Below are 115343 nucleotides of genomic sequence, written 5' to 3'. Positions count from 1 at the left end.
CTTCGGCTTTGCCGGAATATAGCAAATTTGGAATTGGAAGAGAAGAAAAAGGAGAAGGAGAAGCTTGTACGATTTATTATAAAAAAGATCGTTTTCAAGTACAAAATATAAATACATTTTGGTTATCGGAAAACCCAAATGTAGTTTCCAGGGGTTGGGATGCTGCTTGTAACAGAGTCTGTACGTCGGCTCTTTTTAAAGATTTAAAGACAAAGAAGTTTTTTTGGGTTTTTAACGTGCATCTCGACCATATTGGAAACGAGGCAAGAATAAAAGGAGTACAATTGGTTCTTTCGAAAATAAAAGAATTCAACACAAAAAATTATCCTGTTTTTTTGATGGGGGATTTCAATTCAGAACCTGATACGCCTCAAATTGCAGAGATAAAAAAGTAATGGATGATACAAAAGATGTTTCAATAGAAAAACTTTTCGGACCATCAGGAACTTTTAATGATTTTGAACACAACAAGCCTGTAAACTTGCTTATAGATTACATTTTTATTTCTAAAAACAGCGGGTTAAAAGTGCAAAAGCATGCCGTTTTAAGTGATTCGAAAGATTTAAAATATCCATCAGATCACTTGCCGGTTTATATTGAAATTAACTAAATTAAAATGAAAAAATTAACCACATTTACCTTGTTGATGGTGTCGTTTTTGCGGCCGCACAACAAGAAACAATCGATCAAAAAGTAAATGCTTTATTGAAAAAAATGACCATTGAAGAAAAAATAGGTCAGCTTAATCAATATACAGGCGATAATTCGGCAACAGGTCCAATTACCATAAATCCAAATAAACAAGCGGAGATAAAAGCTGGTTTAATAGGTTCGATGCTTAACGTCGTTGGAACAAAATATACCAGACAATATCAGGAATTAGCAATGCAGTCACGCCTTAAGATTCCGCTATTATTTGGTCAGGACGTAATTCACGGATATAAAACAACATTTCCAATTCCGTTAGCTGAAGCTGCAAGTTGGGATTTACAGGCAATTGAATTAGCTGCCAGAGTTGCTGCAACCGAGGCTTCTGCAAGCGGTATTCACTGGACATTTGCGCCGATGGTGGATATTGGCCGTGATCCGCGTTGGGGTCGTGTAATGGAAGGTGCGGGAGAAGACACTTATCTGGGTTCTAAAATTGCTTATGCAAGGGTAAAAGGTTTTCAGGGAAATAAATTGGGAGATTTAAACTCTGTTATGGCTTGCGTAAAACACTTTGCAGCTTATGGTGCTGCTGTTGGCGGTAGAGATTACAACTCAGTTGATATGAGTGAAAGGATGTTGTTTGAAACCTATTTACCTCCTTTTAAAGCAGCTTTAGATGCAGGTGCAGCCACTTTTATGAATTCATTTAATGACATTAACGGAATTCCGGCAACTGGAAATGTGCATTTACAGCGTGACATTTTAAAAGGAAAATGGAATTTTCAGGGATTTGTAGTTTCAGATTGGGGTTCTATTGGCGAAATGGTAGCCCACGGTTATTCTAAAGATCTTAAAGCGGCTGCACTTTCTGCTATTACAGCCGGAAGTGATATGGATATGGAAAGTAACGCATACCGTTATAATTTAGCCGAATTAGTAAAAGAAGGAAAAGTATCTATTGATCTTATTGACGATGCTGTAAAACGTATTCTTCGTAAAAAATACGAATTAGGGTTGTTTGAAAATCCATATAAATATTCAGATGATAAAAGAGCTGAAAAAGCTTTAAACAATCCTGAAAACAGAAAAGCAGCGCTTGAAGTTGCCGAGAAAAGTATTGTTTTATTAAAGAATGAAAATCAAACTTTGCCACTTTCTAAAAGCCTTAAAACAATTGCATTTATTGGTCCAATGGTAAAAGAATACAAAGCCAATATGGGATTTTGGTCTGTAGAATTGCCAGACGTTGATTATGATAAATGGGTTGTTTCGCAATGGGACGGACTTCAAAATAAAGTGGGTAAAACGACCAAATTGCTTTACGCAAAAGGATGTGAAGTTGATGGCGATAACAAAGATGGATTTGCAGAAGCTGTTGCAACTGCAAAACAAGCTGATGTTGTTATTTTGAGTATTGGTGAAAGACGCGATATGAGTGGTGAAGCAAAAAGCCGAAGTGATCTTCATTTACCAGGGGTTCAGGAAGATTTAGTGAAGGCAATTCAGGCAACAGGAAAGCCGGTTGTGGTTTTGATAAATGCAGGAAGACCGCTTATTTTTAACTGGACTGCAGATAATGTTCCAGCAATTGTGTATACTTGGTGGTTGGGAACTGAAGCAGGAAATGCGATCGCCAATGTTTTGTTTGGAGATTATAATCCGTCTGGGAAATTGCCAATGACTTTTCCGAGAGAAGTAGGGCAAGTGCCAATTTATTACAATCATTTTAGTACCGGAAGACCGGCTCCAAATGAAAATGCAACAGGTTATGTTTCTTCTTATATTGATTTGAAAAACTCACCAAAATTTCCTTTTGGATATGGTTTGAGCTATACAAAATTCAATTATTCTGATTTGAAATTATCTTCTGCTAAAATAAAAAGTAACGAAACCATTAAAGTTTCTTTCCAGTTGTCAAATGTTGGAAAAGTTGCCGGAGAAGAAGTTGTGCAGTTGTATTTGCAGGATAAATTTGGATCTGTAGTAAGACCGGTTTTAGAATTGAAAGATTTTCAAAAAGTAAAACTAAATGCAGGAGAATCTAAAACAATCGAATTTACAATCGACAAAGAAAAACTCTCTTTCTACAATGATAAGATAGAATGGGTTGCTGAACCTGGAGATTTTGAAGTAATGATAGGAGCTTCGTCAGCAGATATTAAATTAAAAGCAAATTTTGAATTAGTACAATAAATAGAATGTCAATTAATTGGCGTTATGGATTTTATAAACAGTTTTGAATTATTTCAAGACAGTATTTATAAAATCCATAGCGCCAATTCCTTTGTAAGAAGCATATAAAGCTTTATCAAACGCTTCGCGTTTTGCTTTTTTATCTTTGGTTCCTGTTTCAACAAGCATCTCGTTGAAAATTCTTTCCTGCTCTTCGCTGTATTTTATAGAAGCTTCTAAAAGATCGTTTTTTGAAACTAATCCAAAAGAAGAACAGACCTTTTTAATAAGCCCTTTGTTGAGTTTTGTAAAATTTGGAATGCTCATAATTAATCAATTTATATTTCTAAATCTAATAGACTATTTGTTTTTATGTTTGTTACAAAAAGTCGTAATATTAAACCTGTAAATAAAGATTTTATCTTTAACTATTACTTTTGTAAGTACTTACTGTAACTTAAAGCAAAAAAACTGTTTAATGTGTTATTATGACGCAATGTAATTATTTTTTTAATTCAATTTCTATTTTAAGTAAAAATTGTGAATTCTACACTTCTAAATTATGGGCATGAAATATTGCTTCTTTAAAAAAATTCTGTCAATTTATAAAAATCCTTAAATTGCATGTTTAATTGAAATCAAATTTTAAAAAGGGAGAATGTCAAACGGATTTATAGAAAATAGCGAAAATTATCAACCGGGACTTTCAATTGATTGCGTTATTTTCGGATTTCACGATAACCAGCTTAAAGTTTTACTGATTAAAACGCCGTATGAAGATAAATGGTCTTTGCCCGGCGGATTTATTCCTCTGGATCAGGATATTGATACTGCGGCCAGTACCGTTTTAAATGGCAGAACCGGAATAGAAGGTATTTTTTTAAGGCAATTTGCAACTTTCGGAAAAGTAAAACGAAACGATCAGCATTTTAACAATGCCGTTTTAGAACATTTTAAAATTCCTAAAGAAGCCGGAAAATGGTTTACACAGCGTTTTGTAACAATTGGATATTATGCTTTGATCGACTTTCTAAAAGCGATTCCGCAAAAAGATAATAGTCAGGAAATCATAGAATGGATTGACCATAAAGAAGTTCCTGAACTTATTTTGGATCACAAGGAAATTCTTGATAAAGCTTTGGATACGCTACGAATAGAATTGAATTTAATGCCAATTGGATATAATTTATTACCTGAAAAATTTACGATTCCGGAACTTCAGAAATTATACGAAACCATTTTGGACAAACAACTTGACAGAAGAAACTTCCTCCGAAAAATAACCAACATCGGAATCCTGAATAAACTTGACGAAAAGAAAAGTAACGTTGCTCACAAAGCGCCAAACCTTTATACTTTTGATAAAGATAAATACGAAGAAGTTTTAAAAAATGGCTTGAATCAAGGTTGGTAAAAATCAATTTAAGATAGTCATCAGAAAAATAAGCAGAACTTTTATTTTACCATTAAGAGATTAAGATTCATAAAGCTAAATCTTAATTTTTCTTAATCTCTTAATGGTAAAAATTTTATTTTATTGTCCTTCAACAATTGTTCTAAAAGTTAAATTCACTCTCGGTTTTGTAGTTGTTTTGGTTGGAGGTAAACGATGCAGCCAATGTGTTTGTGTTTCATCTTTCATTACCAATAAACTTCCTTGCTCCAGAATTAAAGAAACTGTTTCTTTGGTTTCTTTATGCTTAAAAGCAAACTTACGCTCAGCACCAAAACTTACCGAACCAATTGCGCCGTTCTTTTTTAAATCCTTTTCGGCATCGCTGTGCCAAGCCATTCCTTCATCTCCGGAATGATATAAATTAAGCAAACAAGAGTTAAATGTTTCGCCTGTTTTTTCTTCAATAACCTTTTTTAATTCTAATAATTCCTTCGTCCACGGCAATGCTTTTTTGGTTGTATTCGAATAAGTATATTCAAACTCCGAATCTCCATACCAGGCAACTTTTCGTTTGGTCAAAATTAATTTCCCGAAGATTACGGCTTCGTCATTTTTCCATTCAATCGTATTTAAAAGAACATCTAAATAATGATTTGAATTTTCTCTCGAAAACAATTTTCCGTAATAATTTACAGTTCCATTTTTTGGAAGCAAGTTGGTAGTTTCGTTTATTTCGGGATTAAATAAGTCCATTTTTCCAGTTTTGATATTCGGTTTTCATACAATGTCCGCAAGGTCTGAAACCATTTTGTTTTGCTTCATTTTCAGATAAAAAGAAAACCCGATTTTCACGTTTCATTCTTTTTCCTGACGAACATTTTAAGGTTCCGTAGATTTTTAGTTTTTGGTTTCCACCAAAGCAAATTTCTGCATTTTTAATTTTATTTCGAAGATCTGAATCCAGAATTTCATTATGATAGATCATTTGTTTTTAGGTTCAAAGGTTCAAAGAAGCAGAGGTTCAAAGGTAAGGAGGCATTCGTAAACAAGGCTGTAAAATCTTTGTAGCTTTGTCCCTCTGACACTTTGTCTCTCTTTTCTTAAGACAACGCATCATGAAAAATAATTCCCAACGTATGTCTTTCGCCAGAATGAATTTCACTAACGCCATGTTTCATATTCACGCGATAATATCCTTTTGTACCTTTTACAGGTCTGAAATTGGTTGTAAAAACCATAATATCACCTTTTTTGGGTTTCAAAACAATCGCTTTAGATTGCGCTCTGGGCGTTTGCTGTGTCAAAACAAATTCTCCACCAGTATAATCTTCATCTGGCTCGTTGAGAAAAAGCACTATTTGAATAGGAAAATAAATATCTCCGTATAAATCCTGATGCAAAGTATTAAAACCGCTTTTACCATATTTTAGAATTAAAACAGTTGCTTTTAATTGATTGTTGGCGTGACATTGTTCGAGTAATTTTTCGTGCGTTTCAGGAAAAATAGTATTGATATTTAATGCTTTCATCCAGCCATTTGCAATTGGGGCTAACTTCGGATAAATAGAAGATCGAATATTCTGAATCAAATTAGGTAAAGGATAATTAAAATATTTGTATTCGCCCAATCCAAAACGATAACGTTCCATTACAACCGTTTTTCGATATAAAGCCGGATTGTCATAATCGAATTTTAAATCTTCGCATTGTTCATTAGTAAGCACATTTGGAATAATGGCAAATCCATTTTCGTGCATAGATTCGGTGATGCTTTCCCAATTAAGAGAAGCAATTTTTGATTGTATATTTTGCATAAATAATTTTAGATTGAATTTTATATGACGAATTATTCACACAAGGCATATCTGTAGAGGCGCACAGCAGTGCGTCTACACAAAGATTGTCGTCATAAATTGTAAATAGAAATTTTAGATTATTGGATTTACCTGCGCACCTTCCCAGCCAATAATAGCTGTTTTTCGAGTATTGCCCCACATATAACCGCCAAAAATCCCAGACGATTGAATAACGCGATGACACGGAATAAGGAAAGCAACCGGATTGCTTCCAATGGCAGTTCCCACGGCTCGGGAGGCATTTGGTTTCTCAATTTTTTGTGCAATAGAACCGTAAGTAGAAAGTTGTCCCATCGGAATTTTAAGCAAGGTTTCCCAAACTTTCAATTGAAAATCAGTTCCTTTTAAATGCAGTTTGATTTCAGATAATTTACTCCAGTCATTTTGGAAAATGAAAAGGGCATTTTGTTGTGCTAAATCGAGTTTTCTTGAAAATGCTGCATTAGGAAATTTATGTTTTAAATCTTCAAATCCTCTTTTTTCATCTTCGGCGAAAGCCATAACACAAACTCCCTTTTGTGTAGAAGCGACAATAATATTCCCAAACGGACTTTCGGCAAAACTGAAATTAATTTGCAGGTTTTTACCGCCATTTTTATATTCAGCAGGCGTCATTCCTTCAATGTTTACAAACAAATCGTGAAGACGGCTTGTACCTGAAAGACCTGTTTCGTACGCTGTTTCAGAAATTGTAGCCTGATTTTCTTTAAGAAGTTTTTTAGCGTGTTCTAAACTTGTGTACTGCAAAAATTTCTTCGGACTTGTACCTGCCCATTCGCTAAAAAGCCTCTGAAAATGGAACGGACTCAAATGCACTTTTTCTGCAACTTCATCAAGATTAGGCTGATCCTTAAAATTTGCTTTGATATAATCGATAGCTTCGGCAATACGATTATAATTGATGTTTTCTTGTGTGTTCATTTCTTCAATTTTATAATACAAATATCAGGTGGATTTTGCGGTTATAAAATCCGAAACTTGCGGAGTTTTTTACTTTTTGTTTCATGTTTCAAGTACTTCAGAACGTGAAACATGAAACATGAAACAATTCAATTGTAATTTTATTTAAGATCCTCTTTTCTTGATGAAGCGCTTATTAGTTTATATCCATTTTCGGTTCTTAAAAACTCAAAATGATCTTGCCCTGATTCATTTTTATTCTGAGGAGAAATAACAATGTTTTTCACAGGATTAATCCAGTCTTTCGCCTGACGGCAATTATCAAAATATTGATCATATTCATCTGCTTCATAGATAAATTTATTTAAGCTTTCAGAAAATATTTGATAATCACAATTTGCCGATTTTAATTCTAATAGTTTCGCTTTTATGAGTTTGTAATTTAGTTTCATAAACGCTTCTTTTGGTTTAGTAATCCAGCCGTCATCGTCTTTCTTTTTCCAATACGTGATTTTATCGTAAGAGTGTTTTAATAAATTTTCTTTTGATAAATCAGTAAGTAAGATGTTTTTAAGCCATTCTTTAAATTCCTTATCAAAATTAATAAACGAATAATATTGTCCGTCAATGCCAAGGAAATTATCTCTGATAGGATCTGGATTTTTTTCTTTTGATTTTTCTAAAGAATAAAAATTGAACTCATCATTGTAGCCAAAATTTTCAATTAGAATTTTATTGTTAATGTCAATTAGAAATTCTTTTCCTCCAGTCCAAAAAAATGTTCTCCATCTTTTTCTTTAACGGCATCTTTTAGAGCTATAATCATTCCGTTTCTAACTCTTGTTAAATCACTGTATTCAGCCGGAATTACGATTTTTCCATCTCCATTAAACAAACCCATTTTGTCTGTTTTAGGGTCATTAAAGCGTATAAAGCCTTCATTTTCACAATCAGGTCCATTGTCAAAAACATATAAACTGTCGCGTCCGACTATTTTTCCGGTTTTAGTTAGATAGTAGCTTTTCCAGTTTTCATTTTCTTCTTCGCTAACAGCAATTATATTTTCAAATTTATGAGCAATTGTAAAGCCCATAAATCTCGGTTCTATTTTGATGTTGCCGCTTTTATCTTTAAATCCTAAATGGGTTGTGTCTTTATCCCAAAATGAAATCCAGGTATCTTTATTTTGTGCTGATAAAGTAAAATTCAAACAAAGAAATATATAAAGAATAATTTTTTTCATGGGATTTATTTATCGAATATGAATTTCTAATTCATTGTTTTTTGCTTCTTCAAAACAATCAGAACATAATGTTTTAAAATCGGCTATGGTTTCAAAGGTATCATTCCATTCTTCTCCATTTTCTAATAACCATTGTTCACATGCACCACACCAGGCAATTTGCGGAAGGTCTTCTTCAGCCTCTGAATAGAAAAAACCAACTTTTTCTTTTTTGTCTATAGCCATTGCAATATGAATACAGGAAAAAGACATTTCTTTTGATCCATGTTGCTCGCATAAAACTTTTTCAATCATATTTTTGTATTCAATGAGATTTAAACTCTGTTTTATAGCTAATATATAAATATAATCTGATTACTTCCTGAATAAAAAACAGAAACCCGACAAGTTTTTAAAACTTATCGGGTTTGAATATGTAATAAAGAAATCGAGAGATTTGGAATATAAAATCTAAACTCAGAAATCTAAAATTTACTAGTATCTGTAGTATTCTGGTTTGAATGGACCTTCAACAGGAACGCCAATATATGCAGCTTGGTCGTCACGTAAAGTTTCTAATTCAACTCCTAATTTAGCTAAGTGCAAAGCAGCAACTTTTTCATCTAAATGTTTTGGTAACATGTAAACGTCATTGTTGTAAGCAGCGCTGTTTTTCCATAATTCGATTTGTGCCAAAGTTTGGTTTGTAAATGAGTTACTCATTACAAAACTTGGGTGACCTGTAGCACAACCAAGGTTTACTAAACGACCTTCCGCAAGAATAATGATATCTTTTCCAGCGATAGTATATTTGTCAACTTGTGGTTTGATTTCGATTTTAGATGCACCGTGGTTTTTGTTCAACCAAGCCATATCAATTTCATTATCAAAGTGTCCGATGTTACAAACAACAGTTTTGTCTTTCATTTGTTCGAAATGAGATCCAAGAACGATATCTTTATTTCCTGTAGTTGTAATGATGATATCAGCATTAGCAATTACAGTGTTTAATTTTTTAACTTCATAACCGTCCATTGCAGCTTGTAAAGCACAAATTGGGTCAATTTCAGTAACAGTTACAATAGATCCTGCACCTCTGAAAGAAGCAGCAGTTCCTTTTCCAACATCACCGTATCCGCAAACGATAACTCTTTTTCCAGCTAACATTAAGTCAGTTGCACGACGTACAGCATCTACAGCAGATTCTTTACAACCGTATTTGTTATCAAATTTAGATTTGGTAACAGAGTCGTTAATGTTGATGGCAGGCATTGGTAAAGTTCCGGCTTTTACTCTTTCGTAAAGTCTGTGAACTCCAGTTGTAGTTTCTTCAGAAAGTCCTTTAATTCCAGGAACCAATTCCGGGAAACGATCAATAACCATGTTTGTTAAATCTCCACCGTCATCAAGAATCATGTTCAATGGTTTTCTGTCTTCACCAAAGAATAAAGTTTGCTCAATACACCAGTCAAATGATTGCTCATCAAGACCTTTCCAGGCATAAACCTGAATTCCTGCAGCAGCGATTGCAGCAGCAGCCTGATCCTGAGTAGAGAAAATGTTACAAGAAGACCAAGTAACTTCTGCACCAAGAGCGATTAAAGTTTCGATTAAAACTGCAGTTTGAATCGTCATGTGTAAACATCCAGCGATACGAGCACCTTTAAGAGGTTGTTCGTCTTTATATTCAGCACGAAGCGCCATTAAACCTGGCATTTCAGCTTCAGCTAGTTCAATTTCTTTTCTTCCCCAAGCCGCTAGAGAAATGTCTTTTACTTTGAAAGCCACAAAAGGCGTAGTTGTAGTACTCATTTATAGTGTATATTTGTATATTGTAAAATTTTTGCAAATTTACGGAATAGGTTTTTAATTTTGACTATTTCTGTAAGATTTGTGAAATGTTTAATTTCTTAATCTTTAGAACATTAGTTTCGAAATTATTTTTCACCATATAAGTGGTGTAAGTTCATTTAAAAAAGATTCTGTTAAATGTACTTTCTTTACTAATTGCATTTTTTAGATTCATAGACTGATAAGATTAGAAAATTCACAACTCATAATTCATAATTAAAAAGTAATGCCTTTATTTCAAACCATACAGTGTAACGAAACTACCAAACTTTTAATTTGGGAAATAACGGAATCTTTTGAGGAGTTATTGAGTAAAGTAGTTTTAAAAGAGAAAACACAGAAGCGATTAAACGGAATGAAATCTCAGTTGCATCAGCGTGCTTTTTTGAGTGTTCGTATGCTGATTCAGGAAATGGGTTTTACAGATCACGATTTGCATTATGACGAATTTGGAAAACCTTATTTTGATTGTCATAACTATATTTCGATTACACATTCGTATCATTTTGCAGCCATAATAATTAGTCATGAAACTGTTGGAATTGATATGGAATTGCAGCGCGAAAAAATCCTTCGAATTGCCGATAAATTTGTTGATACAGAATTTGATTATTTAAATCAAAATGGCATTTTAGAAGAATACATAAAAAAACTTACCGTAATTTGGGGAGCGAAAGAAGCGATTTTTAAAATCAGAAACGAAAAAGGAATCAGTTTTAAAGATCATATTCAGGTTGAAGATTTTTCGTTAAACGAAAGTCGAACAGATGCAAGCCTTCATTTTGATAACCTTGTAAAAGATTTTGATGTGCATTACAAAGAAATTAGATCTGATAATTTTGATGCTACTTTTACTTTGGTGTATGCCTTTGAGAAGTAGTTTTTTTTCAAATTCCAATAATAGAAATTTCAAATTCCAAAATTGACAACAGTCTTGTCATTTAGACCGAAGGGAGAAATCACACTCGAAACTCGACCTGGATTGGCGATTTTCATTGCGGAGTTTCTAGATTTCTCCTTTCTATTGAAATTGACAAAAAACTACACTTCACTTTCTTTTTTTCGATGTTCAAATATACTCATATATAAAAAAGTGCTCATTTTTCTGGCGCGACGTTTTAGTGTGTCTGCATTTTCGCCTTCAAAATGTTCATCGATAGTTTGAAACCAATGATTAAGCCAGATTCCGAATTCATTTGAAGTAATTTTTTCGCCAAAATGGGCATCAACTTCATTATGTACAGCATGCGGATTTCCTTTGTATTTTTTTACGGCAAACAAATTGGTTTCCCAAAAATCAGTCAGTTTTTCAAGATGTTTTTCCCAATCTTTTATCATCGTATTAAAATAAAAGCCGATTTCTTCGTCGGCTCTTATTTTAGCATAAAACTGATGTACCAGAAATTCGACATCGGCTCTATTTTCTATTTGTTTTTTCATAGTACAAAACTATTCAGAAATATAAAGAAAACACTTAATAGAGCACTTAAAATGATAAGGTTAAAAACTACTTTATGTTTCATTTGTGCTAAAATTGAAGTGTTGGCAAAAACAGAGGCTAAAACAATAATTGCCAATTGTATCATTTGTACAATAGAGGTTCCGTGTGAAAGAATGTACATTGCAGCTGCACCACCTAAACAGCTTTGACCAATTACAGCCATTGCAGCAGAACCCATATAGTTTTTGTTGAAATTTTCGAATGTTGTTTGATATAGTGTCATGATATTGAGATTTTTATACTACAAAGGTACATGCACTATACAACTCCATTTTATGACTTTAATCATAAAACAGAAACTTTTTTATCTGTATACTTTCCTGTTTATAATCTTCAAAACGCCTTTTTTTCCAATGCTTTAATAGTTCTGATAACGGTTTCAACCCGTAAACCGGTTAAATCGCCAATTTGCTGTCTGGTAAAATTGATGAGGTATCCATTTTCATCCTTTTGGAAATTGAAATAAGCAATTCCGTGATCCATTAATTTTAAAACCCGATGTTCTGGTTCCTGCGTTGACATTTCTGCCGCCATAACCGATTTATAATATAATCGCTGCGCCAGATTCTTAATTATTTTAATACTTACGAAAGGATTTTCTTCCAGCAATTTCATGAAATTATTTTTTGAAAGAAGAAGAATTTCCGAATCTTCAACAGCAATTGCGTTAGCCGGATAATTTTGATTTAAAAACAAAGGCGGTTCCCCAAAAGATTGTTCCTTGTAAAATATTCCCTGAATAAATTCCCTTCCATCATCATTATAATTGCTCATTTTTACTTCACCGGAAACGATTTGATAATAATAAGCGGGTAAATTTCCTTCTTCAAAAATAATAGCCATTTTATCAAAAACTTTCTTCAAAGCACCATATTTTTCTAATAATTCAGTAGCAATCATAATTTTGTTTTTTGGATTCTAAAAGCCTTCACACAAATATAATTCATTCAAAATTGTTCTTCTACATTAAAAAACTTTTACTTTTACGTCCATTATGCAACAAAAAATACCCAATATTTACGAGCAAATTATTCAGGCCAAAAACAATGGCCAAAAATTGCTTGCCATTCTTTTAGATCCGGATAAGATTGTATTAGAAAATATAGAAAATTTATTGCTGAAAATTAATCAATCTCCGGCTACGCATATTTTTGTGGGCGGTAGTATTGTTCAGACAACAATTTTAGAAGAGTTAATTGCTCAATTAAAACAAAAGACAAATTTACCGGTGGTTATCTTTCCTGGAGATCCTTCACAAATCTCACCTCAGGCAGATGCTATTTTGTTTTTGTCATTAATATCAGGTAGAAATCCGGATTATTTAATAGAATATCAGGTTCAGGCTGCGCCAATTCTTAAAAAAATGAATCTTGAAGTAATCTCAACAGGATACATTTTAATCGAAAGCGGTAATGAAACAGCAGTGGCAAGAGTAAGTAAAACAGAGCCATTAAATAGGGAGAATCTTGATTTGGTTTTGGCAACTTCGCAAGCTGGAGAAATGTTAGGAAATAAATTAATTTATCTTGAAGCCGGAAGTGGTGCCAAAAAAGCGGTTCCATTCAAAATGATACAGCTAATTTCTCAAAGCGTTAAAATTCCTGTAATTGTTGGAGGAGGAATTGTAGATTTGCAAGGAATTCAGAATGCGTACAATGCCGGTGCAGATTTAGTGGTTATAGGAACAGCTTTCGAAAATAACAGCCGTTTTTTTGAGTCATAGAAATTAAATAATAGCTAAATACAACAACCCAAATGATTGATTTTTTTTAGAAAGTTATAAAAATGCCCCTTTATGGCATATTACTTTAGAGTTTCTGGTTTTTGTGTTCGGAATTTTAAGTGTTTGGTTTGCTAAAAAAGAGAACATTTGGGTATATCCAACAGGTTTAATTGCGACTGTAATTTCTGTTTATCTTTTATATATTGCCGGTTATATTGGCGATATGATTATTAATGGTTACTTTTCTGTAATGAGCATTTATGGCTGGTACGTTTGGGCAAAAGGAGGAACAGTCGAAGATAATTTACCTATAACACGAACAAATCTTAATGAAAAAATAATTGGCGTTATATTGTTTTTTGTGACCATTTTTGTAGTTTTCGGCATTTATAAATATTTCGATTACGAGATTCATAATGACAATTATGTTGATATGATTTCGTCGGGAATATTTTTTGCAGGAATGTGGTACATGGCCAGAAAAAAATCGAAAACTGGACACTTTGGATTATTGGTGATATTATTGTTGTGCCTCTTTATGCTTATCGCGGCTTAGGAATGTTGTCACTTCAATATTTAATTTTTACAATTTTAGCTATTTCAGCTTATTTAGAATGGAGAAAAATCTTAGACAGCAAAAAACAGCTATAATAAAAATTGCTTTGTTTGGTCCTGAAAGTACAGGCAAAACAACTTTGGCAAAACAACTTGCCGCATATTACGAAACGGAATGGGTTCCTGAGTTTGCACGCGATTATTTGCAAAAAAGATGGGAAGAAAACCAACATATATGTGAGGCAGATGATATGCTTCCAATTGGATACGGACAAATGTCATTAGAAAATGAAAAACTTTCTTCGGCAAAGAAATACTTGTTTTGCGATACTAATTTAATGGTTACCAAAGTTTTTTCTGAAATATATTATGGTTTTTGCGATCCTCTTTTAAATGAAGAAGCATTAGAACATGAATACGATTTATTTTTCCTGACAGATATAGATGTTCCTTGGGAAAAAGATGATATTAGAGATAAACCTGAAGGAAGAGAAACTGTTTTTTCGGTTTTTAAACAAACTTTAATAGATAATAAAAAACCATTTATTACCCTTTCGGGGAATAAAGAAAGTCGCCTCGCAAAAGCTGCAATTATTATTGATAACCTGACAATTGCCAAAGAACACGGATTTTCATCTTCTGATTTTGTTGAAATTTACAATCACGGAGTTTCTATTGAAAGTGTTTCACAGCAACTGAAAATTTTTAAAAACGGAATTTTAAAGAGTAATTTAATAAGTCCTGCAACAATTGGTAATGGAATTTTAAATTTAGAAGAAAATGATTTTGAAGCAAAAGCCCGTTTTTTTGACCTTCAAAAATCAAAATTAAAACTAAAGAAATTTGTTCCGGCATCTGGTGCAGCAAGCCGAATGTTTAAGTTTTTAACAACCTTTTTGAATGATTTTCATCTTCAGAAAGAAACTATAAATGCTTACATCAACAGAAAAAAAGATAGTGATTTGTCTATTTTTATTGTAGCAATGGAAAAGTTTCCTTTTTTTGAAGCTGTAGATAAAAAGCTTAGAGAAATTTATCCTGATTTTGAAACTTTAGATAGAGATTACAAAAATTATTATTTCATAAAATTATTATTGTCTTCTGACTATTTTGATTTTGCAAATAAGCCCAAAGCAGTTTTACCGTTTCATCATTATCAAACCCATATTGCAACTCCAATAGAAGAACATTTGAATGAATGTGTGCATTATGCCACAGCCGATCAAATATCAAACTTGCACTTTACGGTTTCAGAAATTCATCAGTCTCAATTTGAAAAAGCGGTTGATTTGGTTCAGAATGACATAGAAAAACAGGCCGAAACTAAAATTAATATTGGATATTCTTATCAAAATAAAAGTACAGACTCTATTACAGTCGATGTTCATAATGAAGTAGTTAGAAACAAAAATGGAGAATTGGTTTTTAGACCTGGAGGACATGGAGCACTAATCGAAAATTTGAACAGACTTGACTCAGATATTATTTTTATTAAAAATATAGATAACGTAATTCAAAATCATATTCATGAAATCACGTTGTACAAAAAAGGCCTTGCGGGAATTTTAATTGAAATTCAGCAACAAGTTTTTAGTTATTTGAAAGCTATTGAAGACCAGCATATAAAAGAGAGCAACATTGTTGAAATTGTTCAGTTTTTAAAAGAACAGTTGAATATTAATTTGACAAATGATTTTAATAAATTTACGTTTGAAAATAAAATTATTAAAATTAAAGAGCTATTAGACAGACCAATAAGGGTTTGCGGAATGGTGAAAAATGAAGGAGAACCAGGAGGAGGCCCTTTTTGGGTTATGGACGAAAAAGGAACCGTTTCACTTCAGATTGTAGAAACATCTCAGGTAGATTTAAAAAATAAGAAACAGCGTCAAATTTTAGCGGAAGCGACCCATTTTAATCCCGTTGATTTAGTTTGCGGAATCAAAAACTATAAAAACGAAAAATTTGACCTCACTCAATTTGTAGATCATAAAACAGGATTTATTGTAGAAAAAAGTGTTGACGGAAAAATAGTTAAAAGTTATGAACTACCGGGCCTGTGGAACGGAACAATGGCAAATTGGATAACTATTTTTGTTGCTGTTCCATTAATTACTTTTAGTCCTGTAAAAACAGTAAATGACTTATTAAAACCTGCACATCAGCCACAATAAAAATGGACACAGATAAAATCATATCAGAGTTAAGTTTTAAAGCCGTTCGAAGCAGTGGTGCCGGCGGACAAAATGTAAATAAAGTTTCTTCAAAAGTCGTGTTGACTTTTGATTTAAACGCTTCGCAAGCTTTATCTGAAGAGGAAAAATTACTTTTGCAAACTAATATTGCTCCGCGTTTAACATCTGAAAATATTCTGATTATAAACTGTGACGAAGATCGAAGTCAGCTTAAAAATAAAGAGATTGTTATAAAACGTTTTTTAGAAATCATTAAAAAAGGATTGTTTGTTCCGAAAGTTCGTAAAGCAACCAAGATTCCAAAATCAGTAATTAAAAAACGAATCAAGGATAAAAAGAATATTTCTGAGATTAAACAATCGAGGAGAAAACCGAACTTAGATTAATATTTTTTTTAATTGCCAAATATTTTAGGTTTCAGATATAAACTAGCAAAATGGAAATATCTAAAAATATTCAATTTTTAATTTTAGCGCTTTGTACTATTTTTATTGGATGTACTGATAAAAAAACTGATGAAATTAATATTGATTATGTAGATCATGACATTTATGTTAAAATGAATCCTAATGCAGATGCTCAGTTTCCTCCTATTTATGAGCTTCATTTTAAAATAAAAAATGTCTCAAATGAGACTAAGGTTTTTATAGCGCGTAATACTTCTTTTGATAATAAATTATCTGAACTTTTTATAAGAGATACAATACAAAAGATAAAAATACCTTTATATACAGGAAGTGTTCATATAATGAAGCCTAATAAAGAATATGATATTTATGCTGATATTAATATAAAAGATTTTAAAAAATATTTTAAGTTACCCGACACTTTTTTTGATAAAAAACTTGATTTTTCAAATGATAAACTCTTATTGGAGAGGCTTTTGGTTAATATGATAAATTCATCAATCATTCAATATAAGCAAGATACATCAGATGTATTTCAATATAGACTATTTGATAAAGACGTACAGAAATTAAAAAATCAAAATTTGATATTGGTTAATAAATATCCATATATCAGAAATTAAATTCAAAAAAATCTACTTCAGTTTCTAATTGGAATTTGGAATTTAATTTTTGGAATTTGTTTTTTAACACTACATTTGCACTGTCTCAAAGGGGTGCTCTAAATAACGAGCTGAGATCATACCCAAAGAACCTGAGCGAGTAATGTTGCTAAGGGAAAAACGACAATTGTTAGTGTGCACACTATATTTTGTTGTAAGAAACACATTTATTAATTTAACAAAAAGAATAATTCCCCCTTTTATTCGTAATTTTTTTACGGATGAAAACATTTTTTGAAGGTACTGAGGTACTAAGTTACAAAGGTTCTAAGTCTCATCAATTGAGCAAAACTAAATCTATTTTCTTTCTTCTATTTTCTTTCTTCTGTACTCTAATTTCTTTCGCACAAACGCAGGACTCTACGAGGGTAAATTCTCTTGATGAGGTTTTGGTTTCCGCTGTTCGTGTTACTGCAAAAACGCCGGTTACGTTTAGTAATTTGGATAAAAAAGATATTAAATACAGAAATCTTGGTCAGGATATTCCAATTTTAATGAACTATTTACCATCTGTTGTTACGACTTCTGATGCAGGAAATGGTTTTGGATATACCGGAATCAGAGTCCGCGGAAGCGATGCCACAAGAGTAAATGTTACCATCAACGGAATTCCGTACAATGATGCTGAAAGTCAAGGAACATTCTGGGTAAATATGCCCGATTTTGCTTCTTCTGTAGAAAGTCTGCAATTGCAACGAGGCGTAGGAACATCTACAAACGGTTCTTCAGCTTTTGGTGCAAGTTTAAACATGCTTACTGATAATTATGCTTCTAAAGCAAATGGCGAAGTCTCCAGTTCTTACGGAAGTTTCAATTCTAGAAAAAATACTGTAAAATTTAGTACAGGTTTATTAAACGATCATTTTGAATTGGCAGGACGTTTGTCTACACTAAAATCTGATGGTTATATTGACCGCGCAAGTTCTGATTTGAAATCGTATTTTTTGCAGGGAACTTATGTTGGTAAAACTACTTTAATTAAAGCATTAGTTTTTGGCGGAACAGAAAAAACATACCAATCCTGGAATGGAATTGATACTGAAACTTTAAATACAAACCGTACTTTCAATTCTGCAGGAATGTACACTGATGAAGCAGGAAATGCTCGTTTTTATGACAATGAAACAGATAATTACCAACAAGATCATTATCAATTGCATTGGAACGAATCTTTTTCGGATAAATGGAGCACGAATTTAGCGGTTCATTATACAAAAGGAAAAGGCTATTATGAGAATTATAAAGAAGATGCCGATATGGGGGAGTATGGTTTACTGCCTGTTGGGGCAATAGCTACAACCGATTTGGTACGTCAAAAATGGTTAGATAATGATTTTTACGGAACTACATTTTCTGTAAAATATAAAGACGAAAAATTTGACGTGATCTTTGGCGGAGGCTGGAATAAATATGAAGGCGATCATTATGGCAAAGTAATCTGGGCAAGATATGCTTCTCAATCAGAGTTAGGGGATCATTATTATGATGATTTTTCTACAAAAACAGACGGAAATATTTTCGCGAAAGCAAATTATCAATTCACAGAAAAATTGAGTTTTTACGGAGATCTACAATATAGAAATGTACAGTATAAAGCCAATAGTATTGAAACAGGTTTGGTAGATGATAACTTTAATTTCTTCAATCCAAAAGCGGGATTGAATTACGAAATCAATCAAAAAAACACACTTTACTTTTCATACGCCAGAGCTAATCGCGAACCAAACAGAACCGATTATGAAGGTGGAAATGTAAAACCGGAAAAATTAAATGATTTTGAATTAGGCTGGAGATTTAATTCAGAGAAATTTCAACTGAATTCAAACTTCTATTATATGGCTTACAAAGATCAATTAATTTTAACAGGAACACTGGATGATGTTGGATCTCCAATTCGTTCAAATAGTGAAAAAAGTTACCGTTTAGGATTTGAAGTTGATGCAACAATCAAACTTTCAGAAAAATTTATGCTGCGTCCAAACTTTACTTTAAGCAGTAATAAAAACGTTGATTTGGCTGTAGAAGGACAAAATTACGGAACCACGTCTATTGCATATTCACCAGAAGTAATTGCAGGAAATATTATTGTTTACAGTCCGATTGAAAATTTACATATTTCATTATTACAAAAATATGTTGGCGAACAATACATGAATAATATAGAATTACCGGAAGCTAAGCTTGCTGATTATTTTGTAAATGATCTAAATGTATCTTTTGAAATCAAACCAAAATCTATTTTTAAATCAATAATGATTACAGGTTTGGTAAATAATGTTCTGGACAAAAAATATGTTTCAAACGGATATATGTATGACGTTTACCCATACTATTATCCTCAGGCGGGGATTAATTTCCTGGCAGGATTAACTTTAAAATTCTAAAAAAGTAGCAGAAACAAAAAAGCCTGAAAAATTTAACTTTCAGGCTTTTTTTGTTTAGTTATATACGTGAACAGAAGTTCCGGAGAGTTCCGCTCGATATTGTTTCATCGGGTATTCCTGTCCGCCAAGTCCTGTAAATAAATTGTAAGATGTTTTATCGCAAGAGCAAACGGCATAAATACCGTCAATTGTCATGGCAACACAAGAAGTTAAGGCCTGATTTGGGCATGCAGCATCAAAAGCGGTATAAGTTCCTTCGCCTGTTTTCATTACAATAATACCTTTTGCTCCATAATTTGGAACATAAACCGGGCTGCTCACATATAAAAGGTTATTGTACGATGGCAAACTTGTATTAAGATAAGCATTTACTGCATAATTAGGAATATTAGGATTGTTGTTGCTTTTATTACTATCACTACAAGAGAAAAAGACACAAGTTAATACGATAAAGAGCCAGAATTTTTTCATTATTTTAAAAAGTATTAGTGAAACAAAATTAAATTATTTAGTTTTGAATTCTATATGATTAACATATAATTATGTACTATTAAAAATAATAGTATATTTGTAATAAGAAATCCCGTCCCGATGGGATTTTTTGTATTTATATAAACGATGAAGTTATGAGTAAAGTATCTTATTATACAGCAGAAGGATTAAAAAAGCTAAAAGATGAGTTGGAGCATTTGAAAAGTGTAATGCGACCAAAGGCATCTCAAGACATAGCAGAGGCAAGAGACAAGGGTGATTTATCTGAAAATGCAGAATACGATGCCGCTAAAGAAGCACAAGGTTTATTAGAAATGAGAATTTCTAAATTAGAAGAAGTGTATTCAAATGCAAGATTAATAGACGAATCACAACTTGATGTTTCGAAAGCTTTGGTACTTTCTAACGTAAAAATTAAAAACCAAAGCAACGGGATGGAAATGAAATATACACTTGTTGCTGAAAGTGAAGCTGATTTGAAAACCGGAAAAATTTCGGTAACATCTCCTATTGGAAAAGGTTTACTAGGAAAATCAGTTGGAGAAGTGGCAGAAATCACCGTGCCAAATGGAGTTTTGAAATTCGAAATCCTTGAAATTTCAAGAGACTAAATTATAAATGTTTAATTGGTTAATCGTTTATTTGTTTAACCGATTTAACGATTCAACAAATAAACGAATAAACGAATAAACGATGTCGATATTTACCAAAATAGTTAACGGAGAAATTCCAGCTTATAAAATTGCCGAAGACGAAAATTATCTGGCTTTTTTAGATGTAAATCCAAATGCAAAAGGACACACACTTTGTATTCCAAAACAAGAAATCAATAAGATTTTTGATATGGAAGATGAATTGTATTTGGGATTAATGAAGTTTTCTAAAAAAATTGCAATTGCTTTAGAAAAAACGGTTCCTTGTAAAAGAGTTGGTATGGCAGTTGTTGGTTTAGAAGTTCCTCATGCACACGTTCATCTGATTCCTTTAAATGAAATGGATGAAATGCGTTTTCACAATAAAGTATCACTATCTAAAGAAGAATTTGAAGTTTTGGCTAAAAATATTCAGGCAAATTTGTAATAGATTTTCAGAGAATAGTTTTCGTATGTCAGGCTGAGCGGAGTCGAAGCCCAGTTCTGATTGGGCACAAAAGGCTTCGACTCCGCTCAGCCTGACAGATAAAATCGTTCAGTTTGATAAAAAGAATAAGAAAAGTGTAGTAGAATTATTTTACTACACTTTTTTATTTAACTGAATTTGAAATGTAGTCCCTTTTCCTATTTCAGAATGCAAAACTTTTATTTTGCCGCTATGATATTCTACAACAATTCTCTTTGTTAAAGAAAGCCCTAAACCCCAACCTCTTTTTTTGGTAGTAAAACCAGGCTCAAATATAGTTTTGAATTGTTTTTTAGAAATTCCGGTTCCGGAATCCTTTACATTTATTTTTACATGATGTGCATCCTGCTCAATTTGAAGGTCTAAGGTTCCTTTTCCTTTCATGGCATCAATGGCATTTTTTACCAAATTTTCTATTGTCCAGCTATGTAAAGTTGGATTTATCATAACCAAAATAGGCTCAGTTGGAGTATCATAAGAGAACTCAACTTGTTTTGAAAAACGGGATTGTAAATATTTGAATGAATTTAAAGTCTCTTCTACAATATCATGAACTTCTAAAACAGGAACAGAACCAATTTTTGAAAAACGATCTGTAATAGTTTGTAAACGTTCAATATCTTTTTGAATTTCAAAAGTTATGGACTGATCAATTTCTTCGGTCTTTAAAATCTCAACCCAGCCAATTAATGATGATAATGGTGTGCCAATTTGATGTGCTGTTTCTTTTGCCATTCCCGCCCAAAGTTTATTTTGAGTCGCCATTTTTGTGCTTTTATAAAAATTGTAGACCAAAGCACCACACAAAAAGATAATCAGCAATAATGCGATGGGATAATATTTGAGTTTATTAAGTAAAGCCGAATTTCCATAATATAATTTTTGATACTTTCCGGGAGAATATTCAAATACAATGGGCTCATTTTCGCTTTGTAGATTTTTTAAAAAGCGCATCGATTTTTTTTGGTCGTTTAATATTTCGTCTGGTACATTTCTGGTAGTCAGAATTTTGTCGTACATTGTTAATATTACAGGAATAGACGTATTGTTGCTGGAAATTTGAAGCGGAAGTTCGAGATCAGTATTTTCGTCTGCGTTGATTAATGCTATTTGCGCATTAGCCAGGAGTTTCATTTTGATTCTTTCCTCATTTTTGAATATTTGAAAAAAAGTATAAGTATTCCAAAGAATCAAAGTAATGATCGAAAAGGAAATAAAAATAATAATCCAACGAGTTGTATTTCTACTTTCAGAAAAACGCATAAAGTAATTTTTGAGGTATAAATATAACGAAATATACCCATTTAATATTTTGATTGCAGTAAAGATTTTTGTTTTTAAGGCTAAAACTATTTCTCTGACTTAAACCATTTCTATACTTTTGTAGTTGCCAAAACGAGATTTGGTTAAAAAGAAAAATTATGATTAGCATTGATCCAAAAGAGATTTCAACGGTAAAATTACAAGGTTATTTACAAAGTGCCATTGGCCCAAGACCTATTGCTTTTGCTAGTACAATAAGTGCAAAAGGAATCCCGAATTTGTCACCTTTTAGTTTCTTTAATGTATTTAGTGCCAATCCGCCAATTTTAGTTTTTTCACCGGCAAGACGAGTGCGTGACAACACTATTAAACATACTCTTATTAATGTAGAGGCAACTCGAGAGGTTGTGATTAATGTTGTAAATTATGATTTGGTACAGCAAACATCATTGGCCAGTACAGAATACGGCGATGGAGTAAACGAATTTATAAAGTCAGGATTAACACAAATTCCGTCAGATTTTGTAAAACCATATCGCGTAAAAGAATCTCCGGTTCAGTTTGAATGCAAAGTCACGCAGATAATTCCGCTGGGAACAGAAGGCGGTGCAGGAAATCTGATTCTTTGTGAAGTCGTAAAAATACATATTCATGAATCTGTTTTAGATGAAAACGGAGCAATTGATCAGTATAAAATTGATCTGGTTTCAAGATTAGGAAATAATTGGTATTCAAGGTCTAACCAGGGGCTTTTTGAAGTTCAAAAACCACTTACAACTTTAGGTGTTGGAGTAGATGTTATTCCTAATTTTATAAAAGAGAGCCCTGTTTTTAACGGAAACGATCTTGGTAAATTAGGAAACATAGAAGCCTTGCCTACAACAGAAGAAGTTAGTATATTTGTGAAAGAAAATTTTTCTGTAAAAGGAGTTTTAAGTTCCGATGATCAGGAAAAGATACATCTGGAGGCTAAAAAATACCTTGATAAAGAAGATGTTACATCTGCTTGGAAAGTGCTTTTAGCTAAAAAATAAGAAAAGAAACAATAATTAATATAGACGAAGATGGAAGTTACAGGAAAAGTAAAAGTGGTAAACCCAGAGCAACAAGTTAGTGCCTCATTCAAAAAAAGAGAATTAGTTGTTACTACTGATGAGCAATATCCACAACATATTTTAATCGAATTTACACAAGATAAATGCGATTTGTTAAGTAGCTATAAGCAAGGAGAGGCAGTAAAAGTTTCTATCAATTTAAGAGGAAGAGAATGGGTTAATCCACAAGGAGAAACCAGATATTTCAATAGTATTCAAGGTTGGAGAATCGAAAGAGTAGCGCCTGAAGGTCCTGGACAAACTCCACCAATGCCTGCTGCAGAAGCATTTGCTCCGGCTACTAATTTAAACGAAGACGAACCAGACGATTTGCCTTTCTAAAAGTTTAAATTCTAAAATATAAATTCCAAATTCCAATTCATAAATATGTAATTGGGGTTTGGTTTTTTGTTTTTATTTGTAATTTGACAAGATTGTGTCTATTTGAAGCTTAAGGCTTAGAATTTGGAATTTACTTATTTTGTAATTTTATTTAAAACATGTATTACGTATTCAAAGATTTATTTTTCCCTCCAGTTTCAGAGGCCGATGAAGAAGGAATTCTGGCAATAGGTGGCGATTTAAATCCCGAACGTTTAAAGCTGGCTTATACAAGTGGAGTTTTTCCCTGGTTTAATGAAGGAGAGCCTGTTCTCTGGTGGTCACCGGACCCCAGAATGGTTTTGTTTCTGGATGAATTGATTGTGTCAAAAAGTATGCGTAATGTTTTGAACAGGAATCAGTTTAAAGTAACTTTCAATCAAAATTTTTTGGAGGTTATTTCAAATTGTCAAAAAATAAAAAGAGAAGGTCAGGACGGAACCTGGATTTCAAATGAAATGATCGATGCTTATTGTCAATTACATAAAGAAGGCATGGCAAAATCAGTTGAGGTTTGGCAAGATGAGGTTTTGGTTGGTGGTTTATACGGAATAGATTTAGGCCATGTTTTTTGTGGCGAAAGTATGTTTTCAAAAGTATCAAATGCCTCTAAAGTAGCATTTATAGCATTGGTACAATCTTTAAAAGAAGAAAATTACAAGCTATTAGATTGTCAGGTTTATAATCCGCATTTAGAGAGTTTAGGTTGTCGTGAAATTGACCGTGAAGAATTTATGTCCATTTTAGAAAATAAGAAATTATGAGTGCAATTTACACTGTAAAAGAAATTTATATTTATCCGATAAAAAGTCTTGCAGGAATTAGCTGTAAACAAGCTTTTGCTGAAGAAATGGGATTTGAAAACGATCGTAGATGGATGTTGATTAATACTGAAAATCTACATTTAACGCAAAGAGAATACCCAATTTTGAGCCAGTTTTATCCTCAAATTTCAGATGGAAAAATCAGTATTACTTTTAAAGAGCTTAAACATGAATTTTCGGCTAATGAACATTTAGATCAGCCAATAGATACCAAAGTGTGGGAGGATAAAAGTGAAGTTGTCGAAGTAAATAAATCAACATCGAAATGGTTTAGCGAACAATTAGGTTTTGAGTGTAAATTGGTAAAAATCATCAAAAGCGGAGATCGAAAACATGAAAGCTCAAGATTAAAAGAAACCTTCAATGTAAGCCTTGCTGATGGTTATCCTTATTTATTAGTTGGGACAAAAAGTCTTGATTTTTTGAATGAAAAATTAGAAGATAAAATTACAATTTTACGATTTCGCCCAAATATTGTTATAAGCAGTGAAGTTTCTCATGAAGAAGACAACTTCGACACTTTTAAAATTGGAGAAGTTGATTTTAAAAACGTGAAACCTTGTGGAAGATGTATCATGGTAAATAATGATCCGCAAAAAGGCATCATCAAAAAAGAACCTTTAAAAACTTTAAGTAAGTACCGAAAAGTAGACAATTCAGTTTTTTTCGGAACTAATATAGTAAGTTTAAATAGCGGATTAATTAAAGTTGGAGACGAACTTGTTTTCTAAAAATTCAATTTTGTAAAACTCCAATTCAGCGTATTAAAAAGCACCAATTCGTTTTTTAAAGTTGGTAATTCTAAAATTAATTTAAGTGTTTCGTGCGCCATCATAGTACCAATAATTCCCGGTAAGGTTCCTAAAACACCATTTAAATTGCAATTTGGAACATCTTTTGGATCTGGCATTTCAGGAAATAAATCCCTTAGGTTTTTACTTCCATTGTGGTTAAAAACAGCAATCTGACCTTCAAATTTTAAAATACTTCCATAAACCAAAACTTTATTGAGTTCGACACAAGTATCGTTTACCAAATAACGAGTTGCAAAATTATCTGAACCATCAACCACAATATCATATTGTTGGATAATTAGTGCGGCATTTTCTAAAGTTAATTTTTCAGGAATTGCAACAACTTCAATCAATGGATTTAGTTCAGAAACCACTTTTTTTGCAACAAGAGATTTTAGTTGACCAACTTCGTTTTCAGTATATAAAATTTGGCGATGCAAATTGTGAATTTCAATAGTATCAAAATCCATTATTCCGATAAAACCAACTCCGGCAGTCGAAATATATTGTAAAATTGGACAGCCCAAACCGCCTGCTCCAATAACTAATACTTTTGCTTTTTTTAGTTTTTCCTGACCTTCATCGCCAATTTCCGGCAATATAGTTTGTCTGTTATAGCGTAGAAATTCTTGTATAATGCTCATTTTGGGAATTTTAAATTGCTGATTTTAGATTTTAGTCCCGAAGCTTCGGGATGGAATTTGGAATTTATTTTTTGGAATTTTTCCTAACTATAACTTTTATCCCAATCTTTCCAAACGGGTTCGTAGCCTGAATTGGTTATAATTTGGGCAATTTCACTAACTGGACGTTCATCACTAATTTCAAATTGTTCCAAAGATTGCGGGTCAACAACATAACCACCTGGATTTGTTTTAGAACCTGCACTCATACTCGTTACCCCAATTGGAATAATATTATTTCTGAATTTTTCGTTTTCACGAGTTGAAATTGAGATTTCAAGATCTTCATTCCATAAACGGTACGCACAAATTAGTTGCGTTAAATCTTTGTCGTCCATAATGAAATTGGGTTCAATAATCCCTTCTGCGGGACGCAATCTCGGAAAAGAAACTGAATATTTGGTTTGCCAGTATTTCCTTTGAAGATAATCTAAGTGCAGTGCATTAAAAAACTGTCTGTTCGCCAATCTTCCAAGCCTAATAAAACGCCCAAACCTATTTTATGAATTCCCGCGGTTCCAATTCGGTCAGGGGTTTCCAGACGATAATCAAAATTTGATTTTTTCCCTTTTGTATGGTATTTTTTGTAAACTTCCTGATGATATGTTTCCTGATAAACTAAAACCGAATAAACTCCGGCTCCGTGCAAACGTTCGTAATCTTCTGTAGAAAGAGGCTGAACTTCAACAGAAATAATGGAGAATTGTTTTCTTATCAAAGCAATCGCATTCAGGAAATAATTAATGTTTACACTATAATTTGCTTCACCGGTTACTAATAAAACATGATCAAAACCAAGATTTTTTAAGGCTTCAACTTCAATTTTAATCTCAGTATCAGAAAGTGTTTTTCGTTTGATTTTATTGTCTAAACTAAAACCACAATAAGTACAAATGTTTTGGCATTCGTTGCTTAAATATAGTGGTGCATACATTTGAATCGTTTTTCCGAAGCGTTTTTTGGTGATTTCATGGCATTCCTGCGCCATTCGTTCTAAATAATTTTGGGCAGCCGGAGAAATTAAAACTAAAAAATCATCAAGATTTCGTTTGGTTTTAGCCAAAGAACGTTCAACATCTTGGGAAGTTGTTTTATATATTTCAGACTGAACGTTATCCCAGTTATATTGATTAAAAACTGTTTTAAATGTATTCATTTTGGATTGTCGGGTTTTATTTCACGCAGATTTTTGCAGATCTAAGCAGATTAAAAATGATTTTAATTTTTTATAAATGCAGTATCTGTTTATTGAATTTTATTTGCAACTCTTTTTATATCATCTAGTATATTTAGAGTATTGAAATTTACAAGTAAACCTAATTTTTTATTTGTGAGCCTTAAATAAGTAGAAAGTTGTTTGTAATGTATTGGAGCTAAATCTTCAACAGATTTTAATTCAATTATCACTTTGTTTTCTACTAAAAGATCAATTCTGAAAGCAGGATCCAATATTATTTCTTCATAAGGAATTATAACTTCAACTTGTTTTTGAACTTGTAAATCAGTTTTTGTTAATTCATAGAACAAAGCACTTTCATAAACGGATTCAAACAACCCAGGCCCCAAATTATTATATACCTTAAAAATAGCTCCTCTTACTAGATATGATATTTCGTTTTCTGTCATTATTCTTTATTTTAGTTATCAATACAAAATTAAAGAATAATCTTACTTTATTTATTTTCATCTTTATTAAAATTAAAATCATTTTTAATCTGCTTAGATCTGCAAAAATCTGCGTGAAATAATCTAGTCATACAAAAATGAAGTCAAAGGACTAGAACCAACAGCAAAATTCTGTTGATTAGCGATTTTGGCTTCAAATGCTTTTCTTCCTGCAATTACAGCTTCTCTAAAAGCTTCAGCCATTAATTTTGGATTTCCGGCAACGGCAATGGCAGTATTGACCAAAACGGCATCGGCACCAATTTCCATTGCTTTTGCAGCATCAGACGGAGCGCCAATTCCAGCATCAACAATTACAGGAACATTGCTTTGTTCAATAATAATTTCAAGAAAATCAATTGTCTTTAAACCTTTATTGCTTCCAATAGGAGAACCTAACGGCATAACGGCTGTTGTTCCTGCATTTTCTAAATGTTTACACAAAACCGGATCAGCATGAATGTAGGGCAAAACAAAAAATCCAAGTTTAGCCAGTTCTTCTGTCGCTTTCAGTGTTTCAATCGGATCAGGCATTAAATATTTTGGATCAGGATGAATTTCGAGTTTTATCCAATTGGTTTCTAATGCTTCACGCGCCAATTGGGCTGCAAAAACAGCTTCTTTAGCATTTCTTGCACCCGACGTATTGGGTAATAAATTAATATTTGGACGTTTTAAATGCGATAAAATAGCATCTGTTTCTGTTTCAAGATCAATACGTTTTAAAGCAACAGTCACTAATTCGCTTTCTGAGGCTAAAATTGCTTCCTCCATTTCCAGATTCGAACCAAATTTTCCCGTTCCTAAAAACAAACGGGATTTGAAGGTTTTGTCACCAATATTAAACAATGACGTTTGCATATAATTTTTCGTTTAGTTGTTGAATTGTTTTTGTTTTTTCATCACTTTCTGTGATCATTCCCGAAACGGCAATTCCATGAATTCCAGTTGCTATTAACGGATCAATATCTTTTAAATTAATTCCCCCAATTGCATAAACCGGAATTTTTATTTGGTTGGTTTGGAGTTTTTGCATAATTTGTAAATAGCCCGATAAGCCTAAAACAGGACTTAATTTTTCTTTTGTTTTAGTAAACCGGAATGGTCCCAAACCAATATAATCACAACCGTTTTTTATATGATTTTGAATGTCTTCAAAAGTATTGGCTGTTCCGCCAATGATTTTAGTGTTTCCCAAAATCGCCCTTGCTTCGGCAATATTCATATCGGTTAAACCCAAATGCACACCATCGGCTGCAATTTGTTGTGCCAGATAAAGATTATCGTTTACTATAAAATTGGCGAGATATTCTTCGCATAAAAATTTTACAGCCTCTGCTAATGCAAAAGTGTCTTTGGCAGTTTGATTTTTGAAACGCATTTGTATCCAGTCGCAGCCACCATCTAAAGCCTGATGGATATTATACAATTGTTCTTCGATGGTATTTCCTTGTGAAATGTATTGCAGTTTATGGTACATAATGATATCCAATTAATGTTGATGTTGAACTAAGGTATTTCTCTATGTAGGTTTTTGCATTTGTGCAAGCTTCTTTTGGAGTTTGGTTGAATGCAAGATTTGAGGCAATTGCTGCTGATAAAACACAACCCGAGCCATGTTTTTCAAAGCACTTTTTTTCCGAGGGTAATAAATCAATTATTTCATCTTTTAGAAACAAACGATCTGTTCCAATAGCCAAAGGATTATGTCCGCCTTTTAGTAAAATAGCACTAGAGACTTCATTTTGCATTCTAAGTTGGTGTTGAGTAAAGCCCGGGAAAAGCAATTCTATTTCATTATAATTAGGCGTTATCAAATCAATTTTGGATACTATTTTATTCAGATCCAAACGATTTTCAATACTCATAAACTCAAATTTTGTTGTTGATTTTAAAACAGGATCCCAAACGATTTTTGTTGAAGGTGATAACAACTTAATGGTCGAAAGAATTCGATTTAAATAATGCAGATTGGGAACAATTCCGATTTTTACAGCATTGATTTTATACCTTTCAAATAAAGTTTCAACAGAACGAATGACGTAACTAAGATCTATCCATTGAATGTCAAAAAACTCATTTTCGGTTTGAATTGTATTTGCTGTTATAATTGCTAATCCAGTCAGGGAATGTTGTTCGAATGTTTTGATATCCGCCAAAACTCCTGCGCCACCAGAGGGATCGAAACCTGCTATACTAAGTACGAATGGACGATTTGCTGACATAATTTAAATTGTTTTACAGGGTTTTCATTGTTCCAGATAGTTCCTAAAAGTGCAACATCATCAAAGCCGTTTTTGAGTGTTTTTTTGATGTTTTCAGAATCAATTCCGCCTAAAGCGATACATTTTGTACTGTGATTTGTTCTTGATTTTAATGCTGCGAATAAATTCTCTTTTGGATAATAATCTTCTTTAGAAATACTTTTAAAAACCGGACTTAAAAATGCATAATCGAAATGATTTTCCAATGCATTGAAATCTTCAATTGAATGAGTTGAGGTTGTATACCTGCAAGGTTTTGAAAATCTTGCAGGATACTCACAACCGTTCTTTCTATCTTTTTCAGAGAAATGAATTCGGGTAATTCCAAAATATTCTGCTAATTCATGATGATTATGCAATACCAATTTAGATCGAAATTCGATTTTTATCTGATGAATAAATTGTGCCATTTCTATTTCAGAAAAATCAGGTTTGCGAATATGAAGCAAAGACAATCCTTCTTCAAATAAAGAATCAATAATGCTGATTTCGCCAGAAATTGCAGAAGGATTAGTAATCACAATCATATCTTTCTTCTTTACTCTATTTTCTTTTAAATGTAAATCTCTTTCCCCTGTTCAATAAACTCTTCCGATTTTTCCTGCATGCCTTTTTCGGCGGCAGCGACATCTCTAATTTCCTGAGATATTTTCATAGAGCAGAACTTCGGTCCACACATCGAACAAAAATGAGCAACTTTTGCACCGTCAGCAGGAAGTGTTTCATCATGAAATTCTCTAGCCGTATCAGGATCAAGAGACAGATTAAACTGATCTTCCCAACGGAATTCAAAACGAGCTTTGCTTAATGCATTATCACGATATTGGGCACCCGGATGACCTTTGGCCAAATCTGCAGCATGGGCTGATATTTTATAAGTTATAACACCATCTTTTACATCTTTTTTGTTGGGTAAACCAAGATGTTCTTTTGGTGTTACATAACATAACATCGCGCAGCCGTACCAGCCAATCATGGCAGCTCCAATTGCAGATGTAATATGATCGTAACCCGGAGCAATATCAGTCGTTAATGGTCCAAGAGTGTAAAATGGCGCTTCGTTACAATGTTCCAATTGTTTATCCATGTTTTCTTTAATCATATGCATTGGTACGTGACCAGGACCTTCTATAAAAACCTGAACATCGTGTTTCCAGGCAATTTTTGTGAGTTCACCCAAGGTTTCTAATTCTGCAAATTGTGCAGCATCATTAGCATCTGCAATAGAACCCGGACGCAAGCCGTCACCCAAAGAAAATGCCACGTCATACTGTTTCATAATTTCACAGATTTCTTCAAAATGTGTGTATAAGAAGTTCTCTTTATGATGAAATAAACACCATTTTGCCATGATGGATCCTCCTCTGGAAACAATTCCGGTAACGCGATCTGCAGTTAAATGAATGTAGCGCAACAAAACTCCTGCATGAATCGTGAAATACGAAACACCTTGTTCTGCCTGTTCAATTAAAGTGTCACGAAAAACTTCCCAAGTTAAATCTTCGGCGATTCCTTTTACTTTTTCTAAAGCCTGATAAATCGGAACTGTTCCAATTGGAACCGGCGAATTGCGAATAATCCATTCTCTGGTTTCATGAATGTTTTTTCCGGTAGACAAATCCATAATTGTATCTGCACCCCAGCGACAAGCCCAAACTGCTTTTTCGACTTCTTCTTCAATGCTCGAAGTCACAGCGCTGTTACCAATGTTGGCGTTTATTTTGACCAAAAAGTTACGACCAACAATCATGGGTTCGCTTTCAGGATGATTGATGTTGTTGGGAATAATTGCTCTTCCGCAAGCTACTTCACTACGAACAAATTCGGCTGTAATTTTGCTTTTTGGGGTGTTTGCTCCAAAACTGTGCCCGTCGTGTTGACATTGCATAGCTTTGGTTTGTTCATTTAAAAGTTCTATTCTTTGGTTTTCGCGAATCGCGATATATTCCATTTCAGGAGTGATAATTCCCTGTTTGGCGTAATATAACTGCGTGACGTTTGCGCCTTTTTTGGCTCGTTTTGGCTGATGCAAATATTCAAAACGAAGATGGTTTAAACTTTCATCTTTCAATCGGCTTTGACCGTAATTGGAAGAGATTTCTTCAAGAATTTCGACATCATTTCTTTCTAAAATCCAATTTTCGCGTAAGCGTGGCAATCCCTTTCGAATGTCAATTTCAATGTTTGGATCTGTATAAGCACCTGAAGTGTCGTAAACAGTTACAGGCGGATTTTTCTCAATTCCACCGTTTGAAAGCTTGGTATCGCTAAGAATAACTTCGCGCATAGCAACTTTTATAGGATGAATTTCGCCATTAACGTATACTTTTTTGGAATTAGGAAAGGGAGTTCTGGAGATTTGTTCTTCGGTTGTCATAGAGAGAAGTTTTATGGTTTGTTGTTTTTTGTTTCAGGTTTCAAGTTTCAGGTAGATCTTGATTGTGTTTTTTGTTTGCGCTCGTATAGGCGCACAGCAGTATGCTCCAATTGGAATTTGGAATTTAATTTTTGGAATTTAATCCTTAACCTCCCTGAGTAGCAGAAATAATCAAAATTTCGTCAGTTTCGGATACAAAATGTTGGTTCCAATTAATTTTTGGAACAATAGTATTGTTAATAGCAACGGCAATTCCGTTTTGTTTGTTTGGAATCTCGAGATCGAGCAATGATTGAACGCTTAGCGATTCAGCATTGAATTTTTTGATTTGTTGGTTGATTTTTAGTTCCATTCCTTTTGAATTTAGAGATTACTGAAACACACTATTGTGCGTTTCTACTCTAGGAATGGCTACAATTACGCATGAAAATGCGCGCAGAAGTCATCTTACTTTTCCCTACGCTAGTATGAACTAGATCAGGTTCAGAGGGTAAAATCTCAGCCTGCTTTTTTAGCAGACACCCCTAAAGTGTGAAGCAAATATATGTAATTTTTGTTTAAAAGTTTCAAGTTTCAGTTTTCAGGTTGTGAAAAATTAAAAACTGTGACTGAAAATCGAGACTGTTTACTGGTTTCTTTTCCAGCAATTTTCGGCGTGATCATTGACCATTCCGGTAGCTTGCATATGTGCATAAACAACAGTTGAGCCCACAAATTTAAAACCTCTTTTTTTTAAATCTTTACTAATTTCGTCCGAAAGTGGAGTAGTGGCTGGAACATCTTTTGAGGTTTTTGGATGATTTATAATCGGTTTTCCGTTAGTAAATTTCCAGATGTAGTTAGAGAAAGTGCCAAATTCTTCCTGTACTTTCATAAAGGCCTGTGCATTTGAAACTGCGGCCTTTATTTTAAGTTTATTTCTGATGATTCCGGTATTTTGTAGCAATTTTTCGATTTTGTCTTCAGAATAAATAGCTATTTTTTTGTAATCAAAATGATCAAAAGCATTTCTGAAATTTTCTCTTTTGTTTAAAATTGTAATCCAGCTTAATCCTGCCTGAAAAGTCTCCAAAATTAAAAATTCGAATAAAGTTGGATCGTCGTAAACCGGAACGCCCCATTCCTCGTCATGGTATTTTTTATATAAATCGCTGGCGTTACACCACCCACATCTTATCGGTTCCATTTTTTATTTCAAATGTATAAAAAAACCTCAAATCAATTAAGATTTGAGGTTTTTTTAAAGATTTTGTAATAGTATTATTTTCTTTCGTAAAGTGTGATAAGAACCATAGTATTATTATCGTCGATTTTTTCAGTAGTTTTTAACTTTAAAGAAGAGTTATTTATTTCTAAAACTTCTTCTGTGTATACATCAGTTTCTCCATCATAAGTTGTTGTTAAAACTTTGTCTTTTAATGTCCAAGTTCCTTTATCAGTTGAAGCATTACACTTGTCATTATAGAATTCATAAGAAGTATCAGAAAATTTTCCATCAGCTGTGTACTCAATAATATCGTTTTCACACTTACCGTCGTTTGGAATAGCAACTAATAATTCTTTACCATCTACAATAGATCCCATTTTTACAGGAGTCCATTTTCCTTCAATTGATGCGTTATTTTCATCATCATCACTGCTACAAGATGTTACTGCTAATCCTAATGTCAATACAGACAAAAATAAAATGCTTAATTTTTTCATTTTGGTGGGTTTTTAATTGTTAATTTTTTGGCAAAAATAGAATCTTTTTTAAAAAAATTAACATAATATAACAGGTTTTTTCTCGTTTATTTCACATTTTTATGTAATGTATTGATAAAGAGCTTACTTGTTAAAAATACCTTTTTTTATACTGTAAAAATGATCTTGTTAAAATCGAAAATATTTTGCTTTGTCTAATTCAGACCAAAAAGAAAAGCGAATAAGGAGAATGATATTTGAGCATAAATTTAGAATGATTTAAGGTTATTATTTTCCAATTTCCCAGTGATATCCTTTTACCTTTGGAATGTAAGCGGAATTACCAATAATCACCAAATCATTATAGATTTTTCTATTGTATTTTATGCCGATAGCTTTGCCGGAAGTGTACATTTTATTAGCAACAAACTTAATTTTCATACGACCGTCACTCAGCTTAGCATCTGAGATTTTTTCAATAAACCAGGTCGAATGCCATTTTAGTGCAATTTCATCTTCGGCAGTTTTGGTAACACTTTTCACCAGTTTTACTGCATCTTCTGGGATTTCAAAATTGTGAATTAAGTCTTTTTGTGTCAGGGTTTCACCAATTTCAGCCCCAGAAAGAATTTTACGAATATTAACAAAACTTATTAATTGATTATTTGATTCGTTGTTTATTGCGTCTGCAATGTTTTTCTTTTCAGTCGCTGAACTATCAATTAGTTTATTAGGAAATAATACTTTTTTGGTATTAGTAATATTATGTTTGTTTTTAATAGATGTGCTAATAGTTATGGTGTCTGAAGAAATAGTTTCAGAAATAGGTTTTAAAGAATTTACAGGATACAGCTTTTTTTCCGGCTGTTTTTTTTCGTCGTTACCACAGCTGGAAAAGCAATATACTATAGAGAAAAATATAATTATAATGTATTTTTTCATTGTGGTAATTCGTCTTATAGTTCTTGAGAATGATTTTCATCATCTTCACCTAAATATTTTTTAATTAAATGATGACCTGCATAAATTAACGGAGTAAGTAAAACGGCTACTGATAATTTGAAAATATATCCAGTTAGTCCTGATGAAATAAAAGTATCAAAATCAATTTTTCCAGGTAACCAGAAAGCAATTCCAAGAACAATAAATGAATCGAATAATTGAGAAATTACGGTTGATCCTGTTGTTCTAAGCCATATCTTTTTTTCTCCGGTTCGTCTTTTAAAAAACCAAAAAATCCAAACGTCAATTAATTGAGATGCAATAAATGCTACTAAACTACCTACGATAATCCACATACTTTGCCCAAAAACTGCCTGAAATTGTTCATCATTTACCGGACTTATTCCTTTTGCAGCCGGAATTACGATTGCCATAAACAATATCAAAAAGGCATATGCAATTAAACAGGCTGTTATAAAAGAAAGTTTTTTAACTCCTTTTTCTCCGAAATATTCATTAATTAAATCTGTAGTAAGAAAAACAATTGGCCAGGGTAAAATACCAATACTCATTACAAATGGTCCAATCTGAATTAATTTTCCTCCAATAAGCTCTGCAACAACGGCGTTGGTAATAAATATTCCGGCAAGAATTACAAATACAATTTCTTTTTTGGTTTTAAACATACTATTTCGGGTAAATTATTTTTCAAATTTAAGGTATTTCTATTTAAATTATTGTTTGAACTAATAAAATTAAAAGATCAAATTGAGCGTAATAAAATTGTAAATTTGGGTTAATAATTTATTATAAATGCATTTAAAATGGACAATATTGTGCTTTAATAGATTATTTTTTATGAATAAAAATCATGTTATTTCTTATGACTACAACAACTTTTAACGCTACAGAAGGATCTTTTCAGAATCCATTACTTCAAAAATGGTCAGGTCCTTATGGAGGAGTACCTTCTTTTGATAAATATAGAGTTTCAGATTTCCAACCGGCAATAGAGTTTGCTATTCAGGAAAATTTAAATGAATTAGATGCTATTGCGAATAATTTAGAAACACCAACTTTTAAGAACACAATAGCAGCACTTGAAAATTCAGGAAAAACCATTGCCAGAATCAATGCTGTGTATGGAATATATAGTTCTAATATTTTTACAAAAGAATTTGGAATTGTAGAAACAGAAATGTCACCGAAGTTATCAGCTTTGAGTGATAAAATGTACCAAAATAATAGACTTTTCTCTCGTATTGAAACTTTGTACAATGCAAAAGACAAAGAAAAACTAAATAGCGAGCAACAGCGCTTGGTTTGGCTGTATTATACAAATTTTGTTCGTGAAGGCGCAAAATTAAACCATGACGATAAAATAAAAGTGGCTGGGATCAATCAGGAATTGGCAACGCTTTTTACAAGATTCAGTCAAAATTTATTGGCAGAAGAAAATAGTCAATATGTAGTTTTAGAAACTCACGCTGATTTTGAAGGTTTGCCTGTCGAAATAAAAAATGCTGCTATTGCCGAAGCAAAAGAAAGAAATATTGATGCTTTAGGATGTGTTGCAAATACGCGTTCTTCAATCGAACCGTTTTTGACATTTTCAACCAGAAGAGATTTAAGAAAGAAAGCTTTTGATATTTTTGTTAAAAGAGGTGACAATGGAAATGAAAATGACAATAATGAAACGTTGATCTCCATTTTAAAATTACGTGCTCAAAAGGCGAAATTGTTAGGATTTAGTTCATTTGCAGAATGGAGTTTGTCTAATAAAATGGCAAAAGACCCTGCAAAAACACTTGACTTAATGAATTCAGTTTGGAAACCGGCAGTCGAAAAAGTACAGCAGGATGTTGCCGAAATGCAAAAAATGGTAAATGCAGAAGGTGGCGATTTTAAAATTCAGCCTTGGGATTATCGCTATTATGCCGAAAGAGTTAGAAAAGCAAAATATGATTTAGATCAGAATGAAGTTAAACAATATTTGCAACTTGAAAACTTGCGTGAAGCTATGTTTTGGGTTGCAGGTGAATTGTTTAATTTAAGTTTTAAACAAATTACCGATGTGTCTGTTTTTCATCCGGATGTGCGTGTTTGGGAAGTAAGAAATAAAGTCACAGATAAGGCAGTTGGTTTGTGGTATTTTGATCCTTACGCGCGAGTTGGAAAACGTTCTGGTGCCTGGATGGATTCTTGTCGCGATCAGGAGAAGTTGGATGCAGATGTTCTGCCAATCGTATCTAACAATTGTAATTTTATTAAAGGAAACGAAAATGAAGCTGTTTTAATTTCCTGGGATGATGCCACAACTTTATTTCATGAATTTGGTCATGCGCTACACGGATTATGTTCTAATGTAACTTATCCAAGTTTGGCAGGAACGGCAGTTGCAAGGGATTATGTTGAATTCCCTTCGCAGTTATTAGAACATTGGCTTGCGACACCAGAGGTGTTGAATAAGTTTGCTCTGCATTATAAAACCAATGAACCATTACCACAATCAATGGTTGACAGAATAGAACAAGTGGCAAATTTTAACGAAGGCTTTGCAACGGTTGAGACAATATCAAGCTCTTTTGTTGATATGGAACTGCATTTAACAACTGAGACTATTGATCCTGATAAATTTGAAAAAGAAACATTAGAAAAGCTCAATATGCCATCAGAAATTGTGATGCGTCACAGAATTCCACAATTTGCACATATTTTTTCCGGAGATGGATATGCGGCCGGTTATTATAGTTATTTATGGGCAGATGTGATAAATGCAGATGCTTATGAAGCTTTTATGGAAGGTAAAGGGCCTTATGATAAAGAAGTTGCAAAAAGACTTTATGATACAGTTTTTAGTGTTGGAAATACTCTGGACAATGAAACAGGATACGAGAATTTTAGAGGAAGAGCGCCAAAATCTGATGCGCTGATGCGAGCGAGAAATTTTCCAATTACAGAAAAAATTTAATAAACATTGCTAAATAAAAAAGCCCGAATAAATTAATATTCGGGCTTTTTATATTGAAATAATAATATATTAACCTAAAGTAACTCTTTTGAAACCTGTAATTTCAACATTGAATCCTTTAACATAATCACCAACTTTTTTACTATCATCTTTGATGAAGTTTTGATCTAGTAAAGCTTTTTCCTGATCTAAAGTAGTGTTGTCAGAGATGAAACGTTGAACTTTTCCTGGAATAATTTTATCCCAAATTTGCTCTGGTTTGCCTTCAGCTTTTAATTCAGCTTTAGCATCTTCTTCAGCTTGTTTTAAAACTTCTTCAGTCAATTGAGAGAAAGAAATATATTTAGGAACATTTTTTAAAGTTTTTCCTAAACGTTTTGCTTCTTCATTATCCTTTTCGATTACAGCAATACGAGCAGCAAGTTCAGATTCAACGAAAGCAGGATCAAAATCTTTGTAAGATAATGTATCAGCTCCCATAGAAGCAACTTGCATAGAAACATCTTTAGTTAAAACGTCAGCATTAGGAATTGCAGCAGAAATTGCAGTTAATGCAGCAATTTTGTTAACGTGAACATAAGATCCAACGAAAGCACCTTCTAAAATTTCAAAACCACCGATTTCGATTTTTTCACCGATAACACCAGTTTGCTCGATTAATTTTTCAGCAACAGTAATTCCGTTGAAATCTGAAGCTAAAAATTCTTCTTTAGAAGAAAAGTTAATAGCTCTTTCTACTAATTCTTTAGCCAAAGTTACGAAAGCCTCATTTTTACCTACGAAATCTGTTTCGCAGTTTAAAGTGATGATAGCTCCTTTAGTTTTGTCAGCATTGATAAAAGAAACAGCAGCTCCTTCAGAAGACTCACGGTCAGAACGGTTAGCAGCAACTTTTTGTCCTTTTTCTCTAAGGTTTTGTATAGCTTTATCGAAATCTCCATCAGCTTCAACTAAAGCTTTTTTACAGTCCATCATTCCGGCACCTGTAGTTTGTCTTAATTTATTTACGTCTGCAGCAGTAATTGTTGCCATAATATTTTGAATTTTAATGTTAAAAGTAAAAATTCCATCTTTTAAATTCTAAACTCCAATTTTATTAAATTATCAACATAACGTTTTTAATTTTGTATTTGGATTTTAGAATTTAAAATTTGGAATTTAAAATTTGATTTATTCTTCAGTTGCAGGAGCAGCAGCTTCAACAGCTGGTGCAGCCTCTGCAGCAGGAGCAGCTTCAGCAGCAGCTTCTTCTGTAAATACTTCAGTTTCTTTATCAGAACCTCTGTCAGAAAGACCATCGATTACAGCAGCAGTTACTAAAGATAAAATTTTGTCAATTGATTTAGAAGCATCATCATTTGCAGGAATAACGTAATCAACCTCTCTTGGGTCAGAATTCGTATCAACCATTGCGAAAACTGGAATGTTTAATTTTTGTGCTTCTTTTATTGCGATGTGTTCAGCTTTGATATCTACTACGAACAATGCTGCAGGTAGTCTAGACATATCAGCGATTGAACCTAAGTTTTTCTCTAATTTAGCACGTAGACGATCAACTTGCAAACGCTCTTTTTTAGATAACGTCATGAAAGTACCATCTTTCTTCATTTTATCAATAGAAGACATTTTTTTAACTGCCTTTCTGATAGTTACAAAGTTAGTTAGCATTCCACCAGGCCATCTTTCAGTGATGTAAGGCATGTTTGCAGCCTTTGCTTTTTCAGCAACGATGTCTTTAGCTTGTTTTTTGGTAGCTACGAATAAGATTTTTCTACCTGATGCAGCGATTTTTTTCAAAGCTTCGTTAGCTTCTTCAATTTTTGCTGCAGTTTTATATAGATTGATAATGTGAATACCATTACGCTCCATATAAATGTAAGGGGCCATGTTTGGATCCCATTTTCTAGTCATGTGTCCGAAGTGAACACCTGCTTCTAGTAAGTCTTTTACTTCTATTTTGTTTGCCATTTTTGTACTAGTTTACGTTCTGTTGATTAGCAATGTATAAATGGCGGTTTCCCAGGCTTTATACATTTAGATGCTAAACTATTTCCTACCTCGATAGGAGAGCAACAACAACTGTGTTTTTTAATTTCAATAAATTGATGATGTCTTGTACCATATGCACAAGACAGGTAATATTAACGTTTAGAGAATTGGAATCTCTTACGAGCTTTCTTCTGACCGAATTTCTTACGTTCAACCATTCTTGGATCTCTTGTTAATAAACCTTCTGGTTTAAGGATGGCTCTGTTTTCAGCATTTACTTCACACATAACGCGTGCCAATGCCATTCTTACAGCTTCTGCCTGACCAGTTGAACCACCTCCGTAAACGTTTACTTTTACGTCAAAGTTGTTTACATTTTCTGTCATAGACATTGGTTGTAAAACTTTGTATTGTAAAGTTGCAGTTGGAAAGTAAGTTGCGAATTCTTTTTTGTTTACAGTGATTTTTCCTGTTCCTTCAGAAACATATACACGTGCAACAGCGGTTTTTCTTCTACCGATTTTGTGAATAACTCCCATTACTTAAGATCGTTTAGGTTAACAGTTCTAGGTTTTTGAGCTCCGTGAGTATGCTCAGCACCTACAACAACATTTAGATTTCTAAAAAGTTCAGCTCCTAATTTGTTTTTAGGTAACATTCCTTTTACAGCTTTTTCTACTAATAATGCAGGATTTTTAGATTGCAATACTTTAGCAGTTAAAGTTCTTTGTCCTCCTGGGTAACCTGTATGACGCATGTAAATTTTGTCATTCATTTTTGTACCTGTAAGGTTAATTTTTTCTGAGTTGATAACAATTACGTTATCTCCACAGTCAACGTGTGGTGTGTAACTTGGCTTGTACTTACCTCTTAAGATCATCGCAACCTTTGAAGCAAGACGACCTAAGTTATGACCTTCAGCGTCAACAACAATCCACTCTTTTGTTACAGTGGCTTTGCTAGCTGAAATTGTCTTGTAGCTTAATGCGTCCATAATATTATTTTAATTAAACATTCCATCCCCAATAAAGGGGATGCAAAAGTACAATTAATTATTTTAAAACCAAATACCTGAAAAGATTATTTTATCTACTGAAAATCAGGGCATCAGTTTTTTATTTAAAACAATAAAAAAAACCACCTTCACAATAACGCGAAGGTGGTTCAATATTTAGAATTATTTTTCTTAAACAATAAATAAATTAGCAATATCAACTACTTGTTGTGTTGCAAGTGGTTCATCATAAGCTTCTGATCCGGCGGCAGCTCCAAATAACGTAGCGGTATTATAACCTGCCTGTACCGTAACGCCTTCGCCAGCGTAAACTGCCTGAGTTGCTTCTGGCATTCCTACACCTCTTTCATCATTAGAAATCCATCCTTTTAATCCGCGTAAGCGTCGTACTTCTGATGCGTGACGAGCTTCTACAGAGTGTATTTGTAATGCTGCAGTTAATAAGTCAGGTGTTGTAATTAAATTTCCGGCCTGACCTTTATAGGCTCTTACTCCGGTGTCTTCAAAGGCTTGTGCCAATGCTAAAAAGGTTGGATAATCACCAAATGGATCAAATGTTCCGCCAACAGTGAAATCAAAAGTAGGTTTCGGAACAAAATTAGCACTCATGGTACCGCCCAATCCTGCAATTAAAAAAGATACGTGATCTGCTTCGTGTGCTGCAATTTGCTGGAAAACTTTTAAATCGCGTCCGCCATTTTCTGATGCAGGAATTACTCCTAAATCTAAGGCCATTGCGTAAAATTCGTTTTCAAGATATTCTAAAGTCAGTGCAAATTGCAAAGCTCCAATAGGAGTTGCAGGAGTTGCAGTAATGTCTTTTGCTAATGCTTTATTTGCCATTGCAGATAATCCGAAAGGAATTGATGCATATGCCAATGTTTTTCCTATGTTTCCAAACTGCGAAAAACTGTCTCTGCGAGAACCAGTTCTTGTCATTAAACTATCGTCAGTGAAGGTTTCTATAAATTTTAAAATATTCATAATTTCTAAGTTTTAGCTAGTTAAGATTAAGGTAAATATTTGGCAGTAAATTTTGTAGTAATAAATCCTCCTGCGATAGGCAGAATTTTAGAAGGATCCTGAGCAACATCTAATCCTGTTGATGTGTTAATAATATCATCACCGGCAAAATCTTTAGAATTTGGATTAATCAAACTTCTGATCGCTGAAGCGTGTCTTGCTTCAACAGAAACAATTTTCCCAGCCAATACTAAATAGTCAGGGCTTTTAATTAATTTTCCCGCTCCGTTATAAGCAGCCACTCCGGTATCTTCTAGTGCTTTTGCAGTAGCAAGAACTTCGGTACGGCTGTTAAAATTTAGAGCGCCATAATTAAAAGCCAGAGAAGGAAGTAATTGTGAACTTGGATCAGGTAGCGCTCCGCTTAAAGCCGCTTTGAAAAAATCTCTGTGAATTACTTCATGATGATACAAGTCAGTCAAAACCTGACGCTCTGTATCATTAAAAGTTGCATTGAAACTTGTAGCATTTACAACTTTAGTATAAAAATCTGCTTCAAGCTGTTCTAAAGCATAAGCATAAGTTAGTACGCCAAAATCTCCCGATCCTAAATCGAAAACACCATTTCTAATTCCTGGCAATGAAGTGTCATCCATTTCTTCATCGTTATCATTATCGCTGCATCCAGCCAAAACCAAACCTGCGGTAACTAATGTTAAGCCACTGAGCTTAAGAAAGCTCCTTCTGTTATTCAATGAAGGATCTACTTCATGAATTTTAACTTCGTTTTTCATAATTAAAGGTTTTTTAATAAGTTAATAACATGTATTAAGTTATTAACGAAATTTTAGGAAGTGCGGTTTTATAAAATCAATCATTTTTAGTTTTATTTTGAAAAGGGCTTATAATTTGAAATAGTAATAGGTGTTTTTTGTTTTATTTTCGGTAATTCTACTATATTTGTATCAATTACATAAACATTTATTAGATGAAAGCTAAAGCAACTCTAAAACAAATTGCGAAAGAACTAGGTGTTTCTGTGTCGACTGTGTCTAAAGCATTGAATGACAGTCCGGAAATCAGTGAGCAAACGAAGGTGAAGATTAAGGAGTATGCCAAACTCAAAAATTATAAGCCGAATGTTATTGGTCTGAATTTGAAGAATCGTAAAACCAAAACTATTGGGGTAATTATACCTAATATATTAAACTCCTTTTTTGCAAAGGTTTTTAGTGGTATCGAAAAAGTAGCGGATAAAAAAGGATATAATGTAATTACATGTATTTCGAATGAATCTTTAGAAAAAGAAATTCATACACTTGAAATGCTGAGCAACGGAACAATTGACGGATTTATTCTTTCTGTCTCTGAAGAAGCTCAGAAATTACAAGATTACAGTCATTTTTCTGCTATTATTAATGACGGAACGCCAATTGTAATGTTTGACAGAATTGCAGATGAAGTAGAATGTGATAAAGTTGTAGTTGATGATTTTGATTCGGCTTTAAATTCAACACAGCATTTAATTAATTTAGGATGTAAAAACATTGCCTTAATTTCTTCTGTAGATAATTTAAGTGTTGGGAAATTGAGAGCTGATGGATATTTAAAAGCTTTAAAAGACAACAATATTCCGGTAAACGAAAAAATTATCCTTCGTACCGATTCTGAAGATGATATGAAAGCTAAAATTGATGGATTGTTTGATCATAAAATCGATGCCATTTTTGCTTTGGATGAAAATGATTCGGTTGCTGCATTAAGAGTAAGTTTGAAAAAAGGTTTCAGAGTTCCCGAAGATATTTCGATAATAGGATTTGCTGATGGAATTTTAGCATCAAGACGTTTATCGCCAAGTTTGACAACAATTAGCCAACACGGAATTGAAATTGGAGAAGTTGCTGCTAAACAATTAATCAAACGTTTAGAAGAAAAAGAAGATGAAACTTCAGATTATGAAACTATCGTTATCAAAACAAAATTGAAGGAACGAGAGTCGACTAGAAAAGTTAAATAAACAAAAAAACATAAAAAAAGACTGCCCTTTCGGACAGTCTTTTTTCGTTTTTGTCATTTCTGACAAGATTGTAGTTAAATCTAAAATTTCTTAATGCGCAGCCAGCCAGTCTTTACCCAAACCAAGTTCAACTTCTAAAGGAACAGCCATTATAAAAGCATTTTCCATTTCGTGTTTAATCATAGGTTGGATTTTTTCGAGTTCATCGTTGTGAACATCGAACACAAGCTCATCATGTACCTGAAGCAGCATCTTAGATTTCCAGTTTTCTTCTGTCAATTTTTTATGAATGTTGATCATCGCGATTTTAATGACATCGGCAGCACTTCCCTGAATTGGTGCGTTAACCGCATTTCGTTCAGCGGCACTTCTCACAACGGCATTTGCCGAGTTAATGTCTTTTAAATATCTGCGACGGCCTAAAATGGTTTGTACATAACCTTTTTCACGTGCAAATTCTATCTGCTCATTAATATAAGATCTTAATCTTGGATATGTTTTATAATACGCTTCGATCAAAGCAGCACTTTCGCTTCTTGATAACGAAGTTTGATTACTTAATCCGAAAGCAGAAACACCGTATATAATCCCGAAGTTTACTGTTTTGGCATTGCTTCTTTGTTCGCGTGAAACTTCTTCTAACGGAACATCAAAAACTTTTGCAGCGGTGGCTTTATGAATATCTTCTCCATCCTGAAAAGCCTTAATCATATTTTCTTCACCACTTAAAGCGGCGATAATTCTTAATTCTATTTGTGAGTAATCGGCAGAAATTAAAGTGTGGTTTTCATCACGAGCTACAAACGCTTTACGAATCTGACGGCCTCTTTCGGTACGAATCGGAATATTTTGTAAGTTCGGATTATTAGAACTCAAACGTCCCGTTGCGGCAACAGTTTGCATATAATCGGTATGAACGCGCAATGTCTTTTTATCTACTTGTTCTGGCAAAGCCAAAATATAAGTGCTTTGTAATTTCACCATTTGACGCCAATCCAGAATTTCTTTTACAATCGGGTTGTCGTTGGCCAAATATGTCAAAACTTCTTCACCGGTTGCATATTGTCCTGTTTTGGTTTTCTTTTGTTTTGCGCCGCCAATTTTTAATTTGTCAAATAAAATATCACCCAATTGTTTCGGTGAGGCCAAATTGAATTTCTCGCCCGCAGTTTCGTATATTTTCTCTTCTAAAGATTTGATTTCAATCTCCATTTCTTTAGACATGATACTTAAAAACTCCGTATCTAAACGAATTCCTTCGGTTTCCATTGCAGCTAAAACACTTACTAACGGAATTTCGATTTCATTAAATAATTTTTTGGTTTCGGTTTTATCTAATTCTGTTGTAAAAATTTCTTTAAGTTGTAAAGTAACATCAGCATCTTCTGCAGCATATTCCTTAATATCTTCAAGAGGAACCTGGCGCATCGAAATTTGATTTTTTCCTTTTTTACCAATTAAGGTTTCAATAGATTTTGGCGAATATTTCAAATAGGTTTCTGCCAAAATATCCATATTATGACGCATATCCGGATTAATCAAATAATGCGCGATCATCGTATCAAAAAGTTTTCCTTTTACGGTAACGCCATAATTAGAAAGTATTTTTAAGTCGTATTTTAAATTCTGACCAATTTTTTCGATGTTTTCATTCTCAAAAAACGGTTTAAATTTATCCACTAAAATCTGTGCTTCTTCCTGGTTTTCCGGAAACGGAACATAAAAAGCTTTTCCTTTTTCATAAGAAAATGACATTCCAACCAATTCTGCGTGCAATGCGTCTAAACCAGTTGTTTCTGTATCAAAACAAACGGAAGTCTGCTTTTGTAAATTTTGTAAAAGCAATTTTATTCCCAAATCACCTTCAATAGCCTGATAAGAATGCGTTGTATTTTCTAAAGTATTGTAAAAGGAAGTTCTTTCTTCAGTTTCTGCGTCTATAGTTGCACCGCCTCCAAACAGATCAAACTGATCTTCGTTTTTAGGTTGTGGTTTTTTATATAATTTGGCTTCGTCACCTTTGTTGGCTAATTCATTTCCACCGCCAATTTTAAATAAATTGTCAAATTGTTCGGCCATTCTTCTAAATTCCAATTCCTGAAAAATAGCATCTGTTTTTTCAATATCCGGGCGAGAAAGTTCGTAGTCATTCTCATTAAAAACAACATCGCAGTCACATATAATAGTAGCCAATTTTTTAGATAAAATTCCTTTTTCTTTATTGGCTTCGATGTTTTCTTTCATTTTACCTTTCAGCAAATGTGTGTTTTCCAAAAGATTTTCCATCGTACCAAATTCTTTCAGGAATTTTTTAGCAGTAACTTCTCCAACTCCCGGCAGTCCCGGAATGTTATCGACAGCATCTCCCATCATTCCAAGAAAGTCAATTACCTGATCTGGTCTTTCGATTTCAAATTTTGCTAAAACTTCGGGAACTCCCCAAATTTCGATACCATTTCCCATACGGGCTGGTTTGTACATGAATATGTTTTCTGAAACTAATTGTGCAAAATCCTTATCGGGAGTAACCATAAAAACTTTGTAGTTCTCTTTTTCGGCTTGTTTGGCAATGGTTCCAATTAAATCATCGGCTTCACAACCTTCTATTTCAATAATCGGAATATGCATGGCTCTTAATAAGTCCTGAATATACGGAATCGCAATTTTAATCGCCTCAGGTGTTGCATCACGATTCGCTTTGTATTCAACAAACATTTCGGTTCTCACATGACTTCCGCCTTTATCAAAAGCGACAGCTAAATGATCCGGTTTTTCACGTTTTATAACATCTAAAAGCGAATTCATAAATCCCATGATCGCTGATGTATCCATTCCTTTTGAGTTAATTCGCGGGTTTTTTATAAAGGCATAATATCCACGAAAAATTAATGCATAAGCATCGAGAAGAAAAAGACGTTTTTGAGTTGACATAAAAAAATATTAGTCTGTAAAAATAAACAATTGGGTTCTCAAAAATTAGACTAATAAGAATTTTTTTCACCATATAAGTTCATTTAATTTTAATAACGTAATGTTAGACACACTGCAGTGCGTCTCTACAATAATACGCGTCTCTACTAATATTGACTTATATAACTTATATGGTGGGAAACTACACAAACCGTTAATGTCTCGTTAAAATATTCACGGGAGCTATTTTCTTCATTTTCTCTTCATTTTACAGAGGTAAATTTGATCTGTAAAATAAAAGTAATAATTTTTAAATAATAGAAATCATGAGAAATTTATTGATGTTATTAGTAGCAGTTTTAGGAACAAGTGTGATGGTAAGTGCATTTCCTGCAAAAGGAAAAGAAACTCCGGTGAAAGAAATTAAAGCAACAAAACACCCAAAAACCAAAGCTGAGAAAAAAGCAAAATCTGAGAAAAAAGCAACAGCAAAATCTGAAACTGCTAAATCGGAATCTGCAAAAGCAAGTAAATAGTATTTTTTTTGTTTTGCTATCGAAGAATTGTAAGGGCAGCAAAACAGAAAGGATAATTATGGAGAGAGCTGATAGAGAAATTTATCAGCTTTTTTTTGATTCGTTAATTTTTTAATAATTGGCAACCGCACTTTTTATATTTGCTTAATTTTAGTTGCTCTTAGAACAGATTAATTCTAAAACCTGTAGAGAGAAAAAACACCACGGAGAACGCGAAGTTTTTAAATATACTAAGTTTAGTAAAATCACAAAGTTCACAAAGCTTTGGAAACTTAGATTGTGTAAACACAACTTAAATCTTAGTAAATCTCTGTGAATCCCGATAGTTATCGGGATTGAGTTCTCTGCGGTAAAAAATAATTAGGGAGTATAAAATTTTTAATGTTTCTCATAACATTTAGCGTTAATCCCTTAGAACATCGGCTTATGAATATTTTAATTGTTGAAGATAATAAAGAACTTGCTGCAGAAGTTTACGACTTTTTGTGCAACACGGGTTATATATGCAAAATTGCAAATACATGCGCTGATGCTTTGGAAGAAATCAACAGCAACGATTATGATGCGATGCTGCTCGATCTTGGTTTGCCTGACGGAGATGGTTTTGAGGTTTTAAAAACTGTTAGAAAATCAAAATCTAAAATAGCGGTAATTGTTATTACGGCACGCGGAGAACTCGACGACAGAATTAATGGGCTCCATCTTGGGGCCGATGATTATTTGACAAAACCATTTGCTTTGACAGAACTTAGCGCCAGAATATTTGCTGTAATCCGTAGAATACATGGTTTTACTTTGAATGATTTACTGATACATGGATTTTCAATGCAATTGCAGGATTATAAAGTAAGCTACGATTCGATTCCAATTAATTTGACGAAAAAAGAGTTTGATATTTTTCAGTATTTGGTTCTGAATAAAAACCGGGTAATTACAAGATTACAGCTTACAGAGCATATTTGGGGAGATATTCTCGAAGTCAATTCTGATTCTAATTTTATTGATGTTCATGTTCGAAATCTTCGAAAAAAACTCGACAAACATACTGCTATAGATTGGTTCGAAACCGTACGAAATGTGGGTTATCGTATAAACGAATAAATAAACGGCTATGAAAATAAAACATCAACTTGCTATTTTTAATGCACTAACGCGTTTGTTGGTGATTTTGGTTTTATGGTTGATGTTGCCGATTTTAGTTCAGAATGTAGTTTACAAACACATTAATAACGGATTGCTGGAAAAGAAGAAAAAATTCATTGATCATTTAAACCAAAATGAAATTAATGATTTTATCGAAAACGAAGGTGATTCTACCGAAACGTATTCTCAGTTTTCTACCTTACACAGTGAGTTTTTGGTTTTGTCGAGAACTTCTGTTAAACCAAAACAAAAGAAAACCACTTTTAGCAACGATTTCCGAATTATTGAAGGTGAAGAAAGTGAATATAGAATTCTTCGCCATCATTTTACTTATGAAAATCAGGATTATCAGCTCGAAATTGGCAGTAGTCTTAGCGAAGTAAATGATCTTACGTTTATTATCAAGCTGTTTATTATTATTGTTTTGGTGGTTATTCTTCTGGTCACTTTTTTGGCAGATACTTTTTATATTGAATACTTGCTTAAACCTTTCTATAAAATTATCGATACTAAAATAAGGCGTGTAAACGAACCCGAAGCGTTTGATTATACACCTATAAATGCCAAGTCGAGAGATTTTAGAGAATTAGATTTGGTTTTAAATCAAATGATGGACCGCATTGGAATTGTTTTCAAAAAAGAAAAACAATTTATTTCGAATGTTTCTCATGAACTGCTTACGCCAATTGCTTTGCTAAAAAACAAATTGGAGAACTTACTTCAAAATGATTCTATGGATGATAATGCAATTGATAAAATTGCAAGTTCACTCAAAACATTGGATATGCTCAAAAAAATCATTAATAATTTATTGTTGATTTCCAGAATCGAAAACAATCAATATGAAGCCAATGAAAATATTGATTTTAATGAAATCATTAATGGTTTATACGAAGATTTGCAGGATCGAATTGAAGATAAAGGTTTGCAGTTTGAAAATGCGATTCAGCACGATTTTCATTTTACTGGAAATAAAACACTAATTCATATTTTGTTGTATAATTTGGTAACCAATGCGATAAAATACAATCGCGAAAATGGAAATGTCAAAGTTAGCGACGGATTTTCAAATCAAAATTACTTCTTATCTATTTCTGATTCCGGAATTGGAATGGATGAATCTCAACTAGAACGTATATTCAATCGTTTTACCCGTATTAGCTCAGATCAGGACGGACAGGGTTTAGGTCTTGCTATTGCAGAAAGTATTGCCGTTTTTCATCACATCGAAATTAAAGTTACTTCGACTTTAAATCATGGAACGACGTTTTTATTATTGTTTCCAAATGTTGTAAAAGCCAATTAAATGTTAATTGTTTTAGTAAGATAATTTCTTCATTTTGTCTTCATTTAGCGATTATATCTTTGGCTTATAAATAATGAAACAATAATAATCATAAAAACTTTAAGTCATGAAAAAATTAGTAATGTTAGCTGTAGCAATCTTAGGAACAACAGCAATGGTAAACGCTCAAACTACTCCAGCTCAAACTACTCCAACAAAAGAAGTTAAAGCTACAAAACATTCAAAAAAGAAAGCAGAAAAAGCAGATAAAAAAGCTGAAGCTGCAAAAACAGAAGCTGCAAAGCCAGAAACTGCAAAAGCTAAAAAATAACGATTGATTTTCATTTTGGGTTCATAAATTGTTGGTTTGGTTTATGAAATTAGTTGACAATGATAATTTTTAGTCAGAGAAAGAGCTGTTAGAGAAATCTATCAGCTTTTTTGTTTCTTTTTTGAGTTAAAATTTTGATAATAAAAAGCAATAAAATTTTCATTCTTTGTTACTTTGCTTAAAACTATACCTACATGATAATTCGTTTTGTTATTCTTTGTGCTCTTTTTTTATTTATTGAGTTCTATTCTTATCAAGCCTTTCGTACCCTAATCAAATTAAGATGGGTTTTGATCAGTTATCAAGTTATAAGCTTACTTATTTTACTCTTTATAATTTATTCTTTTTCGCAAGTAGATCGTTCTGTTGGTCAAACCAGACAGTTCATGTTTACTACAGGTTTGATGTTGCTGGTTTATGTCCCAAAAATTGTTCTGACATTGGTAATGTTTGGAGAAGATATTTTTAGAGTAGGGGCAAGTATCCTGAATTATTTTATTTATAATGCTCCAAGAAAAGAAATGATGCCGGACAGACGAAAGTTTATCAGTCAGATTGCTTTAGGACTTGCTGCCGTACCATTTTTATCTTTAATTTACGGAATTTTTGAAGGAAAATATAATTTCAAGGTATTCAAACAAACGATCTTTTTTCCTGATTTGCCGGATGCTTTTGATGGATTTAAAATCACTCAGATTTCAGATGTTCATAGTGGGAGTTTTGATAATCCTGAAAAAATAAATTATGCCATTGATTTGATTAATCAACAAGAATCGGATATAATTTTGTTTACCGGAGATATTGTAAATACACACGCTGTAGAAATGAATCCGTGGTTAACGGCTTTTAATAGAATAAAAGAGTATAAATATGGTAAGTTTTCAGTTTTAGGAAATCATGATTACGGAGAATATGTGACATGGCCTTCTGAAAAAGAAAAAGATGAAAATTTTCAGGCTATTAAAAGTCTTTACGGGCAAATAGGTTTTAAACTTTTATTAAACGAACATACTTACATTCAAAAAGGCGATGATAAAATTGCAATTATTGGTGTTGAAAACTGGGGTGTGAATTTTAAGAAAGCAGGTGATTTAAATAAAGCTTCGCAAAATGTTCATCAGGACGATTTTAAAGTTTTAATGAGTCATGATCCAAGTCATTGGGAGGCAGAGATTAAAGAACATCCTAAAAATTTCCACTTAACATTATCAGGACATACGCATGGAATGCAATTTGGAATTGAAATTCCGGGATATTTTAAATGGAGTCTGGCTCAATACATCTATAAACAATGGGCGGGCCTTTATGAAAATGTAGGAAGATATGTTTATGTAAACCGCGGTTTTGGATTTCATGCCTATCCGGGACGTGTTGGTATCATGCCGGAAATAACGGTTATTGAACTAAAAAAAGGCAACAATGTGGCTTAATTCGTTAAAAATGCTACATTTGTATTAATTATCTCTTTTTAAAAGATTAAAAGAATTAAATTTTTGGTTTTATGTCAAAATTTGGAGAACTTATAAATGCTCAAGTTCCGGTGTTAATCGATTTTTACACCGATTGGAACGAATCATCTGTATCTATGCATCCTGTTATTAAAGATGTTGCGGCTGCGCTTGGCGATAAAGCCAAAGTGATTAAAATTGATGTAGATAAGAATCAGGAGCTGGCTGAAGCATTACGTATTAAAGGACTTCCTACTTTAATGATTTATAAAGAAGGACAAATGATCTGGAGACAATCTGGAGAACTTGATGCGAATACTATTATAGGAATCGTTCAGGATCAATTTAGCGTATAAAGGAAACCCTCCTTGAAGGATATTAGTGAATAATATCAAAAGCAAATCCGTTTTCTTTTAAAAAATGCAGTGTTTTAGGTAACGCAAATTTTAAATTTTGTGAAGCTTTAATACTGTCATGAAATACAATTACACTTCCTGATTTTACATTTTTAGTAACGTTTTCAAGACATTTCTCAGGTGTAATGCTTTGATCAAAGTCGGCACTCAAAACATCCCACATTATTATTTTATAGCCCAAATTTCGCAAAATCTTAGATTGCTCTTTTTTGATTTTCCCGTAAGGTGGACGAAATATAAATGTTTTTTCTTTTTCTCTTCTTCTAAAATAGCAGCACAATTTTTTACATTCTCTATATAATCATTCGTATGGCTTTTCCATCCATTAACGTGATTCATAGTGTGGTTTCCTATTGAATGCCCTTCTTTAATTAGTTTTTCAAATAAGGATAAATTGGCTTTTATGTTTTTTCCAATGCAGAAAAAAGTTGCTTTTGCATCAAATTTTTTCAATTCAGATAAAACCCAATCGGTAATTTCAGGAGTAGGGCCATCATCAAAAGTAAGGTAGATTTTCTTTTCATTGTTCGGAATATCCCAACAATATTTAGAAAATACCCTTTTTATAAATGAATTAGTTTTTACCCAATAAAAGCTCATTTTGAAAATATTTTAGATATATGTAAAAATAAAAAATGTAGCGCTATTTTTCAATAATGCTACATTTTTTTAATTAATATGTTTTTCGTATCTTATTATTCTTTTTCTCTGCCAAAGCGTTCGAAAATATTTACATAAGTGTTAAAAGTTGCTTTATGTTTTTCATAGAAAGCCGAGTCTTTGTTTTCTTTCATCACCTGTAACAAGCTTCTGTAGCGCTCAATATCTGTAATGATATCAATTGCCAAATCAGATTGGTCTCCGGCAGTTAAAGTTTTATAATAATCTAAGTTCTCTCTGTATTTTTGAACTAGTTTATCAAGTAAATCATGTGCTTTTGCTGTTTCTCCTACTTTATAATATCCTCCGGCAAAAGGCTCTACTAATGAATAGTAACCAAATTTATCTAAAGGCATTTTTGTCATGGCCAAATTGATAATGTTTTTAGCTTTATCAATTTTTCCTTCTTCGATAAGTTTATACATTAAACGCGACAGGTTTGTGCGGTATGTAATGCTATTTCTTCTTGTTTCAGGATCGTGATAGATTTTTTCGCTTTCGCTGTTACCCCAATCCCATTTCATTACAATGTCGTACATTTTATCAGCATCAATTTGTCCCATGTCCATAGGTCCGCCATCTTTAGAAGGCGTATTTTTAACTGGAACTAATTTGTAGACCATTCCGTCTAGTTGTAAATAATCTTTCAGCCATAAATAATCTTCATCATCAAAAGCACCTCCGCTAAAATAAATAGGACGCTTCCAGTTGTTATTCGCTAAGATATCCAACATCATTAAGCGGTTTTTGTAGATCGCGCTTCCTTTGATATCAATATCCATATAAGGAACAATAGAATCGTTGTATTTAGGGTTGACAACTTTATTTTTGATGATTAAAGCTTTGTCAACATTTACTCTGATTTTATTTGTTGGATAAAAGTGAATCGTTTGTCCGTTTTGTAAACCAACAGTCGATTTAGGATTCTTAATAAAACTAATGAAGTCATTAATATTCCAACGAGTTTCTATTTTTGGTATATGAGCCACATAATCCAGTTTGTCACCCACATATTCTGCATGCGTAAATGAAATAGGTAATGGATCGGATTCATACGATTTGGCTTTCATTTGATCGATATACCAATCTGTCATAAATAAACTCGTATTTACGATTTTTACGTCGGTTCTAAAATGCTCAATTTCCTGCGCATACCATAACGGGAAAGTATCATTGTCTCCAATGGTAAATAAAATAGCATCTTTGTCGCAAGAATCCAGGTAAGCTTTTGCCATTGCAACTGCCGTGCGTTTGTTAGATCTGTCGTGATCATCCCAGTTTTGAGATGCCATTAAAATCGGTGCTGCCAATAAACTTCCCGCAATAATAATTGGACCTGCAATTCTTGGGGCTACATATTTTTGAATGCTTTCGTATAAAGAATAAACCCCAAAGCCTATCCAGATTGCAAATACATAAAATGATCCTACAAGAGCATAATCTCTTTCACGAGGCTCAAAAGGTCTTTCGTTTAAGTATATTTTTAAAGCAATTCCAGTAAATAAAAACAATGCTAAAAGCACATAAAAACTTTTAAGATCTTTATTTGCATGGTACATTAAACCAATAAGTCCAAGAATAAATGGCAGGAAGAAATAAACATTTCTTCCTTTGTTATTTAAAACATCTGAAGGCAAATTATCCTGAGACCCAAGATGTACAGAGTCCAGAGGTTTAATTCCGCTAATCCAGTTTCCGTCAAGATTGTCATATTTTCCCTGAACGTCACTTTGGCGTCCAACAAAATTCCACATTAAATATCTCCAGTACATATATCCAAATTGATATTCAATCATGAAACTGAAATTATCAGCAGTAGTTGGTTTTTCGATGATTAAATAATCACCGTAACTTTTAAGGAATTTTACATAACCTTCGTTGTCAATTTGTTTTTGGGCATAAGCTCTTCTAAATTCAGAAACTGTTTTCTCAACTTCATTGCGTAATTGTGCAGTAGCTTTATTGTACTCTTCTTCGCTTAATTGGCTGGCGTCAATTCCGTATTTTGCCAAATCATCTTCATAAGGATAATTAGGATTTATTTTGAATTGAGGAGGATTTGTAAAATTGATATAGTTTTGAATGTGTCCGGTTTCGGTACTCCACATTCTTGGCAGAATCGTTTTTTGATTATCATCAGTATTCTGCTCTGCATTTTTATAATTATTGGTAATGATGTATTTACCTGTTTTATAATCTCTTTCGTAGTTTGGTTTTTTGTCTAAATAAGGCGTTTTTGCATCTAAACCAGCAAATACTTCTGTGTATTGTGGTCCGTAAAACAATGGATTGACACCATATTGTTCACGATTATAATATGCTAAAACCTCTGTAGCATCTGATGGTTTATTTTCGTTAATTACAGTATTGGCATTAGCACGAACCGGCAGCATCATCCAGGTAGAGAAACCTATTAGGATAAAAAGAATGCAAAGAATGATAGTGTTATAGAAAACCAGTCCTTTTTCTTTGGTGAATTTTAATCCAAAATAAAAGAATGCAATAAAAAGTAAACCAACAAAAATAGTTCCTGAGTTAAATGGTAGTCCCATACTGTTTACCATGAATATTTCGGTTTTACCGAAAAAAGCCATTGTTAACGGAAGTAGCAATTTGAATATAAACAACAAAATAGCAATTACAACAGCGTTTGCAATAATGAAATTTTTGATCGTAACTTTTTCGTAGTGTTTAAAATAGTAAAGAAAACCAATTGCAGGAATGGTTAATAGTGCCATAAAGTGAACTCCAAAAGAAAGTCCGATAACAAGTGAAATGATTAATAACCATTTGTTTCCTTTAGGTTCGTCCATATCTTGTTCCCAACGTAATCCAAGCCAAAAAAGCAATGCGATTAATAAGGAAGCCATGGCATAAACTTCGGCTTCAACAGCGTTGAACCAAAAACTGTCAGAGAATGTATAGGCAAGGGCCCCAACAAAAGAACTTCCCAAAATAACAACTGAATTGTTTTTGTCAATTTCTGCAAATCGTGCAATGATTTTTTTCAAAATCATTGATGAAGACCAAAACATGAACAAAATTGTAAATGCGCTAGAAAATACAGACATCATATTTACCATCACCGCCACATGCTCTTTATCTATAGCAAACATGGCAAAAAAGGCACCCATCATTTGAAATAAAGGCGCTCCGGGAGGGTGGCCAACTTCCAGTTTAGCGGCTGTAGCAATATATTCGCCACAATCCCAAAAACTCATGGTGGGTTCAACAGTTAGTGTGTAGGTAATTAAAGCGATTGCAAATGCAAACCAACCAATAATTGTATTCCATTTATTGAAATTGAATTGTGCCATATTTAGGTGTTAAAATTTTGTATGTTTTCTATCCTACAAAGAAAATGTTTTTTTGTGTAAAGAAACGACCATTAACAAAAAATTCTACAAAACTATTTGTTTAAAGTAACGTATTGTTTGTGAAATACTTGCGATGATATTAAAGATTTGGAAGAAAAAAAGGATAAAAAAATGATTTTTTTCATCAAAAAGTTTGCGCAAACTAAAAAAAGCTTTAAATTTGCACTCGCTTAACAGCATTGCTGGTCTATGGTGTAATGGTAACACAACTGTTTTTGGTGCAGTCTTTCAAGGTTCGAGTCCTTGTAGACCAACATAAAAGCCTCTCAATCGAGAGGCTTTTTTTATGGAATAAACTTAAGGATTTGTTGAGATAAGTAATTTTCAATTTTTACAGGAGAGAGAAATTTTTTATAGAAAAAAAATAATTTTCTCTTTTTATTTAATCTTTCCTTGTGTTTGGATTTTTATAAAAAAAAATGTTTACGGTTATTTTATAAAAAGTTTGCGTAAACTAAAAATTAAATTAAATTTGCACTCGCTTAACCGCACTGCTGGTCTATGGTGTAATGGTAACACAACTGTTTTTGGTGCAGTCTTTCAAGGTTCGAGTCCTTGTAGACCAACATAAAAGCCTCTCAATTGAGAGGCTTTTTTTATGGAATAAAGTGAAAGAGAGAAATTCCAATTTTCCAAATTCCAAATTCCAATTTTGAGATCAATCCGTACCAATCCCAAAACCTGTGGGGTAAAAAAAATAAGGATATTTAATCTATTCAGAAGTTAATTATACATCACTTGTAAACAAAATTGAAAAATTGGTCAATAAACTAAAGTTTATCTTTTGCTTGATTATACTTCGGATCAATAATAATTTTTGCCTTCTTTAATTGTGTTTTATAAACAGCAGAATTTTTATTTTGAAAATAACAGCATTTTATAAAACCGTATAGCAGCGTTTTACGTATAAAAATATAGCAAAAAAATACGATAGCATTTTTGTTTAATTAAATAGTAATAGATTAAATCGAAAACTGTAATTAAAGCAAACGATATTCTATATTCTTAAGAATACTTTTTGTAGACAAAATGGATTAGAATAAATCAATATACTAAGATTTCTTCTATTGGTCACACTTCGGATCAGTAAGTTTTTTGCACTTCTTTAAATTGTGTTTTCATAACCATAAAATTTATTTTTAGTTAAAAATTTAATTTTATTAATATTAACTATTTGATTATCAATATTTTATATATATTTGATCTAGCAAAAAATACTGCAGTACATTTTTGTTTTTACTAAATAATAATTATAAAAATTCAAATTATGGACAATTTAAAAAAATTCAAATTTACGAAGTTAGATTCTTCTGAAATGAAACAAGTAAAAGGAGGTGGTGTTGTCGAGGATACTGTTGCGGCTGCCAGTAGAATTGTGAATTCAACGGGATTGGTCAAAACGCTTAATAACTTGCTAACATCGCTTTTAGGTAGTGGTGGTTAAGAAATTGGAGAATAGTATTTAAATTCTTTAAAGCTCATTTGTAAAGAAAGACTGAAAATGAGAAATTCACATTTCTCATTTTTTTTATATTATATAGAGCGGTCTGCTGCAAAATATAGTAATGATTGTTTTGAGATCAATCCCAAAACCTGAGAAATTACAAGAATAAAACAAACAATATTCTATACTTTGAAGATAAGAATACCTGTTTTTAAACAAAATTGATTAGAATATATTTCGGATTGATATGATTTTTTTTATACTTATTTAATTGTGTCTCATAACTAAATAATATAGTTTTTATCTAAAAATAATATTTTTGTAATTTAAAATATTGATTATCAGTATTTTATGTATATTTGGTTTAACAAAGAAATACTGCAGTGCATTTTTGTTTTTGATTAAATAGTAATTCTAAAAATTAAAATTATGAACGATTTAAAAAAAATGAATTTTACGGAGTTAGATTCTTCTGAAATGAAACAAGTGCAAGGGGGCGGCTTGGTCCGTCGTTTAGTTAAAAAATCTGATGTCTTAGGGACAGTGTGGATTGCTGCTAATTCTCTTGATGATGTTGTTGATATTGGAAGTGATGGTGTTGAAATTTTAGATATCAAAGTGCTTTAAAGAAAGACTGAAAATGAGAAGCTTAGGCGTCTCATTTTTATTATATAACAGTTATTGAAAAAATATAAATAGTAATGATTGTTTTAGTACACCCTCTTCAAATGCGAATGAAGTGTGTTTTGCAAATACAGAACGCAAAGAAAAAAAGCGCAAAGTTAGAAAGCCATATTAAATACTTTGTGTATGTCTTAATGCTTTTTGATGTCAAAATATCTATTTTGTAAATAAGGAAGAGGGAACTATTCCAAATTTCTTTTTAAATGAAAATGAAAAATGAGATAGATCTTCAAAACCAACACCAATGTAAACTTCTGATGGAGGATTTCCTTGCTTGATTAAATAATAAGCTTCCTGAAGTCTTTTGTTTAATAACCATTTTCCGGGCGTTTGCTGAAAGACTTTTTCAAAATCTCTTTTGAAAGTAGCTAGGCTTCTGCCGGTTAAATAAGCAAAACGATTTAAGTGTACATTAAAATGAAAGTTTTTATTCATAAAGGCTTCCAGATCTATTTTTCCGGGTTCGGTAAAATCAAACAGAATGTTTTTTAATTCAGGATTTACTTTGATTAAAAGATGAATGGCTTCTTTTATTTTTAGTTTAAACAAAGCTTCGTTGTTTTCCTGTTCAACTTCAAGATAAGAAATTAGTGATTCTATGAATGATTTGTACAGCGGATCAGGATCTAGCGGAATGATAGATTCTGAATGTGCTTTTTTTGAATTGTGATGTTGTATTCGCTGCTTACTTCGCGTAAAACTTCCTGATCTAAAAAAAGTGATATCGATTTGAATTCGCCTCCCTCGGGCGGAATTTTTATGAATTTGGCTAAGTGATTTCTTTTGCTAAGGCGAAAATCACCAGGTTTAGAATGATAGGTGTTTTTGCTGTCAGAAGCGATTATTTCTCCGGAAACCTGATAACTAAAAACATGTTCGGGAATAAAATGTTCACCTTCTCGACTGCGCGCAAAATAACAGGAATATAGTATTTTGGGTTTTGTATTTGTAATTGCTGCCATAATGTAAAGTTAGTAAAAGATCTGAAAATCTATTTATGAAGATTTTCAGATCCTTGTATTTAGGGATTTATCGAATTAAGGCTTTTGGTTCAAGATAAGCTTCAAGTCCAATTGTGCCAAATTCCCTGCCAATTCCAGATTGTTTAAATCCGCCAAAAGGCGCCATGGGATCATGTTTAATTCCGTTTATTTGCACACGTCCTGCATTAATTTGAGAAGCTACGTTATGTGCTCTTTTTTCGTCAGAAGAGCTTATATAGGCTTGTAATCCGTAAGTGGTGTCGTTTGCAATGTTAATGGCTTCTTCTTCTGTTTGGTAAGTAATGATTGATAAAACCGGGCCGAATATTTCTTCTTGCGCAATACGCATGTTATTTTTTACATTTACAAATATAGTTGGTTTAACAAAATTGCCGTTTTCTAATCCTTCAGGTTTTCCCAAACCGCCAATTAAAATTTCGGCACCTTCATTAATTCCTATTTGAATATAATTTTGAACTCGTTCATATTGTTTTCTACTAACCATTGGGCCCACTGTAGTAGTTGTGTTTTTTGGGTCGCCAACAATGATGTTTTGAGTGCTATTTTTAATCAGTGATTTAACTTCTTCCAGTTTGTCTTCAGGCACCAATAATCTTGTACCTGCAATACACGCTTGTCCGCTGTTCATATACGCGGCGGCTATTGCACGCGGAATTGCTTCTGAAAAATTAGCGTCATTCAGAATAATATTAGGTGATTTCCCACCAAGTTCTAATGTAACACGTTTCATGTTGTTAACGGCTTCTTTTGCAATAATTTTCCCAACAGTTGTAGAGCCTGTAAACGAAATTTTGTCAATATCAGGATTACGGCTTATTTCGGCGCCAACAATTTCGCCTAAACCATTAACGATATTAAAAACGCCTTTTGGTAAGCCGGCTTCATGAAGGCATTCTGTGATTAATTGTGTTTGTTGAGCACTCATTTCGCTTGGTTTTATTACTGCCGTACATCCCGCGGCAATTGCTGTTGAGAGTTTGCCGCAGATAAAACCGTTGCTTGAATTCCATGGAATAATAATTCCAACCACGCCAATTGGTGTCATCTGAACTTCAGATTCCCCCATAATTTTATTGAAACTATAAGTGTCTAATAATTGAATTGCCGACTCAAAACTTTTTAGCATATAATCAAAACTGATTGTTGCAAATTGAGATGTTCCTCCGTATTCTTCAATCATTGTGTTAATGAATTCTTCTTTTCTTTTTTCAATAGAAGTTTGGATATTCTGCAAATAGTGAATTCTTTCGGTAACTGTTGTTTTAGAAAAAGTTTCAAAAGCTTTTTTTGCTGCAGCGACTGCATCTTGGGTATCTTTTTGATTTCCTAAAAGAACTTTTCCTAGTTTTTCATTTGTGGTTGGGCTAATAAGGTCAAAATATTCTGTTCCTTGCGGAGTTACAAACTCTCCATTAATGTAAATCTTGTCTATTGTTTTCATGGTATATTTTTTTATGAATTTTATTAGACAAAGATCCGGATTAAGAACACTGTTTGCTTTGTTGTAAAGCTCAAATAAACTTTGTTATAAAGCTCATAAAAAAAGTTTTTATGAAGAGTAATTATGCCGAAATGTAAAATAAGATCAAAAAATTTCAAATAAGTAAGTATTTTTTTATTATAAACAACTATGTATTAGTATTTTACATATATTTGATGTGGCAAAAAAATACTGCAGTGCATTTTTGTTTTAACTAAATAGTAATTCTAAAAATTAAAATTATGGATACTTTAAAAAAGTTTGAGTTTGAAGAGTTAAAACCTTCTGAAATGAAAGAAGTCCAAGGGGGAAACTGGCTTGATGATGTTCTAAAGATAGTAGATGCTCTACTTCCTGTCCTTGGTCCAAAATAATACCGTAACATAAAGAATGGTATTAAAATTCTTTAAGTTTAATTATTATAAAAAAAGCTTCTCAATTGAGAAGCTTTTGTGTTTATGGTGTTTTGTTATTTAAATTTTAAATGTTATTACGGGTTTAACAGCGTGATTTACTAAACCTTCGCTAATGCTTCCATTAAAGAAGTGTGCAAAGCCGGTTCTTCCATGTGTGCACATTCCGATGATATCGGCATTTATGCTGTTAGAAAAATTGATAATTCCTTTTTCTATATTCGTGTCGTTGTAAATGTGTGTTGAGTAATTTGTAAGGTTGAATTCTGAAGTAAATTCCTTTATTGCTTGTTCTATAACATGGGTCGGTTTAAAACTGTTTGGTGTACAAATAGTTACCAGGTGTATTTTTGAATCGAAAAATTTAGTAATATTCAACAGTTTTTCAAATGGTTTTTTAGTTTCGTCTGTAAAATCTGAGGCGAAAACAATATTTGAAGCATTAAAGTTTTTTATGTCTTTTTTGATAACCAAAACCGGGATTTCAGAATTACGAACCACTTTTTCAGTATTAGAACCAATCAGTAATTCCTCGATTCCAGAAGAACCGTGTGATCCCATAATGATTAAGTCAACATCGTAATCTTTGCTTATTTGAGTGATGCCGTGAATTGGTTTGTCCATTTTTACAATTTCGGTAACGGGAATTCCGTCCAGATATGGCCTTGATGAAATTTCGTCAAGTGTTTCGTTTGCTTTTTTCATAAAAAGCATCGTTTCCGGAATGCTCACACCGCCCAAAATTGCATCATTCATTTGATGGGGTAACTCAAGCATGTGTAAAATGATAATTTCAGAATCGTTTTTTTTGGCAATCTGTGCGGCGACTTTTAAAGCGTCTTCAGCATGTTCTGAAAAATCTGTAGGTACTAGAATTCGTTTCATAACTTTTAGGGTTAAATAAGGTGAAATTCTTTATTTTTAATGCTTCTATAAAGATAAGAAATATTTTAGAGCAATGTATTTATTTTGATTTATAAAAAAACACTATATTTGCACCGTTATTTATTAAAATCTAAATAATGAGGGGACTAAGTGTCCCCTCTTTTTATAAAATTATGACATTTAAAGAAAAAGTAAACGAACTAATTACAGAGGCTCTTCTGGAAAAGCCGTCAATCTTTTTGATTGATCTTGCTATTTCGGATTCTTTCAAAATTAGTGTAGGTTTAGATGGGGATAATGGAGTGGCGTTGCAGGATTGTATCGATATTAGTCGCGCAATCGAGAATAATCTGGATCGTGAAGAGCAGGATTTTTCGCTTGAAGTAGCATCTGTTGGAGTAGGATCGCCTTTGAAAATGACAAGACAATACAAGAAAAATGTAGGTAGAACGTTGATTGTTACTACAAAAACTGAAAAAATTGAAGCAGAATTAGTAGAAGCTAACGATGTTTTTATAATTTTGTCTTGGAAAGCAAGAGAACCGAAAAAAGTAGGAAAAGGAAAAGAAACAGTTCAAAAAGAGCAACAAATACCTTATACAGAAATTAAAGAGGCAATTGTTACAGTAACATTTTAATTAAAGAATTCGCATGGAAAATTTAGCATTAATCGATTCATTCTCAGAGTTTAAAGATAATAAACTTATTGATCGTGTAACGCTTATGGCAATTTTAGAGGACGTGTTTAGAAATGCATTGAAGAAAAAATACGGTTCTGATGACAACTTCGACATTATTATAAATCCTGATAAAGGAGATATGGAGATATGGAGAAGAAGAGTAATCGTTGCTGACGAAGATCTTGATTTTGAGAACGAAGAAATTACCTTGACTGAAGCAAGAATGATTGAAGCGGATTTTGAAATTGGTGAAGAAGTTTCTGAAGAAGTTAAATTGATCGATTTAGGAAGAAGAGCTATTTTGGCATTGCGTCAAAACTTAATATCTAAAATTCACGAACACGATAATACAAATCTTTACAAGCAATTTAAAGATATTATCGGTGATATTTATACTGCTGAAGTACACCACGTGCGTCCTAGAGTAGTTATCTTGGTTGATGATGAAGGAAACGAAATTGTGCTTCCGAAAGAAAAACAAATCCCATCTGACTTTTTCCGTAAAGGAGATAACGTTCGTGGAATTATTGAAAGCGTTGAATTAAAAGGAAATAAACCTCAAATTATCATGTCAAGAACTTCTGAAAAGTTCTTAGAAAAATTATTTGAACAAGAAATTCCTGAGGTATTCGACGGTTTAATTACGGTTAAAAATGTAGTGCGTATTCCTGGTGAAAAAGCAAAAGTAGCGGTAGATTCTTATGACGATAGAATCGATCCTGTTGGAGCTTGCGTAGGTATGAAAGGATCTCGTATTCACGGAATTGTTCGTGAATTAGGAAACGAAAATATCGACGTAATCAACTATACAAGCAATATTCAATTGTTTATTACGAGAGCATTAAGCCCTGCAAAAGTTTCTTCAATCAAAATTGATGAAGAAAACAAAAGAGCTGAAGTTTTCTTAAAACTAGAAGAAGTTTCTAAAGCAATTGGTAGAGGAGGTCACAATATTAAATTAGCAGGTCAGCTAACAGGTTACGAGTTAGATGTTATTCGTGAAGGAGATGTTGCAGGTGCAACGGCTGATGAAGACGATGTTGAATTAACAGAGTTTTCAGACGAAATCGAAGGCTGGGTAATTGAAGAATTTGCTAAAATAGGTTTAGATACTGCAAAAAGTATCTTAAAGCAAGAAGTAGAAGATTTAGTAAGAAGAACGGATTTAGAAGAGGAAACTATTCTTGATGTTATGAAAATACTAAAAGAAGAGTTTGATAGCTAAGAGTTAGCTGAGTATCTGCTCTAACAACACAACGAAAAAGGTAATAATAAAAAGGTTATATGTCTGAAGAGAGAGTAATAAGAATAAACAAGGTTTTAAGGGAATTAAATATTTCGTTAGAAAGAGCTGTTGATTATCTAAAAGATAAGGGAATTGCTATTGATGCAAATCCAAATGCGAAAATTTCTGATAGCGAATTTAATATCCTACAAAGCCAATTTGCGGGCGATAAGGGGAATAAGGAAGCTTCTAAAGAGGTAGGAGAAGAAAAAGAAAAGAAAAAGAAGCATTACGTGTTGAGCGTGAGAAAGAAATTGAAGACAAACGCAGACAGGACGAAGAGCGCCAAAAACAACAAGAGATTATCAAAGCGAGAGCTGTTGTAACAGGGCCTGTTCAAGTTGGTAAAATAGATTTAAATCCAAAGAAACCTGCAGTTGTTTCTACACCACCTGTTGAGGAACCGGCTAAAGTCGAAGAACCAAAGGCAGTTGTTACTCCAACTCAACCAGAAAAACCTGTTCAAAAAGAAATTGTGCAGCCTGAGCCACCTGTTGTAGCTCCTGTAGTTTCTGAAGAGAAAAAGGTTGAAAAACCTATTATTACAGAGAAAAAAGAAGTAAAAGCTGAAACTCCTAAAGTAGCACCAGAACCTGTTGTTTCAACAGATCCTGCAACAGCTGAGGAGACTATCACTACTCAATATCAAAAATTATCAGGAACTACTCTTACTGGGCAAACAATTGATTTATCTCAATTTAACAAGCCTAAGAAAAAGAAAGAAGATCCTAAGATAACACCAAATAAACCGGGTGCTCCGGGAGCTGGAAATAACGCTAACAAAAATAAGCGTAAAAGAATTGCTCCTAAGCCTGGAACTCCGGGTGCGCCAAAACCAGCAACTGGTAATGCGCCGGGAACACCAAATCCTAATAAAATTACTCCAAACACTGGTGGTGGAGGTTTTAATGCAAACAGAAGTGCAAGACCTGGTTTTGTAAAAGGAAACCGTCCGGCTATTGTTGCTAAAGTTGAGCCAACTGAAGAGGAAGTAAAAAACCAAATTAGAGAAACTCTTGAAAAACTTCAGGGTAAAGGTGGAAAATCAAAAGCAGCTAAATACAGAAGAGATAAAAGAGAAACGCACCGTCAGAAATCTGATGATGAGCAAAGAGCACTTGACGAAGGAAGTAAAACTATTAAAGTTACTGAATTTGTTACTGTAGGTGAAATTGCAATTATGATGGATGTGCCGATTACAAAAGTAATTGGAACTTGTATGTCTCTTGGTATCATGGTAACCATGAACCAACGTCTAGATGCTGAAACTTTAACTATTGTAGCTGATGAATTTGGTTATGAAGTTGAATTCATTACTGTTGATATCGAAGAAGCTATTGAGGTAGTTGCAGATAAAGAAGAAGATTTAGTTGTTAGAGCGCCAATCGTTACTGTAATGGGTCACGTCGATCACGGTAAAACATCTTTGCTGGATTATATTCGTAAAGAAAATGTTATTGCAGGTGAGTCTGGAGGAATTACACAACATATTGGAGCTTACGGAGTAACTCTTGATAATGGTCAAAAAATCGCATTCTTAGATACACCAGGTCACGAGGCGTTTACCGCTATGCGTGCACGTGGAGCTCAGGTTACCGATATTGCTATTATCGTTGTAGCTGCGGATGATGATATCATGCCACAAACAAAAGAAGCAATCTCTCATGCACAAGCAGCGGGAGTTCCAATTATATTTGCAATCAATAAAATTGATAAACCAAATGCTAATGTTGAGAAAATCAAAGAGCGTTTGGCTGGTATGAACTTACTTGTTGAAGATTGGGGTGGAAAAATTCAGTCACATGATATTTCTGCAAAAATCGGAACAGGTGTAAAAGAATTATTAGAGAAGGTTTTATTAGAAGCTGAAATACTAGATTTAAAATCTAATCCAAACAAAGCGGCACAAGGAACAGTTGTAGAAGCTTTCTTGGATAAAGGAAAAGGATATGTATCAACAATTTTGGTTCAACACGGAACATTAAAAGTTGGAGATTATATGTTGGCTGGGAAACATCATGGTAAAATTAAAGCCATGCATGATGAAAGAGGGCATATCGTTATAGAAGCAGGTCCTTCGACTCCGGTATCTGTTTTAGGTCTTGATGGTGCGGCAACTGCAGGTGATAAGTTTAACGTTTTTGAAGATGAAAAAGAAGCAAAACAAATTGCATCAAAACGTTCTCAATTAATGCGTGAACAATCTGTACGTACACAACGACATATAACACTTGATGAAATTGGCCGTCGTATCGCTCTTGGTCAGTTTAAAGAATTAAACGTAATCCTTAAAGGAGACGTTGATGGATCTGTTGAAGCATTATCAGATTCGTTCTCTAAACTTTCTACAGAAGAAATTCAAATTAATATTATCCATAAAGGAGTGGGGGCAATTACTGAAACTGATGTTATGTTGGCTTCTGCATCTGATGCGATTATTATTGGATTTAATGTTCGTCCTGCTGGAAATGCACGACAACTTGCAGATAAGGAAGAAATCGACATCCGTTACTATTCTATTATCTATGCAGCTATCGATGACTTGAAAGATGCGATGGAAGGAATGTTGGCTCCTGAAATGAAAGAAGAAATTTTAGGAACCGCTGAAATTCGTGAGATTTTCAAAATTTCTAAAGTTGGATCTATTGCAGGTTGTATGGTGATGGATGGTAAAATTATGAGAACTTCTAAAATTAGAGTTATCAGAGACGGAGTAGTAGTGCATACAGGAGAACTTGTGGCCTTGAAACGTTTTAAAGATGATGTTAAAGAAGTTTCTAAAGGTTACGATTGTGGTATTCAGATTAAAGGTTACAATGACATTGAAGAAAGAGATGTTATTGAAGCGTACCATGAAGTTGCTATCAAGAAAAAACTGAAATAATATTTATTAATATAAAAAGCCTCAATGTAAATTGGGGCTTTTTTTGGTTTTAACCGATCTGTTTTGTTAGATTTATTCAGAAAGTATTATAAGTATTGTTGTTTGTTTTTTGTGATCTTAGGGATAAAAAACACATGGAATAATGGTTTTAAAATTGTTTTTTAAAAATTGCTTATTTGCTTGGCTTGATTAAAAAAACACTTTTGTATTTTTTCTTGATTTCGGCTAAATTACGTTCGGCTTCTATTCTTGTTTTGAAGTTCCCAACAAGAACTTTGTAATTGGGTGTGTTAAAAATTATAGTCCCGTCAATGTTGCTATATTCTCTTTTAAAATCAGTTAAGGTTTTTTTTGCTTCTTCGCTTTTCCCGCTGAATATTTGAATTTTATAAGTATCATTTGTGGTTAACGACGTGTTAATTTTACGCTTGTCATTTAATAATTGATCAAATTTTGGGTCCTGAGTCAATGTTAAATTTTGGTCTTGTGCATTAATGTTATATGCTAAAGTTATCATTGTTAATGTTAAGAAAACTTTTTTGAAGGAGTTAAAATTCTCATAATGTGATGGTTTTTATGCAAAAATAGTATTTAAAGTTTGTATTAAAAATTTTGATATTATTTAGAATTGATATAAATTGATATTTAAGAGTATTTTAAGGTTTTGAGAATAGTTCATAAGTCGTATTTTTGTGCAAGTTTTAAAAGAGGGTATAGATTTTTGCTTAATTAATACAGAAAAAATCATACCAAAAATTAGTAGATAATTATTATACTATATGAAAAAGGTGGGTAACCATAATTCGATCTCAAGAAAATTGCTGCTTAGCTTATCGCTAACGCTTATTTTCTCCCTAACTTCATTTGCTCAAGATGCTGCTGCTCCGGCGGCGCCTGAAGCTGCTGCTCCGGCTGCAACTGCAGGTGGTGATCCAGTAAAAGGGAAGGAACTTTTTAATGCAAATTGCGCTGCATGTCACAAATTAGATGCTAAATCAACAGGTCCTGCTTTACGAGGAGTTGCTGGTAAGCATGATATCGCTTGGATTTACAAGTGGGTGCATAACAGTTCTGACATGATTAAGTCAGGTGATCCTGTGGCAGTAAAGCTTTTTGAAGAAAACAATAAGTCTGTAATGACTTCTTTTCCTCAATTATCTGAAGGTGATATTGATAATATTATCGCTTACACATCTGAAGAAAAAGCTGCGCCAGCTGCTGGTGCTCCTGGAACTGCTGCGTTACCAACTGGTGGGGTACAGGAAGGAAGTGGAATTTCTAACAATATTATTTTAGGTGCTCTTGCTTTGGTAATGGCTATTTTGGTTGTAATGTTGTTCATGGTGAACAAAGTGTTAACTAAAGTTGCTAGTAACAATGGTATTGTAGTTGCTCCTAGAGAGGCTAGAACTCCAATCTGGAAAGCATTTGCTAAAAATCAATTTTTAGTATTAGTGACTTCTATATTTTTACTTTTGGCAAGTGGTTATTTTGTTTATGGCTATTTGATGCAGGTTGGTGTGGATCAAAACTATGAGCCAATTCAGCCGATTCACTATTCACATAAAATTCACGCTGGAGATAACGAGATCAATTGTAAATATTGTCACTCTGCTGCTCGTGTAAGTAAAAATGCAGGTATTCCTTCTTTAAATGTTTGTATGAACTGTCATAAAAACATTTCTGAAGTTGCTGAAACTACTGCAACTGCTGAGCATAGCAAAGCATTTTATGATGGTGAAATCCAGAAGTTATATGATGCTGTTGGTTGGGATAAAACTAAACAAGCTTACACTGGAAAAACTAAACCTGTAAAATGGGTTCGTATTCATAATTTGCCTGATTTTGTATATTTCAATCACTCACAACACGTTTCTGTTGCTGGAGTTGAATGTCAGACTTGTCACGGTCCGGTACAAGAATTTGAAATCATGAAACAATATTCTAAATTAACAATGGGGTGGTGCGTTGATTGCCATAGAAAAACTGATGTTAAGATGGAAGGAAACGCATATTATGATAAAATTCATGCTGAACTTTCTAAAAAATACGGTGTAGAAAAATTGACTGCAGCGCAAATGGGAGGTTTAGAATGCGGTAAATGCCACTATTAATCGAATTATTAAGATTTTAATATTTATATACAATGTCATCAAACAAAAAATACTGGAAAAGTGTTGAAGAACTAGAAAATAGTTCTATTGTTGAGGCGCTTAGAAATAACGAATTTGTTGAAGAAATTCCTACGGATGAATTCTTAGGAAATGCAGATGCTTTAGCTTCATCTGGAACTTCGCGTCGTGACTTTTTAAAGTACGTAGGGTTTAGTACTGCAGCTGTTACACTTGCTGCCTGCGAAGGTCCTGTTCACAAGTCTATCCCTTATGTGTTACAACCGGAACAAATCATTCCAGGTGTTGCAGATTATTATGCAACCACTGTTTTTGATGGTTTTGATTTTGCTAACTTATTAGTGAAAACTCGTGAGGGTCGTCCAATTAAAATTGAAAACAATACTATTTCTGGAGCTAAATTTTCAGCCAATGCGAGAATTCATGCATCTATCTTAGCTTTATATGATAGTATGCGTTTGAAAGAACCTAAATTGGAAGGTAAAAATAGTAGCTGGTCAGCTGTTGATTTAAAAATTAAATCAAGTCTTGCTGATGCAAAAGCAAAAGGAGGACAAGTGGTGTTGTTAACTAATACTTTGGCGAGTCCATCTACTGAAAAATTAATAGCAGAGTTCATCGCTAAAAATCCTAATGCAAAACATGTTGTTTATGATGCGGTTTCTTCATCAGACGCATTGGATGCATTTGAAACTGTATATGGTGAAAGAGCTTTAGTTGATTATGATTTTTCAAAAGCTTCATTAATCGTTTCTGTTGGTGCTGATTTCTTAGGAGACTGGCAAGGTGGTGGATATGATGCTGGATATGCTCAGGGGCGTATTCCTCAAAATGGAAAAATGTCTCGTCATTTTCAGTTTGAATCAAATATGACATTATCTGGAGCTGCTGCTGATAAGCGTGTCCCAATGACAACTGCTGATCAAAAACAAGCTTTAGTTCAAATATATAATATCGTTGCAGGTGCTTCTGTTCCGGTTTCTTTAGAAGCTAAGTACAAAACAGAAGTAGTTAAAGCTGCCCAACAGTTAAGAGCTGCTGGTTCTAAAGGAGTTTTAGTATCTGGAATTGAAGATAAAAATGCTCAATTATTAGTTTTGGCTATCAATCAGGTATTGGCTAGTGAAGCTTATAATACAGCTGGTACAAGACAAATTAGAAAAGGTTCTAATGCGGTTGTATCTCAATTAATAAAAGATATGAATGCTGGAAGTGTTCATACTTTAATCATGAGCGGAATTAATCCTGTTTATACATTAGCTGATTCAGCTTCTTTTGTATCTGGATTGAAAAAAGTAAAAACTTCAGTTGCTTTTTCTTTAAAAGAAGATGAAACTGCATCGATTACTACAATTGCAGCTCCTGCGCCTCATTACTTAGAATCTTGGGGAGATGTTGAAATTACAAAAGGAACTTATGGTTTAACTCAACCAACTATTCGTCCTATATTCAATACAAAACAATTTCAAGACGTTTTATTGTCATTAAACGGAGTTGCCGGAAGTTTCTACGATTATCTTAAAGTTAATTCTGCAGGTATAATTGCTGGTTCTTCTTGGAATAAAGTTCTTCATGACGGTGTTTTTGTAATTGGCTCTAGCGCATTAGCTGCCGGTTCTTTTGACTATTCTGCTGCTGCAAATGCAGTTTCAAAATCAAGATCGACTGGTGACTTTGAATTAGTATTGTATACTAAAACAGGTATGGGAGACGGACAACATGCAAACAACCCATGGTTGCAAGAGTTTCCAGATCCAATTACAAGAGTTTCTTGGGATAACTATGTAACTGTTTCAAATGCAGATGCTAAAAAATTAGGCTTAACGAATGAAATTGTTGCTAACGGAGGTTTAAACGGAAGTTATGCTACAATTACTACCGCTGATGGTTCTAAATTAGAAAATGTACCGGTAATTGTTCAGCCAGGACAAGCTATTGGAACAGTTGGTTTAGCTGTTGGTTATGGTCGTAAAGCGGCTTTGAAAGAAGAAATGCAAGTAGGTTTAAATGCTTACGCTTTATATAAAAACTTTAATAGTGTTCAGTCTGTTTCTATTGCGAAAGCAAATGGAGAGCATGAGTTTGCTTGTGTTCAGGGACAAAAAACATTAATGGGTAGAGGAGATATCATTAAAGAAACTACTTTAGAGATCTTCAATACTAAAGATGCTAAACACTGGAATGAGCAACCAATGGTATCATTAGATCACCAAGAGGTTGAAGCTACAACAGTCGATTTATGGGAATCATTTGATCGTTCTACAGGACATCACTTTAATCTTTCAATTGACTTAAACGCTTGTACAGGATGTGGAGCATGTGTTATTGCTTGTCATGCTGAAAACAACGTCCCTGTTGTTGGTAAGGCGGAAGTTAGAAGAAGCCGTGATATGCACTGGTTGCGTATTGATAGATATTATTCTTCTGAAAGTACTTTTGAAGGTGATAACGAAAGAAAAGAAAATATTGCTGGTTTATCTAGTTCATTATCTACATTTAATGAAATGGAAAAACCTGGGGATAACCCACAAGTTGCTTTCCAGCCAGTAATGTGTCAACACTGTAACCACGCACCGTGTGAAACAGTTTGTCCGGTTGCTGCTACATCTCACGGTCGTCAAGGTCAAAACCATATGGCATACAACAGATGTGTTGGTACTCGTTATTGTGCAAACAACTGTCCTTATAAAGTACGTCGTTTCAACTGGTTCTTGTACAACAAAAACAGTGAATTCGATTACCACATGAATGATGATTTAGGACGTATGGTGTTAAATCCAGACGTAAACGTTCGTTCTCGTGGAGTTATGGAAAAATGTTCATTCTGTATCCAAAGTACACAAGCTGTTATTCTTGAGGCAAAACGTCAAGGTAGAGTTGTGGCAAAAGATGAATTCAACAATGCTTGCGCATGTTCTGCAGCTTGTTCATCTGGAGCAATGGTGTTTGGAGATGTAAATGATAAAGAAAGCGCTGTTGCTAAATTAGCAGAAAGCGAAAGAATGTATCATTTATTAGAGCATGTTGGTACAAAACCAAATGTTTTCTATCACGTAAAAGTTAGAAATACTTAGTAAAATTATTAATAAGAAACAATATAAAGGATTATGTCGTCTCACTACGAAGCACCCATTAGAAAACCTTTAGTTATAGGTGATAAATCATATCACGATGTAACTGTAGATGTAGCCGCACCTGTTGAAGGGCCTGCAAACAAACAATGGTGGATTGTATTTTCAATCGCATTAATAGCCTTCCTTTGGGGGTTAGGTTGTATAATTTACACCGTATCTACCGGTATCGGAACATGGGGATTAAATAAAACAGTTGGTTGGGCTTGGGATATCACAAACTTCGTTTGGTGGGTTGGTATTGGTCACGCTGGAACATTAATTTCTGCGGTATTATTACTTTTCCGTCAACGTTGGAGAATGGCTATTAACCGTTCTGCAGAAGCAATGACTATCTTCTCTGTAGTTCAGGCAGGTTTATTTCCAATTATTCACATGGGGCGTCCATGGTTGGCATACTGGGTTTTACCTATTCCAAATCAATTTGGATCTTTATGGGTAAACTTTAACTCGCCATTACTTTGGGACGTATTTGCAATTTCTACGTATCTTTCGGTATCATTAGTTTTTTGGTGGACTGGTTTATTACCTGACTTTGCAATGCTGCGTGACAGAGCAATAACACCTTTCAATAAAAGAGTATATTCTATCCTAAGTTTTGGGTGGAGTGGTAGAGCGAAAGACTGGCAGCGTTTTGAAGAAGTATCTTTAGTATTAGCAGGTTTGGCTACTCCTCTTGTACTTTCTGTACACACGATTGTATCGATGGACTTTGCTACTTCTGTAATTCCGGGATGGCATACAACAATTTTCCCTCCATACTTCGTTGCTGGAGCGGTATTCTCAGGATTTGCAATGGTAAATACGTTGTTGATCGTTATGAGAAAAGTTTCTAATCTTGAAGCATATATTACATTACAACATATCGAATTGATGAATATCATTATCATGATTACAGGTTCTATTGTTGGTGTTGCATATATCACTGAGTTATTTGTAGCTTGGTACTCAGGTGTAGAGTATGAGCAATATGCTTTCTTAAACAGAGCTACCGGACCTTACTGGTGGGCATATTGGTCGATGATGACTTGTAACGTTTTCTCTCCACAATTTATGTGGTTCAAAAAACTAAGAACAAGTATCATGTTCTCATTTATTATTTCGATTGTAGTAAACATCGGAATGTGGTTTGAAAGATTCGTAATTATTGTTACTTCTTTACATAGAGATTACCTTCCATCTTCTTGGACAATGTTCTCACCAACATTTGTTGATATTGGAATTTTTATTGGAACAATTGGTTTCTTCTTTGTGTTGTTTTTATTATACTCTAGAACATTCCCTGTAATTGCTCAGGCGGAGGTTAAAACAATTTTGAAAGGAACAGGAGATAATTACATTAGAGAAAGAGCAAATAAAGATTCACATCATGAGTAATAAAGTAATATACGCCATTTATAATGACGATGATATTTTGATGGATGCAGTAAAGAAAACAAGAGCTGCTCATCATCATATTGAAGAAGTTTTTACTCCATTCCCAGTTCACGGATTGGATAAAGCTATGGGTTTAGCGCCAACAAGATTAGCAATTTGTTCTTTCTTGTATGGTTGCGTTGGTCTTTCTTTTGCAACATTCATGATGAGTTATATTATGATTCATGACTGGCCGCAAGATATTGGAGGAAAACCAAGTTTTAGTTATATCCAGAATATGCCATCTTTTGTGCCGATTATGTTTGAGTTGACAGTATTTTTTGCTGCCCACTTAATGGTCATTACTTTTTATATGAGAAGTAGGTTATGGCCATTCAAACAGGCAGAAAATCCTGATGTAAGAACAACAGATGACCATTTCTTAATGGAAGTTGCTGTAAACGATAATGAAGCTGAACTAGTTTCTTTTTTCGAAGGTACAGGAGCTGTTGAAGTTAAAGTAATTGAAAAGAATTAATTGTAGCTATGAAAAGGATATATAAAATAACACTTTTAGTTGGTATAACTATTTTAGTTTCATCTTGCCACAATAATTCGGCACCAAACTATCAGTATTTCCCTAATATGTATGAATCTGTAGGTTATGAAACTTATTCAGAGGCAAAAATATTTAAAGGTGGAAAAGAAGGACAGCTTCCTGTAGAAGGAACTATTAATAGAGGTTTCGAACCTTATGAATATGAAAATTCAACAGCAGGTTACGAATTGGCAAAAGCTAATTTAAAATCTCCTTTGGATTCTATTGAAAGAAATTCAGGAAAAGGAAAAGAACTTTTCGAAATTTACTGTATTAGTTGTCATGGTGCAACTGGAAACGGTAAAGGTAAATTGGTGGAGAGAGAAAAATTTCTTGGAGTACCTAGCTATAAAGACAGAGTTATCACTGAAGGAAGTATCTTTCACGTTGAAACTTATGGTTTAAATGCAATGGGTTCACATGCAAATCAATTAAGTGCCCACGAACGTTGGTTAGTTGCTGACTATGTTCTAAAACTAAAAAGCCAATTATAATTGTTGAACAAACTGATCGTAATAGATATGTATACATTTTCAAGTAAATTAAAAACTTTTTCTATCATCCTAATGGCCGTTGGTATATTAGGAATTGGATATGGTTTTTTAACTGCTCCTAAAGATATTCAAGAAGTTGAAAAAATTCTTGCTGCAGATGCTCATGGTTCGCATGGTGTTGCACATGAAGAAACTGCAGAGGCTTCCCATAAAGAAGCGGGACATCATGAAGCTGCGGAAGCTTCACACGAATCACATAAAGATGGTGAACATGCAGAAATTAGTGCTGCCGATGAACATAAAGAACATTTAACACATGTATTGCACCAATTGCAAAATAAGCCTTGGTCTGCATTATATGTAGCTTGTATTTTCTTTTTGTTAATTTCTCTTGGAGTTTTAGCATTTTATGCTATTCAACAAGTGGCTCAGGCAGGTTGGTCTCCGGTTTTATTCAGAGTAATGCAGGGAATTACTGCTTACTTACCTGTAGCTTCAGTAATTTTCTTTTTAATTTTAGTTCTTTGCGGATTACATTTTAATCACATATTTGTATGGTTAGGTGAAGGAGTTACAGATCCTAAAAGTCCAAATTATGATGAAATTATTGCTGGTAAAGCAGGATATTTAAACTTTCCTTTTTGGATTGTTAGAGCGGGTATATTTTTATTAGGATGGAATTTATACCGTCACTATTCAAGAAAAAATTGCTTGGCTCAAGATGAAGCTAACGATGATTTAAATTACAAAAAGAACTTTAAATTATCTGCAGGGTTCTTAGTATTCTTTATCGTATCTGAGTCTATCATGTCCTGGGATTGGATTATGTCTTTTGACCCACACTGGTTCAGTACTTTATTTGGATGGTATGTATTTGCTTCTTTCATTGTAAGCGCTATTACTACTATAGCATTAGTTACTATATATTTAAAATCTAAAGGATATTTAGAATATGTAAATACAAGTCACATACATGATTTAGCGAAATTTATGTTTGGTTTTAGTATTTTCTGGACATACTTATGGTTCTCTCAGTTTATGTTGATCTGGTATGCGAATATACCTGAAGAGGTAACTTATTTTATCACAAGAATTCAATTATATAACTTGCCTTTCTTTGGAGCAGTTGTTATGAATTTTGTTTTCCCATTATTGATTTTAGTTAATACTGACTTTAAACGTTTAAGCTGGGTTATTGTAATGGCTGGTGTTGTTATCTTATTAGGTCACTATGTGGATTTCTTTAATATGGTTATGCCTGGTACAGTTGGAGATAAATGGTTTATTGGAGTTTCTGAAATTGCATCTATTCTTTTCTTCCTGGGATTGTTTATTTTTGTAGTATTTACTGCATTGACTAAAGCTCCTCTGTTAGCAAAAAGAAATCCTTTCATAGAAGAAAGTAAACATTTTCATTATTAATATTTAAAGAAATAAACAGATGACAAGTTTGTTGGTAATTATAGTTTTAGTTTTATTAGCAGTTGCATTATGGCAATTGACCAAGATATTTGATCTTACTCAGGTAGGGTCTTCTTCGGACGATTCTCAGGTTGCATCAGATAATGATAATAATATTCAGGGGTATGTTATGTTTGGCTTCTTGGCATTCATATATATATTTACAATTTACGGTTTACTAAAATGGGGTGGTTTAGCACTTCATACGCCTGCTTCAGAGCATGGACTTTTAGTAGATAATTTAATGAATATTACTTGGGTTTTAATTTTCGTAGTTCAATTTATTACTCAGGGTTTATTATATTGGTTCTCTTTCAAAAACAGAGGTCATAAAGATAAAAAAGCATTATTCTTTGCTGATAGTAATAAATTAGAAGCAATCTGGAGTATAATTCCATCTGTAGTTTTAGCATGTTTAATTCTTTATGGATTGTATGCATGGAACAATATTATGTTTGTTGATAAAGATGAAGATGTAATAGAAATCGAATTATATGCTCAACAATTTAAATGGACTGCAAGATATGCAGGTCAGGATAACGTTTTAGGAAAAGCTAACGTTCGTTTAATCGAAGGTATTAATACTTTGGGTGTTGATATGTCTGATCCGAATGCTCAGGATGATATTATTGTTTCTGAATTGCATATTCCAAAAGGTAAAAAAATTCATTTCAAAATGCGTTCTCAAGACGTATTGCACTCAGCTTATATGCCTCACTTTAGAGCGCAAATGAACTGTGTACCTGGAATGGTTACTGAGTTTGCTTTCATTCCAACTTACACAACTGCTGAATACAGAGAGTTGCCATTTATGGTTGAGAAAGTTTCAAACATAAACAAACTTCGATCTGAAAAAAGCACAGAGTTAGTTGCAAAAGGTGGAACAGCTTTAGATCCTTATACATTTGATTATTTATTATTATGTAATAAAATTTGTGGAGCTTCTCACTACAACATGCAAATGAAAGTTGTTGTTGACACTCCCGAAGATTATAAAAAATGGTTAAGTGAAAAAACTACTTTAGCTCAGGATATTAAAGCGGCAGCTGCTGCAGAAAAACCAGCTGAAGCAGGAACTACTACTACAGATAGTGCTAGTACTATTGCTAAAGATACTGTAAAAGCGGTTATCGATACTGTAAAAGCAGCTGTAGCTAAAGTTGCTATGAAATAATATTTATTTAAGAAAATTTAAAGTACACATATATGTCAGCAGAAGCGCACGATCACGATCACGGACACGATCATCACGAGCACGAACATCATCATAAAGACACGTTCATTACTAAATACATCTTTAGTATTGATCATAAAATGATTGCTAAGCAATACTTGATTACAGGTATTATCATGGGTATTATTGGTATTGCAATGTCCTTGCTTTTCAGAATGCAATTAGCATGGCCAGAGGAGTCTTTTAAAATTTTTAATGTTTTATTAGGAGACAAATTTGCACCAGATGGTGTAATGGCAAATGATATTTATCTGGCTTTAGTAACAATTCACGGTACCATCATGGTATTCTTTGTACTAACGGCTGGTTTGAGTGGAACATTCAGTAACTTACTTATTCCACTTCAAATTGGTGCACGAGATATGGCTTCGGGATTCATGAATATGATTTCATATTGGTTGTTTTTCTTGTCTGCTGTAATAATGTTGTCTTCTTTATTTGTTGAAGCTGGTCCAGCTTCTGCAGGTTGGACAATTTATCCACCATTAAGTGCTTTACCACAAGCTATTCCGGGTTCTGGAACAGGTATGACTTTATGGTTAGTTTCAATGGCTATCTTTATTGCATCTTCTTTAATGGGATCTTTAAATTACATTGTTACTGTAATCAACTTAAGAACTAAAGGAATGTCTATGACTAGACTTCCTCTTACAATCTGGACATTTTTCGTAACAGCTATTATTGGTGTTATTTCGTTTCCAGTATTATTATCAGCTGCATTATTATTAATTTTTGATAGAAGTTTTGGTACTTCATTCTTCTTGTCAGATATCTATATTGCAGGAGAGGTTTTACACTATCAAGGTGGTTCTCCAGTTTTATTCGAACACTTATTCTGGTTTTTAGGTCACCCTGAGGTTTATATTGTAATCTTACCAGCAATGGGACTTGTTTCTGAAATTATGGCTACGAACTCTCGTAAACCAATCTTCGGATACAGAGCGATGATTATGTCTGTTCTTGCAATTGCATTTTTATCAACTATTGTTTGGGGTCACCACATGTTTATTTCAGGTATGAATCCTTTCTTAGGATCTGTATTTACTTTTACAACTTTATTGATTGCAATTCCATCTGCTGTAAAAGCATTTAACTGGATTACAACTTTATGGAAAGGTAACTTACAATTCAACCCTGCAATGTTATTCTCTATCGGGATGGTTTCTACTTTCATTACTGGAGGTTTAACAGGAATCATTTTAGGAGATAGTACTTTAGATATTAACGTTCATGATACTTACTTTGTAATTGCTCACTTTCACTTAGTAATGGGTATCTCTGCACTTTACGGAATGTTTGCTGGTATTTACCACTGGTTCCCTAAAATGTACGGAAGAATGTTGAATAAAAACTTAGGTTATATTCACTTTTGGGTAACAGCAGTTTGTGCTTACGGAGTATTCTTCCCAATGCACTTTATTGGATTAGCTGGTTTACCAAGACGTTATTATACAAACACAAACTTCCCATTATTTGATGATTTACAAAATGTGAATGTTTTAATTACAACATTTGCTCTTGTAGGAGGTGCGTTCCAATTAGTATTCTTGTACAATTTCTTTAGTAGTATTTTCTATGGTAAGAAAGCTGTTCAAAATCCATGGAGATCAACAACATTAGAGTGGACAACTCCAGTAGAACATATTCACGGTAACTGGCCAGGTGAAATTCCTCATGTATACCGTTGGCCGTATGACTACAGTAACCCAAATCATGATGTAGATTTTGTTCCTCAAAATGTACCAATGAAAGAAGGTGAAGAAGTTTTACACCACTAAAAATAATAAAGAAAGGTCATCTGAAAAGATGGCCTTTTTTATTTTGGGCAATTAGTATTTAGCTGAAAATTTCAATTACGGAAATGTTCTCAATTATTGGAGTTGGGAATTTAGATATTAGGATTTGTTTCTGAAGTTCTGAATTATATTAAAAATTATCTGTTTTACAAACTGATTACTTTGTCTATCTTTGTAAAATGAATGAAAATCTGGATCCTACAACAAAAGGATATAACCCTGAAGAACTAGATCTTGAAAAAAGATTGCGTCCGCTGTCATTTGATGATTTTGCCGGACAGGACCAAGTTTTAGAAAATTTAAAAGTTTTTGTGGCAGCCGCGAATCAACGTGGAGAAGCACTTGACCATACACTTTTTCACGGACCTCCAGGATTAGGTAAAACCACTTTAGCTAATATTTTAGCAAATGAATTGGAAGTAGGTATTAAAATAACTTCAGGTCCTGTTTTGGATAAGCCAGGTGATTTAGCAGGCTTATTGACAAATCTTGATGAAAGAGATGTTTTATTTATTGACGAGATTCATCGTTTAAGTCCAATTGTAGAAGAGTATTTATATTCGGCTATGGAAGACTTTAAAATTGATATTATGATTGAATCTGGACCAAATGCCAGAACAGTGCAAATCAATTTAAATCCCTTTACTTTAATTGGAGCAACAACAAGATCTGGATTGTTAACGGCTCCAATGCGTGCCCGTTTTGGGATTTCATCACGACTACAATATTATACAACTGAACTTTTAACGACAATTGTTGAGAGAAGTGCTTCGATATTAAAAATGCCAATTTCGCTTGAAGCGGCAATTGAAATTGCTGGACGAAGCCGTGGTACACCTCGTATAGCAAATGCATTATTAAGAAGAGTTCGTGACTTTGCACAAATAAAAGGGAACGGTACTATTGATATTGAAATTGCACGTTACGCACTTAAAGCATTAAATGTGGATGCACATGGTCTTGATGAAATGGACAATAAAATTTTGTTGACCATCATTAATAAATTTAAAGGTGGACCTGTCGGCCTTTCAACTTTAGCGACTGCTGTTTCTGAAAGCAGTGAAACAATTGAAGAGGTTTATGAACCATTCCTTATCCAGGAAGGGTTTATTATGCGAACACCACGTGGACGTGAAGTAACTGATAAAGCGTATAAGCATTTGGGAAAAATAAACACTAACATTCAGGGCGGATTGTTTTAATTCTGTTTAAAATGTCTGAGAATAAAAAATATAATTACCCTAACCAACTTTCAATATTTAGATTTTTTTGGATGCTGAAGGAGTGCGTAAAAACCCTATTCCTTTTCATAAAAGATATTTTGATAAGTTTGGAGATTCTTTTTCTTTAAAAATTGGCTTTTCAAAGCATATAATTTTATCCAGAGATAACGAAGTTGCTCAATATATTTTACAAAAAAATCAGAAGAACTATCATAAATCTAAGTTTCAGTCTGTTTATCTTTCTAAATATTTAGGAAAAGGGCTTTTAACTGTTGACGGTGATTTTTGGCTGAAACAAAGAAGACTTATTCAACCTGCCTTTCATAAGCAAAAAATGAATCAGTTAGTTGAAAATATGAATCAAACAATTGTTTTAGAGCTTGATGGTTTAATTGAGGAAAAAGCTGTTGATCTTTTTCCAATTATGAGCCAGTTGGCCTTTAATGTTGTTGCCAAGTCTCTTTTCGAACTTTCAATTTCAGAAGAAAAATTAATTCGCATTAAATATATTATCGAAGAAGTGCAGAATTTTTTAATCAAAGAAATTAGGCTTCCTCATAAAGCCTGGTGGTTTTCTGTAACAGGTCAGGTTAAGAAACATCTTGAATTGGCAGAGGAGAACAATAGTATTATTCGGGAGATTGTTGAGGAGAGAGGCAAATCTAAAGAAGATATTAATGATTTACTTAATATGCTTTTAGAAACGCGATATGAAGATACAGGTGAAGGAATGTCTGTAAAACAATTGGTTGATGAGATTAAAGTCCTATTTATTGCCGGTCATGAAACTACCGCAAATGCATTAACTTTCACTCTTTATCTTTTGGGAATAAATCCTAAGATACAACAGAAAGTTTTAGATGAAATTACAGCTATTGAATCTCAAACGGAAAATATTGTTGAGCAGCTTCAGAAAATGACTTATACAAATGCAGTTTTAAATGAGGCTATGCGTTTATATCCACCAGCCTGGATTACTGACAGGGGAAATGTTGAAGATGATAATTTAGCTGGTTATAATATAAAGAAAGGAACATTAATTGGGGTTTCTTTTTATGAATTGCACCGAAATCCAAAGTATTGGGAAAATCCGGATGAATTTATACCAGAAAGATTTCTGGGAGAACAGAAGAAACAGTCAATGCAATATTTTTATCCATTTGGAGCAGGGCCCAGAATGTGTATTGGAGCTGGATTTGCTATTTATGAAATGTGTTTGACGATTTCTAATTTAGTAAAAAGATACAATATTACATCTGTTAATAGTGAAATACAGCTCAATCCACTGATTACATTGAAGCCTGTTGGAGTAAAAGTCTTATTCTCTAAAAGATGACAATTAATGCTAAAGAAACATATTCAAAATTTATAAAAACTGAAGCGAAAAGGCTTGGGTTTCTTTCTTGTGGCATTTCCAAAGCCGGATTTTTAGAACAAGAAGCGCCTCGACTTGAAAGCTGGCTAAAAAATAACAGTCATGGTCAAATGGCATATATGGAAAACCATTTTGACAAACGATTAGATCCCACTCTATTGGTCGACGATGCTAAGAGTGTTGTTTCGCTTTTATTGAATTATTATCCTGAAGAATCTCAAACTCAGGAAAGTTTCAAAATCTCTAAATACGCTTATGGTCAGGATTATCATTTTGTGATTAAGGAGAAATTAAAAGAATTCCTTTTTTCGATTCAGGAAAATATTGGTGATGTTTCCGGGCGTGCCTTTGTCGATTCTGCTCCAGTTCTGGATAAAGCCTGGGCGGCTAAGAGCGGTTTGGGCTGGATTGGAAAAAACAGCAATCTCATAACTCAAAAAGTAGGTTCTTTTTATTTTATTGCAGAGCTTATTCTCGATTTAGATCTTGAATATGATCATGCCACTACAGATCACTGCGGTTCTTGTACGGCCTGCATAGATGCTTGTCCCACACAAGCGATAGTTGCTCCTCATGTTGTTGACGGTAGCAAATGTATTTCATATTATACGATCGAATTGAAAGAAAATATTCCGAATGATATGAAAGGTAAATTTGACGAGTGGATGTTTGGCTGCGACACTTGCCAGGATGTTTGTCCCTGGAATCGATTCTCAAAATCGCATTCTGAACCATTATTTAATCCTAATCCTGATTTGCTTTCTTTTACTAAAAAAGACTGGATTGAAATTACAGAAGAAACTTTCCGTACCGTTTTTAAAAATTCTCCTATTAAGAGAACAAAATTTGATGGTTTAAAACGAAATATTAAGTTTCTTGAATAAAATTTATTTTTTATTCTACTCATTTATAGGTTTTTATTCTTTCTTTATCATTTTTTTTTATTTTTTTCTCCTGAAATAATATTTATGATCTGGCTTTGAAAAGTTGTAGGTTGTTTTTGTTGTGTAAAATTGTGTAATTATTTGATTTGCAATCAATTATAAAACATTTCTTATTGTTGTTTTGTAAGATTTTTTTATGATTTTATCATCTTTTTGCTCAAAAACAAAATATTTGACAAAAAATTAAGAATTTTCTGCACTATTATTATCAAATAGTTAATTTATTTACAAGTTTAGGTTAATTTTTATCGATAAAAAGTGTTATTCAACGTTTATCTTGGTAGTTTGTCGACGAAAGTATTTAGTATAGAGGACTTTATATAATTTCGCGGCTCCAAAACTACTAATTTAATCTAAAGACAATTTTAGTCTTGAGCCTGTAAATACTAATGGTCCAAACACTACTTTCTTTTTGCATTTATTTTGACAAATCTTTTAAGAGATTTTCAAAATCCATTTCCTTTCTTTTATCGTATCTGTCCTATATGTTGAAGATCTCGTTTGATTTTTCAACTTCTAATATTTCTATTATTCAAATTACAATTGTCTATGCGTAACTTTACTCTTAGAAAGTTTAATTCAATTAAACTACTTACTTTTATTTTATTTTTACTGATTAGCTATAATGCTTCAGCTCAATTTTATACGAAGCATTATATAGCGCCAGCGCCTTGGCAGTATTTTAGTAAAGCAAATGAAATTGTTATTGCGACGAATTCAACAGCAACCGTAAATATTACCGTTTCAAAAAGTGATGGTACAGTTGTAACAACACTTATAGCTTCAAAAGGAGCACCTGCAATATATAGATTTGCCGGTAAACCGAGTGCAGCTCCTGCTTTTGCATTTAATACAGTTTTAAATGCTGCAGGATTAATCGTTACGGGTAGTGCGCCGATATCTATTAATTTACGAAACGTAGCTTCTGATGCTTTAGGTGGTGATGGATCTGATCAGGATATTAAAGGAAATGCAGCATTGACTAGTTTTGGTGATGCCGGAATTGGGATAAGATTTAGAGTTGGATATTACAGAGATGGTTCTCTTGGAAATTTCAATAATTACGGTGATCAACGTCCGATTTATAGTGTAATGGCAATTACAAACGGTACAACCGTAACAATTGGAGGTGTTATAACAGCAACTTTAAATGCAGGACAAAGTTATTTATTCAAAGCAACAATTGGAACTTTAGTAGAAACTTCAAACCCGAGTGTTATGAATACTTCTGCTTTTATCGATACACCAAATGGTTGTGGAGATGGAGCTTTTAATCAAATTCCACCAGAAGCAGTTTTAGGTTCAGAATATTTTATAGAAAGAGGAAAAGGAAACGATACAGCAGAACAAACTACTGTAATTGCAACTAAATCCAATACAAAAGTTATTGTAGATACTTATTCGGTAACCGGCGCTTTAGTATCTACAAAAACAACAACATTAGCAACAGCGGGTAGCTTTTTTACCTTTTTGAATGGTGTTTCCGGAGCTAATTTTTCAGCTTCAAGAGTTTCTGCAGATAACAATGTTGTTGTTTATTCAGGAACAGCTCAATCTTGTGAAGTTGATATTTCGACGATTGCTCCGGTCTCAGAATGTGGAGGATCTAAATTTATAGAAACAGCAAAATTTAGAAATTACGGTACAGGTTCATTGCCTTATTTTGGATATGTTCTTTTAAAAGATGCCGTATCAAAAGTATATGTTAATGGTGTAGATATTGAAACAAAATCAGGAGTTTCAGCACGTCATCAATTGGGAGCAACAGGATGGTATTTAATTAATTTTGAAGATACTCAAATCGGGAGCCCGGATGTTCTTTCCATATCTAGTGATGCTAAATTAACAGTTTCGATTGTACAACAAGGCGGAGGATTCTCTATGGCAGGTTTCTTTTCGAATTTTGCTGTTCAGCCAGAAGATCCAACTTTGTCTTATATTGCAGGAGGTGGTTGTACAAATAGTACAGCTATATTGTCAACACCAACCGGATTTGTTCCATACCAATGGTATTTTAATGGTACTGCAATATCAGGTGCTACCTCAAATACCTACACAGCAACTAAAACGGGTTCTTATTCTGTAGCTTCAACTTTAACATGTGGAGCTCAAACACAATCAAAGCCTGTATCCGTTACTTTGTGTACAGATTTGGGTGTTACAAAAACAGTAGACAATACAACACCATGTGTAGGATCGAATGTTGAATTTACAGTAACCTTATCCAATTTAGGAGTAAATAATGCTACAGGAGTTTCTGTAAATGATTTGCTTCCTACAGGATATACTTTTGTGAGTTCAACACCATCCGTAGGAACTTATAATTCAGGAACAGGAGTTTGGAGTATTGGAGATATAAACGGAGGCATAGCTGTAACATTAAAAATTGTTGCCAAAGTAAATGCTAGTGGAGCTTATACTAATACTGCAGTAATTCCGGCATCTGTTCCGGATACTAATTCAGCAAATAATTCGGCTAGTATTTCAACAACGCCAAATCCTTTGCCAACAGCTTCAATAAACGGAACATTAACAGCATGTTATACAACTACATTGACAGCGGTTACCAATGCTGGTTCTCCAGCATATGTTTGGTATAAAGATAACGTCGTAATTTCAGGACAAATATCATCTACACTAGTTGCTACAGTTGATGGAGACTATAAAGTTAAAGTCACCAATACAGCTACAACTTGCGAAAATACTTCTGCAGTTTCAACGGTTAAAGTTAGTGATACCCAAAAACCAACAATTACCTGTCCGTCGAATGTTACGGCTGTAGCCGATGCCAATTCATGTACTGCTACAGGAGTTGTTTTAGGAACACCAACAACAGCTGATAACTGTACAGGAACAATCACAGTTACCAATAATGCACCATCAAGTTTCCCAATCGGCGTTACAACAGTAACCTGGACAGCAAAAGATGCTTCAGGAAATACGCAAACCTGTACACAAACGGTAACGGTAAGCGATACCCAAAAACCAACAATTACCTGTCCGTCGAATGTTACGGCTGTAGCCGATGTTAATTCATGCGCTGCTACGGGAGTTGTTTTAGGAACTCCAACAACAACGGACAACTGCACAGGAACAATCACAGTTACCAATAATGCACCATCAAGTTTTCCAATCGGAATTACTACGGTGACTTGGACAGCAAAAGATGCTTCGGGAAATACGCAAACGTGTACACAAACGGTAACAGTAAGCGATACCCAAAAACCAACAATTACCTGTCCGTCGAATGTTACGGCTGTAGCCGATGCCAATTCATGCGCTGCTACGGGAGTTGTTTTAGGAACCCCAACAACAACTGACAATTGCAAAGGAACAATCACAGTTACCAATAATGCACCATCAAGTTTCCCAATCGGAATTACAACAGTAACCTGGACAGCAAAAGATGTTTCAGGAAATACACAAACGTGTACACAAACGGTAACAGTTAGCGATACCCAAAAACCAACAATTACCTGTCCGTCGAATGTTACGGCTGTAGTCGATGCCAATTCATGCGCTGCTACGGGAGTTGTTTTAGGAACTCCAACAACAACGGACAACTGCACGGGAGCAATCACAGTTACCAATAACGCACCATCAAGTTTCCCAATCGGAATTACAACAGTAACCTGGACAGCAAAAGATACTTCGGGAAATATGCAAACGTGTACACAAACGGTAACAGTAAGCGATACCCAAAAACCAACAATTACCTGTCCGTCGAATGTTACGGCTGTAGCCGATGTTAATTCATGCGCTGCTACGGGAGTTGTTTTAGGAACACCAACAACAACTGATAACTGTACAGGTACAATCACAGTTACCAATAATGCACCATCGAGCTTTCCAATTGGCGTTACAACAGTAACCTGGACAGCAAAAGATGCTTCGGGAAATACACAAACGTGTACACAAATGGTAAAAGTAGTAGGTCCAATTAAAGCAAATGATGATATTATATCTTCATTTAATGGATTTTCAGGAGGAGTTGCTGTTTCAAATGTTTTAAGTAATGATCTTTTAAACTGTAACGCTGTAATTACAAGCGATGTGAATCTTACTTTAGCAAGTACTTTACCTTCTGTTTTAACTTTTAATACGACTACTGGATCAGTAACAGTTAATCCACAAACTCCTGCTGGTACTTATTCATTTGACTATACGATTTGTGAAAAATCAAATACAACTAATTGCAGTACAGCATCAGTTAAAATTACAGTTGTTGCTCCAGTTATCGACGCTGTTACAGAAACAACGACTTCAATCAATGGAAATACAGGCGAAACAACAATTTCACTTGTAAATAATGATGCTCTAAACGGAAATCCTGTAGTTATCGGAACCAATCCCGGAGAAGTTAAACTAACCGGAATCACCGTTCCAACAGGATTTGTATTAAATGCAAACGGAACAGTAACTGTTGCGGCGAACACTGCTGCTGGAAACTACAATGTAGAATACAGCATCTGCGAGATCACCAACCCGACAAACTGTGATTCTGTAATTTCAGTGGTTGTGGTAGGAAAACCAACCATTGACGCGGTAACTGAAACTACGGCTTCAATCAATGGAAATGCAGGCGGAACGACAGCAGAATCAGTAATTACAAATGATACTTTAAACGGAAATCCTATTGTAATCGGAACCAATCCCGGAGAAGTTAAACTAACGGGAATCACCGTTCCAACAGGATTGACATTAAACACAGACGGAACAGTAACGGTTGCAGTGAACACTGCTGCAGGAAACTATAATGTAGAATACAACATCTGCGAGATTACCAACCCTACCAACTGTGATACTGTAATCTCGGTGGTTGTAATTGGAAAACCAACCATTGATGCTGTAACTGAAACTACAGCTTCAATCAATGGAAACATGGGAGGAACTACAACAGAATCAGTAATTACAAATGATACCCTAAACGGAAATCCGGTTGTTATTGGAACAAACCCGGGCGAAGTTAAACTAACGGGAATCACCGTTCCAACAGGATTGACATTAAACACAGACGGAACAGTAACGGTTGCAGTGAACACTGCTGCAGGAAACTATAATGTAGAATACAGCATCTGCGAGATCACCAACCCTACCAACTGTGATACTGTAATCTCGGTGGTTGTAATTGGAAAACCAACCATTGATGCTGTAACTGAAACTACGACTTCAATCAACGGAAACACGGGAGGAACGACAGCAGAATCAGTAATTACAAATGATACTTTAAACGGAAATCCTATTGTAATCGGAACCAATCCCGGAGAAGTTAAATTAACCGGCATCACCGTTCCAACAGGATTAACCTTAAACGCAGACGGAACAGTAACGGTTGCAGCGAATACCGCTGCCGGAAACTATAATGTTGAATATAGCATCTGCGAGATTACCAACCCGACAAACTGTGATTCTGTAATCTCAGTGGTTGTAGTTGGAAAACCAACCATTGATGCTGTAACTGAAACTACAGCTTCAATCAATGGAAACATGGGAGGAACTACAACAGAATCAGTAATTACAAATGATACCCTAAACGGAAATCCGGTTGTTATTGGAACAAATCCAGGAGAAGTAAAACTAACAAGCATCACAGTTCCAACAGGATTAACATTAAACGCAGACGGAACAGTAACAGTTGCAGCGAATACCGCTGCCGGAAACTACAATGTGGAATACAGCATCTGCGAGATTACCAACCCAACAAACTGTGATTCTGTAATCTCGGTGGTTGTAGTTGGAAAACCAGCCATTGATGCGGTAACAGAAACGACAACATCTATCAACGGAAATACGGGGGGAACAACAATTTCACTTGTAAATAATGATACCCTAAACGGAAACCCGGTTGTAATCGGAACAAATCCAGGAGAAGTAAAACTAACAAGCATCACAGTTCCAACAGGATTAACATTAAACGCAGACGGAACAGTAACAGTTGCAGCGAATACCGCTGCCGGAAACTACAATGTGGAATACAGCATCTGCGAGATTACCAACCCAACAAACTGTGATTCTGTAATCTCGGTGGTTGTAGTTGGAAAACCAGCCATTGATGCGGTAACAGAAACGGCAACATCTATCAACGGAAATACGGGGGGAACAACAATTTCACTTGTAAATAATGATACCCTAAACGGAAACCCGGTTGTAATCGGAACAAATCCAGGAGAAGTTAAACTAACAGGCATTACAGTTCCAACAGGATTTGTATTAAATACAGACGGAACAGTAACGGTTGCAGCTAATACTGCAGCCGGAAACTACAATATAGAATACAGCATCTGTGAGATCACCAACCCGACAAACTGTGATTCTGTAATTTCAGTGGTTGTGGTAGGAAAACCAACCATTGACGCGGTAACCGAAACTACGGCTTCAATCAATGGAAATGCAGGCGGAACGACAGCAGAATCAGTAATTACAAATGATACTTTAAATGGAAATCCTATTGTAATCGGAACCAATCCCGGAGAAGTTAAATTAACCGGCATCACCGTTCCAACAGGATTAACCTTAAACGCAGACGGAACAATAACTGTTGCGGCGAATACTCCGGAAAATGATTATGAAATAGAATATAGTATCTGTGAAATTACAAACCCAACTAATTGTGATGTTGTAAAAAGTATTGTTACTGTTACAGGCGGTGTATTAATCGCAAACCCTGATGCAGTAGTTTCTGTAGTTGCCACAAACCAGCCACAAACTGTGGTAAATGTTTTTGACAATGATACAAACAACAGCATCGCTCTTGTGCCAAATGACGTCAACTTAACAATAGTAACAGCAGATCCAACAGGATTTTTAACTTTAAACCCTGACGGAACCGTAACCTTGGGAGCAAATGCACCTTCAGGAACTTACGAAATTGTGTATCAAATCTGTGAGAAACTAAACCCGACAAATTGCAGCTCGGCTTCAGTAAAAGTAACAGTTGGCACACCAGTTATCAATGCAGTTGAAGAAACAACAACAGCTGTAGTTAATGGAGTTGTTGGCGGAACAACAGAATCGTTAATTGCCAATGATACCTTAAACGGAAATCCGGTTGTTATCGGAACAAATCCAGGAGAAATAAAACTTTCAGGAGTAACGCTTCCAACAGGATTTGTATTAAATGCAGATGGAACCGTAACTGTGCCGGCAAATACTCCGGCAGGAAATTATAATGTAGAATATAAAATTTGTGAGATCAACAACCCGACAAACTGTGATAGTGCGACTTCAATAATTGTTGTTACAGGCGGTGTATTAATCGCAAACCCTGATGCAGTAGTTTCTGTAGTTGCCACAAACCAGCCACAAACTGTGGTAAATGTTTTTGACAATGATACAAACAACAGCATCGCTCTTGTGCCAAATGACGTCAACTTAACAATAGTAACAGCAGATCCAACAGGATTTTTAACTTTAAACCCTGACGGAACCGTAACCTTGGGAGCAAATGCACCTTCAGGAATTTATGAAATCGTTTACCAAATCTGTGAGAAGCTAAATCCGGCAAATTGCAGTTCGGCTTCAGTAAAAGTAACAGTTGGCACACCAGTTATCAATGCAGTTGAAGAAACAACAACAGCTGTAGTTAATGGAGTTCTTGGTGGAACAACAGAATCGTTAATTGCCAATGATACCTTAAACGGAAATCCGGTTATTATCGGAACAAATCCTGGAGAAGTGAAACTTTCAGCAGTAACGCTTCCAACAGGATTTGTGTTGAATGCAGATGGAACCGTAACCGTGCCGACAAATACTCCGGCAGGAAATTATAATGTAGAATACAAAATTTGTGAGATCAATAACCCGACAAACTGTGATAGTGCGACTTCAATAATTGTGGTTACAGGCGATGGACTTCAGGCAAATCCTGATGTAATTCCTTCAGTTGTGGAATCAAAACGGCCTCAGGTTCTTGTGAATGTTTTTGAAAATGATACAAACAACGGAATTGCTGTAGTACCAAATGATCTAAACTTAACAATTGTAACGGCAGATCCAACAGGCTTCTTAACCCTAGGTGCTGATGGAATAGTAAATTTAGGAGCAAACGCACCTTCAGGAACTTATGAACTTACCTATCAAATCTGTGAGAAACTAGATCCAAAAACTGCAGTCAGGCTATTGTACGTGTCAAAGTTAATGCAGTTATGCCAGTTACTCCTGCAACGTCAATTGTTGCTAATAATGATGGACAAGTTTCTGTAGACGGAATTAATGGGCAATTAGCTTTCATCAATATTTTAGATAATGACTTATTAAACGGTTTGCCTGTAAATGAATCAGATGTTGTGATTTCAAATACACCAAATCCTTATTTTGAATTTAATTCAGACGGAACAGTAAATGTATTACCAAATACACCTGGAGGAAGTTATACATTACTATACCAAATCTGCGAAAAAGCAAATTCAACAAACTGTGCTACAGCAACATTAAGTGTTTTTGTCGAAGTTCCGGCAATTGCAATTATTAAAACAGCAATTTTCAATGACGAAAATAAAGACGGATATGCAAATGCAGGAGAGACAATTACCTATAAATTCAAAATAACAAATACAGGTAATGTTCCTTTAATGAAAATTATAGTTTCGGATTTATTACCAGGAATTATACTTTCAGGAGATGCAATTGATTTAGGTGTAAACGAATCTGATGAAAATAATTTTACAGCTATTTATAAGATAAGCCAAGGTGATATCAATGGTGGAAGTGTAAGCAATCAGGCAATTGTGCAAGGAAAAAGTGCAGCAGGAGTTGTAGTTGAGGATAAATCAGATGATTCTAATAACATGGAAGATAAACCTACAGTTTTACCATTAAATGGTTGTCAGATAACAGTTCTTAATGGATTCTCTCCAAATGGAGATAGTAAAAACGAGAGATTTTATATTCAGGGCTTAGAATGTTATCCTGATAATACAGTTGAAATATACAACCGTTGGGGAGTTTTAGTTTTTGATATCGATCACTATAACAATGAAGACAGAGCTTTTTTTGGATATTCTGCAGGACGAACAACCATGAAACAATCAGAAGGATTACCTGTTGGGACTTATTTCTATATTCTGAAATATAGAGACAGTGAGTCAAATCAACATGAAAAATCAGGTTACTTATATATCAATAAATAAAAAAATATGCAGCTTAGTTAAGCTAAGCCGTTTTTAAAACTTATTAAATGAAAAAATTAATTTTAGTTTTTATGTTTTTTTCAGTTGTGTGTTCAGCGCAACAAGATGCACAATATACACAATACATGTACAATACCATAGAAATTAATCCGGCTTATGCAGGATCACGAGGCGTTTTAAGTGTTTTTGGTTTATATCGTACGCAATGGGTTGGTCTTGATGGCGCTCCGGAAACGAGTACTTTTTCTATAAACACACCATTAAATAATAAGAAATTAGGGTTGGGAGTTTCATTGGTAAATGATAAAATCGGGCCAACAAACGAAAATACATTGTCGGCTGATTTCTCTTATAGTATTCAAACTTCCGAATCGGCTAAGCTTTCCTTTGGTATAAAAGGAACAGCAAATCTTTTTAATATTGATTTAAACAAATTAAGTTTTGAAGATCAGGATGATCCGCAATTTCAGGACTTAAAAAATAAGTTTACTCCAAATGTGGGCGCCGGTATTTATTGGCATTCTGATAAAGCATATTTAGGATTATCTGTTCCTAATTTTATTCAGACAAATCGCTATAATGATAATGATATTGCCATTTTTAAAGACAAAATTAACTACTATTTTATAGCGGGTTATGTGTTTAATTTAGATCGTTTAGAGTATATAAAATTCAAACCTGCCATATTAACAAAAATGGTAGAAGGAGCGCCTTTGCAGATTGATGTTTCGGGCAATTTTATGTTTAATGATAAGTTTGTTGTAGGTCTTGCTTATCGCTGGAGCGCTTCAGTAAGTGCGTTGGCAGGTTTTCAGGTTACAAATGGTTTGTACATCGGATATGGTTACGATCATGAAACTACTAATTTACGAAAATACAATTCAGGTTCACATGAAATTTTCCTGCGCTTTGACTTTTTAAATAATTATAATAGAATGACATCACCAAGATTCTTTTAAGCAATTTAAATATGAAGATTAAAAATTTACTTTATACCTTTTTGTTATTTAATTTTTTTCTTAATGCAAATGCTCAAAGTTTAAGCGTAAGGCAGGCAGATAAAAAGTATAATAATTATGCTTACGCTGATGCAATAAAATTATACGAAAATGCAATAAAAGAAGGCAGTACCGAAGAAAACGTATTTCAGAAACTGGGCAACTCGTATTACTTTACCGGTGATTTGAAACAAGCCTTAAAATGCTATCAGGAATTATTTGCGATTAATCGAAATCAGGAAGCAGAGTATTTGTATAGATATTCTCAATGCTTAAAATCGGCTGGGAATTATACTAAATCAGATGAAATTTTAGATATTTTTAGCGAAAAAGTGCCTTTGGACAAAAGAGGAATTTTGTTTAAGAAAAACCGAAATTATTTAGATGATATTAAAGCAAATTCAGGGAGATATGAAATTGCCGATGCCGGAATTAATTCTAAAGATTCTGATTATGGAAGTGCTCTTATAGATAATAAACTCGTTTTTACCTCTGCCAGAGATACGGGCGGAATCATAAAAAAGAACTTTAAATGGACAAATAAATCTATTTCTGCTTTATATTCTGTTGACTTAATGCCAGACGGAAGTATTAGCAATCCTGTATTTTTTCATAAAAAAGGTTTAAAAACAAGATTCAACGAATCGACACCCGTTTTTACAAAAGACGGAAAAACGATGTATTTTACCAAAAACAATTCTATAAAAGGTAAAAGAGGTCAAAGCGAAAATAAAGTAACATTGCTAAAGCTTTATAAAGCAATTTTAATTAATGATGAATGGAGCAACGTGCAGGAACTTCCTTTTAATAGCGATCAATACAGCGTTGCGCATCCTGCATTGAGTTTTGATGAAAAGATCTTGTATTTTGCATCAGATATGCCGGGAACTTTAGGTTTGTCTGATTTATTTAAAGCAAGCATCAATAATGATGGAACTTATGGGAAACCCGAAAATTTAGGCGCAGATATCAATACTGAAGGCAGAGAAACATTTCCATTTATATCAAACGATAACGAAATTTACTTTGCCAGTGATGGCCGTCCTGGTTTAGGCGGACTTGATGTTTTTGTTGCAAAAATAAACAATGATGGTTCATTTGAAGAAGTACAAAACCTTGGAGAACCAATAAATAGCAAACAAGATGATTTTGCATTTATAATTAATAGTAAAAACAGAAATGGTTTTTTCTCTTCAAACAGAGAAAATAGTCTTGGACTTGATGATGTTTACAGATTTACAGAAATTCGAAAACTAGTTTGTGAGCAGGATTTAATGGGAACTGTTACTGATGCAGAAACAAATCAAACACTTTCGAATGTAACATTGTCATTATTTAATGAAGCCTATCAATTTGTTGCAGAAGTAGTTTCAGATCAAAACGGAAATTATATTTTTCCAAATGTAAAATGCGGTAAAAAATATTTCATAAAAACATCCAAAACAGATTATGAAATTAAGGAAGTTCCAATAGCATTAAAAAGAATAAATGGAAAAACCACTTTGGCAATTGCTATCCAAAAGAAATTTACACCTTTGGTTGCAAAACAAGTAGTTGTTAAAACCACTAAAGTTAATCCTGTAATTATTAAATCTATTAAAGTAGGAACAGATCTGGCGAAATTACTACATATTCCGATGAACTTTTTTGATTTGGGTAAAGCGACGATTAAAAAAAGTTCAGAACCACAATTGCAGAAAATTGTTGATATCTTAAACCAGTATCCAACATTAAAATTAGACATTCGTTCTCATACAGACAGTAGGCAATCTGCAGAAAACAATATGGTCCTTTCAGAAAAAGAGCACAATCTACCAAAAATTGGCTGATTCAAAAAGGAATCGACGGCAATCGATTAGCAGCAAAAGGATACGGAGAAACCAAATTGGTAAACCGCTGCGCCGATGGTGTAAAATGTACCGAGCAAGAACATCAGCAAAACAGACGAAGCGAATTTATTATTACTTATTTGTAAATAAATTTATCAATATAAGCCCTTTTCTAAATTTTTAGAAAAGGGCTTTTTTATTTGTAAAAACTAAGTTTGATCAAAAGTGGTGTGTTATTCGCAAAAAAACTTTGAAAATGATTCTATTCTTTGTTAGAAAATTCTTAAATTTAAAAATACTATGTATAATGTTTAAAATGAGATATTTATGGGTTAAAAAATGAGGCTGAATGATTTTTATGTTTATTTTTTTCTAACTTTATAGAACTAAATTTTTCAGATATGACTGTAGAACAAATATTAAACACAAAAGGGAGAAATGTGTATTCAGTACGTTCAACAACAACTGTTTTTGAAGCATTGAAAGTAATGGGTGAAAAAAATATCGGAGCTATTCTTGTCATAGACGGATCTGATTTAAAAGGTATTTTGTCTGAAAGGGATTATGCTCGAAAAATTGTTTTAAAGGACAAATCATCCAAAGAAACTTTTGTTCATGAAATTATGGAAAGCCATGTTTTTTCTGTCAAACTCTCCAATAATATTGAAGATTGCATGGAACTGATGAGTACAAAAAGAATCAGACATTTACCGGTTTTAGAAAATGAAATTGTAGTCGGAATAATTTCTATAAGCGACGTTGTTAAAGCAATTATAGAAATTCAAAAAGACACAATTAATCACTTGAATTCTTATATTTCACAATAAAATAAATAAAAAAGACACCTAGTAATTAAATAGTCCAACATAATTTGGGCTATTTTTTTATTACCTCAATTTTCTTTTTAACAAAAGAAAGCTATAAAAACACGCCATTTTAAGTGAAGACTTATATCTTTGTAAGCTAGAATAAAAGCAAAAAACAATGAACAAAGAGAGTAAAAGAAGAGAGGCGTTACTGTACCATTCAGAACCAACTCCAGGAAAAATTCAGGTAGTTCCAACAAAAAAATATGCAACACAAAGAGATTTATCTTTGGCTTATTCGCCAGGAGTTGCAGAGCCATGTTTAGATATTGCAGCAAACGTAGAAGACGTTTACAAATATACAGCAAAAGGAAACTTAGTTGCCGTTATCTCAAACGGTACAGCTGTTTTAGGATTAGGAAATATTGGTCCGGAAGCTTCTAAACCGGTAATGGAAGGGAAAGGATTACTTTTTAAAATATTCTCTGATATTGACGTTTTTGATATTGAAGTTAATACAGAAAATGTTGAAGAATTTATTCAGACTGTAAAAAATATTGCCCCAACTTTTGGAGGGATTAATCTGGAAGATATTAAAGCGCCGGAATCTTTTGAAATAGAAAGAAGATTGGTAGAAGAATTGGATATTCCGGTAATGCACGATGATCAGCATGGTACGGCAATTATCTCTTCGGCAGCATTGATTAATGCGCTTGAATTGGCAGGAAAAAAGCAGAAGATGTAAAAGTCGTAGTTTCAGGAGCAGGTTCGGCTGCGATTGCGTGTACTGATTTATATGTTTTGTTAGGCGTAAAAGTCGAGAATATAATGATGTTTAATAGTAAAGGACTTTTAACAAAAGACAATCCTTCGTTATCAGAATTACAATTAAAATACGCGGTTGACGGTGCCAAAATTGAATTGGCAGAAGCCGTAAACGGAGCTGATGTTTTCATCGGATTATCTTCGGGAGATATTTTAACGCCGGCAATGTTATTAACAATGAAAGACAATCCGATTGTTTTTGCAATGGCAAATCCAAATCCGGAAATCGATTATAATTTAGCTGTAGAAACGCGTAAAGACGTGATTATGGCTACGGGACGTTCTGATTTTCCTAATCAGGTAAACAATGTTCTTGGTTTTCCTTATATTTTTAGAGGAGCGCTGGATGTAAGGGCTACAAAAATTAACGAAGCGATGAAAATGGCTGCGGTAAAAGCTTTGGCTATTTTGGCAAAAGAACCAGTTCCGGAGCAGGTTAACGTAGCTTACGGAGCAACAAAATTAGGTTTTGGTCAGGAATATATCATTCCAAAACCATTTGATCCAAGGTTGATTACAATTGTAGCGCCAGCTGTTGCAAGAGCTGCAATGGAATCAGGAGTTGCAAAAAATCCTATTACAGACTGGGCAGCTTATGAAGATGCACTTCGTGAGCGTATGGGTAACGATAATAAAATGGTGCGTTTAATGACAAACCGTGCAAAAATGGATCCAAAAAGAATTGTTTTTGCAGAGGCTGATCAGTTAAACGTTCTTAAAGCAGCGCAGATTGTTCATGAAGACGGAATTGGTTTTCCGATTTTATTAGGAGATAAAGAGATTATTTTAGGACTTAAAAAAGAGTTAGGTTTTGATGCTGATATTGAAATCATCGATCCTAAAACTACTGAAGAAGAGGCAAGAAGAAACAGATTTGCCACTTTATATTGGGAAACAAGAGAAAGAAGAGGAGTTTCGCTTCTTGATTCTCAAAAATTCATGCGCGAAAGAAACTATTTTGCAGCCATGATGGTAAACTCAGGTGAAGCAGATGCTTTGGTAACAGGTCATACAAGAAGTTATCCAAGTGTTGTAAAACCAATGTTGCAATTAATAGACAAAGCACACGGAGCGTCACTTGTCGCAACCGCAAACATGATGTTAACATCTCGCGGACCAATGTTTTTATCAGATACAGCAATAAATATAAATCCATCTTCTGAGGATTTAGTGAATATTGCTATTATGACAGCAAAAACAGCAAAAATGTTTGGTGTAGAACCAGTGATTGCAATGGTGTCATTTTCAAACTTTGGATCATCTACAAGTCCTGGAGCGTCAAAAGTAAGAGAAGCTGTAGCTTATTTACATAAAAATCATCCTGAAATGATTGTTGATGGAGAAATTCAGGCAGATTTTGCTTTGAATCCGGAAATGCTTCAGGAAAAATTTCCTTTCTCTAAATTAGCAGGTAAAAAAGTTAATACCTTAATTTTCCCTAACTTAGAATCGGCAAATATTACTTATAAGTTATTAAAAGAATTATATAAAGTAAATTCTATTGGCCCTATTATGATGGGTATGGGCAAACCTGTCCATATTTTTCAATTAGGTGCAAGCGTAGAAGAAATGGTTAACATGGCTGCAATCGCAGTAATTGATGCTCAGGAAAAAGAAAATAAAAAAACAAACTTGCCAGAGAATAACTATATTTTAATTTAACAATAATTTTGTCGTATTTTTATTGCAATTATTGTTATATTTGGGGCTTTAAATTAAATTATGATAACACATTTGCAAGGGAAATTGGTGGAAAAGAATCCCACCGAAGTTGTGATAGATTGTGGAGGTGTAGGATATCACATAAATATATCTTTACATACGTTTTCACTACTTCCTAATGCTGATTTTATAAAATTGTATACGCATCTTCTGATCAAAGAAGATGCGCATACTTTATTTGGATTTGTCGAAAAATCAGAACGTGAGATATTTAGAATGCTGCTTTCGGTTTCAGGCATTGGTGCGAACATTGCCAGAACAATGTTATCATCTATAGAACCAAGACAAATTATAAACGCAATTGCCTCAGGAGATGTAGGTATAATCCAGTCTATTAAGGGAATTGGAAACAAAACAGCACAAAGAGTAATACTTGATTTAAAAGAAAAAGTGTTAAAATTGTACGATTTAGATGAAGTTTCGGTAGTTCAAAACAATACAAATCGAGATGAAGCGTTATCTGCTTTGGAAGTTTTAGGTTTTGTTCGAAAGACTTCTGAAAAAGTAGTAGAGAAGATCGTAAAAGAAGATCCTGAGGCTACTGTAGAAACCATCATTAAAAAGGCGTTAAAAAGCTTATAAACTCATTAAGTTAAACTAATTCTATGCGTAAAATTTGTATTTTTTTACTTGTTTTGTTTTGCGGGAATGTTTTGCGTGCGCAAGTAAATCAAACAGTTCAAGATACAACTAAAACTCAATTTTCTACCGGTAAAGTAGAACTCGCAGATCCTCCAAGTATTCTTTCGGCATATAGATACGATCCAATTACAGATCGATATATTTATACAAATTCTGTAGATGGTTTCTCTATAAATTACCCTATTATTCTAACACCAAAAGAATACGAAGATTTAGTTTTAAAAGAATCAAGAAGAGATTATTTTAGAAAAAAATCCGATGCTATTGATGGTAAAAAGACTGGAAGTGAGGCGGCTAAGAAAGATTTGCTGCCAAGATATTATATCAATTCAAGTCTTTTCGAAAGTATCTTCGGTAGTAATACAATTGATGTAAAACCTACAGGATCTGTAGAAATGGACTTGGGTGTTCGTTATACCAAACAGGATAATCCTTCATTTTCTCCAAGAAACAGATCAAGTCTTACTTTTGATTTTGATCAGCGTATCAGTATGAGTTTAATGGGTAAAGTAGGTACCAGATTAGAAGTAAATGCTAATTATGATACACAATCTACATTTGCCTTTCAAAACTTATTCAAATTAGCTTACACGCCTTCTGAAGACGATATTATTCAAAAAGTAGAAGTTGGTAACGTTAGCATGCCATTAAATAGCTCCCTGATTCGTGGGGCTCAGAGCTTATTTGGTGTGAAAACGCAATTGCAATTTGGAAAGACGACAGTTACAGGAGTTTTCTCAGAACAAAAATCACAAACAAAAAGTATAGTTGCAGAAGGTGGAGGAACGGTTCAAAATTTTGATCTTTATGCATTAGACTATGATAACGATCGACATTTCTTCCTTTCGCAGTACTTTAGAAACAAGTACGATGCCTCATTAAGGAACTATCCTTTTATAGATAGCCGTGTTCAAATTACCAGATTAGAAGTTTGGGTTACCAATAAACAAAACAGGGTAAGCACAACGAACAATAACTTAAGAAATGTTATTGCACTTCAGGATTTAGGAGAAGGTCAATTAACCGGTATTCCTGATAATGAAATTGTTGTTACAAATCCAACAGCAGGATTTTTTAACAATCCAATAGATTCGCCAACAGATAACAATAACAACAAATATGACCCTGAACTTATTGGGCAGGCAGGTTCATTCTTAAATTCAAACATTAGAGAAATTGTAACAGCAAAATCGGGTTTCAATAATGCGAATGTAAGTGAAGGAACAGATTATTCCGTTTTAGAGAATGCCAGAAAGCTGACTACAAATGAATATACTTTTAACGCGCAATTAGGTTATATTTCATTGCAACAGCGTTTGGCTAATGATGAAATTCTTGCAGTAGCTTTTGAATATACTGTTGGTGGCCAGGTGTATCAGGTTGGAGAATTTGGTAGTGATGGTGTTGATGCAACTGTGGTTACAGGAAACAACACCTCTAATCAGGCCGTTATTACACAGAGTTTGATTTTAAAAATGCTGAAAAGTAGTTTGACCAACGTTCAGAATCCGGTTTGGAACCTGATGATGAAAAACGTGTATCAAATTCCACAGGCCTATCAAATAAAACAAGACGATTTCAGGTTGAATATTCTTTATACAGATCCGTCTCCTATAAATTATATATCACCAGTTGCGGGAACTAACTTTCCTCCAAATCCAACTGGAGATAACAAAGTAGACCAGACACCATTATTAAATGTATTTAATCTTGACCGATTAAATTATAATAACGATCCGCAAACAGGAGGTGATGGTTTCTTTGATTATATTCCGGGAATAACAGTAGATGTTCAAAACGGCCGAATTGTTTTTACCACCAAAGAACCATTTGGGGAACTGATATTTAAAAAACTACAAAATACAGGTTCAGGTGAAAACTATAATGATCCAAGTACATATAATGCGAATCAGCAGAAATATGTATTTAGAAATATGTATAGAAACACACAATCAGGAGCTTTACAGGACAGTGATAAAAATAAGTTTTTATTGAGAGGAAAATACAAATCTTCAGGAAGTAATGGTATTCCTATTGGTGCATTCAATGTTCCTCAGGGTTCTGTTGTAGTTACGGCTGCGGGAAGAGTTCTTGTTGAAGGGATTGATTATAGTGTCGATTATCAATTAGGAAGAGTTCAGATTCTTGATCCTTCACTTCAGGCATCAAATACACCAATTGAAGTTTCTTTAGAAAACAATTCAATCTTTGGACAACAAACCAGAAGGTTTATGGGATTCAATATCGAACATAAAATTTCGGAGAATTTTGTTGTTGGAGGAACGTACCTAAAAATGACTGAAAGACCATTTACTCAAAAGTCAAGTTATGGTCAGGAATCCGTAAATAATACTATTTTTGGTTTTAATGGGAATTTTTCAACCGAAGTTCCTTTCTTTACAAGACTAGTAAATAAACTGCCAAATATAGATACAGATGTTCCTTCTAATCTTTCTGTTCGGGGAGAAATTGCATTTTTAAAACCAGATGCTCCAAAAGCGAGTGATTTTGAAGGAGAAGCAACTATTTATATAGATGATTTTGAAGGGTCACAATCTACTATTGATATGCGTTCGGCTTATGCGTGGAGTTTAGCTTCTACGCCATTTTTAAATTCAATAAACGATAACACTTTTAATGCCAGTTCAAGTACATTAGACTATGGTTTTAAAAGAGCAAAATTATCATGGTATACGATTGATCCAGTTTTTTATTCCTCAAAACCATCTGGTATTTCAAATGATGATTTATCATTAAATACAACAAGAAGAATATACAGTAGAGAATTATATCCAAACACAGATATTGCCCAGGGCCAAATACAAGTAATAAATACATTGGATTTAAGTTATTATCCTTCAGAAAGAGGACCATATAACAATAACCCAACTTTCAATTCAGATCCGGCAACTTCTAATTTTGGTGGAATCATGCGTTCTTTAAACTCAACTAATTTTGAGCAGGGAAATGTTGAATACATACAGTTTTGGGTACTGGATCCTTATGTTGGAAATGGTGAAGCACAAACAAATAACACCGGTAAAATCTATTTCAATTTAGGTGAAGTTTCTGAAGATGTATTAAAAGACGGAAGAAAACAGTATGAAAACGGATTAGGCCCAGGTCAGGTTTTAGTAAACCCTCAGCCAATTTGGGGAGATGTTCCGGCATCTCAATCCTTAATTTATGCGTTTGATACAAATGCCGATAATCGTAAAAATCAAGACGTAGGTCTGGATGGTTTACCAAATTCTAAAGAAGGATCTGTGTACACGAATTATGCAGGAGAAGCTGACCCTGCGGCAGATGATTACACCTATTATTTAAATACCGAAGGAGGAGTTCTGGACCGTTATAAAAAATATAATGGAGTAGAAGGGAACTCTCCTGTTAGTATAGATGATCCAAATCGTGGTTCTACAACATTGCCGGATGTTGAGGATATTAACCGTGATAATACAATGAACACGATTAATGCTTATTATGAATATAGTATTGATTTAAAACCAGGAATGCAGGTTGGACAAAACTACATCACCGATATTCGTGAAGTAAGTAATATTGAGCTGCCAAATGGAGCTACAACAAATGCAAGATGGATTCAGTTTAAAATTCCTGTTGCTCAGCCTCAAAATACAATCGGAAACATTACGGATTTTAGATCTATTCGATTTATGCGTATGTTCATGACAGGTTTTAATGATCAGATGACAGTTCGTTTTGGAGCTTTAGATTTAGTTAGAGGAGAGTGGAGAAGATATACAAGTACTCTTGATGCAAACGATACAAATCAGGATGATGACGGTACAGACTTTGATGTTTTAGCAGTAAACGTTCAGGAAAACGGTACAAAATGTCCGGTAAATTATGTAATTCCACCAGGAGTACAAAGAGAACAATTATACAATAACAATACAGTTATTAATCAAAACGAACAATCATTAGCATTACGAGTTTCAGGTTCAGGTTTACAATACCAAGATTCAAGAGCAGTTTTTAAAAATGTAAGTGTTGATATGCGTCAGTACAAAAAACTAAAAATGTTTTTACACGCTGAATCATTGCCAAACGAAAATACATTATTAGATGATGAAATGGTTGGTTTTATTCGTTTTGGAAATGACTTTACCCAAAACTTTTACCAAGTCGAAATTCCTTTAAAAGTAACAAGAACCGGAGGATCATGTTCAATAGGCGCAGATCAGGTTTGGCTGGAAGAAAATGATATTGATCTTGCACTTGAATTATTGACCAGAATGAAAATTAAGGCAATGAGTGTCGATATTAATTCTGATAAGAGAGATATAAATGGAATCTATTACCCAGATGATGACGCAACAATTGACGGAGGAGATGGAGATGGTGCGTTGCGATTAGGGATAAAAGGAAATCCTAACTTTGGTTTGGTTCGAAATTTAATGGTTGGTGTAAAAAGTAGGGCAGATCATAAAGATATTAAAGGAGAAGTTTGGTTTAATGAACTTCGTATGTCTGATTTGGATAACAAAGGCGGTATGGCTGCGATATTAAATATCGATACCAATATGGCTGATTTTGCGACTATTTCAGCAACGGGTAAAAAGAGTACTATTGGTTTTGGATCATTAGAACAAGGTGCCAACGAGAGAGATCGTGAAGATATTCAGCAATATAACATTGTAACTAATTTAAATTTAGGAAAACTGCTTCCTCCAAAATGGGGAATTAATTTGCCATTTAATTACGCTATCGGAGAAGAGGTTATTACGCCGGAATACGATCCTTTTAATCAGGATATTAAGTTAGATCAATTGTTAAGAGAAACAACTGATCAGGCAGAAAAAGATAATATCAGAACACGCGCTGTAGATTATACCAAAAGAAAAAGTATCAACTTTATTGGAGTAAGAAAAGACAGGGCTCCAGAACAAAAACAGCATATTTACGATGTTGAAAATTTAACTTTTTCGCAATCGTACAATCAGGTGGAACGCCATGATTATGAAGTAGAAGATTACGAAGATGAGCAGTCAAATACGGCAATAAACTATGCTTATACTTTTCAGCCTAAAGAAGTAGTGCCTTTTAAACAAACCAAATTCATGAAGAAAAGTGAGTATTGGAAAATTTTAAGTGACTTCAATTTTAATTATTTGCCTTCTAATATTACTTTTAATACTAATATTTTAAGACAAAGCAATCGCCAGCAATATAGAGAAGTCGAAGTTGAGGGAATTGGTCTTGATCCACTTTACAGAAGAAATTTCGCGTTTAATTATCAATACGGTTTTGGTTATAACCTTACAAAATCATTAAAATTAAATTATACAGCAGCGTCTAATAATATTGTTAGGAATTTTTTAAATGATGATAACACCCCAAAAGAAGATTTTAATATTTGGGATGACTATTGGGATATAGGAACGCCAAATCAACACATGCAACAATTAGTGTTGAATTATGATATTCCGATTAATAAAATTCCAATATTTAGTTTTGTAAAAGCTAGTTATTCTTATACAGCAGACTATAATTGGCAGCGTTCTTCAACAGCTTTTTCTGAATACACTGATGATAATGGTAATGTATTTGATTTGGGTAATACTATCCAGAATGCGAATTCAAATACTTTAACAACAACATTAAATATGAATACGTTGTATAAGTATTTAGGTTTGACGCCAGGAGGTAAAAAAACGGCAAAACCTAAAACTGCAGCACCACCAAAACCGGGAGAAAAAATTGTGAATACGGCAAAACCTGTTACGAGCAGCAATCCTTTTTATGATGGCTTAATTGGTATTTTGACAAGTGTGAAAAACATTCAGATTAATTACACTAAAAACAGTGGAACTGTTTTACCGGGATACACACCAAGTGTTGGTTTCTTAGGGACTTCAAAACCATCTTTAGGATTCGTTTTTGGAAGTCAGGATGATGTGCGATATGAAGCTGCCAAAAACGGATGGTTAACCACTTATGATGAGTTTAATCAAAACTTTACACAAGTAACAAGCAAACTGTTAAAAGTAACAACTAATATAGATTTGTTGCCAGACTTAAAAATCGATTTAACGATGGATCGTTCTTATTCTGAAAATTCATCAGAACAATATAGCGTGGTAGATGGAAATTATACACCTCTGTCTCCATATACGTACGGAATGTTTTCGATTTCGACTGTTATGATAGGAACAGCTTTTTCTACAAGTAATGAAACTCAATCTGCTGCATTTGATGATTTTAGAAGTAATCGTTTAATCATAGCAAATCGTTTGGCAGAGGATCATTATGGGGCAGGAAATGCAATACCTAGATATGATGTTAATGATATTCCGGCGGCACCAACAGATCCTGCAGCAGAAGATCCGTATAAAAAACAGAGAGAGATTTATGAATCTAATCAAGGATATCCTATAGGCTACGGAAAAAGTAATCAGGCTGTATTATTACCGGCTTTCCTTGCTGCGTACACAGGAGGTGATGCTGAGAAAACATCGACAGGCATTTTTAGAAATTTCCCAATTCCAAACTGGAGTATAAAATACAACGGTTTAATGAGATACAAATTTTTTAAAGATAAATTCAAACGTTTCTCATTGCAGCACAATTATAGAGCTTCGTATACAATAAACCAGTTTAGGTCTAATTTTGATTATGATAAAGCAATAGCAGATCCTGTACTCAATCCGACTCAAGATGTAAATACAAACTTCTTTAATAAAACGATTATGTCAAACGTCAACTTGGTAGAGCAGTTTAGTCCGCTTATTCGGGTAGATTTTGAGTTGAAAAGTTCTTTACGATTGTTAACTGAAATCAAAAAAGACAGAGCTTTATCGATGAGTTTCGATAATAATTTATTGACGGAAGTAAAAGGAATTGAATATGTAGTGGGATTAGGGTATCGTTTTAAAGATGTAATTTTCTCTTCAAGACTTGCAGATAACCCAACCGGAATCATTAAAAGTGACATCAATATAAAAGCTGATTTTTCTTTTAGAAATAATGAAACTTTGGTTCGATATTTAGATTACGATAACAATCAGTTGGCAGCGGGTCAAAATATTTGGTCTTTAAAACTTACTGCTGATTATTCGTTTAGTAAAAACTTAACCGCAATATTCTATTATGATCATTCATTCTCGAAAGCGGTAATTTCAACATCGTTTCCGTTAACGAACATTCGTTCAGGCTTTACGCTTCGATATAATTTTGGAAATTAATTTTAAGTTTCTAAAGGGGATTTCATTAGAAGATTATTACATTTGTGCCTAAATTATTAAATTATCAATTTACAAACATACTATTATGAGCATACCAGCAAATTTAAAGTACACAAAAGATCACGAATGGGTTAGCATCGAAGGAGATGTGGCAACAGTAGGAATTACTCATTTTGCTCAAAAAGAGTTAGGAGATATCGTGTATGTTGAAGTAGAAACTTTAGACCAGACACTTGATAAAGATGAGGTTTTTGGAACTGTTGAAGCTGTAAAAACAGTTTCGGATTTGTTTTTGCCTTTAACAGGAGAAATTATTGCTTTTAACGATAGTTTAGAAAGTGCTCCGGAAACTGTAAATTCTGATCCTTATGGAGCTGGATGGATGATTAAAATAAAAATTGCTGATGCATCAGAAATAGATACTTTATTATCTGACGAAGCTTATAAACAACTTATCGGTGCCTAAACAGCTATTGCTTCTTTGGGCAATTATTTGTTCAGGAATTATCACTTATTTTTGTTTGACAGATTCAAGTAATCTTCCTGCAGTAGCAAATATTCCAAATATTGACAAAATTGTACATTTTTGTTTTCATTTTGGATTTACAATTTCCTGGATTTTATTCTTTAAAAAAGAATTAAAAGGGAAAGCTCCTGATGATTATAAAGCTTATTTGATTTCGTTCATATTTTCGGTTTTTTTCGGAATTACAATCGAAATTTTGCAAAGTGTTTTTACAACAACAAGAGCGGCAGATGTTAGAGATATTTTAGCAAATACGATTGGAGCTACAATAGGTCTTTTTACAGCCATAGCTTTAAAAAAGCAAATCGATAGAATATAAAAATAAAGACCCACTTCGGTGGGTTTTTTTATTGCAAAAAAGGCAAGATTCAAAAAGAGGTTTTTTTTCTGAATTTTAAATGTATTTTTGTCGAAATTCCACATGTATCTAAAAATCATGAATGTTAAGCAATATTTAGATTCAACATACTTAAAAACTGCCTCTCAAGCCGGACTTTCGGAAGCAGAAAATCTTATCGTGGTTAAAAAAGCAATTTCTGAAGCCATTAACGAAAATTTTAAACTGATCATGATTCGTCCGGAATATGTAAGTTTGGCAAAAGAAATGATTTTAAAAGCAAATTCGGCTTTACTTGTGGGGGCAGTTATCGATTTTCCGGAAGGTAAATCAGATGTTGAAACCAAAATTAAAGAAGCAAACGCTGCAATTGAAAATGGAGCAGATGATTTAGACTTTGTATGTAATTATGAAGCTTTTAAAAACGGAAATCTGGCATTGGTAAAACAGGAAATTTTATTAGGAACACAAATTGGATTAGCACACAATAAAACAGTAAAATGGATTATTGAAGTCGCTGCTCTGACAGATAAAGAAATTATTCAGCTTTCGGCTTTGATAAAAAATATTGTTATATCAAATTTCAAAGAAGAAAATTATGCTTCGGTTTTTGTAAAATCATCAACTGGTTTTTTTAAAACTGAAAATGATTTACCAAACGGAGCGACAATTCCAACAATAATCATGATGTTAGAAAATGCTTCGCCGTTGCCGATAAAAGCAGCCGGAGGTGTTCGAACATATAATGAAGCAATAGAAATGATTCGTTTAGGAGTTAAACGAATAGGAACTTCGGTAGCAAAAACAATTGTAGACGGAGGAAATACCCCAAATCAATATTAAATGAAAATTAAATTTTACACCGTTAAGAATTTTTTATCTTTTATTCTTATCCTGTCTTCCTTAGTGGCCCTTTCTCAGGAAAGGAATAATAGTTCTGTTAAGCCTGGTTTTGCAACAGAGCAATTTCCTGTTTTTCCTAATTGTGAAAATTTGCAATCAAAAAAATTAGAGAATTGTTTTTATAAAGAAGTTCAGGATTTTGTTTATCATAATTTTCAAATTCCTGAAAATTTAAAACAAACAAATTATCAGGGAGAAGTAAAAGTGCTTTTTGAAGTAGATGTTAACGGTGAATTTAAAGTGATTTATGTTAATGCAGAAAATGAAGCTTTATCAGAAGAAGCTAAACGTGTTTTTGGTACATTTCCGAAAATTAAACCTTCATCATATAGTGGAAAGCCAACATATTCTAAATATACAATTTCGATTGCCATTCCTTTAAAAAGTGCCGATCAAATTGAAGCAGAAGCTTTGGCTGCAGCCGAAATTGAAAAACCACTCGAAAAACCAATGACTGAGTTGGATAGTATTGTGTATAAAAAATATAATAATCCTGAATTTGAAAGTCATTTAAATATTCCGTTTTCACATAGTTATTATGCGCAGTTTGATGGCGCAATGAATCAGGTTGGAAGTAACAATCATACTGCTTCAAAACCTTATACTTATGCTGAGGTTTCAAAATACTATAATTTTAAAGCCGTAAATGAATCACTTCAAAAAAATGTTTCGACCTGGTTGGGAAGAAAGTTTTGGAATCAAAATTTAGTTCAGATTCAGGGTGAAGATTATTGGATAGCACTAAATCCTATTCTTGATTTGCAAATGGGTAAAGCTTCAGATCTTGATGCTTCTTATACTTTTGTAAATACACGTGCTTTAAATTTTAGAGGAGGTTTAGGAAAACAAATTAATTTTACAACAACTGTTTTTGAAAGCCAGGGCCGATTTGCAGGTTATTATAATGATTATGCAGAAAGCTTAAAGCCTTCAGGAGGGAATCCTGCTATTATTCCAGGAATGGGCATTGGGAAAAGATTTAAAAGTGATGCTTACGATTTTCCTTTAGCAGAAGCTAATATTACTTTTGCGCCAAGTAAAATTTTTGATTTTCAGTTAGGTTATGGAAGAAATTTTATTGGAGACGGATATCGTTCGTTGCTTGAAAGTGATGGAGCGAGCCCTTATCCGTATTTTAAAATCAATACCACTTTCTGGAAAATAAAATACACCAATACTTATATGTGGCTTAAAGATGTGCGCCCAGATGTTACTGTAGAAAAAACCTATGCGTCTAAGTATATGGCGAATCATTATTTAAGCTGGAACGTTTCAAATAAACTGAATTTTGGTTTCTTTGAATCAGTAGTTTGGACAGATACAAATAATAGAGGGTTTGATGTAAATTTTGTAAACCCTATTATATTTTATCGTTCTGTTGAGTTTGCATCTTCTTCAAGAAGTGGAAATGCGCTTTTAGGGATGACTGCTAAATACAAGTGGAATAACGATGTTAATTTTTACGCTCAGTTTTTATTAGATGAATTTTCAGTTTCTGATATGGGAGCCGGAGAGCAGAGCTGGAAAAATAAATTCGGATATCAGCTTGGGGCTAAATATTTTAATGCTTTTAAAGTTAAAGATTTATTGTTACAGCTTGAGTATAATCATGTGCGCCCTTACGTTTACGAGCATAGCGCTGTTATTACAAACTATGGTCATAATAATCAAAGTATCGGGCATCAATGGGGAGGTAATTTTGAAGAATTAGTTGCAATTGGTCGTTATCATAAAGGACGTATTTTTGGAGATGCTAAATTTACAATGGGAACACGAGGTTTAGATTTTGATACTGCGGGGAACAGCTTTAATTATGGAGGAAATATTTATAAGAGTTATGATGAAAAGCGTCCATATGATACTGGCGTTAAAGTAGGACAAGGTAACAAAACAAGTGTTTTTATTGCTGACATTCAAGGAGGATACTTAATAAATCCGATGACTAATTTGAAATTATTTGGAAGTTTTATTTACAGGAACTTTGATCCAACACAAGAAACAGCAACCACTTTTAAACAAAGTACAACATGGTTTACCATCGGATTACGTTCTGATGTCTTTAATTGGTATTTTGATTACTAGCATTTAATAAGATTTTTCGAAATAATAGTGTTAAAAATGTACAAGTCCTTATTTTGTAAAGGTTTTATTGAAAAAATCTAATTTTATAGTTCAGGATTCTACAATCTAATTTGTACATTTGCACCACTCAAAAAATATACAAACAATTAAGGTTTGAACGCTACAAAAAATACAATTTCATTAAAATCGATATTTCTGGATTTCAAAGAGATCACTAAAGCTGGTTTAGCTATTAGTGTTTTGTTTTCTTCAATTGCGGGATATTTATTAGGGGTAAATGATGAGCACCCTTTTCAATGGAGTGTTTTGCTGGTTTTGTCTATTGGTGGATATTGCATGGTTGGAGCTTCAAATGCTTTTAATCAGGTAATAGAAAAAGATATCGATTCATTAATGGATCGAACAAAAAATCGTCCGGTTCCTTCAGGACGTATGTCTCCAACAATGGCTTTGATTGTAGCAAGTTTGCTTACCGTTATTGGTATTGCTTTGCTTTATACCATTAATGCAAAGTCGGCAATGTTTGCAGCAATTTCAATATTTTTATATACAAGTATTTATACGCCTTTAAAAACAGTAACTTCGTTATCGGTTTTTGTGGGCGCATTTCCGGGTGCAATTCCGTTTATGTTAGGATGGGTTGCGGCTACAGGAGATTTTGGAATAGAAGCAGGGACTTTGTTTTTAATTCAGTTTTTTTGGCAATTCCCTCATTTTTGGGCAATTGGCTGGTTTTTATATGAAGATTATGAAAAGGCAGGAATCTTTATGCTTCCAACAGGTAAAAAAGATAAAGGGACCGCGTTGCAGATTATTTTATACACAGTTTGGTTAATAATAGCGTCATTGTTGCCGGTTTTAGGATATACAGGACAATTGTTTATAACGCCAATTGCGGCAGTTTTAGTTTTTTTATTGGGATTGTGGATGTTATTTTATGCAATACGATTATATCAATTGCGAACTGCAAAAGCTGCGAGAACATTAATGCTGGTAAGCGTTTCGTATATTTCGTTGCTGCAAATTGTGTTTATAGTAGATAAATTTTTAAGATAGTTATGGAAATGACAATGACAACAAGCGAAGAACAGGTACAAAAATCAAAATCGGCAAAACTGATTTTGTTATTTGCAATGGTAAGTATGACCATGATGTTCGCCGGACTTACAAGTGCATTTGTAGTAAGTAAATCAAGAGCAGATTGGTTGAAGAATTTTGAATTACCAATCGCATTTTATTATAGCACAGCTGTAATTTTGGGTTGTAGTGTTACTTTTTATTTGGCAAAAAAAGCGATTCAGAAAGATAACAGAAGTGCAACAACAGCTTTTCTTTTAGGGACATTAGCGTTAGGAATTTTATTTGTGGTTTTGCAATTTGCAGGTTTTGGACAAATTGTAGAAAGCGGATATTATTTTACAGGAGAAGGTAGCTCAATTACTACAACTTTTCTTTATGTAGTAACGGTGACGCACTTATTGCACTTGGCTGGAGGATTAATTTCACTTTTAATTATAATTTATAATCATTTTAAACAAAAATACAATTCGACTCAAACTCTTGGTATAGAACTAGGTGCGATGTATTGGCACTTTTTGGATTTATTATGGGTATATTTATTTTTATTTTTATATTTCTTTAAATAAGAAAAAAACGTAAATTTGGGAACTTTTTAACGAATATCTTTTATGGAAGCGACAGTTACTACTGCAAATAACGACGAAAAAACTTGGGGAGGCGGAGATATCCAGCCATTAGGAGCAAGTTATGGTAAAATGATGATGTGGTTTTTTATCGTATCAGATGCCCTTACATTCTCTGGATTCCTTGCTGCTTATGGTTTTTCTAGATTCAAATTTATTGAAACCTGGCCTTTGGCTGATGAAGTGTTTACTCACTTCCCATTTATGCATGGCGTTTCGGCTCCTATGTATTATGTAGCCTTAATGACTTTTATTTTGATTTTCTCATCTGTAACAATGGTTTTAGCTGTTGATGCAGGTCATCACTTGAAAAAGACAAAAGTTGCTGTATATATGTTCTTAACTATTATTGGAGGTTTAATTTTCGTTGGTTCTCAAGCATGGGAATGGAAAAACTTCATTAAAGGAGAATATGGTGCAGTTGAAACTGCAGGTGGAAGTTTATTGCAATTCGTTGATAAAGATGGTAAAAGAGTAGCTCTTGAGGAGTTTGCTGTAAAATTACCGGAGCAAAGAGAAGCTTTAACAAGAAGCAAAGAAAAATGGTTTATGGAAGATGCTGAAACGCAGCCAACATATTCTGTAGCTGAAATTCAGGCCGGTTTTAAAGCACATCCTGATTTATTGGTAAGAACAGAAACGCTTACCGCAGCAAAGAAAAAAACAGTTTTAACAAGAGCAGAATCTGAGTCTCGTTTAAATACTGCAAAATACGTTGTAGAAGGTGCAAACTTAACTAGAAACGAATACGGAAGTAAATTGTTTGCTGATTTCTTCTTCTTCATTACAGGATTTCACGGATTCCACGTATTTTCTGGAGTTATTATTAATATCATTATTTTCTTTAATGTTTTATTAGGTACTTACGAGAAAAGAAGAAGCTACGAAATGGTAGAGAAAGTTGGTTTATACTGGCACTTTGTCGATTTAGTTTGGGTATTTGTATTTACAGTTTTCTACTTAGTTTAATTTTAGATTTTATCATTATGTCACACGAGCACGTATCAAATACAAAAAGAATCTGGTTTGTTTTCGGACTATTATCAGTAGTAACTACAGTAGAAGTTATCCTTGGTATTTTAAAACCAGCATCATTAGAATTTAATCATTTTATCGGTTTGAATTTGTTAAACTGGATTTTCTATATCCTGACAATCTTCAAAGCATATTATATAGTATGGGCATTTATGCACATGGAAGGTGAAAAAAGCAGCCTTAGATGGTCTGTTGTTTCTCCAGTTATATTCCTAGTTTTATATTTATTGTTTATTCTGTTGACAGAAGGACATTATATTTATGGGGTTTTTAAAGATTCTACTATTAAATGGAATTTTTAACATGATATTAATTCGAAAAGAGTCCCGATAACATCGGGATTTTTTTATTTTTGTATCTCAATAACTTCCATTAATACAATGAAAAAAATATAGTTCTCTTTGTACTTTTTGTTCTGCCAATTGTTGCCTATTTGTTTTTTGCTTCCGGGGTTAATAGTTTTTCTAAACTGCCTACAATAACTCCAAAGATTGCAGATTTTGGTGATTGGAAATCTTTAAATGGAAAAAAAGTCTCACTTGATAAAAAGATAACGGTTTTAGGTTTTTCAGGTTCAGAAATTTTAAATAATCGTGGTAACTATTTCAACTTAAACGAAAAAATATACAAACGTTACAATGGTTTTGAAGATCTTCAGTTTGTAATACTTTGCCCTGTCGGAACAGAAGAACAAGCCCAAAAAGTTTTAGATGCATTAAAACCTTTTACAGATGTCAAAGGCTGGAATTTTGTTTTTGCTTCTCCGGAAGAAATCAAAACATTCTACAATCAGTTACATTTAAAAGGAAAGCTGGATGCTAATTTAGGGACTTCAAATGTTTATATAGTTGATAAGGAAAGAAACTTAAGAGGCAGAAAAGGAGCAAATAAAGAGAATAAAGACAGTACAGATGAGTATAAGGAAGGATATGATACTTTTCATCCATCTGAATTAAGTAATGAAATGCTTGATGATTTTAAAATCATTTTATACGAATATCGTGCTGCTCTAAAAAAGAATCATAATGCCACTAAACAACTTTAAATAGCAATTATAATGTTTAAAAATAAATCATATATCGGAATTTCATTTATCATTTTAATTTTCGGAATTTATGCTGTCCCAAAAATTGTTGACAGAATAAAAAACGGTGAAGTTGTAAAAGGAAACCGATTGGATAATGTAGGTTTGAAAACAGATAAATCTGATGCAAAATTGTTAACGATTGGTCCAGCTCCAAAATTTGAATTAACGAATCAGGATAACGTTAAAGTTTCAAATGAAACCTATAAAGGAAAAGTTTATGTATTGGAGTTTTTCTTTACTACATGTCCTTCTATTTGTCCAAAAATGAATTTGAGCATGTTGGAAATCGAAAAGACTTTTTTGGAAATCCTAACTTCGGAATTGTTTCTATTACAATTGACCCTAATCATGATACACCGCAAGTTTTAAAAGACCATGCTAAATTATTAGGTGTTAAATCTTCAAACTGGAATTTCCTGACAGGTGATAAAGCGGTCATTATGGATTTGTCTAACAAAGGTTTTAATTTATATGCAGGAGAAAATGCTAAAGTAAATGGAGGTTTTGAACATTCTGGTCTATTTGCTTTAATTGATAAAGATGGAAATATTCGTTGTCGTAAGGATGAATTTGGGAATCCAATTTTATATTATGATGGATTAGATAAAAAAGGCGTTAGAGACATTCAACAAGACATTAAAATATTATTAGAAGAATAGAAATGGAAGATTATTCATTAGAAAAAAATTCAGCAAGTTTATTGTTGCGGTTTCAATTATAATTCCGGTAGTGGTTGCTATCTTATTTGGAGTAAAATTAAAAGATTTTGGTTTTAATGTTGAACCGTTATCCTTTTTACCTCCAATTTATGCTACAACGAATGGTATTACTGCTATCGTTTTGGTTTGGGCAGTAATAGCAATCAAAAACGGAAAACGTAAACTTCATGAACGGTTAATGACTTTTGCCATTTCATTATCAGTTGCTTTTTTAGTTATGTATGTAGCATACCACATGACCTCTGATTCTACCAAATTTGGTGGAGAAGGAATTATTAGATATGTATATTTCTTTATTTTAATAACTCACATTTTATTATCCATTGCAATTATTCCTTTGGTGTTAATAACGTATGTAAGAGCACTTGCAGAAAATTTTGACAGACATAGAAAAATAGCAAAAATCACCTTCCCGCTTTGGTTATATGTTGCGATTACAGGTGTAGTGGTTTATTTAATGATTTCTCCTTATTATGTATAAAATAGAAAATAGAATAAAGAATAAAGAAAATAGAAATAGAATTGCAAATTTTTCGTCAACGAAAAGTTTCTATATTCTTTTCTCTATATTCTTTTCTCTCGCGGCTAATGCCCAATGTGCGATGTGTCGCGCAGCGCTTGCAGGAGATTCAAATGTTAAAAAAGCAGAAGCTGTAAATGATGGAATCGTTTACTTAATGGTGATTCCGTATTTATTGGTTGCAGTTATTGGATATCTGATTTACAGAATGTATCAATCTAAAAAGAAAAAAGCAGTATAATTTTATACTGCTTTTTTCTTTTTAGATTATTTGATATTTCTATTTCAATCCATCAACCGAAACATTTACCGTTCCGTTTATCTTTATAAAAGCAATAATAGCCTGATTGGTTAACTGGATTTTATCAAACTGAATATCTTCCATTTTTCCATTAACAAAAACTCCGGGTAAAGGGGAATAGTTTTTAAGATAAGCTGCCATGTTTTTTTTGCCTTCTTCTAAATTTGGCTGTATCGAATAACGACAGCTTTCTTCCATTTTTTTAGGATATAACCTTGTCCTAACCAACTGGCAGTACGCATCAATTTACTTTTGGTGTCTAAAACATAATCTAATTTGTCGAAGTAAATTTCTTTGGTTTGAACATTATATTGTGGAACTCCGTTTAAATAAAGCGTTCCATTTACAGATCCTA

Annotated in this window: 95 protein-coding genes, 2 tRNA genes, 9 pseudogenes and 1 riboswitch (2 of these 107 only partly in view); of the genes and pseudogenes, 64 read left to right on the top strand and 42 right to left on the bottom strand. The window is 33.6% G+C overall.

The annotated features are described in order from the left end of the window. Together ACZZZT_RS25010 and ACZZZT_RS25005 are read left to right on the top strand one after the other, a co-directional pair. Positions 1 to 610, top strand: a pseudogene (locus ACZZZT_RS25010) (endonuclease/exonuclease/phosphatase family protein); it begins 229 nt to the left of the window's first position. 104 nt (positions 611 to 714) lie between these two features. Further along, positions 715 to 2844, top strand: coding sequence for a glycoside hydrolase family 3 N-terminal domain-containing protein (locus ACZZZT_RS25005; RefSeq protein WP_463462311.1), 2130 nt, complete (start codon positions 715 to 717; stop codon positions 2842 to 2844). A gap of 48 nt (positions 2845 to 2892) precedes the next feature. Here ACZZZT_RS25005 and ACZZZT_RS25000 read toward each other — a convergent pair whose 3' ends face one another. Beyond that, positions 2893 to 3150 carry a hypothetical protein gene (locus ACZZZT_RS25000; RefSeq protein ID WP_073394957.1) on the bottom strand — a complete coding sequence of 86 codons (258 nt, stop codon included), beginning with the start codon at positions 3148 to 3150 and terminating at the stop codon, positions 2893 to 2895. Between the two features lie 331 nt (positions 3151 to 3481). Between ACZZZT_RS25000 and ACZZZT_RS24995 the strand changes: the two genes are divergently transcribed. Further along, on the top strand, positions 3482 to 4237 hold the full coding sequence (locus ACZZZT_RS24995; RefSeq protein WP_463462310.1) for an NUDIX hydrolase: 756 nt from the start codon (positions 3482 to 3484) through the stop codon (positions 4235 to 4237). A gap of 120 nt (positions 4238 to 4357) precedes the next feature. Here the strand turns inward: ACZZZT_RS24995 and ACZZZT_RS24990 are convergent, their stop codons facing one another. The 8 genes from ACZZZT_RS24990 to ahcY all read right to left on the bottom strand — a co-directional run bounded on the left by ACZZZT_RS24990 (position 4358) and on the right by ahcY (position 10009). Next, a complete protein-coding gene (locus tag ACZZZT_RS24990; RefSeq protein WP_463462309.1) occupies positions 4358 to 4972 on the bottom strand; it encodes an alpha-ketoglutarate-dependent dioxygenase AlkB family protein in 615 nt (204 codons plus the stop codon). After that, entirely contained in the window at positions 4959 to 5204 is a 246-nt protein-coding gene (locus ACZZZT_RS24985; protein ID WP_073394960.1) for an Ada metal-binding domain-containing protein, read from the bottom strand. The genes ACZZZT_RS24990 and ACZZZT_RS24985 overlap by 14 nt, the downstream gene beginning before the upstream one ends. A 115-nt stretch (positions 5205 to 5319) precedes the next feature. Then, the gene (locus tag ACZZZT_RS24980) at positions 5320 to 6033 is read right to left on the bottom strand and encodes a 2OG-Fe(II) oxygenase (RefSeq protein WP_463462308.1); all 714 of its coding nucleotides are present in this window, start codon (positions 6031 to 6033) and stop codon (positions 5320 to 5322) included. 114 nt (positions 6034 to 6147) lie between these two features. Next, positions 6148 to 6996, bottom strand: coding sequence for a bifunctional helix-turn-helix domain-containing protein/methylated-DNA--[protein]-cysteine S-methyltransferase (locus tag ACZZZT_RS24975; RefSeq protein WP_463462307.1), 849 nt, complete (start codon positions 6994 to 6996; stop codon positions 6148 to 6150). Positions 6997 to 7136: 140 nt separating this feature from the next. Continuing rightward, on the bottom strand, positions 7137 to 7427 hold the full coding sequence (locus ACZZZT_RS24970; protein ID WP_463462306.1) for a hypothetical protein: 291 nt from the start codon (positions 7425 to 7427) through the stop codon (positions 7137 to 7139). 296 nt (positions 7428 to 7723) lie between these two features. Further along, positions 7724 to 8218: a WG repeat-containing protein gene (locus ACZZZT_RS24965; RefSeq protein WP_463462305.1), complete on the bottom strand. Its 495-nt coding sequence runs from the start codon at positions 8216 to 8218 to the stop codon at positions 7724 to 7726. A gap of 9 nt (positions 8219 to 8227) precedes the next feature. Beyond that, the gene (locus ACZZZT_RS24960) at positions 8228 to 8470 is read right to left on the bottom strand and encodes a hypothetical protein (protein ID WP_463462304.1); all 243 of its coding nucleotides are present in this window, start codon (positions 8468 to 8470) and stop codon (positions 8228 to 8230) included. A gap of 222 nt (positions 8471 to 8692) precedes the next feature. Beyond that, complete coding sequence (ahcY, locus tag ACZZZT_RS24955) at positions 8693 to 10009, bottom strand: adenosylhomocysteinase (RefSeq protein WP_154781500.1); 1317 nt, start codon at positions 10007 to 10009, stop codon at positions 8693 to 8695. Positions 10010 to 10274: 265 nt separating this feature from the next. Between ahcY and ACZZZT_RS24950 the strand changes: the two genes are divergently transcribed. Next, on the top strand, positions 10275 to 10928 hold the full coding sequence (locus ACZZZT_RS24950; protein ID WP_463462303.1) for a 4'-phosphopantetheinyl transferase family protein: 654 nt from the start codon (positions 10275 to 10277) through the stop codon (positions 10926 to 10928). 161 nt (positions 10929 to 11089) lie between these two features. Here ACZZZT_RS24950 and ACZZZT_RS24945 read toward each other — a convergent pair whose 3' ends face one another. The 3 genes and pseudogenes from ACZZZT_RS24945 to ACZZZT_RS24935 form a co-directional block, all read right to left on the bottom strand. Further along, entirely contained in the window at positions 11090 to 11488 is a 399-nt protein-coding gene (locus ACZZZT_RS24945) for a group III truncated hemoglobin (RefSeq protein ID WP_463462302.1), read from the bottom strand. After that, positions 11485 to 11772, bottom strand: coding sequence for a hypothetical protein (locus tag ACZZZT_RS24940; RefSeq protein WP_042566229.1), 288 nt, complete (start codon positions 11770 to 11772; stop codon positions 11485 to 11487). The genes ACZZZT_RS24945 and ACZZZT_RS24940 overlap by 4 nt, the downstream gene beginning before the upstream one ends. Before the next feature lie 81 nt (positions 11773 to 11853). Further along, positions 11854 to 12449, bottom strand: a pseudogene (locus tag ACZZZT_RS24935) (Crp/Fnr family transcriptional regulator). A gap of 94 nt (positions 12450 to 12543) precedes the next feature. Here ACZZZT_RS24935 and ACZZZT_RS24930 point away from each other — a divergent pair. The 6 genes and pseudogenes from ACZZZT_RS24930 (at position 12544) to ACZZZT_RS24905 (ending at position 19475) form a co-directional block, all read left to right on the top strand. After that, positions 12544 to 13272 carry a phosphoglycerol geranylgeranyltransferase gene (locus ACZZZT_RS24930; RefSeq protein ID WP_073394968.1) on the top strand — a complete coding sequence of 243 codons (729 nt, stop codon included), beginning with the start codon at positions 12544 to 12546 and terminating at the stop codon, positions 13270 to 13272. Positions 13273 to 13351: 79 nt separating this feature from the next. Continuing rightward, positions 13352 to 13923, top strand: a pseudogene (pnuC, locus tag ACZZZT_RS24925) (nicotinamide riboside transporter PnuC). Beyond that, positions 13887 to 16001: a DUF4301 family protein gene (locus ACZZZT_RS24920; protein WP_463462301.1), complete on the top strand. Its 2115-nt coding sequence runs from the start codon at positions 13887 to 13889 to the stop codon at positions 15999 to 16001. The pseudogene pnuC and the gene ACZZZT_RS24920 overlap by 37 nt, the downstream one beginning before the upstream one ends. A 2-nt stretch (positions 16002 to 16003) precedes the next feature. Further along, positions 16004 to 16408: an alternative ribosome rescue aminoacyl-tRNA hydrolase ArfB gene (gene arfB, locus ACZZZT_RS24915; protein WP_463462300.1), complete on the top strand. Its 405-nt coding sequence runs from the start codon at positions 16004 to 16006 to the stop codon at positions 16406 to 16408. Between the two features lie 50 nt (positions 16409 to 16458). After that, the gene (locus ACZZZT_RS24910) at positions 16459 to 17052 is read left to right on the top strand and encodes a hypothetical protein (protein WP_463462299.1); all 594 of its coding nucleotides are present in this window, start codon (positions 16459 to 16461) and stop codon (positions 17050 to 17052) included. 260 nt (positions 17053 to 17312) lie between these two features. After that, positions 17313 to 19475, top strand: a complete 2163-nt coding sequence (locus tag ACZZZT_RS24905; protein WP_463462298.1) for a TonB-dependent receptor — start codon at positions 17313 to 17315, stop codon at positions 19473 to 19475. 54 nt (positions 19476 to 19529) lie between these two features. On the opposite strand, the gene ACZZZT_RS24900 is transcribed toward ACZZZT_RS24905, so the two are convergent. Continuing rightward, a complete protein-coding gene (locus ACZZZT_RS24900) occupies positions 19530 to 19946 on the bottom strand; it encodes a Rieske (2Fe-2S) protein (protein WP_463462297.1) in 417 nt (138 codons plus the stop codon). A gap of 155 nt (positions 19947 to 20101) precedes the next feature. Here ACZZZT_RS24900 and greA point away from each other — a divergent pair, with 155 nt between their 5' ends. Continuing rightward, on the top strand, positions 20102 to 20578 hold the full coding sequence (gene greA, locus ACZZZT_RS24895; RefSeq protein ID WP_035623677.1) for a transcription elongation factor GreA: 477 nt from the start codon (positions 20102 to 20104) through the stop codon (positions 20576 to 20578). An 82-nt stretch (positions 20579 to 20660) separates the two neighbouring features. Then, complete coding sequence (locus ACZZZT_RS24890) at positions 20661 to 21047, top strand: HIT family protein (RefSeq protein ID WP_463462296.1); 387 nt, start codon at positions 20661 to 20663, stop codon at positions 21045 to 21047. Between the two features lie 153 nt (positions 21048 to 21200). Here the strand turns inward: ACZZZT_RS24890 and ACZZZT_RS24885 are convergent, their stop codons facing one another. Continuing rightward, the gene (locus ACZZZT_RS24885) at positions 21201 to 22349 is read right to left on the bottom strand and encodes a sensor histidine kinase (RefSeq protein ID WP_042566238.1); all 1149 of its coding nucleotides are present in this window, start codon (positions 22347 to 22349) and stop codon (positions 21201 to 21203) included. Between the two features lie 158 nt (positions 22350 to 22507). On the opposite strand from ACZZZT_RS24885, the gene ACZZZT_RS24880 reads away from it, so the two are divergent. From ACZZZT_RS24880 to ACZZZT_RS24865, 4 genes are all read left to right on the top strand, one after another. Beyond that, positions 22508 to 23383 (top strand): flavin reductase family protein, encoded by an 876-nt coding sequence (locus ACZZZT_RS24880; protein WP_042566240.1) that lies wholly within the window; start codon positions 22508 to 22510, stop codon positions 23381 to 23383. Between the two features lie 30 nt (positions 23384 to 23413). Next, on the top strand, positions 23414 to 23785 hold the full coding sequence (locus ACZZZT_RS24875; protein WP_042566241.1) for a DUF3127 domain-containing protein: 372 nt from the start codon (positions 23414 to 23416) through the stop codon (positions 23783 to 23785). Positions 23786 to 23943: 158 nt separating this feature from the next. Beyond that, on the top strand, positions 23944 to 24588 hold the full coding sequence (aat, locus tag ACZZZT_RS24870; protein ID WP_073394976.1) for a leucyl/phenylalanyl-tRNA--protein transferase: 645 nt from the start codon (positions 23944 to 23946) through the stop codon (positions 24586 to 24588). Continuing rightward, positions 24585 to 25379, top strand: coding sequence for an MOSC domain-containing protein (locus ACZZZT_RS24865; protein ID WP_463462295.1), 795 nt, complete (start codon positions 24585 to 24587; stop codon positions 25377 to 25379). Before aat ends, ACZZZT_RS24865 begins: the two co-directional genes overlap by 4 nt. Here ACZZZT_RS24865 and ACZZZT_RS24860 read toward each other — a convergent pair. The 13 genes and pseudogenes from ACZZZT_RS24860 to ACZZZT_RS24800 form a co-directional block, all read right to left on the bottom strand. Beyond that, on the bottom strand, positions 25376 to 26086 hold the full coding sequence (locus tag ACZZZT_RS24860) for a HesA/MoeB/ThiF family protein (protein ID WP_463462294.1): 711 nt from the start codon (positions 26084 to 26086) through the stop codon (positions 25376 to 25378). The genes ACZZZT_RS24865 and ACZZZT_RS24860 overlap by 4 nt on opposite strands. 83 nt (positions 26087 to 26169) lie before the next feature. Further along, positions 26170 to 27281 (bottom strand): annotated as a pseudogene (thiH, locus tag ACZZZT_RS24855) (2-iminoacetate synthase ThiH). A gap of 89 nt (positions 27282 to 27370) precedes the next feature. Beyond that, complete coding sequence (locus ACZZZT_RS24850) at positions 27371 to 27751, bottom strand: GxxExxY protein (RefSeq protein WP_042566246.1); 381 nt, start codon at positions 27749 to 27751, stop codon at positions 27371 to 27373. Positions 27752 to 27874: 123 nt separating this feature from the next. Next, positions 27875 to 28651 (bottom strand): HisA/HisF-related TIM barrel protein, encoded by a 777-nt coding sequence (locus tag ACZZZT_RS24845; RefSeq protein WP_463462293.1) that lies wholly within the window; start codon positions 28649 to 28651, stop codon positions 27875 to 27877. Further along, entirely contained in the window at positions 28632 to 29270 is a 639-nt protein-coding gene (locus tag ACZZZT_RS24840; RefSeq protein WP_463462292.1) for a thiamine phosphate synthase, read from the bottom strand. Before ACZZZT_RS24840 ends, ACZZZT_RS24845 begins: the two co-directional genes overlap by 20 nt. After that, positions 29260 to 30015 (bottom strand): hydroxymethylpyrimidine/phosphomethylpyrimidine kinase, encoded by a 756-nt coding sequence (locus ACZZZT_RS24835; RefSeq protein ID WP_463462291.1) that lies wholly within the window; start codon positions 30013 to 30015, stop codon positions 29260 to 29262. Before ACZZZT_RS24835 ends, ACZZZT_RS24840 begins: the two co-directional genes overlap by 11 nt. Continuing rightward, positions 29982 to 30581 carry a thiamine phosphate synthase gene (locus ACZZZT_RS24830; RefSeq protein WP_463462290.1) on the bottom strand — a complete coding sequence of 200 codons (600 nt, stop codon included), beginning with the start codon at positions 30579 to 30581 and terminating at the stop codon, positions 29982 to 29984. The genes ACZZZT_RS24835 and ACZZZT_RS24830 overlap by 34 nt, the downstream gene beginning before the upstream one ends. Before the next feature lie 26 nt (positions 30582 to 30607). Beyond that, a complete protein-coding gene (thiC, locus tag ACZZZT_RS24825) occupies positions 30608 to 32431 on the bottom strand; it encodes a phosphomethylpyrimidine synthase ThiC (protein WP_463462289.1) in 1824 nt (607 codons plus the stop codon). Positions 32432 to 32576: 145 nt separating this feature from the next. Then, positions 32577 to 32783 carry a sulfur carrier protein ThiS gene (gene thiS / locus ACZZZT_RS24820; RefSeq protein WP_463462288.1) on the bottom strand — a complete coding sequence of 69 codons (207 nt, stop codon included), beginning with the start codon at positions 32781 to 32783 and terminating at the stop codon, positions 32577 to 32579. A gap of 85 nt (positions 32784 to 32868) precedes the next feature. After that, positions 32869 to 32967, bottom strand: a riboswitch (TPP riboswitch). Positions 32968 to 33056: 89 nt separating this feature from the next. Next, on the bottom strand, positions 33057 to 33617 hold the full coding sequence (locus tag ACZZZT_RS24815; RefSeq protein WP_463462287.1) for a DNA-3-methyladenine glycosylase I: 561 nt from the start codon (positions 33615 to 33617) through the stop codon (positions 33057 to 33059). Between the two features lie 74 nt (positions 33618 to 33691). Further along, positions 33692 to 34135: a lipocalin family protein gene (locus tag ACZZZT_RS24810; protein ID WP_463462286.1), complete on the bottom strand. Its 444-nt coding sequence runs from the start codon at positions 34133 to 34135 to the stop codon at positions 33692 to 33694. Positions 34136 to 34402: 267 nt separating this feature from the next. Next, the gene (locus ACZZZT_RS24805) at positions 34403 to 35056 is read right to left on the bottom strand and encodes a hypothetical protein (RefSeq protein WP_463462285.1); all 654 of its coding nucleotides are present in this window, start codon (positions 35054 to 35056) and stop codon (positions 34403 to 34405) included. Positions 35057 to 35070: 14 nt separating this feature from the next. Further along, positions 35071 to 35742: a queuosine precursor transporter gene (locus ACZZZT_RS24800; RefSeq protein WP_463462284.1), complete on the bottom strand. Its 672-nt coding sequence runs from the start codon at positions 35740 to 35742 to the stop codon at positions 35071 to 35073. Positions 35743 to 35939: 197 nt separating this feature from the next. Between ACZZZT_RS24800 and ACZZZT_RS24795 the strand changes: the two genes are divergently transcribed. Next, on the top strand, positions 35940 to 38027 hold the full coding sequence (locus ACZZZT_RS24795) for a M3 family metallopeptidase (protein WP_463462283.1): 2088 nt from the start codon (positions 35940 to 35942) through the stop codon (positions 38025 to 38027). 69 nt (positions 38028 to 38096) lie between these two features. Here ACZZZT_RS24795 and tsf read toward each other — a convergent pair whose 3' ends face one another. The 6 genes from tsf to ACZZZT_RS24765 all read right to left on the bottom strand — a co-directional run bounded on the left by tsf (position 38097) and on the right by ACZZZT_RS24765 (position 42788). Further along, positions 38097 to 39059: a translation elongation factor Ts gene (gene tsf, locus ACZZZT_RS24790; RefSeq protein WP_042566257.1), complete on the bottom strand. Its 963-nt coding sequence runs from the start codon at positions 39057 to 39059 to the stop codon at positions 38097 to 38099. Positions 39060 to 39197: 138 nt separating this feature from the next. After that, complete coding sequence (rpsB, locus tag ACZZZT_RS24785; RefSeq protein WP_042566258.1) at positions 39198 to 39995, bottom strand: 30S ribosomal protein S2; 798 nt, start codon at positions 39993 to 39995, stop codon at positions 39198 to 39200. 173 nt (positions 39996 to 40168) lie between these two features. Next, positions 40169 to 40555, bottom strand: a complete 387-nt coding sequence (gene rpsI, locus ACZZZT_RS24780) for a 30S ribosomal protein S9 (RefSeq protein ID WP_007808909.1) — start codon at positions 40553 to 40555, stop codon at positions 40169 to 40171. After that, on the bottom strand, positions 40555 to 41010 hold the full coding sequence (gene rplM / locus ACZZZT_RS24775) for a 50S ribosomal protein L13 (RefSeq protein ID WP_026983738.1): 456 nt from the start codon (positions 41008 to 41010) through the stop codon (positions 40555 to 40557). Before rplM ends, rpsI begins: the two co-directional genes overlap by 1 nt. A 192-nt stretch (positions 41011 to 41202) precedes the next feature. Further along, positions 41203 to 42015: a ferritin-like domain-containing protein gene (locus ACZZZT_RS24770; protein ID WP_463462282.1), complete on the bottom strand. Its 813-nt coding sequence runs from the start codon at positions 42013 to 42015 to the stop codon at positions 41203 to 41205. A gap of 26 nt (positions 42016 to 42041) precedes the next feature. Then, positions 42042 to 42788, bottom strand: a complete 747-nt coding sequence (locus tag ACZZZT_RS24765) for a ferritin-like domain-containing protein (RefSeq protein WP_463462281.1) — start codon at positions 42786 to 42788, stop codon at positions 42042 to 42044. 194 nt (positions 42789 to 42982) lie between these two features. On the opposite strand from ACZZZT_RS24765, the gene ACZZZT_RS24760 reads away from it, so the two are divergent. Further along, positions 42983 to 44011, top strand: coding sequence for a LacI family DNA-binding transcriptional regulator (locus tag ACZZZT_RS24760; protein WP_042566261.1), 1029 nt, complete (start codon positions 42983 to 42985; stop codon positions 44009 to 44011). 90 nt (positions 44012 to 44101) lie between these two features. Here ACZZZT_RS24760 and polA read toward each other — a convergent pair whose 3' ends face one another. Further along, the gene (gene polA, locus ACZZZT_RS24755; protein ID WP_463462280.1) at positions 44102 to 46942 is read right to left on the bottom strand and encodes a DNA polymerase I; all 2841 of its coding nucleotides are present in this window, start codon (positions 46940 to 46942) and stop codon (positions 44102 to 44104) included. A gap of 305 nt (positions 46943 to 47247) precedes the next feature. Between polA and ACZZZT_RS24750 the strand changes: the two genes are divergently transcribed. The 6 genes from ACZZZT_RS24750 (at position 47248) to ACZZZT_RS24725 (ending at position 52020) form a co-directional block, all read left to right on the top strand. Then, positions 47248 to 47457, top strand: a complete 210-nt coding sequence (locus ACZZZT_RS24750) for a hypothetical protein (protein ID WP_463462279.1) — start codon at positions 47248 to 47250, stop codon at positions 47455 to 47457. 426 nt (positions 47458 to 47883) lie between these two features. Then, positions 47884 to 48558 carry a response regulator transcription factor gene (locus tag ACZZZT_RS24745; protein WP_042566264.1) on the top strand — a complete coding sequence of 225 codons (675 nt, stop codon included), beginning with the start codon at positions 47884 to 47886 and terminating at the stop codon, positions 48556 to 48558. A gap of 10 nt (positions 48559 to 48568) precedes the next feature. Beyond that, on the top strand, positions 48569 to 49906 hold the full coding sequence (locus tag ACZZZT_RS24740) for a sensor histidine kinase (RefSeq protein ID WP_463462278.1): 1338 nt from the start codon (positions 48569 to 48571) through the stop codon (positions 49904 to 49906). 106 nt (positions 49907 to 50012) lie between these two features. After that, positions 50013 to 50216, top strand: coding sequence for a hypothetical protein (locus ACZZZT_RS24735; protein WP_042566265.1), 204 nt, complete (start codon positions 50013 to 50015; stop codon positions 50214 to 50216). Positions 50217 to 50410: 194 nt separating this feature from the next. After that, on the top strand, positions 50411 to 51646 hold the full coding sequence (locus tag ACZZZT_RS24730) for a metallophosphoesterase (RefSeq protein WP_042566266.1): 1236 nt from the start codon (positions 50411 to 50413) through the stop codon (positions 51644 to 51646). Between the two features lie 71 nt (positions 51647 to 51717). Further along, positions 51718 to 52020, top strand: a complete 303-nt coding sequence (locus tag ACZZZT_RS24725; RefSeq protein WP_042566267.1) for a thioredoxin family protein — start codon at positions 51718 to 51720, stop codon at positions 52018 to 52020. 22 nt (positions 52021 to 52042) lie between these two features. Here the strand turns inward: ACZZZT_RS24725 and ACZZZT_RS24720 are convergent. Both ACZZZT_RS24720 and ACZZZT_RS24715 read right to left on the bottom strand, forming a co-directional pair. Beyond that, positions 52043 to 52680: pseudogene (locus tag ACZZZT_RS24720) on the bottom strand (polysaccharide deacetylase family protein). Between the two features lie 95 nt (positions 52681 to 52775). After that, entirely contained in the window at positions 52776 to 56057 is a 3282-nt protein-coding gene (locus ACZZZT_RS24715) for a glycosyltransferase family 117 protein (protein ID WP_302094589.1), read from the bottom strand. A 243-nt stretch (positions 56058 to 56300) separates the two neighbouring features. On the opposite strand from ACZZZT_RS24715, the gene ACZZZT_RS24710 reads away from it, so the two are divergent. The 4 genes from ACZZZT_RS24710 to ACZZZT_RS24695 all read left to right on the top strand — a co-directional run bounded on the left by ACZZZT_RS24710 (position 56301) and on the right by ACZZZT_RS24695 (position 58188). Beyond that, positions 56301 to 56371, top strand: a tRNA-Gln gene (locus ACZZZT_RS24710). A 241-nt stretch (positions 56372 to 56612) separates the two neighbouring features. Then, a tRNA-Gln gene (locus ACZZZT_RS24705) sits at positions 56613 to 56683 on the top strand. Between the two features lie 701 nt (positions 56684 to 57384). Next, the gene (locus tag ACZZZT_RS24700; protein WP_463462277.1) at positions 57385 to 57561 is read left to right on the top strand and encodes a hypothetical protein; all 177 of its coding nucleotides are present in this window, start codon (positions 57385 to 57387) and stop codon (positions 57559 to 57561) included. A 429-nt stretch (positions 57562 to 57990) separates the two neighbouring features. Next, on the top strand, positions 57991 to 58188 hold the full coding sequence (locus tag ACZZZT_RS24695) for a hypothetical protein (protein ID WP_302094591.1): 198 nt from the start codon (positions 57991 to 57993) through the stop codon (positions 58186 to 58188). A 213-nt stretch (positions 58189 to 58401) separates the two neighbouring features. Here ACZZZT_RS24695 and ACZZZT_RS24690 read toward each other — a convergent pair whose 3' ends face one another. The 3 genes and pseudogenes from ACZZZT_RS24690 to ACZZZT_RS24680 form a co-directional block, all read right to left on the bottom strand. Next, entirely contained in the window at positions 58402 to 58794 is a 393-nt protein-coding gene (locus tag ACZZZT_RS24690) for a helix-turn-helix domain-containing protein (RefSeq protein WP_463462500.1), read from the bottom strand. Continuing rightward, positions 58795 to 59207 (bottom strand): annotated as a pseudogene (locus ACZZZT_RS24685) (AraC family transcriptional regulator); the annotation flags it as partial. 67 nt (positions 59208 to 59274) lie between these two features. Then, entirely contained in the window at positions 59275 to 60690 is a 1416-nt protein-coding gene (locus ACZZZT_RS24680; protein WP_463462276.1) for an aldehyde dehydrogenase family protein, read from the bottom strand. A 281-nt stretch (positions 60691 to 60971) separates the two neighbouring features. Between ACZZZT_RS24680 and ACZZZT_RS24675 the strand changes: the two genes are divergently transcribed. Beyond that, positions 60972 to 61103, top strand: a complete 132-nt coding sequence (locus ACZZZT_RS24675; protein ID WP_463462275.1) for a hypothetical protein — start codon at positions 60972 to 60974, stop codon at positions 61101 to 61103. A 99-nt stretch (positions 61104 to 61202) separates the two neighbouring features. Here the strand turns inward: ACZZZT_RS24675 and ACZZZT_RS24670 are convergent, their stop codons facing one another. Continuing rightward, the gene (locus tag ACZZZT_RS24670) at positions 61203 to 62027 is read right to left on the bottom strand and encodes a universal stress protein (protein WP_302094595.1); all 825 of its coding nucleotides are present in this window, start codon (positions 62025 to 62027) and stop codon (positions 61203 to 61205) included. A 173-nt stretch (positions 62028 to 62200) separates the two neighbouring features. Between ACZZZT_RS24670 and rimP the strand changes: the two genes are divergently transcribed. The 4 genes from rimP (at position 62201) to infB (ending at position 66876) form a co-directional block, all read left to right on the top strand. After that, positions 62201 to 62665, top strand: a complete 465-nt coding sequence (gene rimP / locus ACZZZT_RS24665; RefSeq protein ID WP_073394998.1) for a ribosome assembly cofactor RimP — start codon at positions 62201 to 62203, stop codon at positions 62663 to 62665. A gap of 13 nt (positions 62666 to 62678) precedes the next feature. Beyond that, complete coding sequence (gene nusA / locus ACZZZT_RS24660; protein ID WP_042566274.1) at positions 62679 to 63932, top strand: transcription termination factor NusA; 1254 nt, start codon at positions 62679 to 62681, stop codon at positions 63930 to 63932. Between the two features lie 59 nt (positions 63933 to 63991). Next, on the top strand, positions 63992 to 64318 hold the full coding sequence (locus ACZZZT_RS24655; protein ID WP_463462274.1) for a hypothetical protein: 327 nt from the start codon (positions 63992 to 63994) through the stop codon (positions 64316 to 64318). Between the two features lie 149 nt (positions 64319 to 64467). Beyond that, on the top strand, positions 64468 to 66876 hold the full coding sequence (gene infB / locus ACZZZT_RS24650; protein WP_463462273.1) for a translation initiation factor IF-2: 2409 nt from the start codon (positions 64468 to 64470) through the stop codon (positions 66874 to 66876). Positions 66877 to 67048: 172 nt separating this feature from the next. Here infB and ACZZZT_RS24645 read toward each other — a convergent pair whose 3' ends face one another. Next, entirely contained in the window at positions 67049 to 67393 is a 345-nt protein-coding gene (locus ACZZZT_RS24645; protein ID WP_463462272.1) for an SPOR domain-containing protein, read from the bottom strand. 262 nt (positions 67394 to 67655) lie between these two features. On the opposite strand from ACZZZT_RS24645, the gene ACZZZT_RS24640 reads away from it, so the two are divergent. From ACZZZT_RS24640 to ACZZZT_RS24490, 31 genes and pseudogenes are all read left to right on the top strand, one after another. Then, positions 67656 to 68990: a c-type cytochrome gene (locus ACZZZT_RS24640; protein WP_302094601.1), complete on the top strand. Its 1335-nt coding sequence runs from the start codon at positions 67656 to 67658 to the stop codon at positions 68988 to 68990. A 32-nt stretch (positions 68991 to 69022) separates the two neighbouring features. Continuing rightward, positions 69023 to 72082 (top strand): TAT-variant-translocated molybdopterin oxidoreductase, encoded by a 3060-nt coding sequence (locus ACZZZT_RS24635; protein WP_302094602.1) that lies wholly within the window; start codon positions 69023 to 69025, stop codon positions 72080 to 72082. A gap of 33 nt (positions 72083 to 72115) precedes the next feature. Next, complete coding sequence (gene nrfD / locus ACZZZT_RS24630) at positions 72116 to 73516, top strand: NrfD/PsrC family molybdoenzyme membrane anchor subunit (RefSeq protein ID WP_042566279.1); 1401 nt, start codon at positions 72116 to 72118, stop codon at positions 73514 to 73516. After that, positions 73509 to 74033 carry a DUF3341 domain-containing protein gene (locus ACZZZT_RS24625; protein WP_042566280.1) on the top strand — a complete coding sequence of 175 codons (525 nt, stop codon included), beginning with the start codon at positions 73509 to 73511 and terminating at the stop codon, positions 74031 to 74033. The genes nrfD and ACZZZT_RS24625 overlap by 8 nt, the downstream gene beginning before the upstream one ends. Before the next feature lie 8 nt (positions 74034 to 74041). Beyond that, positions 74042 to 74587 carry a c-type cytochrome gene (locus ACZZZT_RS24620; protein WP_042566281.1) on the top strand — a complete coding sequence of 182 codons (546 nt, stop codon included), beginning with the start codon at positions 74042 to 74044 and terminating at the stop codon, positions 74585 to 74587. A gap of 27 nt (positions 74588 to 74614) precedes the next feature. Further along, positions 74615 to 76009, top strand: coding sequence for a cation-translocating P-type ATPase (locus ACZZZT_RS24615; protein WP_042566282.1), 1395 nt, complete (start codon positions 74615 to 74617; stop codon positions 76007 to 76009). 19 nt (positions 76010 to 76028) lie between these two features. Further along, positions 76029 to 77222, top strand: coding sequence for a cytochrome c oxidase subunit II (locus ACZZZT_RS24610; RefSeq protein ID WP_463462271.1), 1194 nt, complete (start codon positions 76029 to 76031; stop codon positions 77220 to 77222). Positions 77223 to 77254: 32 nt separating this feature from the next. Then, positions 77255 to 79060 carry a cytochrome c oxidase subunit I gene (locus ACZZZT_RS24605; protein WP_042566284.1) on the top strand — a complete coding sequence of 602 codons (1806 nt, stop codon included), beginning with the start codon at positions 77255 to 77257 and terminating at the stop codon, positions 79058 to 79060. Between the two features lie 197 nt (positions 79061 to 79257). After that, positions 79258 to 80280 (top strand): Holliday junction branch migration DNA helicase RuvB, encoded by a 1023-nt coding sequence (ruvB, locus tag ACZZZT_RS24600; RefSeq protein WP_042566285.1) that lies wholly within the window; start codon positions 79258 to 79260, stop codon positions 80278 to 80280. A gap of 67 nt (positions 80281 to 80347) precedes the next feature. Beyond that, entirely contained in the window at positions 80348 to 81637 is a 1290-nt protein-coding gene (locus tag ACZZZT_RS24595) for a cytochrome P450 (protein WP_463462270.1), read from the top strand. Further along, positions 81634 to 82560, top strand: a complete 927-nt coding sequence (gene queG, locus ACZZZT_RS24590; RefSeq protein WP_463462269.1) for a tRNA epoxyqueuosine(34) reductase QueG — start codon at positions 81634 to 81636, stop codon at positions 82558 to 82560. The genes ACZZZT_RS24595 and queG overlap by 4 nt, the downstream gene beginning before the upstream one ends. A 609-nt stretch (positions 82561 to 83169) precedes the next feature. Next, positions 83170 to 90822 carry an HYR domain-containing protein gene (locus ACZZZT_RS24585; protein ID WP_463462268.1) on the top strand — a complete coding sequence of 2551 codons (7653 nt, stop codon included), beginning with the start codon at positions 83170 to 83172 and terminating at the stop codon, positions 90820 to 90822. After that, entirely contained in the window at positions 90765 to 91748 is a 984-nt protein-coding gene (locus ACZZZT_RS24580; protein WP_463462267.1) for a T9SS type B sorting domain-containing protein, read from the top strand. The genes ACZZZT_RS24585 and ACZZZT_RS24580 overlap by 58 nt, the downstream gene beginning before the upstream one ends. A gap of 47 nt (positions 91749 to 91795) precedes the next feature. Further along, the gene (locus ACZZZT_RS24575) at positions 91796 to 92707 is read left to right on the top strand and encodes a PorP/SprF family type IX secretion system membrane protein (RefSeq protein WP_463462266.1); all 912 of its coding nucleotides are present in this window, start codon (positions 91796 to 91798) and stop codon (positions 92705 to 92707) included. 11 nt (positions 92708 to 92718) lie between these two features. Next, complete coding sequence (locus ACZZZT_RS24570; RefSeq protein WP_463462265.1) at positions 92719 to 94575, top strand: carboxypeptidase regulatory-like domain-containing protein; 1857 nt, start codon at positions 92719 to 92721, stop codon at positions 94573 to 94575. A gap of 401 nt (positions 94576 to 94976) precedes the next feature. Next, on the top strand, positions 94977 to 95402 hold the full coding sequence (locus ACZZZT_RS24565) for a CBS domain-containing protein (protein ID WP_042565642.1): 426 nt from the start codon (positions 94977 to 94979) through the stop codon (positions 95400 to 95402). 157 nt (positions 95403 to 95559) lie between these two features. Further along, positions 95560 to 97868, top strand: a pseudogene (locus ACZZZT_RS24560) (NADP-dependent malic enzyme). A 60-nt stretch (positions 97869 to 97928) separates the two neighbouring features. Then, a complete protein-coding gene (ruvA, locus tag ACZZZT_RS24555; RefSeq protein WP_042565644.1) occupies positions 97929 to 98510 on the top strand; it encodes a Holliday junction branch migration protein RuvA in 582 nt (193 codons plus the stop codon). A gap of 23 nt (positions 98511 to 98533) precedes the next feature. Then, positions 98534 to 105775 carry a T9SS outer membrane translocon Sov/SprA gene (gene sov, locus ACZZZT_RS24550; RefSeq protein ID WP_463462264.1) on the top strand — a complete coding sequence of 2414 codons (7242 nt, stop codon included), beginning with the start codon at positions 98534 to 98536 and terminating at the stop codon, positions 105773 to 105775. A gap of 85 nt (positions 105776 to 105860) precedes the next feature. Then, complete coding sequence (gene gcvH, locus ACZZZT_RS24545) at positions 105861 to 106241, top strand: glycine cleavage system protein GcvH (protein WP_042565646.1); 381 nt, start codon at positions 105861 to 105863, stop codon at positions 106239 to 106241. Next, positions 106234 to 106620 (top strand): VanZ family protein, encoded by a 387-nt coding sequence (locus ACZZZT_RS24540; RefSeq protein WP_042565647.1) that lies wholly within the window; start codon positions 106234 to 106236, stop codon positions 106618 to 106620. The genes gcvH and ACZZZT_RS24540 overlap by 8 nt, the downstream gene beginning before the upstream one ends. 117 nt (positions 106621 to 106737) lie before the next feature. Further along, positions 106738 to 107481 carry a deoxyribose-phosphate aldolase gene (deoC, locus tag ACZZZT_RS24535; RefSeq protein WP_463462263.1) on the top strand — a complete coding sequence of 248 codons (744 nt, stop codon included), beginning with the start codon at positions 106738 to 106740 and terminating at the stop codon, positions 107479 to 107481. Further along, positions 107482 to 109623, top strand: coding sequence for a gliding motility protein RemB (locus tag ACZZZT_RS24530; RefSeq protein ID WP_463462262.1), 2142 nt, complete (start codon positions 107482 to 107484; stop codon positions 109621 to 109623). 153 nt (positions 109624 to 109776) lie between these two features. Then, on the top strand, positions 109777 to 110679 hold the full coding sequence (gene cyoE, locus ACZZZT_RS24525; RefSeq protein WP_463462261.1) for a heme o synthase: 903 nt from the start codon (positions 109777 to 109779) through the stop codon (positions 110677 to 110679). A 2-nt stretch (positions 110680 to 110681) separates the two neighbouring features. Further along, positions 110682 to 111269 carry a cytochrome c oxidase subunit 3 gene (locus tag ACZZZT_RS24520; RefSeq protein ID WP_042565650.1) on the top strand — a complete coding sequence of 196 codons (588 nt, stop codon included), beginning with the start codon at positions 110682 to 110684 and terminating at the stop codon, positions 111267 to 111269. 42 nt (positions 111270 to 111311) lie between these two features. Further along, a complete protein-coding gene (locus ACZZZT_RS24515; protein WP_463462260.1) occupies positions 111312 to 112295 on the top strand; it encodes a cytochrome c oxidase subunit 3 in 984 nt (327 codons plus the stop codon). Between the two features lie 17 nt (positions 112296 to 112312). After that, positions 112313 to 112663, top strand: a complete 351-nt coding sequence (locus ACZZZT_RS24510; RefSeq protein ID WP_042565652.1) for a cytochrome C oxidase subunit IV family protein — start codon at positions 112313 to 112315, stop codon at positions 112661 to 112663. A gap of 131 nt (positions 112664 to 112794) precedes the next feature. Beyond that, a complete protein-coding gene (locus ACZZZT_RS24505; protein ID WP_463462259.1) occupies positions 112795 to 113406 on the top strand; it encodes a hypothetical protein in 612 nt (203 codons plus the stop codon). A gap of 12 nt (positions 113407 to 113418) precedes the next feature. Further along, a pseudogene (locus ACZZZT_RS24500) lies at positions 113419 to 114107 on the top strand (SCO family protein). 70 nt (positions 114108 to 114177) lie between these two features. Continuing rightward, positions 114178 to 114648 (top strand): DUF420 domain-containing protein, encoded by a 471-nt coding sequence (locus ACZZZT_RS24495; protein WP_463462258.1) that lies wholly within the window; start codon positions 114178 to 114180, stop codon positions 114646 to 114648. Continuing rightward, entirely contained in the window at positions 114641 to 114928 is a 288-nt protein-coding gene (locus ACZZZT_RS24490) for a hypothetical protein (protein WP_463462257.1), read from the top strand. Before ACZZZT_RS24495 ends, ACZZZT_RS24490 begins: the two co-directional genes overlap by 8 nt. A 39-nt stretch (positions 114929 to 114967) precedes the next feature. Here the strand turns inward: ACZZZT_RS24490 and ACZZZT_RS24485 are convergent. Continuing rightward, positions 114968 to 115343, bottom strand: a pseudogene (locus ACZZZT_RS24485) (DUF4403 family protein); it runs 1030 nt beyond the window's last position.

Source organism: Flavobacterium sp. AC274 (assembly GCF_979258275.1).
The sequence above is the reverse complement of the archived record's forward strand: the minus strand, read 5'-3'. Positions and strand labels throughout refer to the sequence as shown.

Coding starts and splice junctions, on each gene's coding strand:
- ACZZZT_RS25005 (WP_463462311.1), top strand. CDS start 715: ATGACCATTGAAGAAAAAATAGGTCAGCTTAATCAATATACAGGCGAT.
- ACZZZT_RS25000 (WP_073394957.1), bottom strand. CDS start 3,150: ATGAGCATTCCAAATTTTACAAAACTCAACAAAGGGCTTATTAAAAAG.
- ACZZZT_RS24995 (WP_463462310.1), top strand. CDS start 3,482: ATGTCAAACGGATTTATAGAAAATAGCGAAAATTATCAACCGGGACTT.
- ACZZZT_RS24990 (WP_463462309.1), bottom strand. CDS start 4,972: ATGGACTTATTTAATCCCGAAATAAACGAAACTACCAACTTGCTTCCA.
- ACZZZT_RS24985 (WP_073394960.1), bottom strand. CDS start 5,204: ATGATCTATCATAATGAAATTCTGGATTCAGATCTTCGAAATAAAATT.
- ACZZZT_RS24980 (WP_463462308.1), bottom strand. CDS start 6,033: ATGCAAAATATACAATCAAAAATTGCTTCTCTTAATTGGGAAAGCATC.
- ACZZZT_RS24975 (WP_463462307.1), bottom strand. CDS start 6,996: ATGAACACACAAGAAAACATCAATTATAATCGTATTGCCGAAGCTATC.
- ACZZZT_RS24970 (WP_463462306.1), bottom strand. CDS start 7,427: ATGAAACTAAATTACAAACTCATAAAAGCGAAACTATTAGAATTAAAA.
- ACZZZT_RS24965 (WP_463462305.1), bottom strand. CDS start 8,218: ATGAAAAAAATTATTCTTTATATATTTCTTTGTTTGAATTTTACTTTA.
- ACZZZT_RS24960 (WP_463462304.1), bottom strand. CDS start 8,470: ATGTCTTTTTCCTGTATTCATATTGCAATGGCTATAGACAAAAAAGAA.
- ahcY (WP_154781500.1), bottom strand. CDS start 10,009: ATGAGTACTACAACTACGCCTTTTGTGGCTTTCAAAGTAAAAGACATT.
- ACZZZT_RS24950 (WP_463462303.1), top strand. CDS start 10,275: ATGCCTTTATTTCAAACCATACAGTGTAACGAAACTACCAAACTTTTA.
- ACZZZT_RS24945 (WP_463462302.1), bottom strand. CDS start 11,488: ATGAAAAAACAAATAGAAAATAGAGCCGATGTCGAATTTCTGGTACAT.
- ACZZZT_RS24940 (WP_042566229.1), bottom strand. CDS start 11,772: ATGACACTATATCAAACAACATTCGAAAATTTCAACAAAAACTATATG.
- ACZZZT_RS24930 (WP_073394968.1), top strand. CDS start 12,544: ATGCAACAAAAAATACCCAATATTTACGAGCAAATTATTCAGGCCAAA.
- ACZZZT_RS24920 (WP_463462301.1), top strand. CDS start 13,887: ATGGAGAAAAATCTTAGACAGCAAAAAACAGCTATAATAAAAATTGCT.
- arfB (WP_463462300.1), top strand. CDS start 16,004: ATGGACACAGATAAAATCATATCAGAGTTAAGTTTTAAAGCCGTTCGA.
- ACZZZT_RS24910 (WP_463462299.1), top strand. CDS start 16,459: ATGGAAATATCTAAAAATATTCAATTTTTAATTTTAGCGCTTTGTACT.
- ACZZZT_RS24905 (WP_463462298.1), top strand. CDS start 17,313: ATGAAAACATTTTTTGAAGGTACTGAGGTACTAAGTTACAAAGGTTCT.
- ACZZZT_RS24900 (WP_463462297.1), bottom strand. CDS start 19,946: ATGAAAAAATTCTGGCTCTTTATCGTATTAACTTGTGTCTTTTTCTCT.
- greA (WP_035623677.1), top strand. CDS start 20,102: ATGAGTAAAGTATCTTATTATACAGCAGAAGGATTAAAAAAGCTAAAA.
- ACZZZT_RS24890 (WP_463462296.1), top strand. CDS start 20,661: ATGTCGATATTTACCAAAATAGTTAACGGAGAAATTCCAGCTTATAAA.
- ACZZZT_RS24885 (WP_042566238.1), bottom strand. CDS start 22,349: ATGCGTTTTTCTGAAAGTAGAAATACAACTCGTTGGATTATTATTTTT.
- ACZZZT_RS24880 (WP_042566240.1), top strand. CDS start 22,508: ATGATTAGCATTGATCCAAAAGAGATTTCAACGGTAAAATTACAAGGT.
- ACZZZT_RS24875 (WP_042566241.1), top strand. CDS start 23,414: ATGGAAGTTACAGGAAAAGTAAAAGTGGTAAACCCAGAGCAACAAGTT.
- aat (WP_073394976.1), top strand. CDS start 23,944: ATGTATTACGTATTCAAAGATTTATTTTTCCCTCCAGTTTCAGAGGCC.
- ACZZZT_RS24865 (WP_463462295.1), top strand. CDS start 24,585: ATGAGTGCAATTTACACTGTAAAAGAAATTTATATTTATCCGATAAAA.
- ACZZZT_RS24860 (WP_463462294.1), bottom strand. CDS start 26,086: ATGAGCATTATACAAGAATTTCTACGCTATAACAGACAAACTATATTG.
- ACZZZT_RS24850 (WP_042566246.1), bottom strand. CDS start 27,751: ATGACAGAAAACGAAATATCATATCTAGTAAGAGGAGCTATTTTTAAG.
- ACZZZT_RS24845 (WP_463462293.1), bottom strand. CDS start 28,651: ATGCAAACGTCATTGTTTAATATTGGTGACAAAACCTTCAAATCCCGT.
- ACZZZT_RS24840 (WP_463462292.1), bottom strand. CDS start 29,270: ATGTACCATAAACTGCAATACATTTCACAAGGAAATACCATCGAAGAA.
- ACZZZT_RS24835 (WP_463462291.1), bottom strand. CDS start 30,015: ATGTCAGCAAATCGTCCATTCGTACTTAGTATAGCAGGTTTCGATCCC.
- ACZZZT_RS24830 (WP_463462290.1), bottom strand. CDS start 30,581: ATGATTGTGATTACTAATCCTTCTGCAATTTCTGGCGAAATCAGCATT.
- thiC (WP_463462289.1), bottom strand. CDS start 32,431: ATGACAACCGAAGAACAAATCTCCAGAACTCCCTTTCCTAATTCCAAA.
- thiS (WP_463462288.1), bottom strand. CDS start 32,783: ATGGAACTAAAAATCAACCAACAAATCAAAAAATTCAATGCTGAATCG.
- ACZZZT_RS24815 (WP_463462287.1), bottom strand. CDS start 33,617: ATGGAACCGATAAGATGTGGGTGGTGTAACGCCAGCGATTTATATAAA.
- ACZZZT_RS24810 (WP_463462286.1), bottom strand. CDS start 34,135: ATGAAAAAATTAAGCATTTTATTTTTGTCTGTATTGACATTAGGATTA.
- ACZZZT_RS24805 (WP_463462285.1), bottom strand. CDS start 35,056: ATGAAAAAATACATTATAATTATATTTTTCTCTATAGTATATTGCTTT.
- ACZZZT_RS24800 (WP_463462284.1), bottom strand. CDS start 35,742: ATGTTTAAAACCAAAAAAGAAATTGTATTTGTAATTCTTGCCGGAATA.
- ACZZZT_RS24795 (WP_463462283.1), top strand. CDS start 35,940: ATGACTACAACAACTTTTAACGCTACAGAAGGATCTTTTCAGAATCCA.
- tsf (WP_042566257.1), bottom strand. CDS start 39,059: ATGGCAACAATTACTGCTGCAGACGTAAATAAATTAAGACAAACTACA.
- rpsB (WP_042566258.1), bottom strand. CDS start 39,995: ATGGCAAACAAAATAGAAGTAAAAGACTTACTAGAAGCAGGTGTTCAC.
- rpsI (WP_007808909.1), bottom strand. CDS start 40,555: ATGGGAGTTATTCACAAAATCGGTAGAAGAAAAACCGCTGTTGCACGT.
- rplM (WP_026983738.1), bottom strand. CDS start 41,010: ATGGACGCATTAAGCTACAAGACAATTTCAGCTAGCAAAGCCACTGTA.
- ACZZZT_RS24770 (WP_463462282.1), bottom strand. CDS start 42,015: ATGAATATTTTAAAATTTATAGAAACCTTCACTGACGATAGTTTAATG.
- ACZZZT_RS24765 (WP_463462281.1), bottom strand. CDS start 42,788: ATGAAAAACGAAGTTAAAATTCATGAAGTAGATCCTTCATTGAATAAC.
- ACZZZT_RS24760 (WP_042566261.1), top strand. CDS start 42,983: ATGAAAGCTAAAGCAACTCTAAAACAAATTGCGAAAGAACTAGGTGTT.
- polA (WP_463462280.1), bottom strand. CDS start 46,942: ATGTCAACTCAAAAACGTCTTTTTCTTCTCGATGCTTATGCATTAATT.
- ACZZZT_RS24750 (WP_463462279.1), top strand. CDS start 47,248: ATGAGAAATTTATTGATGTTATTAGTAGCAGTTTTAGGAACAAGTGTG.
- ACZZZT_RS24745 (WP_042566264.1), top strand. CDS start 47,884: ATGAATATTTTAATTGTTGAAGATAATAAAGAACTTGCTGCAGAAGTT.
- ACZZZT_RS24740 (WP_463462278.1), top strand. CDS start 48,569: ATGAAAATAAAACATCAACTTGCTATTTTTAATGCACTAACGCGTTTG.
- ACZZZT_RS24735 (WP_042566265.1), top strand. CDS start 50,013: ATGAAAAAATTAGTAATGTTAGCTGTAGCAATCTTAGGAACAACAGCA.
- ACZZZT_RS24730 (WP_042566266.1), top strand. CDS start 50,411: ATGATAATTCGTTTTGTTATTCTTTGTGCTCTTTTTTTATTTATTGAG.
- ACZZZT_RS24725 (WP_042566267.1), top strand. CDS start 51,718: ATGTCAAAATTTGGAGAACTTATAAATGCTCAAGTTCCGGTGTTAATC.
- ACZZZT_RS24715 (WP_302094589.1), bottom strand. CDS start 56,057: ATGGCACAATTCAATTTCAATAAATGGAATACAATTATTGGTTGGTTT.
- ACZZZT_RS24700 (WP_463462277.1), top strand. CDS start 57,385: ATGGACAATTTAAAAAAATTCAAATTTACGAAGTTAGATTCTTCTGAA.
- ACZZZT_RS24695 (WP_302094591.1), top strand. CDS start 57,991: ATGAACGATTTAAAAAAAATGAATTTTACGGAGTTAGATTCTTCTGAA.
- ACZZZT_RS24680 (WP_463462276.1), bottom strand. CDS start 60,690: ATGAAAACAATAGACAAGATTTACATTAATGGAGAGTTTGTAACTCCG.
- ACZZZT_RS24675 (WP_463462275.1), top strand. CDS start 60,972: ATGGATACTTTAAAAAAGTTTGAGTTTGAAGAGTTAAAACCTTCTGAA.
- ACZZZT_RS24670 (WP_302094595.1), bottom strand. CDS start 62,027: ATGAAACGAATTCTAGTACCTACAGATTTTTCAGAACATGCTGAAGAC.
- rimP (WP_073394998.1), top strand. CDS start 62,201: ATGACATTTAAAGAAAAAGTAAACGAACTAATTACAGAGGCTCTTCTG.
- nusA (WP_042566274.1), top strand. CDS start 62,679: ATGGAAAATTTAGCATTAATCGATTCATTCTCAGAGTTTAAAGATAAT.
- ACZZZT_RS24655 (WP_463462274.1), top strand. CDS start 63,992: ATGTCTGAAGAGAGAGTAATAAGAATAAACAAGGTTTTAAGGGAATTA.
- ACZZZT_RS24645 (WP_463462272.1), bottom strand. CDS start 67,393: ATGATAACTTTAGCATATAACATTAATGCACAAGACCAAAATTTAACA.
- ACZZZT_RS24640 (WP_302094601.1), top strand. CDS start 67,656: ATGAAAAAGGTGGGTAACCATAATTCGATCTCAAGAAAATTGCTGCTT.
- ACZZZT_RS24635 (WP_302094602.1), top strand. CDS start 69,023: ATGTCATCAAACAAAAAATACTGGAAAAGTGTTGAAGAACTAGAAAAT.
- nrfD (WP_042566279.1), top strand. CDS start 72,116: ATGTCGTCTCACTACGAAGCACCCATTAGAAAACCTTTAGTTATAGGT.
- ACZZZT_RS24625 (WP_042566280.1), top strand. CDS start 73,509: ATGAGTAATAAAGTAATATACGCCATTTATAATGACGATGATATTTTG.
- ACZZZT_RS24620 (WP_042566281.1), top strand. CDS start 74,042: ATGAAAAGGATATATAAAATAACACTTTTAGTTGGTATAACTATTTTA.
- ACZZZT_RS24615 (WP_042566282.1), top strand. CDS start 74,615: ATGTATACATTTTCAAGTAAATTAAAAACTTTTTCTATCATCCTAATG.
- ACZZZT_RS24610 (WP_463462271.1), top strand. CDS start 76,029: ATGACAAGTTTGTTGGTAATTATAGTTTTAGTTTTATTAGCAGTTGCA.
- ACZZZT_RS24605 (WP_042566284.1), top strand. CDS start 77,255: ATGTCAGCAGAAGCGCACGATCACGATCACGGACACGATCATCACGAG.
- ruvB (WP_042566285.1), top strand. CDS start 79,258: ATGAATGAAAATCTGGATCCTACAACAAAAGGATATAACCCTGAAGAA.
- queG (WP_463462269.1), top strand. CDS start 81,634: ATGACAATTAATGCTAAAGAAACATATTCAAAATTTATAAAAACTGAA.
- ACZZZT_RS24585 (WP_463462268.1), top strand. CDS start 83,170: ATGCGTAACTTTACTCTTAGAAAGTTTAATTCAATTAAACTACTTACT.
- ACZZZT_RS24580 (WP_463462267.1), top strand. CDS start 90,765: ATGCCAGTTACTCCTGCAACGTCAATTGTTGCTAATAATGATGGACAA.
- ACZZZT_RS24575 (WP_463462266.1), top strand. CDS start 91,796: ATGAAAAAATTAATTTTAGTTTTTATGTTTTTTTCAGTTGTGTGTTCA.
- ACZZZT_RS24570 (WP_463462265.1), top strand. CDS start 92,719: ATGAAGATTAAAAATTTACTTTATACCTTTTTGTTATTTAATTTTTTT.
- ACZZZT_RS24565 (WP_042565642.1), top strand. CDS start 94,977: ATGACTGTAGAACAAATATTAAACACAAAAGGGAGAAATGTGTATTCA.
- ruvA (WP_042565644.1), top strand. CDS start 97,929: ATGATAACACATTTGCAAGGGAAATTGGTGGAAAAGAATCCCACCGAA.
- sov (WP_463462264.1), top strand. CDS start 98,534: ATGCGTAAAATTTGTATTTTTTTACTTGTTTTGTTTTGCGGGAATGTT.
- gcvH (WP_042565646.1), top strand. CDS start 105,861: ATGAGCATACCAGCAAATTTAAAGTACACAAAAGATCACGAATGGGTT.
- deoC (WP_463462263.1), top strand. CDS start 106,738: ATGAATGTTAAGCAATATTTAGATTCAACATACTTAAAAACTGCCTCT.
- ACZZZT_RS24530 (WP_463462262.1), top strand. CDS start 107,482: ATGAAAATTAAATTTTACACCGTTAAGAATTTTTTATCTTTTATTCTT.
- ACZZZT_RS24520 (WP_042565650.1), top strand. CDS start 110,682: ATGGAAATGACAATGACAACAAGCGAAGAACAGGTACAAAAATCAAAA.
- ACZZZT_RS24515 (WP_463462260.1), top strand. CDS start 111,312: ATGGAAGCGACAGTTACTACTGCAAATAACGACGAAAAAACTTGGGGA.
- ACZZZT_RS24510 (WP_042565652.1), top strand. CDS start 112,313: ATGTCACACGAGCACGTATCAAATACAAAAAGAATCTGGTTTGTTTTC.
- ACZZZT_RS24490 (WP_463462257.1), top strand. CDS start 114,641: ATGTATAAAATAGAAAATAGAATAAAGAATAAAGAAAATAGAAATAGA.